Origin of the sequence: Aeromonas sp. BIGb0445 (assembly GCF_024809075.1) — a bacterium.
Classification (GTDB): domain Bacteria; phylum Pseudomonadota; class Gammaproteobacteria; order Enterobacterales; family Aeromonadaceae; genus Aeromonas; species Aeromonas rivuli.
On the sequence record NZ_JANUES010000008.1, the window covers coordinates 1 to 114,611 of the forward strand.

Consider the following 114,611-nt stretch of genomic DNA (forward strand, 5'->3'; position numbering starts at 1 on the left):
AGCGCCGATGGTAGTGTGGCATTCGCCATGCGAGAGTAGGACACTGCCAGGCTCCTAATTACGGTCACAGCGATGTGATTGGCCACAAATGCAGAGGCATTTGACTGGTAGCAAGACCCTGAAAGCCCGCTCTCACGAGCGGGCTTTTTTCATGCCTGAAATTCGTTGCTGTGACAGCACATCGGCACCCCCATTCAACGGGCTGGCAGGTGCTTGCCAGCGGATCTGCCGAGCCAGACCGCCATGCTGAGCTAACCGATGGGAGCTAGACTTATTCTTCTGACCCGCCACACGGCAGCAGCATCTCCACCACCCCCTCTTCCAGCTGCATATCGATGCGAAAACCGAGCCGCTTGGCGAGCGTGATCATGCCCTGGTTGATGGGCATCGTCATACCGGACAACTGGCCTATCTGAGCCTCCTTGGCATAGCGGATGATCTTCTCCATCAGCAGGGTGCCCAGCCCCAATCCTTTCAGATCTGACCTGACTAATATTGCGAACTCGGCATCTCGCTTGTCCGGGGTGGAGATGGCACGCACCACCCCCAGGATTTGCTGATCAAAGACACCCCCTTGCCCTACCGCGACGAAGGCCATCTCCCGGTCGTAATCGATTTGAGTCATGCGGGCCAGCTCCTCATGACCGAGTTCTCCCACGTCGGCGAAGAAGCGTTTGTATCTGTCCTCATCGGAGACCTGCAATACGAACTGCTTATGGGCCGGTTCGTCTTCGGGACGGATCGGGCGCAGCAGGACATGGCTGCGATCTTTTAGCCAGGCCCCCTCTTCAAGCTCTGTGGGATAGGGTCGTATGGCGAGTGTGCTACTGGCTGCGCTCGGCTGGTCATGGAGGATCAGGCTGGCATCGAGCACCACCATCTCGTCGCCACAGGCCTGCAGCGGGTGGAGATCCAGCTCGTGGATCTCGGGGAAGGCGAGCAGCAACTCGGAAAGCTGACACAGTACCTGGGCCAGGGCCATGATATCGAGGCGCTCCGGGCTCGCTTGTTCCCTGATCTTGCGGCTCTTGAGGGCTTCGATTATTTGATAGCGGGCCAGAGCCTGATTGAGAGGGGGCAGGGCGGCCACCATCTCCCGGGGCTCGGCCCCGGACTCTCCCAGCAGTATCACGGGGCCAAATACCGGATCCTGCTGAATGCGGATCCTCAACTCCAGCCCCCCGCTCCGCCTGGCCATGCGTTGTACCAGCAACCCCTCGATCCTTGCGCCCGGATCATGCTGACGTACTCGGTCCAGGATGGCATCGGCGGCCTGGGCCACCTCGCTTGAGGTGCGCAGGTTGAGCATGACTCCGTGTACCGATGATTTGTGGGCTATGTCTTGGGATCTCAACTTGACCGCTACCGGGTAGCCAATCTGCTCGGCGGTCAGGGTTGCCTCTATGGCATCGGTGACTATCCAGGTGGGCAGGGTGGTCAGTCCGCTCGCTTGCAGCAGGGGCTGCACCAGATGGGTATCCAACCTGTACTGTTTGCGGCTCAGGGCCTGCTGGATCAATTTCTTGCAGAGGGCCAAGTCCACTCTGTCCCCCTGCAGGGAGGCGGGCGTTTCCATCAACTGCTTCTGGTTGCGGCGATATTCCACCATGTGCATAAAGGCGTTGACCGCACTTTCGGGCGTGCGATAGGTGGGGATGCCCGCCTCGTTGAACAGTCGCCTGCCCTCCTGGGCGGAGAACTCCCCCGCCCAGTTGGTCAGCAGATTGAAGCGTCTGGCTCTGGGGTGTTGCTTGAGGTAATCGATGAGGTTGCGGGCCAGCTCCACGCCTCGAGCCGTGAGGGAGGGGGCATGGATCAGCAAGATGGCATCGGCCTCATCCCCCTGCAGCACGTTGTCGAGGGCATCCTGATAGGCCTGGATATCGGCGTCGCTGCCGATGTCGAGGGGGGCGGCCGCCAGCTTGCCACCACGCTCTTGCAGCACATCGGCTGCCATATTGGCCAGGCCGCGGCCATTGGAGATGATGGCCAGCCGCTCTCCCTTGAGGTGCAACGAATGATTGAGTGTTTCCACGGCGGCAAACAGCTCGTGGGTGTCGCGCACTCGCAGCATGCCGGCGCGACGAATGGCCGCGTCATAGACGTTATCCAGGCCGTGACTCGGATCGTGGCGACCACTCTTGAGCACCAGGATGGGCTTGTTGCGCGAGGCCGCTCGCGCCGCTGAGAGAAAGTGGCGGGCATCATGCAGCTTGTCCATGTAGAGCAGGATGGCGCGGGTTGTGCCGTCTCGGGAGAGCTGATCGAGCAGTTGGCCAAAGTCGATGTCGCAGTGATCCCCAAGGGAGATGAAGGCGGAGAAACCGACCTCATGTTGCTTGGCCCAATCGAGAATGGTGGTGCTCACCGCCGCAGACTGGGAGAGAAACGCGACCTGACCAGGCTTGGCGGCGATGGGGGAGAAGCTGGCATTGATGCCTTGGCCAGGCAGCAGCATGCCCATGCTGTTGGGGCCGAGCAGGCGAATGCCGTACTGATGGCGCAAGCGTTGCAGCTCGGCACGCTCCTGGTCGCTGAAGTCGCCAGCCAGTATGATGACGGCGCCGGCCCCTCGTTGACCCAGAGCGTCAACCAGGGGTAACACCCGTTCGCGGCGGGTACAGATGATGGCAAGATCCGGCGCGAGCGGCAGGCTGGCCACATCCGGATAGGCCAGCACACCGGCGATGGCCTGGCTATCGGTGCTGACCGGCAGTATGGGCCCCTTGAACTGACCTGCCAGCAGGTGGCGGATCACCACATGGCCCGCCTTCTGGGGATTGCTCGAGGCGCCGATCACGGCGATGGAGTGCGGGGTAAAGAGACGATCCAGGCCGCTGGGTTTCATGAGGGCATCCGTTGCTGGGCACAGAGCCTCAGTCTAACCTGTCTCAGGCGCGGGTTCTGTGACCAGATGCGGTATCAACGCTTGCCGAGTTCAGCAGCCATCAGATAGAACCGCATCTCCCCCTTGATCAGGCGCACCGCCGCCAGATGGCGGTCCTGGCGATAGATCTCCTGCTCCTGTTCCAGGCAGGCGCGGGGCAGGCCCATGCTCTGCAAGTACTCTTCAAACAACACCGGGCTCCTGATTTCGACGAGGTGATCCTTCATGGCGACTCCTTGGGTCTCCTTGAGTGAGGGGAGCCTAGTGTAGTCAAAGGGGGGGACGGTGATAGCTGTCAGATCTGTCATCACACAGGCCAGGCAGAGGCTAACCGTAGTTGTGCTGGCCCTTGGCTGTATCCCAAAACGCCTTGACCAGGGGCTCATCGAGCCGCTTCTTGAGCACTCCCATGCCCACATCAAACGGCTTGAGGGCAGGCTTGGGTTCGACGATGCGTACCTTTTCCCCCATGGGGCTGTGGTCTATGACGGCGGCGGGCACCAGACCCACGCCACAGCCAAGGGCCACCATGGCGACTATCCCCTCGTTACCTGCGACCTCGGCATAGATGTTGGGGGCGATGCCCTTGTTGCGAAACCACTGATCGCAGCGTTTGCGGGCCAGACCCTGCTCGGAGAGGATGAGCGGCAACCGCTCCCAGTCCGGCTCGCCATGGCGGAACCACTGGCTGAGCTGGGGGGCGGCCCGTGGCGCGATAAAGACCAGGGGCACTTGCTGCAGGCTGGCAAATTCCAGCTTGGCGGGCAGGGCGTCGGGGCGGGCGGCGATGGCGATGTCGACCTCTTCACTGAGGATCTTGTCGACTGCCAGGGCCGGGTCCCCGGTCTCCAGCTTGATTTCGAGCTGAGGATAACGACGGCGGAAGCGTTCCAGCACATCGGGCAACAGGAAGTAGCTGGCGGTGACAGAGCAGAATACCCGCAGTCGCCCCTGCAGGGGTTCGTCACTGCGCTTGAGTTCCAGGCGTAACCTGCGCCACTCCTGCATCAGATTGCCGCCGAACTCGCGCAGCTTCTCCCCAGCTGGGGTGAGCCGCACGCTGCGGTTGTCCCGCTCGAACAAGATGCAGCCGGTTTCCTGCTCCAGGCGCTGGATGGCGCGGCTCAGGGTGGAGGGGCTGACCGCCATGGCATCGGCACTCTTGCCAAAGTGCAAGCTGTCGGCGAGGTGGAGAAACAGCTCGAGATTACGAAGATCCATCTTTCAACTCCTGCGTCGGCCTGTGGTGACGAATATAAGGGTGCGGACAATGTCTCCCAGACATGGCTGTGGAGGGAAACACGGCGTGGGATAGTGCAGGTTAACATTTCAATTTATGCAACGTACTATTTCGAATATATCAGTTCAGGCAATATCTGTCCCGCGCTATAGTGGTTTGGTCAAGGCCCATAGCGGCACGGAATCACGCCCATAGCGGCTTGGAATTAATTGAACGGAGCAATCACCATGGCTAACTATTTCAACACCCTGAACCTGCGTCAGCAGCTGGCCCAGCTGGGCAAGTGTCGTTTCATGCAACGGGCCGAATTCGCCGACGGCTGCCTGGTACTGAAGGGCAAGAAGGTGGTGATTGTGGGCTGTGGCGCCCAGGGCCTGAACCAGGGTCTGAACATGCGTGACTCCGGGCTGGATATCTCCTACGCCCTGCGCAAGGCAGCCATCACCGAGAAACGTGCTTCCTGGCAGAAAGCCACCGACAACGGCTTCGTGGTCGGTACCTATGAAGAGCTGATCCCGAGCGCCGATCTGGTACTGAACCTGACCCCGGACAAGCAGCACGCCGACGTGGTGAAAACCGTGATGCCGCTGATGAAACAGGGCGCGACCCTGGGTTACTCCCACGGCTTCAACGTGGTCGAAGAGGGTCAGCAGATCCGCGCCGACATCACTGTGGTCATGGTGGCGCCCAAGTGCCCGGGCACCGAAGTACGGGAAGAGTACAAGCGTGGTTTCGGTGTGCCGACCCTGATTGCCGTCCACCCGGAGAACGATCCTAAAGGCGAAGGCATAGCCATCGCCAAGGCATGGGCCTCTGCGACCGGCGGCGACCGTGCCGGCGTGCTGGAGTCCTCCTTCGTGGCGGAAGTGAAATCCGACCTGATGGGCGAGCAGACCATCCTCTGTGGCATGCTGCAGGCCGGCTCCCTGCTCTGCTACGACAAGCTGGTTGCCGAGGGCGCCGATAAAGCCTACGCCGGCAAGCTGATCCAGTTCGGTTGGGAGACCATCACCGAATCCCTGAAGCAGGGTGGCATCAGCCTGATGATGGACCGCCTCTCCAACCCGGCCAAGCTGCGTGCCTTCGAGCTCTCCGAGCAGCTGCGTACCCTGATGCGCCCGCTGTTCGAGAAGCACATGGATGACATCATCGCCGGCGAGTTCTCCCGCGGCATGATGGCCGACTGGGCCGAAGACGATGCCAAGCTGTTCGGCTGGCGTGAAGAGACCGGCAAGTCTGCCTTCGAAAATGCCCCGGCGTTTGCTGGCAAGATTGCCGAGCAGGAGTACTTCGACAACGGCGTGGTCATGGTGGCCATGGTCAAGGCGGGGGTAGAGCTGGCGTTCGAGACCATGGTCGCGTCCGGCATCTATGAAGAGTCCGCCTACTACGAATCCCTGCACGAGCTGCCGCTCATCGCCAACACCGTCGCCCGCAAGCGTCTGTATGAGATGAACGTGGTCATCTCGGATACCGCCGAATACGGTAACTATCTGTTTGCCAACGCCGCCGTGCCGCTGCTGCGCGAACACTTCATGCCGACCCTGCAGGCCGGTGATCTGGGTGCCAGCAAGGCTGACAGCCAGAGCGTCGACAACCTGGCGCTGCTGGCCGCCAACGAGGCGACCCGCAACCATCCGATCGAACAGATCGGCCATGTGCTGCGCGGTTATATGAAAGACATGAAGCGCATCGCCGTCGGCGGCTAAGCTTCTTCAGGGTGGGGGTGACGACTCCCGCCCGCTGACTGGCCTGGACACCCGATCAGCACAGTATCAGTGCCAATAAAAAGCCCCGCTCGATGAGCGGGGCTTTTGCATGCAGTCAACGCCGGGACATCAGGCCTTCCAGGCTTTCCAGGTGTTGATCAGACCATTGGTCGAGCTGTCGTGGCTGGTGACGGCACTGTCGCCGCTCAGCTCAGGCAGGATCTGATTGGCGAGCTGTTTGCCGAGCTCTACCCCCCACTGGTCGAAGCTGAAGATGTTCCAGATTGCGCCTTGCACGAAGATTTTGTGTTCGTACATGGCGATCAGGCTACCCAGCGTCTTCGGGGTCAGGCGCTTGAACAGTATGCTGTTGGTCGGGCGGTTGCCTTCAAACACCTTGAAGGGGGCCAAGGCTTGCGCCTCCGCCTGGCTCTTGCCCGCGGCCAGCAGTTCGCCAATCACCTGATCCTGATGCTTGCCAAAGGCCAGGGCCTCGGTCTGGGCAAAGAAGTTGGCCAGCAGTTTCGGGTGATGGTCACCGATAGGGTTGTGGCTGATGGCCGGCGCCAGGAAATCACAAGGGATCAGCTTGGTACCCTGGTGGATCAGCTGGTAGAAGGCGTGCTGGCCGTTGGTGCCCGGCTCACCCCAGATGATGGGGCCGGTCTGATAGTCGACCTTGTTGCCATCGCGATCCACGTACTTGCCGTTGGATTCCATGTTGCCCTGCTGGAAGTAGGCGGGGAAGCGATGCATGTACTGATCGTAGGGGAGGATGGCCTCGGACTCGGCGCCATGGAAGTTGTTGTACCAGAGACCGATCAGCGCCAGCAGCACAGGGGCATTCTGCTCATAGGAGGCGGTGGCGAAGTGCATGTCCATCTCGAAGGCGCCTTGCAGCAGGGCTTCGAAGTGCTCGAAACCGAGGGAGAGGGCGATGGGCATGCCGATGGCAGACCAGGAGGAGTAGCGGCCGCCGACCCAGTCCCAGAATTCGAACATGTTGTCGGTGTCGATGCCGAACTCGGCCACGGCCTTGCCGTTGGTGGAGAGGGCGGCGAAGTGTTTGGCCACGTGGGCCTTGTCACCGGCGATGTTGATGAACCAGTCCCGGGCGCTCAGGGCGTTGGTCATGGTCTCCTGGGTGGTAAAGGTCTTGGAGGCCACCAGGAACAGGGTGGTTTCCGGATCGATCTGCTTGAGGGTCTCGGCGATGTGGGTGCCATCGACGTTGGAGACGAAGTGCATCTGCAGGTGGTTTTTGAAGGGACGCAGCGCCTCGGTGATCATCACCGGGCCCAGATCCGAACCGCCGATACCAATATTGACCACATGCTGGATTGCCTTGCCGGTATAGCCCTTCCACTCGCCTGAGATGACCTTGTCACAGAAGGCTTTCATCTTGGCCAGCACGGCGTTCACTTCCGGCATCACATCCTTGCCGTCGCACTCAATCGGGCGATCGGAGCGGTTGCGCAGGGCGGTGTGCAGCACGGCACGGCCCTCGGTCTGGTTGATCTTGTCGCCGTTGAACATGGCATCGATGGCACTGCGAAGGTCAGTCTCTTTGGCCAGATCAATCAGCAGCTTGAGGGTCTGCTCGGTGATCAGGTTCTTGGAGTAGTCGACCAGGATGTCGCCGCCAAAGGTGAGGGAGAACGTGTCAAAGCGCTTGGCATCCTTGGCAAACAGCTCCTTGAGCTGCATCTTGCCCTCTGCGGCGAAGTGAGCATCCAGAGCCTGCCAGGCCTGGGTCCGGGTTGGATTGATATTTTTCATAGGATTCCTGAGATTCCAAATTGTATTTGAACCTTGCAGGCAAGGTTCCCGCCAAACCTTATTATTGTGGTTAGTATACCGAGCCGGTGAGTGGACTCATGTAACAGAGTGTCTCGCCCTGGCCGCACCCAGTTTACATTCAAAACCCCCGAATTATGAGCCAGCCCTGTGGCGGTGGCATTGAGCCTGCTCATCTTTTATCCGGCTTGTGTCGTTGGGGATCGGGTCAGGGTGGGTCCGTTTGCACATTTATTGCGCCAGATCAGCGTGAGTCCAGCCTGGCGTGGTTACGCTTTGACCACAAGGATCCAGGTCTCCCATGGATGGCCACGCCCGAGGAGATTGATATGAAATCCACCCTGTCCCTGTTTGCCCTTAGCCTGATAGCCACCGGTCTCATTGGTCTGTTGACACTGTTGGCCGCCCGCCTGAGCCCCTCCCTCGATGTGCGAGTACTGGCGGTCATGGGCGCCATGCTCGGCGGCTATCTGCTGGCTCGTCCGCTGCTCAACCGGGTGGCTCGTCACCTGGTCTGAGCGGTAACCCCGGCAGTTGGGGCGAGGAGATGCGTATTTCGATGACGAGGCTTTGCCTCGTTATTTTTTATGCTTGAGCTTCCCCTTACAGTAAAGGTTAAGGTTTCTGCACAGTGAGTCGCAGGAGGCTTATCATGACCATATCCATCCAGGTGCCGATCCGCGGCATGAGTTGTGCCAACTGTGCCAGCCGCATAGGAACGGCACTTAACCGGATCGACGGTGTCGAGGCCAGTGTCAATTTCGCCCTGGAGCAGGCCGCCGTGGCACTGCAGAGCGAGACGCAACTACCCGACGTCGTGGCGAGCATTCGCCAGCAAGGCTATGAGGTGCCAAGCGAGGGAGTCGATTTTCAGGTGAGCGGCATGAGCTGCGCCGCCTGTGCCAGCCGCATCGAGCGTGCCCTCGCGGCGCTGCCGGGCATAGAGTCGGCCGAGGTCAACTTCGCCACCGAACTGGCCCGGCTCAGGCTGCTGCCCGGCTTGCTGAGCCCGGCCGCGGTGCGGGATCAGATAGTGGCGCTGGGCTTTGGTGCCGAACTGGTACGCGGCAGCGTGACCTCGCGCCAGCAACAGTTGCAGGCCCGGGAGGCACAGGAGCGCACAGAGGCGAAGCGGGCGCTGGGTCAGGTGGTGATCGCCGCCCTGTTGACCCTGCCGCTGCTCATGGGGATGTTCGCCATGGCAGGCTTGTTGAGCTGGCATCTGCCCGCCTGGGCCGAGTGGGCGCTGGCGACCCCGGTGCAGTTCTGGATAGGGGCGCGCTTCTATCGTGGGGCCTGGCTGGCGTTGAAAAACAAGGCCGCCAACATGGATGTGCTGGTCGCGACCGGTACCAGCGCCGCGTATTTCTATAGCCTCTACCTCTGGTTGAGTCTGGGGGCCGAGGCTTCTGGCCACCTCTATTTCGAGGCGAGCGCCCTCATCATCACCCTCATCTCGCTGGGCAAGTTGCTCGAGACCCGCGCCCGGCGCAGCACCCAGTCGGCCATCCGCGAGCTGATGGCGCTGAGGCCCGATACTGCAACCCTGTTACGGGGGGAGGAGTGGGTCAGCGTCTCCGTGGACGAGGTGTTGCGAGGGGACACGCTGCGGGTGCTGGTCGGCGAGCGGGTGCCGGTGGATGGTCGCATCATTCAGGGGAGCAGCGAGCTGGACGAATCCATCCTCACCGGTGAGAGCATGCCGGTGCTGCGGGGGGTCGGCGATGCGGTGCTGGGCGGCGCCATCAATGGCTCCGGGGTGTTGACCATCCAGGCCACCACTGTGGGTGAGGACTCCAGCCTCAGCAAGATCATCGCCCTGGTCGAGCGCGCCCAGATGGGCAAGGCGCCATTGCAGCAACTGGTCGATCGCGTCTCGGCTGTGTTCGTGCCGGTGGTGATGGTGATTGCCCTGCTCACCCTGCTGCTGTGGTGGGTGTGGGCAGGTGACTTTGGTCAGGCCCTGTTGGCGGCGGTGGCGGTGCTGGTCATTGCCTGCCCCTGCGCCCTGGGGTTGGCCACGCCAGCCGCCATAGTGACCGGCACCGGGGTGGCTGCGCGTCACGGCATACTGATCAAGGACGTGGATACCCTGCAGAAGGCCCATGCCATCAAGGCGCTCATCTTCGACAAGACGGGCACCCTGACCGAAGGAAGGCCAGTGCTGCAGAGCTGGAGTGGTGATGCGGACTCCCTGCGGCTGGCGGCGGCTCTGCAACAAGCGAGTGAACATCCCCTGGCCCGGGCCATGGTCGAGACGCAAGGCGAGCTGGTGCTGCCCGAGCCCCGAGAGGTCGAGGTGCGGATCGGGGCCGGTATTCAGGGGGTGGTCGAGGGGCACAGGGTCGCGATTGGCAATCCTGCGTTGATGGCGACCCTGGGGCTGGTGGTCGAAGTGCCCGAGAGTCTGGATGGGGCGACCCGGGTCTGGGTCGCCATCGATAATACCCTGGCCGGGGTAGCGGTGCTGGCAGACAAGCTGCGCCCCGAGAGCCGGCCGGCGGTCGCCGAGCTGGCATCACGGGGCATCGAGAGTTGGCTGGTCAGTGGCGATGCCGCGGCTCCCGTGGCACATATCGCCGCCAAGTTGGGGCTGACCGGGGCCTTCGACTCCGTCCTGCCGGATGGCAAGGTGGCCAAGGTTGAGGCGCTGCGTGAGCAGGTTCAGGGGTTGGTGGCCATGGTGGGGGACGGGGTGAACGATGCCCCCGCGCTGGCCGCGGCCGATGTTGGCATTGCCATGGGGTCGGGATCGGATGTGGCGATGGAGACGGCCTCCATCACCCTGATGCGAGCCGATCCACGGCTGGTTGCCGATGCCATCGACATCTCGGCGGCCACCTGGCGCACCATACGCCAGAACCTGTTCTGGGCCTTCGCCTTCAACGTGATTGGCATTCCCCTGGCGGCGCTGGGTTATCTGAGCCCCGAACTGGCAGGGGCGGCCATGGCCCTGAGCAGCGTGATGGTATTGAGCAACTCGCTCTTGCTCAAGCGTTGGCAGCCCAAGGCCGGGCGGGCATCACGCTGAGCTGCGTAGCTTACATGTTTGGGTGAACACAGTGACGATGGGGCGGGGGATGACCCGGCCTGCTCGTTCGATGTTGCAACAGTACGCCGGCCGCCAGTGGCGCAGCCGGCAATCAGGAGTCAGTCATGAATATCAGCAAGGCCGCTCAGGCCACAGGCCTCAGTGCCAAGACCATCCGTTATTACGAGAGCATTGACCTTATCACCCCCCCTCAGCGCAGCGATAACGGCTATCGCAGCTATGGGGAGGAGACGGTGCGCGAGCTGCATTTCGTCAAGCGAGCGCGGGAGACCGGCTTCAATCTGGAGGAGTGTCAGGAGTTGCTGGTGCTCTATCGCGACAAGCACAGAAGCAGTGCTCAGGTGAAGAAGCTGGCTCAGGAGAAGATCGTCGATCTGCGCGATCGCATCAAGGGGCTGCAGGCCATGCTGACCAGCCTGGAGGGTCTGGTGACCTGCTGTCACGGGGATGACAGACCCGATTGCCCCATCCTCGACGAACTGGAGAAGGGGTGAGCCATCACCAGGGACAATATGCATTTAAAATGTTGATTGTTATGTATTTTATTGAGAATCAGACTGCGCTGGCAGCGGCCTTGGCTGACTGAGTGGTTAATAACTGGCCGTTTGTTGTTGGCTGCCGGGGGCTGGGATAGACTATGCGGCCATCGCAAATGGAGTACCTTCCCCTTGAGCCAGAGTGTGACACGACAGGTCAGGCAAGCCATCATGGCTCAGCTCTATACCCATGCCTCGTTCAGTCTGCCCTGTCTGGCGCTGTTGGCCCTGGGATGGGCGCTGCTGTTCCATGATTACCTGCCCGCCATCGAGGCGCTGACCTGGCTGGGCATGGTGCTGTTGACGCTCTGTGGCCGGGGATGGCACCTGCGCTGGCGTCAGTCCCGGCTCGATACTACCCCCCTGGCCCTGCTCGAGCGGGAGCTGTTCATCGGGGTGACCATCACCTCCATCGTCTGGGCCCTCGGCGTATTGCTCTATATGGGTCAGCTGCCCGACGCCTATCGCGCCGCCATGATGATGCTGACCAGCCTGATCCTGACCGGCAGCGCCATCATGCTGTTTGGTAGCCGACGTGCCTTCTATGGCGCCATGTTGCCCCTGGGACTCGCCATCTTGTTCGAGCTGGCGCAGGGCAATGAGCAGGAACGGATCGTCGCCTGCATGCTCTCGGGCTATCTGTTTGTGTTCCTGCCGACCCTGCTGCGCCGTCTGCGCCGGGATCAGGCCGCCTCCCTCTATCATCGTTTTTCCAATGCCAACCTGGTCGCCGAACTCAAGATTGTCTCGGAACATCTCAAGCTCACCTCGCGCCGTGACGGCTTGACCGGCATCGCGAATCGCGCCCATCTGGATCACTGTCTGACCAAGGCGTGGCGCCGTTGTCATCGGGCTCAGGCGCCACTCTCCCTGGTGCTGATAGACGTGGATTATTTCAAGCAATTCAACGATCACTACGGCCATCAGTCCGGTGATGAGTGTCTGCAACAGGTTGCAGCCCTGCTCGGCAAGGTGCCGCGCCGCGAAGATGATCTGGCTGCTCGTTATGGGGGGGAGGAGTTTGCCCTCTTGCTGCCTTGCACCAGCATGCAAGGCGCCTTGCAGGTGGCTCAGCAGGTGCGTGATGCCCTCAAGCAGATCCAGATCCCCCATCAGAAGTCGCTGGTCTCTGGCCAGGTGAGCTGCAGCTTCGGGGTGGCAACCCTGGTGCCGGATAACCACTTCGAAATTACGGATTTAGTGCAGAAAGCGGATGCGGCTCTCTATCAGGCCAAGCATAATGGCCGGGATCGGATCGAAGTCGCCTTGATGGGTAAGGTGGCTTGACTCATTACTGACAGATAAAGAGGTCGTCTATGCAATGTCATCGTATCGAAGAGCTGCTCGAGCTACTGCAACCCGCCTGGGTCAAGGAGCAGGATCTCAGCCTGGTGCAATTCGTGGCCAAGCTGGCCGAAGAGGCTGGCTTCAAGGGCTCGCTCTCCGAGCTGACCGATGACATGCTGATCTACCACCTCAAGATGCGCGATGCCGACAAGCAGGCGATGATCCCGGGTCTGGCCAAGGACAGCGTGCCAGACTTCAAAGAAGCCCTGCTCAAGGCGCGTGGCATCAAGTGATCCCCGCTCGACCTGGCTGGCAGGGTCGGGTTTCAAGGGAATCTGAAAGAAAGGCGCATGGTCAACTGGCAATGGGCCTTTTTTGTTGCTGAAAATTGCGACAGCGCTCCAATATTCAACAGATCAAACCCACACTGTTAGCAGGCTGTTTAAGATATAATCCGCGCCATAACAATTACTGGAGTGATGGGTAGCAATGGCCGACCAGGAGAAGATCGACATCAAGGATGTCACCGACACAGGCGTGACCGGGAGCTTCAACCCGAATGCCTTCAAGTCGAGCGACGACAGGTTCAATCCGGGCAATCGTATCTATGTGCGGGCCCAGACTGGCCGCTGGCAGCGATTGCGCAAGCTGATGGGCTGGTTCTTCATGGTGCTCTTCGTCGCCCTGCCCTGGCTGCGTTATGACGGCCGACAGGCCATCTTGTTCGATATCGGCAACCAGCAGTTCCATATCTTCGGCGCCACCATCTGGCCTCAGGATCTCACCCTGCTCGCCTGGGTGTTCATGATTGCCGCCTTCGCCCTCTTCTTCGTGACCACCTTCCTGGGGCGGGTCTGGTGTGGCTATCTCTGCCCGCAGACGGTGTGGACCTTCATGTTCATCTGGTTTGAAGAGAAGTTCGAGGGCTCGGCCAACAAGCGCCGCAAGCTGGACGCGTCCCCCTGGAATACGGACAAGCTGCTGCGCAAAGGCGCCAAGCACCTGGCCTGGATCCTGCTGTCGCTGGGCACCGGGCTGACCTTCGTGGCCTACTTCCAGGATGCCACTGCGCTGATACCCGAGTTCTTTACCGCTTCAGCCTCGGGCTGGGTCGCCTTCTGGGTCATCTTCTTCGCCGCCTGCACCTATGGCAACGCGGGCTGGATGCGCGCCATCATGTGCATCCACATGTGCCCCTATTCCCGCTTCCAGTCCGCCATGTTCGACAAGGACACCTTCATCGTCGGTTATGACACCAAGCGCGGCGAGCACCGGGGCCCCCGTCCCCGCAAGGTGGATCCCAAGACCCTGGGCCTGGGGGATTGCATCGACTGTGATCTCTGCGTGCAGGTCTGCCCGACCGGCATCGATATCCGTGACGGCTTGCAATACGAGTGCATCAACTGCGGCGCCTGCGTCGATGCCTGTGATAACACCATGGAGCGCATGGGCTACGAGAAGGGGCTGATCAGCTACACCACGGAGCACAAGCTGGAGCACGACAGCACCCATGTGGCGCGGCCCAAGCTGCTGGGCTATGGCCTGGTGATGGTGATCATGTTGGGGGTGTTCGCCTACAACGCCATGTCCATCATGCCCATGGGGCTCGACATCATCCGGGATCGCAACCAGCTGTTCCGCGAGAACAGTGAGGGTCTGATAGAGAACACCTATACCCTCAAGATCCTCAACAAGACCCTCCATGCCCAGGTCTTCGAGCTGGATGTGGAGGGGCTGCCCGAGCACCAGTGGTTCGGTCCGCGGGAGGTGACCCTGAAGGCTGGCGAGATCTATACCCTGCCCATCAGCCTGGCCGTGGATCCCTACAACCTGAAACGGCCGACCCTGGATATCCAGTTCGTGCTCAGGCGGGCCGATGCGGCCCCTGATGATGGCAAGGCAGAGCTGCGTCAGGCCAGCAAGTTCATCAGCCGATTGTGAGGATGATATGACGCAAATGGCGGGCCAGTTTCGCCAATCATTTGCCGGGGTAATGATAGAATGGGGCGCATCGGCGCCCCTTTCTCATGGTGGATCTCATGCGTTTCAACTATTCCGACCTCAATCCCGATCTCATCCTGGATGCCCTGGACCTCAGTGGTCTGCGTGTCGATTCCGGTCTCATCGAGCTCAACAGCTATGAAAATCGGGTCTACCAGTTTCAGGATGAGGATCGGCGCCGCTATGTGGTGAAGTTCTACCGGCCAGGGCGCTGGAGCCGGGCCCAGATCCTGGAGGAGCATGGCTTTGCCGCCGCCCTGAACGAGGCCGAGATCCCGGTGGCGGCTCCCATCGCCTTCGCGGGGGAGACGCTGCTCGAGCATCAGGGCTACGGTTTCGCCATCTGGCATAGCGTCGGTGGCCGCCAGTTCGAGGTGGATAACCTGGATCAGCTGGAGTGGGTAGGTCGCTACCTGGGCCGCATCCACAGCATCGGCGCCACTCGCCCCTTCCAGCACCGGGTTCGCCTCGATGTAGAGAGCATGCTCCATGAGCCGCGTGCCCTGCTGGCGGAAGGAGAGTGGTTGCCGAGCGGTCTGGCCCGGGAGTTCTTCGGCCTGCTCGACGAGCTGACCAAGCATGTGACCGATGCCCTGCGCCTCGATGTGGCGCAGATAGCCCTGCACGGCGACTGCCACCCGGGCAATATTCTCTGGCGCGATGGCCCCATGTTCGTCGATCTCGACGACAGCCGCACCGGGCCCGCCATTCAGGATCTCTGGATGCTGCTCTCGGGGGAGCGTAGCGAGCAGCTTATCCAGCTCGATACCCTGTTGGCCGGTTATGAGGAGTTCATGGAATTTGACCACCGTGAACTGGCGCTGATAGAGCCCCTGCGCGCCATGCGCATGGTGCACTACATGGGGTGGCTGGCACGGCGCTGGGAGGATCCGGCCTTCCCCCGCCACTTCCCCTGGTTCAATACCGAGCACTACTGGCGCAGCCAGATCGCCAGCCTGCATGAGCAGTTGGCGGCCCTGAGTGCGCCTCCTCTGACCCTGACACCGGGTTGGTGACGCCTGAGCCGGCGATTGCCATAGTGCCGCATCATGACAGGGCTTGCCCTGCGGCCCCCCTCCTTTGCCATTGACGCCGGGAGGGGGACGCAATAGGCTTGGTCTGCTTCGGTTCTCCGGGCGTGCCTCACTGCTTCCCCTTAACAGGAAACATCATGAAAAAAATACTGTGCTTTCTTGCTGCCATGCTGATGATACCCATGGTTCACGCCGCCCCTGAGTTCAAGGAAGGCGTCAACTATGAGGTAGTCAAACAGACTGGCAGTGCTCAGCCTGAGGTCATGGAGTTCTTCTCCTACTTCTGCCCTCACTGCTTCAAGTTCGAGCCGATCGTGGACGATCTGCAGAAGAGCCTGCCGGAAGGGGTGACCCTGAAGAAGAACCCGGTCGCCTTCCTGGGTCGCGAGATGGGCCCCGAGCTGCAGCGCGCCTATGCGGTTGCCAATCTGCTCAAGGCTGAAGAGAAGCTGACCCCAGCCATCTTCGATGCCATCCACGTCAAGCGTCAGGTGCCCCAGAGCCGCAACGATGTGGAGAAAATCTTCGTCGACAACGGTGTACCGGCCGAAGAGTTCACCGGTGCCGTGGACAGCTTCGCCGTCTCCGGCATGGTCTCCCAGTTCGATCGCAACACCGAGACCTACAACGTGCGTGGCGTACCGGCCTTCCTGGTCAACGGCAAGTACATGGTGAAGATTGAATCCATCACCTCCCAGGAGCAGTTCAATCAGCTGGTGAAATTCTTGCTCGCCAAGAAAGACTGATTGCCCTGATCCTGATAAAACGCCCGCCGGTGCAAACCGGCGGGCGTTTTTTTATGGGGGATTGAGCCGGATGCCTCAGGGGGTCAGACCTGGCAGTCCCGTTGCTGGCGCGAGATGCTGGGCAAGCGGGTGCGGCGGCTGAGCTCCTCGGCCAGCCAGACCAGCAAGAGGATGGCGAGCAGCAGGGTGGCGGCCTGATCGTAGCGAAACAGGCTCAGGGAGACATAGAGCTGCTGACCCAGGCCACCGGCGCCGACCACGCCCAGAATGGTGGCGGCGCGCAGGTTCATCTCGCCGCGATAGAGGCTGTAGGCCAGCCACTGTTGCCACACCATGGGCAGCAGGCCGTACCAGAAGCTGACCAGCCGCCCGGCCCCTGCCAGCTGCAGGGCGCGGCGCGGCCCCTGATCCGCATTCTCCAGGGTCTCCACAAAGAGCCGGGCCAAGACGCCTGTGGTGTGCAGGGTCAGTGCCAGCACACCGGCGACCGGCCCCAGCCCCACGGCAATCACCAGCAGGCTGGCAAAAATCAGTTCGGGGATGGATCGCAGCAGGTTGAACAGCAGGCGCAGCGGCCAGAACTGGCGTGCCAGCACGGCCAGTCCCATGGCGAGCAGGGCACTGAGCAGGGTGCTGAGCAGCGCCATCTGCAGGGTGTCGACCAGGCCGTGGGCCACCAGGGTGAGGAAGGCGGGAGACCAGTCCGGTTGCAGGAACTCGGCCAGGAAACGACCCATGCCGCCGAAGGAGAGGCTCAGGGTACGCCAGTCGAGCAGTACACCGGCCCCCAGACAGGCGAGCAGCAGCAGGGTGCAGAGCAACAGGCCGGGGGAGCGGCTGTGGCGCAGCCAGGCGCTCAGGCCATCGGCCAGCACGACCAGGGCCACGAAGGCCAGCAGCAGGGTGGCCACCTCACCGCCGGCGAACATGCGCAGGGAGAGTTCGAGCTGCTGACCCAGGCCTCCGGCCCCCACGAATCCCATGATGACCGAGGCGCGCAAGGCACACTCCCAGCGATAGACGGTGTAGGAGAGCAGCTCCTGACGCACCGTAGGCAGCACGCCGTAACAGAGTGCCTGCAAGCGCCCTGCGCCACTGAGCAACAGGGCCCGGGCCGGTTGCAGGGCGCCGCTCTCCATGATCTCGTTGTAGACCTTGGCCAGCATGCCACCGTAGCTGACCGAGATGGCCAGGATGGCCGCCATGGGGCCCAGCCCCGACAGACGCACGAACAGCAGCGCCCAGATAAGCTCGGGCAGGCTGCGCAGCAGGATGGCGATGAGGCGGCACAGCGCCCGCAGGCCGCTGCGCAGGGGGGCGGGCAGGGCGCCTATCCGTGACAGGGAGAGCGCCCGCGATCCCAGCAGGGCGAAGGGCACCCCGAGCAGGAGGGCGCCGAACAGTCCCAGGGTAGCCACCGCCAGGCTCTCCAGGGTGGCCTTGAGGGTCAGGGTGAGGAAGTCGCCATCCAGACGCGGTGGCCAGCTGTGGGCGGCGAAGTTGCCCATCTGCTGCCAACTCGCGGGCTCGAACAGGGCGCGCCAGCTGGCGGCATCTTGCCAGAGACCGTAGAGCGCCAGCAGCAGGAGCCAGCCCCAGGGGCTACGCAGGGTCAGGCGGGAGCGGGAGGCTAGCACGATGGCACCGGATCGGCTCCCAGGCTGCCCGGCGGCTCGTTGCCATAGAGCTCGGCCAGCATGGCGGGGCTGACCGCCTCGGCGGCGCAGTCGAACAGGATGCGGCCCTGACGCAGGCCTATGATGCGCGGGAAGTGACTCAGGGCCAGATCCACCGCATGAAGGCTGGTAATGAGCGTGCTGCCTCGCTCCCTTGCCTGCTGTTGCAGGGTAAGGATGCAGGCTTGCGCCAGCACGGGATCGAGCGCCGAAACGGGCTCGTCCGCCAGCATCAGGTCCGGGTTTTGATAGAGCACCCGGGCGATGCCGACCCGCTGCAACTGGCCGCCGGAGAGCTCGCCACAGGGTTGGTGCAACTTGTCCGCCAGGGACAATCGCGCCAGCTCGGTGCGGGCGCCAGCGGGATCGCAGGGACGCAACAGGGAGAGCAGTGCCTTGGCCAGTGACCACTGACCGAGCCGACCCGCCAGCACGGCGGTGATGACGGACTGGGAGGGGGGCAGGGGCGGCGCCTGCCAGATCATGCCGATGCGGCTGCGCAGCCGTTGCCGCGCCCGGCTCGAGAGCTGCCAGGGATCCTGCTGCCACAGCAGCAGGGCCCCCGGATGGTCTGCTCTGAGTTCGGTGGCGAGCAGGCGCAGCAGACTGGTCTTGCCCGCGCCGCTCGGCCCTATGATGGCGACCCGCTCCCCGGCCTGGATCTGCACGTCGATCGCTGCCAGTACGGGCAGATCACCGAGCCGCAGGCTGGCCTGACGCAGGTCAACGGCAATCACTTCAGCAGGTCCGCCTGGACGGCGGCGGCTTCGATACCCTGGTAGTTCTCGGGTTTGGTCTCGATGAAGCGGCTGGCCCGTTGCAGTTTCAGGATCTCGGCCTGGGCAGGCACCTTGGGATCCAGCTTGAGGAAGGCCTGCTTGATCTTGGCTTGCAAGGCGGGATCCATGCCGCCGCGCACCGTCCAGTTGTAGTCAAAGTAGGTCGGCGTGGTCCAGATAACCTTCACCTTCTTGGTGTCTACCTTGCCCTCTTCCAGCAACTTGTCCCAGACCGAGGCGTTGAGCGCACCCGCTGGCACCTTGCCGGAGGCGACCCAGGCGACGGTGGCGTCATGGGCGCCGGAGAAGGCTACGTGGGCGAAATCTTTTTCAGGATTGATCCCCTCTTCGGCCAGGAAGTGGCGCGGCATCAGGTGGCCCGAGGTGGATGAGGGAGAGCCGAATGCGAAGTCCTTGCCTTTCAGATCGGCGAGGGTCTCGATACCGCTGTCGGCGTTGGCAATGAACTTGGAGGTGAACTGGGCATCTTCCGCCCGTTGTACCAGCGGGATGACGCCGTTTGCACGGCGATGGGCCTGCACATAGGTGAAACCGCCCAGCCAGGCCATGTCTATCTTGCCCGCAGCCAGGGCCTCCACCACGGCGGCGTAGTCATTGACCGGGACGAACACCACCTCGCGGCCGGTCTGCTCGGCCAGATAGTCACCCAGAGGGGCGAACTTGCGTTGCAGCTCGGTCGGCGCCTCGTCGGGGATGGCTGAGACCCGCAGCGGCTCGACGGCGCTGGCCCCCAGGCTGGCGAAGAGGGCGGTGAGGGGAAGTATCCATTTCTTCAGCATGTGACTTTCCTTTGGTAGATGACTGTTGGGCGGCAAGGTGATGGACAAAGAGAAGGCCCGATGGACGTCGGACCTTGGAATGGGCATATGGTATGCATCCTGGGGCGCGGATGCCAGTTCGGCCCCCATTTATCCCGGCTTTGTTGTTCTGCATTCACTGGCCGTTGCGCCTGAGCGATGGGATGGCTCAGCGGGGCAGGTGGAAGGCTTGCTTGAGATGGCGCACGAAGTCCGCATCCCGGCAGAGGGTCTTGCCCGGACTGTCGGAGATCTTGGCGACCGGGCCGCCGTTGCACTCCATCAGCTTGAAGACGATGTTCATCGGGCTCACCCCCGGCAGATCGCAGGTGAGCTGGGTGCCGATGCCGAAGCTGGTGTTGATGCGGCCGCGGAAGTGCCGAAACAGCGCCACCGCCTTGTCGAGGTTGAGGCCGTCGGAGAAGACCAGGGTCTTGCTGGCCGGATTGATGCCGAGCCGCTGGTAGTGGCTGATGGCCTTCTCGCCCCACACCACGGGATCGCCGGAGTCATGGCGCAACCCCTGATAACGGCTGGCCAGCTCGAAATCGAAGTCGTGCAGGAAGGCATCCATGGTGATGCAGTCGGTCAGGGCGATGCCGAGGTGACTGCTGAATTCGTCCAGCCAGCTGGTGAGGGCGGCACGCTGGCTCTGGGCCAAGGGAAAGCCGAGCTGCTGGTGGGCCTGGAACCACTCGTGGGCCTGGGTGCCGACCGCAGGCAGGTCATATTTCTGGGCCAGTTGATAGTTGCTGGTGCCGCGAAAACAGGGCAGACGCTCCTTGAGGCGGCCAACCACGGCATCCTGCACCGCCTGGGAGAAGCGGCGACGGGTGCCAAAGTCGATGAGGTTGAAATCCTGCATCTCCTCCGGACTCAAGGTGCCTTCAAGCTTGTCGATCTTCTGATCCAGTCGCACCAGGGCCTGGCTCACCCCGAATTGGGGATAGCGGAAGCGGTTGCGCATCTCGCTGATGGTGGCGAGCACCGGGATCTCCCACAGGATCACATCCTGCCAGGGGCCCTCGACCCGCACATTGATGCGGCCATCTTGCTCGAACACCTTGAGCAGGGAGGCGTCGAGGGGCTTGCGGCGCAGGTGATCCAGGTAGTCGGCACTGAAGAAGGGACGCTCGGCCAGGAACAGGCTCTGTGCCTTGCTCAGGCGCAGGGAACCGGCGAGGCGCAGTTGCTCCTCGACCTGACCCATCATGGGCAGCAGATCTTCCTCATTGCGGCTGTGGAACTCGGCCACCACCTCGGCGTCGGGATAGCGGTGATAGACCGCCTGCTGCATGTGCAGCTTGTAGGCATCGGTGTCGAGCAGGCTGGTGAGGATAGGGGGCATATGCATCAGGTTCCCGGCAGGCTGGTGGGTATGTCTAACGGACATATCAGGCATCCAGCAGGCGTTGTATATCGGTCAGGCTCCGGGCCAGCTCGGCCCCGGCCTCAGTCATCTGGACATGGGCGCTGGCAATGGTCTCGGGGGCGATGCCACGGCAGGCATCCAGATGCACTATGACGCGAAAACCGGCGTGGCGCAGCTGCAACACACTGGTCTTGACGCAGTAGTCGGTGGCGAGGCCGCCGGCCAGCACTGTGCTGACGTTGCGACTGCGCAGAAATTCGATGAGGCCGGTGCTGCGCCGTCCGGCCAGGTCATGGTAGCAGGCGCCATAGGGGTGCAGGTCGGGTTCTATGCCCTTCCAGACGAAGAAGTCATAGTCGATGGGGGCGGGCAGGCCGTCGAGCAGCTCGAAGCCCTGCGTGCCCGGCACGCAATGGCTCGGCCAGCTGAGATCCACATTGGCGTGGGGCAGCGGCGTCAGGGGCTGGCCCGTGACCCAGAGTGGCGCTCGGGGATGGGCATCCTTGCTGCCGATGCGCAGGCTGGCCAGGGCGGCCTGGCCATTGAGGGCGGCGACTATTTCGTCTCCGCCGGGCACGGGGAGCTCGTCGGGGCAGAGGGGCGTGAATCCCTTTTGCGCGTCTATATCCAGGCTGGCGATGATTCCCATGAACGGCTCCTGCACATATTATCTATGTGATATTATCTACCAAACATTAATGGAAGGCGAGCGAGACGAGCAAGATGCCGAGCATGAGTCTGGACATGGTGGTGCTGCGTTTGAACGAAGAGCGGCTGGAATTGCTGCTTGAGCCGCGTCAACGCCCACCCTTTGCCCACTGTTGGCAACTGCCCGCCCGGCGGATCGACGAGCGCCGGGACCGGGATCTGGAGGATGCCTTGCAGCGGCTGCTGGCCGAGTGGGGCCTCGGGGTCTGCTATAGCGAACAGGTCTGCACCCTGGGCGATCTGGCACGGGATCCCCGCGGCTGGTCCACCACCCTGGTTTACCTCTGTCTGGTCGGCCCCGAGCTGCAAGCGAGCCGGGGCCAATGGCACCCGCTCGCCGATCTGGACCGATTGACCCTGGCATTTGATCACGATCGCCTCATTGGCAAAGGCCTGGAGCGGCTCATGATCAAGAGCCGCTACAGCACCTTGCCGGTGCAACTGCTCGGCCGTGAATTCACTCTCTCCGAGCTGCAACGGGCCTATGAGATCATCTTGCGGACCCCCATGAACACGGCGGCATTTCGCAAGCGGATCCATCGTGCCAACATCCTGGCCGACACCGGCCGCAAACGCACCGGCAAGCAGAGGCCCGCCAGCCTCTACCGGCTCGATGCCTCGCCCTGCATCCTCTTTGATCAAGTGATGCACGGCGCCGAGGTCTGAAATAACTGACAAGGATGATCATGATGGAGAAGCTGCTGGTCAGTGCCTGCTTGCTGGGGCAGCCCGTGCGTTACGACGGTCAGAGCAAGGGGATCCTCAGCGACTGGCTCACCACCCTGGGGGCCGAGGGGCGGACGCTGGCATTTTGTCCCGAGGTAGCCGGTGGTTTGCCGACCCCGCGTCCACCTGCCGAGCGCCAGGGAGAGCGGGTGATCACGGTGACGGGGCTGGATGTCACCCGCGAGTTTGACCATGGGGCCGAACTGGCCTTGGCGCTCTGCCTGCGGGAGAGGATCCGCTTCGCCCTGCTCAAGGAGGGGAGCCCCTCCTGTGGCAGCGGCCGTATCTATAATGGCCATTTCGAAGGCGTTTCCATGGCAGGAGAGGGCAAGACCACGGCCTTGCTGCGCCGCCACGGCATTCAGGTGTTCAGCGAGGATCAGTTGCCCGAGCTGGCTCTGGCACTCTCCCTGGCGGCCACCGTAGCGGGTTCCTGAGCTCGCTGCCACTGTTCCAATACCTCGTCCTTCTCCTGCCAGCGCTGGTTCAGCCATGCCTGAAAACCGCGCTTGAACTGCTTGTCGTTGAAGTAGTCGCCCATCAGCGCCTCATCCACCGGCAGCTCCTCGATGCGCACCTGAATGCGCTTCATCCGCCCCATCAGAAAGTCCTTGAACGGCGTTTTGCTGTTGTCCGGGTAGCGGATGGTGACGTTGATCAGGCTGTCGAACTGCTCCCCCATGGCCGCCAGGGTGAAGGCCAGGCCTGCGGCCTTGGGCGGCATCAGATGGCGATAAGGCGAGCGGCTCTGGGCCTGCTTCTGCGCCGTGACCCTGGTGCCCTCGACAAAGTTGATGACGGTGGTGGGGAGATGGCGAAACTTCTCGCAGGCGTTGCGGGTTGTCTCGATATCCTGGCCGCGTAGGTGTGGATTGCGCAGCAAAAACTCCCGGGAATAACGGCGCATAAAGGGCATGTCCAGCCCCCAGCAGGCGAGCCCAAGCAGCGGAATATAGATGAGCTCGTGCTTCATGAAGAACTTGGGCACCGGCAACCTGTCGCGAAACAGGTGACCCAGCACCACGATGTCGGTCCAGCTCTGGTGGTTGCTGACGATGAGGTACCAGCCATCCCTGCGCAGTTGGCTGTTCTCTTCTATCTGCCACTCGATGCGGGTGGTGAGGCGGATGACGAAGGCATTGCCGCTCAGCCACAGGCGCATGATGCCGTTGTTGATGTGGCTGCAAGCGCGATCGAGGGCCGGGATCGGCAGCAGCTTGAGCAGCGACACCAGCAGGATCAGGCTGGCGCACAGGGCGGTGAATATGATGGTCAGACTGACGCTTAGCAGCAGCACCAGGGGGCCGGGTAGCAGACTTAACAAGGGCGTATCTCATCGCTCAGCAGTTGGTTCAGGGTCTGATCCTTGTCGTGCCAGATCCCGTTCAGCCACTGCTGGAAATCATGTTGAAAGGCGGGATCGTTGAAATAATCCCCCACCAGATGTTGCTCTATGGGCAGGAAGCGCACCCTGACTCGAATAGTGCCAACCCGGCCGCACATAAAATCCCAGAAGCTCGGGATCCCGCCCGGGTAACCAATGGTCACATCGACCAGCTGATGCAGTTTGCCGTCCATGGCCGCCAGGGTGAAGGCGATACCGCCCGCTCTGGGATGGAGCAGGTGACGATAGGGAGCCCTCTGCTTGTCATGCTTGTGAGCCGTGAAGCGGGTTCCCTCAACGAAGTTCATCACGCTTACCGGGATATGCTGGAACTTGGCACAGGCTTGTCGGGTTGTTTCTATGTCCTTTCCCTTCAAATATGGCTTTTTTTCCAGCAACTTCTTCGAATATCGCCGCATGAAGGGAAAGTCGAGCGCCCACCATGCCAGTCCGAGAAAAGGTACCCAAATCAGCTCTTTCTTCAGGAAAAACTTCAGAAAGGGGATTTTTTGATTAAAAACCCGCTGCAGTACCAGTATGTCGACCCAGGATTGGTGGTTGGCAATCACCATATACCACTGGTTAAGGCGAGATTTGTCCAGTCCGACCACCTCGAATTGGGTCTTGGTGAGGGTTTGCTGGATCAGATTATTGAAACCAATCCAGTGACTGGCGCAGCCATCAAGCAGGGCACTGCAGCGGGTACGCCAGGGGGCGAGAGGGATCAGCAGTTTGAGCAGGGCCAATCCCAGTATGGGCATCACCCAGAACAAGGTATTGAGGAAATAGAGCAGGGTAGAGAGGCTGCCACGCAGGCTCTCTATCAGCTTGTTTTTCATGGGCTTGGTTCCGTTTGCTGGCGAAAATTCGATTAAGTGGTCAGATGTGTCGCCATAATATCAGCCGTTCATGGGCGAGACCAAGGGGTGAGTGGTTTCTGTTTGAGGCTTAATCTGCGGAGGCAGCGCCCCTGTCTAGCCGCCGCGCAGTCTGCTCAGCAGCCTGTCCATGGCGCGATACCCCAGCGCCTCGACCAGATGTGCCTTCTCGATCTGGGTCTTGCCAGCGAGATCGGCCAGGGTGCGGGACACCCGCAGTATCCGGTGCCAGGCGCGGATGCTGAGGCCGAGTCGCTGGATGGCTGTCTCCAAAAAATCGGCATCTTGTGGTGATAACCGGCAAACGTCTTCGATTTCCCGGCTATCGAGCAGGTTATTCAGCTTGCCGCTGCGAGCCAGCATCCGATCGCGCGCCCCCAGTACCCTGTCGCGGATCTGGGCACTGGGTTCGCCGCGCTGGGCCTTGCCGGTCAGGCTGCCCTTGGGCAAGAGCGGCACCTCCACGGTGAGATCGAAGCGGTCGAGGAAGGGACCGGAGAGTCTGCCGAGATAGCGCAGTATCTGATCCGGACTGGCGCGGCTTAGACCGTCGCCGAAGTGGCCGCAGGGGCTGGGGTTCATGGCGCCAATCAGCTGGAAGCGGGCGGGAAAATCCACCTGGCGGGCGGCCCGGCTGATGGTGATATGGCCCGTCTCCAGCGGCTCGCGCAGGGCATCGAGCACCTTGCGCTCGAACTCGGGCAGTTCATCCAGGAAGAGCACACCATTGTGGGCCAGGGAGATCTCACCTGGCCTGGGGTGGCTGCCACCACCGACCAGGGCCACCGCCGAGGCGCTGTGATGGGGGGTGCGATAGGGTCTCTGGTGCCAGTGACCCTGTCTCGGGGTCAGACCGCCGATGGAGTGAATGGCGGCGGTCTGCTGGGCCTCCTCTTCGCTGAGCGGCGGCAGTATGCCGGGCAGACGACTGGCCAGCATGCTCTTGCCGGTGCCAGGCGGGCCGATGAACAGCAGGTTGTGGCAGCCAGCCGCGGCTATCTCCAGCGCGCGTTTGGCCTGGGATTGACCTATCACATCCTGCAGATCCGCCACATCGGGCCTCTGGCTGTCGGGTTGAGGGAGTGGCAGCGGCAACTCATATTGGCCGGCGAGCCAGGCGGTCACCGCCAGCAGCTGGTGGGCACAGCGCACCTTGGCATTCTGGATGAGGGCGGCCTCGACCCCATTGGCGGTGGGCACCAGCAGGGTACGACCGGCATCGCGACAGGCGAGCACGGCGGGCAGCACGCCGAGCACGGGCCGGATCTCGCCGGTCAGGGCCAACTCCCCCAAAAACTCATGATCGAGCAGGTATGTTGCCGGTATCTGCTTGGATGCGGCGAGAATGCCGAGAGCGATGGCCAAGTCGAAGCGACCCCCTTCCTTGGGCAAGTCTGCCGGGGCCAGATTGACGGTGATGCGCTTGGCTGGGAACTCGAAGTTGCCGTTGAGCAGGGCGCTGCGCACCCTGTCCCGCGACTCCTTCACCGAGGTCTCGGGCAGGCCCACGATATTGAAGGCGGGCAGGCCATTGGAGAGGTGAACTTCCACCGTCACTTGCGGTGCCTGGATCCCCAGGCTGGCACGACTATAAACCACAGCTAATGACATAAACCCCATCCTTGAGTTGAGTTATGTTCTGACTAACTGCAATTTGTCAGTGTTTTATACCAGCCGGATTCGACTGATATAGTTAAACTTAGTGGCTTGTAATGTAATAAATGCTTGCCTGATAAATTTCATCATGCTAGTTCTAATAGCCATTCGCGGTAACAGCCGCCCAGATTTCATCGAATTTTGTGGTAGTAACTATGAACATGGCTTCCCGTTTCGTCAGCATTATTGTGGTCCTAGTGGTGATTATTATCACACCGCTCGGGGCTCGTTTAGCTGCACGGAACAAGGGATAGACCCACTACCGGACAGAACGAAACAAGCGACCCCCGATCCTCACGGCCCGGGGGTTTTTTTTCGACCAAGGAATAGGATTTTCTCCATGAACGGCGCGCACTATTTGGTACAGGCACTCAAGCAGCAGGGAGTCACCCAGGTGTTCGGTTACCCGGGCGGTGCCATCATGCCGGTCTACGATGCGCTCTATGACGGTGGTCTGGCCCATCAGCTCTGCCGCCATGAGCAGGGTGCCGCCATGGCCGCGGTGGGCTATGCCCGCGCCTCCGGTCAGGTCGGGGTCTGCATCGCCACCTCGGGTCCCGGCGCCACCAATCTGGTGACCGGCCTGGCAGAGGCGCTGCTCGACTCAGTGCCCCTGGTGGCGATCAGTGGCCAGGTAGCCTGCGCCGCCGTCGGTACCGATGCGTTTCAGGAAGTGGATGTGCTCGGCATGTCCCTCTCCTGCACCAAGCACTCCTTCATGGTCACGGACGTTGCCGAGCTGGGCCAAGTCATCGCCGAGGCTTTTGCCATCGCAACGGAAGGTCGCCCCGGCCCGGTACTCATCGATTTTCCCAAGGATGTACAACTGGCCGCCATGCCCCCACAACATCCCCAGCTTGCCGTGGACGAACCTGAGCCGCTTTGCCCGCAGGCCCTGGAAGCCGCCCGGGCGCTGCTCGCGGCGGCCGAGCGTCCGGTGCTCTACGTCGGCGGTGGCGTGGGCATGGCCAATGCGGAAGATCAGCTGCGCGCGTTCGCAGCAGTCACTGGCATGCCAGCGGTCACCACCCTCAAGGGAATTGGGGCGCTCGACCCCGACAGCCCCGTCTATCTCGGCATGCTCGGTATGCACGGCACCAAGGCGGCCAACTTCGCGGTGCAGCAGTGCGATCTGTTACTGGTGGTCGGTGCCCGTTTCGATGATCGGGTGACCGGCAAGCTTGACGAGTTCGCCCCCCATGCCAGGGTGGTCCATCTGGACGTGGACGCCGCCGAGTTCGGCAAGCGTCGCGCCGCCGAGGTGGGCATCAGCACCGATCTGAGACTGGTGCTGCCCGCCCTGGCCATGACCCTCGATATCACACCCTGGCGCGAACACTGTGCGAGCATGGCCCGCGAATATGCGTTTCGCTACGACCACCCGGGGCAGCCCATCTATGCGCCAGCCCTGCTCAAGCAGCTCTCGACGCTGCTGCCAGATAGCAGCGTGGTCGCCTGCGACGTGGGCCAGCACCAGATGTGGGTAGCCCAGCACATGCGCTTCACCAGCCCGCGCAACCACCTCTCCAGCGCCGGGCTCGGCACCATGGGCTTCGGTCTGCCCGCCGCCATCGGGGCCAAGATGTCCCGCCCCGAGGACGAGGTGGTGCTGGTGAGTGGTGACGGCTCCTTCATGATGAACGTGCAGGAGCTGGGCACCATACGCCGGGCTCAGCTCAAGGTGAAGATGGTGCTGATCGACAACCAACGGCTCGGCATGGTGCGCCAGTGGCAGGAGCTGTTCTTCGACGGCCGCTACAGCGAGACCATCCTCTCCGACAACCCGGATTTCATCGCCCTGGCGGCCGCCTTTGGCATCCCCGGTGAAACCATCACCCGCAAGGATGAGATCGCCGGTGCCCTGGATCGCCTGCTCGGCAGCGAGAGCGCCTATCTGCTGCATGTCGCTATCTCAGAGGAAGAGAATGTCTGGCCCCTGGTTCCGCCGGGAGTCGCCAACCACAAGATGATGGAACAACGCCCATGAACTCGTCCCCCCTTGGCCTCAATTCGGCTCCCCTGAGCCAGATCAACACCCTGGAGATCCACGCGACATCCAGGCCCGAAGTGATGGAACGCGTGTTGCGGGTGGTGCGCCACCGCGGCTTCCATCTCAAGGCCCTCAACATGGAGGCGAGCGCGGAGCAAGATTGCCAACAGCTGCGGATCACGGTTACTGTCGAGTCGACGCGTCCCATCGCACAGCTGTGGAGCCAGCTGGTCAAGCTGGTGGACGTCTCTCGGGTCGATGCACTGGAAGCGCAGCCCAGAATAAACCCATAAGGAGCAGCAAGCATGTCACAGGCCAACCACCCTCAATTCATCTGGTTCAACGGCAAGATGGTGCCCTGGCAAGATGCCCAGGTCCACGTCATGAGTCATGCCTTGCACTACGGCTCCTCGGTGTTTGAGGGGGTGCGTGCCTACGATACCCCCAAGGGCACCTGCATCTTCCGCCTGCAGGAGCACACCCGCCGTTTGTTCGACTCCGCCAAGATCTACTGGATGAATGTGCCCTACAGCGAGGCCGAGGTGAATGACGCCTGCCGTGCCGTGGTGCGCGAGAATGGCCTCAAGAGCGGCTACCTGCGTCCGCTGGCCTTTATTGGCAATGTGGGGCTGGGGCTGCATCCGCCGCTGGATGCCAAGGCGGATCTCATGGTCGCGGCCCTGCCCTGGGGTGCCTATCTCGGCGAGGAGGGGCTCAAAAATGGGGTGGATGTGTGCGTCACCTCCTGGAACCGGCTCGCCCCCAACACCATTCCTACCGGCGCCAAGGCGGGGGGCAACTATCTGTCGTCCCAGCTCATCAGCCGGGAGGCCAAGCGCAACGGCTTCGCCGAGGGGCTGGCGCTGGACGTGAACGGCTACCTGAGCGAGGGGGCGGGGGAGAACCTCTTCCTGGTGAAAAATGGGGTGCTGTTCACCCCGCCCGCCACCGCCGCCATCCTGCCCGGCATCACCCGCGACACCATAATGACGCTCGCACGGGATCTCGGTTACGAGGTGCGCGAGCAGGCGCTGCCCCGGGAGGCACTCTATGTGGCAGACGAGATCTTCATGACCGGCACCGCCGCCGAGGTGACCCCGGTGCGCTCGGTGGATCGGATGCAGGTCGGCGCCGGCAGCCGTGGCCCGGTGACCGAGCAGCTGCAAAACGCCTTCTTCGGCCTGTTCAACGGCCAGACCGAGGACAAATGGAACTGGTTGACCCCAGTTAACGATTGAATCAGCGGGGGCAGCATTTGCCCCCATGCAACGGCCAGACCGAAGACAAATGGAACTGGTTGACCCCAGTTAACGATTGAATCAGCGGGGGCAGCATTTGCCCCCATGCAACGGCCAGACCGAGGACAAATGGAACTGGTTGACCCCAGTGAACGATTGAATCAGCGGGGGCAGCATTTGCCCCCATGCAACGGCAAGACCGAGGACAAGTGGGGCTGGCTCACCCAGGTAAACGACTGATTGAGCATGAGCGGGCGACCCGTCGCCCGCTCATGCTCGGACCAGAGTCGGCTATGGCAAGGGTAGATCCCTTGCCACAACCGATTTGAATTGACGGTTTCGCATCATTAATTTGCCCAGTTGGGCCCATGTATTCAGGGAGTAGAGACAATGCCGAAGTTGAGATCCGCCACCACAACCCACGGACGTAACATGGCCGGTGCCCGCGCCCTCTGGCGTGCCACCGGCATGACAGACGAGGACTTTGGCAAGCCCATCATCGCCGTGGTCAACTCCTTCACCCAGTTTGTACCGGGTCACGTGCACCTCAAGGATCTGGGCCAGCTGGTGGCCCGGGAGATCGAGGCCGCGGGCGGCGTTGCCAAGGAGTTCAACACCATAGCGGTCGATGACGGCATCGCCATGGGTCACGGCGGCATGCTCTATTCGCTGCCATCCCGCGAGCTGATCGCCGACTCCGTGGAGTACATGGTCAACGCCCACTGCGCCGACGCCATGGTCTGTATCTCCAACTGTGACAAGATCACCCCGGGGATGCTGATGGCGGCGCTGCGCATCAACATCCCGGTGATCTTCGTCTCCGGCGGCCCCATGGAGGCGGGCAAGACCAAGCTCTCCGATCAGATCATCAAGCTGGACCTGGTGGATGCCATGATCCAGGGGGCCGATCCCAAGGTCTCCGATGCCCAGAGCGATCAGATCGAGCGCAGCGCCTGTCCCACCTGTGGCTCCTGCTCCGGCATGTTCACCGCCAACTCCATGAACTGTCTGACCGAAGCCCTGGGGCTCTCCCAGCCGGGCAACGGCTCCATGCTGGCGACCCACGCCGATCGCGAGCAGTTGTTCAAGCTGGCCGGTCAGCGCATCGTCGCTTTGGCCAATCGCTACTACCAGCAGGATGACGAGAGCGCCCTGCCGCGCAACATCGCCACCAAGGCGGCGTTCGAGAACGCCATGGCCCTGGACATTGCCATGGGCGGCTCCACCAATACCGTGTTGCACCTGTTGGCGGCGGCCCAGGAGGGGGGGGTGGACTTCACCATGGATGACATCGACCGCATGTCCCGCCGGGTGCCCCAGCTCTGCAAGGTGGCGCCGTCCACCCAGAAGTACCACATGGAAGATGTGCACCGCGCCGGTGGCGTGGTGGCGATCCTGGGTCAGCTGGAAAAAGCCGGTTTGGTGCACGGCGATACCCGCAACGTGCTCGGCACCAGCTTGCTCGAGTTGCTGGAGCGCTATGATGTGAGCCGCACCCAGGATAAAGCGGTGCATGATTTTTACCGCGCAGGCCCGGCTGGCATCCGCACCACCAAGGCGTTCAGCCAGAGCTGTCGCTGGCCCGAGCTGGATCTGGACCGCGCCGAAGGCTGCATTCGCTCCCTGGATAATGCCTACAGCCTGGAGGGTGGCCTGGCCGTGCTCTCCGGCAACATCGCCCTGAACGGTGCCATCGTCAAGACTGCCGGTGTCGATGAAGAGAACCTCTGCTTCCGCGGCCCCGCCCGGGTGTTCGAGAGCCAGGACAGCGCCGTGGCGGGCATTCTGGACAGCACCGTCAAAGCCGGTGAGGTGGTGGTGATCCGCTACGAGGGCCCCAAAGGCGGCCCAGGCATGCAGGAGATGCTCTACCCCACCACCTATCTCAAGTCCATGGGGCTCGGCAAGGCGTGCGCCCTGATCACCGACGGTCGCTTCTCCGGCGGCACCTCGGGGCTGTCCATCGGTCACGTCTCCCCGGAGGCGGCCTCCGGCGGCACCATAGGGCTGGTGGAGGATGGCGACATCATCAACATCAATATCCCGGCCCGCACCATGGTGCTGGAGGTGGCTGACAGCGTGCTGGCCGCTCGCCGCGCCGCCGCCGATGCCCGTGGCTGGAAGCCGCTGAACCGCCAGCGCCAGGTCTCCTATGCCCTGCGCGCCTACGCCATGCTCGCGACCAGCGCAGACAAGGGCGCGGTGCGCGACTTAAGCAAGCTGGAGGAGTGATCATGACGATGATGACGAATCATTTATGCAAAGTGCCGCTCGCCTCTGTCTATGCCGACAAGGGGTTGGTGTGGCGCGATCTCAGCAAGCTGGAGGGGTAAGCCATGGTCTCTGCGGCTGATTATCTACGCAAGATACTGCTCTCCCCGGTCTATGAGGCGGCGCGGGTGACCCCCTTGCAGACGTTGAAGAAGCTCTCCGAGCGGCTCGGCAACCATGTCTCCCTCAAGCGGGAAGATTTGCAGCCGGTGCACTCCTTCAAGCTGCGCGGTGCCTATCACAAGATTGCCACCCTGAGCGCCGAGCAGAAGGCCCGTGGTGTGGTGGCGGCCTCGGCTGGAAACCATGCCCAGGGGGTCGCCCTGTCGGCGGCCAAGCTCGACATCAATGCCATCATCGTCATGCCCAAGACCACGCCGGACATCAAGATAGATGCGGTGCGGGCCCAGGGGGGCAATGTGCTGCTGTTTGGCAACAGCTTCGACGAAGCCTACGCCGAGAGCCGTCGTCTGTCGGAAACCGAGGGTTATACCCTGATCCCGCCCTTCGACGACGTCGAGGTGATCGCGGGCCAGGGCACCATCGGCAAGGAGTTGCTGGAGCAGGACACTCACCTCACCCATGTGTTTGTCCCCGTGGGCGGCGGCGGCCTGGCCGCCGGGGTGGCGGTCTATATCAAGCAGCTGCTGCCAAATGTGAAGGTGATAGGGGTGGAAGCCGAGGGTTCCGCCTGCCTCAAGGCGGCGCTGGAGGCGGGCGAGCCGATCAATCTGGAGCGGGTCTCGCTGTTTGCGGACGGGGTGGCGGTCAAGCGCATCGGCACCGAGACCTTCCGGCTCTGCAACCAGTATCTGGACGAGGTGGTCACCGTCTCCAACGACCAGATCTGCGCGGCCCTGAAAGACATCTTCGACGACTGCCGCGCCATCGCCGAGCCATCCGGTGCCCTCTCCCTGGCGGGGCTCAAGGCTTACAGCGAGCGGGAGCAGGTCAAGGGTGGCCGGATGGCGGCCATACTCTCTGGCGCCAACGTCAACTTCCACAGCCTGCGTTATGTGTCGGAGCGCTGCGAGATAGGCGAGAAGCGCGAGGGCATGCTGGCGGTGACCATACCCGAGCGCAAGGGGGCCTTCCTCGACTTTTGCCGCAACCTGGGATCGCGGATGGTGACCGAGTTCAACTACCGTTACTCCGATGCCGAGCAGGCCTCGCTGTTTGTCTCGGTGCGGCTCACCGGCGGTGACGAAGAGCTGAGTCAGATAGAAGCCCATCTCAATGGCAACGGTTACCCCGTGGTCAATATGACGGACAACGAGCTGGCCAAGAATCATGTGCGTTACATGATTGGCGGCCGCCCTGCGCGGCCCCTTGGTGAACGGCTCTACAGCTTTAAGTTCCCGGAGCAGCCGGGCGCCCTGATGCGTTTTCTGGAGACCCTGGGCTGCCGCTGGAACATCAGCCTGTTCCACTATCGCAACCATGGCGCCGACTATGGTCGGGTGCTGTGCGCCTTCGAGCTGCCGGACGAGGACGTGGCCGCCTTCCACGACTACCTGCGCGAGCTGGGCTACGGCTGGAAAGAGGTGAGCGAGGATCCCGCCTACCGACTGTTCCTGGCGAACTGAACCCGGGGAACCCCATGAGCAAGAGCGGGAGGCACAGGCCTCCCGCTCTTTTTTGGGCCAGCCGCCACCTTGACCGCACGGGGACATGCTTTGTTTGTCAGCCAGTTCACACTCTGGGAGATCTGGTCGTTTGAGACCCGCTGCAGATGGGGTAGGCTGGTGACGGCGGCCCTGTACGGCGCCCGGCATCATGGCCTGGATAGCAGCCGTGACGCCTGATCCCAAGACAGATGACTCACGGAAGAGGCACCCACATGACAAAATCCCTGCTAGCTGCCCTGATTGGCTGCGCATGCATGACAGGTCAGGCCCAGGCTCAGGCCCTCGATAACAGCTGGTATCTGGGGGGAAAGGCCGGTTGGTCCCACTTCTACGGGGTCGATTACGACGGTCAGATCAAAGATATCGTCGATCTTGTCGAACCGGACAAGCAGGAGAGTGACCTGGGGCTGGGTGGCTTCATTGGTTATCAGTTGAACCCGAATCTGGGCTTTGAGCTGGGTTATGACTGGCTAGGCAAGTACCAGCTGGACAAGTCCGCCTCCCAGGGCACCGAGTCGGCCAGGATCGATGGCGAAGCCAAGGCGCAGATGGTGCAGGCCACCATGAGAATCAGCCTGCCTGCCACCCCGGCGCTGGACATCTATGGCCGTTTGGGCGGCGCCTACGCCTGGACTGAAAGCGCCTTCTCTGCCAGCTATCAAGACACTGCCAATCCCTCCAGCAATGCGTCATCTTCCAGTACCGGGCACAAGTACCATGGCGCAGCCTTCGTCGGCGCCCTCGGCGCCGAATACGCCTTCAATCCCAGTTGGGCGCTGCGCCTCGAATACCAATACACCACCCCCCTTGGCAATACCTCCCCTGGCGAGTCAGGCATAGAGCTGGATAACGGCCTGTTCGCCCTGGGGCTGGTCTACCGCTTCGGACAGGGGGAAGAGGAGGTGGTGGCGGCCAGTCCGGCACCGGCCGCGGTCGTCCCCGCCACCGTCATCATGCAGCAGCGTTTCACTCTGAGTTCGGATGTACTGTTCGAATTCAACAAGGCGAGCCTCAGGCCCGAGGCCAACCAGGCGCTGGACACCCTGTTCCAGCAGATAGTGGCGGCCAACCCCCAGGACGGCATAGCAACAGTGGTGGGTCACACGGATAGACTTGGCGCGGATGACTACAACCAGAACCTGTCCGAGCTGCGTGCCCGTTCCGTAGCCGATGCGCTGATCGGCCGTGGCTGGCCGGCAGAAAAGATGCAAGTGGAAGGGCGGGGCGAGCGGGAACCCATCACCGCCAACCAGTGCAACAGTGGCAGCAAGTCTGAACTCATCGTCTGTCTGGCGCCGGATCGCCGGGTCGAGATCAAGTTGAACGGCGTTGGCGAGGGGTCGCCGCAGTCGTGACTTGCCGCTGTCCAACCCCCGGCGCCGTTAGCTCTGCATCAAGTTAGCAGGGTTAAAAATCAGCAGAGACAAAACAGGGAGGCCAAGCCTCCCTTTTTGCTGCGTGGTCGGCGTCAGGCCAGGGCCGCAGCTGGCTTGCGGCTCAGCCGACGATATCCAGTGGCGATCAGTATCAACAGCAGGGCGCCGGGCAGCACCGTCTGCCAGAGGAAGGGCCAGGGCTGGGCCGTGAGCAGCACCAGCAGCGGATTGGCACCCGCGGGGGGATGTATCAGCCCCAGCCCTTGCATCAGCACGATGGCGAGCCCCACGCCGAGGGCCAGCTTGATCTCCAGTGGCAGGGGCAACCCCTGCACCAACAGACCCACTGCGGCGGCGAGCAGGTGACCACCCAGCACGTTTTGCGGGCGCGCGAGCGGGCTCTGTGGCAGGGAGAACAGCAACACGCAGCTCGCCCCAAAAGGTGCCATCAGCAGGGGCAGCTGCCAACCCAGATCCAGCCAGCCAAGCAGGGCTATGGCCAGACTGGCCCCCAGTCCCGCCAGCAAGGCGTTTTGCCATCGTTTCCATTCCATCTCTGTTCTCCTGATGTGTTGCGGGTGCCTTGACCCAGGTTGAGACATTAGGTAGACAGATCGGTGTACTTCAAGGGGAAATAGCTGATGAGCGAGAAACGGCAGCAATTGATGGCGACCGCCTACCGGCTGTTCAACCGCCATGGCTTTCACGCCACCGGCATAGATCGCATCTGGGCAGAGGCGGGCAGTACCAAACGTACCCTCTATCGCCACTTTCCCACCAAGGATGCCCTGATCGAAGCCGTCCTGACGGCCCGCGATGTCGAATTCTTTGCCCTGCTCGACACCAGACTGGCCGGTGTCTCCGGCCGGGAGGCCAGGTTGGAGGCCCTGCTCGATGGTTTCGCCGACTGGTTTGGCCGCAGTGATTTCTACGGCTGCAACTTTATCAATGCCAGCGCCGAGTTTGGCGATCCGCGCCACCCGGTACGCAAGCTGGTGGCGGCGCACAAGCGTGCCCTGCTGCTGTGGGTGAGTCAGAATCTGGACTGTGATGAGCAGGTCGCGACCAGGCTCTGCCTGCTGCTGGAGGGAGCGGTCGTGATGGCGCACAGCTATCAGCAGGCTGAGGCGTTGAGTCAGGTTCGCCCCCTGGCATGGGCCCTGCTCGGCCAGTCCCTGGGGGAAACAGGGCCATGTCATGGCAGGATGGCAAACAAGATCAATGAGTTAACGACAAGGAGTCCAGAATGAGCAAGGTGGCACTGATCACGGGGGCGAGTCGCGGCATAGGGGCCGCCACCGCCCGGTTATTGGCGCAGCAGGGGTACCGGCTCTGTCTCAACTATCTGCGCGAAGCGGCCCGCGCCGAGGCGCTGGCCGAAGCGTTGAGGGCTCAGGGGACCGAAGTGATCACCATAGGGGCCGACCTCGCCGAGGAGGGGGAGGTGGTGCGGCTGTTCCAGACCCTTGACGCGCACTTCGGCGGCCTCGATGCCCTGGTCAACAATGCGGGCATCTTGCTGCCCCAGAGCCGGGTCGAAGATCTCGACGCCGCCCGCATCAACCGCTTGTTGACCACCAATGTCACCAGCCAGTTTCTCTGCTGCCGGGAGGCGGTGCGGCGCATGTCCCATCGCCACGGTGGCCGGGGTGGCGCCATCGTCAACGTCTCCTCGGCGGCGGCCCGGCTGGGCTCGCCCCATGAATATGTGGACTATGCCGCCAGCAAGGGAGCCATAGACACACTGACCCGGGGCTTGTCACTGGAGGTGGCGGGAGAGGGGATCCGGGTCAACTGCGTGCGGCCCGGCTTTATTTATACCGAGATGCACGGGGATGGCGGCGAGCCGGACAGGGTGGCCCGCCTGGCGCCCCAGATCCCCATGGGGCGCGGGGGTGAGCCGGTCGAGGTCGCCGCCGCCATTCGCTGGCTGCTGAGCGATGAGGCGTCCTACGTCACCGGTGCCTTCATCGATCTTGCAGGGGGGCGCTGAGGCGCGATCCCCCGCATGGGGTTGGTCAAGCTGACCGATTTGTGGTCTGTATGACTCTTTAATAGCCCATGGAATGCGACGGTTTAAGGGTCTTTTTTATATAAATCAGTCTGTTATGTTTTGGCATAAGGATTGCGATAAAGGGGCAAAGGAGAGGCCCATGGGGGCCCCTGGCAGCAAGGATGAACAAGATGAAACAGATAATGGCCATGGTACTGGCATTGGGACTGGCGGGGTGCAGCTGGCAAGACGATGAGATAGTGCGAGGCCTGGGCTCCCCGGTCGTTCAGCAGCTGCCCCTTGGCGACAGGATCGACAGCATATTGGCCGTGGTGCCAGCGGACATCACCCTGGTGCCCGGCACGCAGCGCGGGATCCGGTTGGAGGGGCAGGAAAATCTCTTGCCCTATCTGATCTTCAGCGAGAGTGGCCGCAAGCTGGAGATAGAGGTCAAGGAGGGTTACCGCCTCGACCCCGGCGAGCGACTCAAGGTGACCATCACGCTGCCTGCCCTGCGGGCATTGGCGCTGGCGGGCAGCGGCCGGGGCGAGATCGGCGCCTTCGAGGGAGATGAGCTGAGCCTCTCCCTGGCGGGGTCGGGGGGGATCCGCGCCAACCGACTGGCGATGAAGCGCCTGGAGGGCAACATCGCCGGCTCAGGGGATCTCGAGCTGATCCAGGGTCATGCGGACAGCCTCACCTTCAACATCGCTGGCTCCGGCGGCATAGAGGCTGCGGAGCTGGTGGCACGGGAGGTCGAGATCAATATCGCTGGCAGCGGAGATGTGGCGGTACATGCCGCGCAGAGGCTGACAGCTACCATCGCCGGTTCCGGCAACATCGACTACTGGGGGAGCCCCGAGATAGAGAGCGAGATCCTGGGGTCGGGACAACTGGTGCGCCAGGGCGGCTGAACGCCAGGCTGGATGTCGATGCAACAGGGCCCTGACGGGCCCGTTTCGTTTATTGTGCCTGCCCATCAGGGGAAGGCGAGTCCTGCCTGCGTCGTCCCCCTGCCCTGTGGCTGCATGGCGGCTCAGGCGAGGGGAAGCTGCAGCTCCCTGTCGGCGTTGAGCCGCATCAGCAGCCACTGCATCCCGGCGAGGTGCTGGTGGTCATGACTGACCAGCAGGCGCACCAGGCCATCGAGGGTGATCTCCCCATAGTTGCCATAATGGGCCCGTCGCCCCCAGGCCGAGGGGGGCAGCCCCTGGAGCCAGGTGACTGTGTGAGTGCGGGCGGCGCGAAAGCGGGCCAGTTGCACGGCGGGATCCTGATGGGGATAGTCATTGTCCTGGGCCAGCTGATAGCCATCGAGGGACGCCAGCTCGGGCCGGGTCTCCTCCAGGGTGCGCATAAAGCGCACCTGATAGCCTTGGGTCTCTATGTCCAGCAGGTGGCAGAGGTGGCCCAGAGCCGAGAAACGCTCGGAGGGGATGCCGGCCCAGTTGGCCGGCTCCCAGTTCAGGTACTCGGCGGGGATGTGGCGCAGCAGGCGGTCAAACTGATCCGGCATGGCCGATAGCGTGGCGAAGATAGACATTCTGAACTCCTGTTCTGTGATGCTCCATTGGGTCGTGAGCAAGCGGCTATCCAATCAATGGCTCAGGCCCGGATGGGGCCTGAGCATGATAGTCACTCGGTCAGATGCTCGGCGTGAAAGCGCAGGTGCGCTTCGATGAAGCTCGCCACGAAGAAGTAGCTGTGATCGTAGCCAGCATGACGGTGCAGTTCCAGAGGCCACGCTTTGGCCTCGGCGGCTTCCGCCAGGGCATCGATACCGAGCTGCTCGTCGAGGAAGGGATCGTCCAGGCCGACATCGACCCGGGTGGGCAGCGCCTGGCAATCATGATGACGCAGCAGCTGGCAGCTATCCCACTCCTGCCACAGCAAGGGGTTGTTGCCGAGATAGGCACCGAGGGCCTTCTGGCCCCAGGGGCAGCGACTCGGGTGGCTGATTGGGCTGAAGGCCGACACCGAGCGGTAGCGGCCCGGCTCGCGCAGGGCGGCGATCAGGGCACCATGACCTCCCATGGAGTGACCGCTGATGGCGCGGCGATTCGAGATGGGGAAGTGGGTCTCGATGAGGGCGGGCAGCTCCCGGGTGACGTAGTCATACATCTGGTAATGCTCGCGCCAGGGGGACTGGGTGGCGTTGACGTAAAAACCCGCGCCCTTGCCGAGGTCGTAACCGGCATCGTCGGGCACCTGTTCACCCCTGGGGCTGGTGTCCGGTGCCACCAGGGCGATGCCCAGTTCGGCGGCGATGCGCTGGGCACCGGCTTTTTGCATGAAATTCTCGTCGGTGCAGGTGAGCCCCGAGAGCCAGTAGAGCACGGGTACCTTCTGGCCGGTCAGGGCCTGAGGCGGCAGATAGACGGCGAAGCGCATCTCGCAGCCGAGCAGGTTCGATTCGTGACGATACTGCTTGTGCCAGCCATCGAAGCTCTTGTTGCTGGCGATGATATCTAACGACATCTGGGATCTCCTGCGCCATGGGGCGCCTGGGATGAACGAATAGGGGCGGGGATGACCCCGCCCCTGCTGACTCAGTAGTGGATGACGGTGCGGATGCTCTTGCCTTCATGCATCAGATCGAACGCCTCGTTGATCTGCTCCAGCGCCATGGTGTGGGTGATGAAGTCATCGAGACGGAACTCACCCTGCATGTAGCGCTGTACATAGCTCGGCAACTCGCTGCGACCACGCACGCCGCCGAAGGCGCTGCCGCGCCAGACTCGGCCGGTGACCAGTTGGAACGGACGGGTGCTGATCTCCTGACCGGCCCCGGCCACCCCGATGATGACCGACTCGCCCCAGCCCTTGTGGCAGCACTCGAGCGCCGCGCGCATCACCTTGACGTTGCCGATGCACTCGAACGAGAAGTCGACGCCGCCGTCGGTCATCTCGACGATCACCTCCTGAATGGGCTTGTCATAGTCGTTCGGGTTGATGCAGTCGGTGGCGCCGAGCTTGCGGGCAAGCGGAAACTTGCTCTCGTTGATGTCGATGGCGATGATGCGACCGGCCTTGGCCAGACGGGCGCCGATCACGGCGGAGAGGCCGATGCCCCCCAGCCCGAAGATGGCGACGCTCTCACCCTCTTTGACCTTGGCGGTGTTCATCACGGCGCCTATGCCGGTAGTGACGCCGCAGCCGAGCAGGCACACCTCTTCCAGGGGCGCGGCCGGGTCCACCTTGGCGATGGAGATCTCGGGCAGCACAGTGTATTCGCTGAAGGTGGAGGTGCCCATGTAGTGATAGATGGGCTGACCATTGCAGGAGAAACGGGTGGTGCCGTCCGGCATCAAGCCCTTGCCCTGGGTGGTGCGGATCTTCTGGCACAGGTTGGTCTTGCCGGATTTGCAGAACTTGCACTCGCCGCATTCGGGGGTGTAGAGCGGGATCACGTGATCGCCGACCTTGACGCTGGTAACGCCCGCGCCGACGGATTCGACGATGCCGCCCCCCTCATGGCCCAGGATGCAGGGGAAGACCCCTTCCGGATCTTCACCGGACAGGGTGAAGGCATCGGTGTGGCAGACGCCGGTGGCGACGATGCGTACCCGCACTTCACCGGCCTGGGGCGGCATCACCTCAATCTCTTCGATGGAGAGGGGCTGACCCGGACCCCAGGCGATGGCGGCCTTGCACTTGATGCTCTGTACCTGTGCCATAAAGACTCCTCTGGTTGTGCGCGTTGGCGGATGAAATAAAAAGAGGGTCTGCTGACCCGAACCTCAGTGTAGTTTCCCGCTGATTTGGTGATAATGGGGTCAAATATCAAATCACTTTTACACATAGGTAATAATGTTCGGTTGGGAAGGGGTCTGTGAATTTGTCAGCGTGGCGGAGCAGGGGGGCTTTACCCCGGCGGCCAGAGAGCTGGGGGTGTCGGTGGCCCAGGTCAGCCGTCAGGTGGCGCAGCTCGAAGACAGGCTGCAGGCCAAGTTGCTGCTGCGCACCACTCGTCAGGTGCGGCTCACCGAGCTTGGCGAGATCTATTACCGCCACTGCCGTCAGCTGCTCGACAACCTCTACGAAGCCGAGCTGGCCCTGGGACGGCATCAGGCCCAGCCCCAGGGGTTGCTGCGCATCACGGCCCCCGTCTCCTATGGCGAGAGCCGCATCGCCCCCCTGGTCAACGACTTCATGGTGCGCTACCCGGCCCTGGAGGTGACCCTCAACCTCACCAATCAGCTGCTGGATCTGGTGCACGATGGTTACGATCTGGCGATCCGGCTCGGTCACCTCAAGGATTCGAGCCTGGTGGCGCGCCGTCTGGCAGGGCGGGTGCCCTATGTGTGTGCCTCTCCGGGCTACACGGCGAGTCGGGGCATGCCCAACAGCCTCTCGGAATTGAGCCGCCACACCTGCCTGCTCGGCAACGGTGACGAGTGGCACTTCACCCTGGATGGCCGCCCGTACAGCGTGCGGGTGCGCGGCCTGCTCAAGTGCAACAGCGGCCATGCCCTGATGGATGCGGCCCTCAAGGGGATAGGCATAGTGCAATTGCCCGATTACTACGTCAGCGATCACCTGGCCGCCGGTCGCCTCATCGAGTTGCTGCCCGAGATGCGGGCCCCCGAAGAGGGGATCTGGGCCCTCTACCCGCAGAATCGTCACCTCTCCCCCAAGGTGCGACTGTTGGTGGACTATCTGGCCGAGCGGCTCGACCAGCCCAGCCAGCCTTCCCTGGCACCGCCCATCGGCTGAGTTGCTCCCACAAGAAAGGGCCCTGATGGGCCCTTTCTTGTGTCGGTTGTGTGGGATGTGCGCGGCTATTCTCGCTCCTTCACATAGGGGGTGCCGAGCGCCTTGGGGGCCACTGCCTTGCCGATGAAGCCGGCCAGCAGGAACACGGTCAGCACATAGGGTAGCGCCTCTATGGCCTGCACCGGGATCGGGAAGTCACCGATGCTGACCCCCTGCAACCGGATGGCGACCGCGTCGAGGAAGCCAAACAGCAGACAGGCCGCCATGGCACTCCAGGGGCGCCACTTGCCGAACACCAGGGCGGCCAGCGCCATGAAGCCCTTGCCCGCGCTCATGTTGGGGATGAACTGGGCGGTCTGGGCCACCGCCAGGTAGGTGCCGCCAATACCCGCCAACAGGCCGCCGATGATGAGCGCCGTGTAACGCATCTTCACCACTGAGATACCAGCGGTATCCACGGCGGCCGGGGCCTCGCCCACCGCCCGCAGCCGCAGGCCGAAGCGGGTACGGAACAGCACCCACCAGGCCAGGGGCACGCAGGCAAAGGCCACGTACTCCAGCAGGGAGTGGCCGCTCAGCAGCTCGCTGTAGAGCTGGCCGATGACGGGCACGTCATAGAGCTCCTTGGCGTAGGGCAGGTCGATGGGGGCGAAGCGGGCCGCGCCGGACAGCGCCGGGGTCTGGCCGCCCTGATCGAACCAGTAACGGCCGAGGGTGACGGTCAGACCGGCTGCCAATATGTTGATGGCCATGCCGCTCACCACCTGATCGCCGCGATGGGTGATGGTGGCAAAGCCGTGCAGCAGGGCAAACAGGATGGCGACGCCAGCCCCGGCGCCCAGGCCTATCCAGGCGGAGCCTGAGACAGCCGCCGCCGCGCCACTGGCGAAGGCGGCAGCCAGCAGCTTGCCCTCCAGGGCAATATTGACCACACCGGCGCGCTCGCAAAACATCCCCGCCATGGCCGCCAGGATCAGCGGCGGCGCTGTGCGGATGGTGGCGTCCAGCATCAATATCAGTGTCTCAAACATGATGTGGACTCCCTTCGACTCGCAAAACATGTCTGTCATTCATGGCCGCCAGGATCAGCGGTGGCGCGGTACGTATGGTGGCGTCCAGCATCAGGATCAGTGTTTCAAACATGGTCAGACTCCCTTGACTTGCGCGGTGGAGCGGTTGGCAATGGCCAGATAGGCCTGCTCGATGCGCGGGCGCAACATGTGCTCCAGGGCGCCGCAGAACAGGATCACCAAGCCTTGCAGCACCACCACTATGTTGCGATCCACCCCGAACTCGAAGCTGAGCTCGGCGCCTCCCTGATAGAGGAAGCCGAACAGCAGACTGGCGATGATGACGCCGACCGGATGGTTTCGGCCCATCAAGGCCACCGCGATGCCGGTGAAGCCGAAGCCTTCCACGAAGTTGAGCTTGATCTGGTGCAGTTCCCCCTGCAGCACGTTGAGGGCGAAGAAGCCCGCCAGCATGCCGGAGATCACCATGGCCAGGATCACCACCTTGGGATAGGAGATGCCCGCATAGGCGGAGGCCGAGGCGCTGGCGCCCACCGCACGGATCTCGTAACCCCAGCGGCTATGCCAGATAAAGACCCATACCAGGGCCGCGCAGATCAGCGCCCAGAAGAAGCTGATGTTGAGGGGGCTGGTGGACATCTCAATCCCCATGCCCGCCGCCAGCTCGCTCATCTTCGGCAGCCAGCTGTTGATGGCGAACACCTTGCTCTCGGTGGCCATGGAGCCCGCCGGTTTGAAGACATCGACCAGCAGGTAAGCCATCAGAGAGGCGGCGATGAAGTTGAACATGATGGTGGTGATGACGATGTGACTGCCCCGCTTGGCTTGCAGCCAGGCCGGGATGAAGGCCCAGGCTGCGCCAAACAGGCCACCGGCGATGATGGCCAGCGGCACCAGCAAGATAGGTGGCAAGAGGTCGCCGAGCAGCAGGCAGACCAGCCCGACCCCCAGGCCGCCGATATAGGCCTGCCCCTCACCGCCGATGTTGAACAGCCCGGCGTGGAAGGCCACCGCCACCGCCAGACCGGTGAAGATGAAGCCGGTGGCGTAATAGAGGGTAAAACCTATTCCCTCGCCGGTGCCAAAGGCGCCGTACCACATGATCTGGGCGGCCTCGAGGGGCTTGATGTCCAGGTAATAGAACAAGATGGCGGAGACCAGGAAGGCCAGCCCTATGTTCATGACCGAGAGGACGCCGACCGATACCCAGGCCGGAACGCGTTGTTGACTCATGATTGGCTCTCCTTGCCGGGGATCTCGTCGTGGGCAGTGATGGTTGTCATCATCAGCGCCACCGCTGTGGGGGCGAATGCGGGTCTCATGGCGTGGCTCCCTGGGGTTGGCTTGCCGCCACCTCATCGGGAACGATATTCGCCATCATCAACCCTATGGTGCGCTCGTCCGCCGTAGCGGCATCCAGCTCGCCGACCAGACGACCATCGCTGATCACCAGGATGCGATCCGAGAGGGAGAGGATCTCGTCCAGCTCCACCGACACCAGCAGCACCGCCTTGCCCTGATCGCGCATGGCGATGATCTGCTGGTGGATGTACTCGATGGCACCAATGTCCACGCCCCGGGTGGGCTGGCCAATCAGCAGCACATCCGGATCCTGTTCCACCTCCCGGGCTATCACCAGCTTTTGCTGGTTGCCGCCGGAGAAGTTGGCGGTCTTGTGATCCGGGCTCGGCGGGCGCACGTCCCACTTGTCCATCTTGGCCTGACAGTCCTGACGGATGGCCCCCTTGTTCTGCAGCCAGCCCCTGTTGTAGAGGGGGCGCTGGTGATAACCGAGGATGAAGGCCTCCTGGGCGTCGAAGCGGTTGATGAGGCCCATCTTGTGTCTGTCTTCCGGCACATGGCCCAGGCCATAGTCGCGTACCTGCTCCGGGCTTGCCGGGTGCTGGCTGTCGATGTGATGGACCTGGCCCTTGCCATCCAGAGTGAAGCTGCCCTGGCTGGGTTTGAGGATGCCGCCGAGCAGGCTGAGCAGCTCGGACTGGCCATTGCCCGAGACGCCCGCCACGCCGACCACTTCCCCGGCCCGCACCGCGAAGCTGACCGATTTGAGCCGTTCGACCCCGGCCTCATCGCGATAGCTGAGGTTGTCGACGCGCAGCTTGGGTGCGCCGGGCTGGGCCGGGCCCTTGTCGACCTTGAGCCGCACCTTGCGACCCACCATCAGCTCGGCGAGCTGCTCCTTGTCGGTGTCCCTGGTCGCAACATGGGCGACCATCTCGCCCCGGCGCATGATGGAGACGCTGTCGGTAATGGCCAGGATCTCCCGCAGCTTGTGGGTGATGAGCATGATGGTGGTGCCCTGATCCCGCAGCTTTTTCAGCACCTCGAACAGGTGATCCGCCTCTTGCGGGGTCAGCACTCCGGTCGGTTCGTCGAGGATCAGGATGCGGGCGCCGCGATAGAGCGCCTTGAGGATCTCGACCCGCTGTTGCAGGCCGACCGGCAAATCTTCAACCTTCTCGTGCAGGGGCACTTCCAGGCCATAGTCCCGGGCCAGCTCACCGAGCAGCTTCTCGGCCGTCGCCAGGCTCTTGCCCAGGTGCCAGCCGTTCTCGGCGCCGAGGATGACGTTTTCCAATACCGTGAAGTTGTTCACCAGCATGAAGTGCTGATGCACCATGCCGATACCGGCCGCGATGGCGTCTTGGGAGCCATGGGGGCGGAAAGGGGAGCCGTCGACCAGCATGTCGCCGCGATCGGCATGATAAAAACCGTAGATGATGCTCATGAGCGTCGATTTACCGGCGCCATTTTCGCCGACGATGCCATGAATGCTGCCTTTTTGAACCTGCAGGTCGATCTGCTTGTTGGCGTAAACCTCGCCAAACCGCTTGTCGATACCGCGCAATTCGATGGCGTAGCGATCTGTCTGGTCCATGATGCAGTCCTTGCTAATCATGAAAAGTCTGCGCCCGCGCCCGGCGGTGCGGCTATCCATAGCCAGCCTGTGCCAGGGTGAAGGAGAGACTGAAAAACCGGCCCGCGAACGGGCCGGTGGTGGGGTGTCGAGTAGCTAAGGAACGATCAGTAGTTACAGGTGCTGTCGCTCATGTAGTCATGCACCTTGACCTTGCCGGCGATGATGTCGGCCTTGATGGCATCCGCCTTGGCTTTCATCTCGGGGGTGATCAACGCCTCGTTGTCTTTATCCAGCGCCCAGTCCACGCCGCCCTCGGCCAGCCCCAGGGACTGAATGCCCGGCTGCCAGCTGCCCTTGGCGCCATCTTCCCAGGTCTTGTAGGCGGCCAGACCGACCGACTTGACCATGGAGGTCAGCATGGTGCCCGGCTGCAGGTGGTTCTGGTTGGAATCCACGCCGATGGCCAGCTTGCCTTCGTCCTTGGCGGCCTGATAGACGCCGATCCCGGTGCCACCGGCGGCGGCATAGACCACATCGGCGCCTTTGGCGAACTGGGACTTGGCGAGCTCGGCACCCTTGGCCGGATCGGCAAAGGCCGCCGGGGTGGAGCCGGTCATGTTCTGGAACACCTCGACCTTCGGATTGACGTATTTGGCACCCTGCTCATAACCGCACTCGAACTTGCGGATCAGCGGGATGTCCATGCCGCCCACGAAGCCGACCTTGCCGGTCTTGGAGGCCATGGCTGCCAGGGCGCCGACCAGGAAGGAGCCTTCATGCTCCTTGAAGACGATGGATTGCACGTTCGGCTTGTCGACCACCATGTCGATGATGGTGAACTGCACGTTGGGGAACTCGGTGGCGACTTTCTCGACCGCCGAGCCCATGTTGAAACCAACGGCGACGATCGGGCTGTTGCCACGGCTGGCCAGACGGCGCAGACCCTGCTCGCGCTGGGCCTCATTCTGGGGTTCGAACTCCTTGACCTTGACGCCCTTGTCCTTGTTGTAGACTTCGACGCCGTTGCGGAACACGGCTTCGTTGAACGACTTGTCGAATTTGCCTGCGGTGTCATAGATGACGGCGGGTTGGGAAGCTGCCTGGGCCGAGAGAGCGGCCAGGGTGAAGGCGGCCACGCTGGCCAGTTTGAGTACCTTAGTCACGATCTTATCCTTGATTGTTATTGAGGGTCCATGGCCTGCCGGTGCAGGCGCCAGTGCACGCAGGCTAACTGTAAGTGAGTGGGCATGGGGGTCAAGGCGTGCGTAACAGAAAAACGTTTGCGCTAACGATTTGAAACATAAGAGAACTGCTTTATAAGTTGTTGTTTATAAGCCTTTTTATGGTTTTTTGTGCTGAATTTATCCAGCCTCAAATGACATTTTGATTACAAATCATAGGGTTGTGCGCAAGCGTTTTCCCCCATTGGCTCGATAGCAGGTTTCTATTGATTCCCATTTGACCCATTTCCGGCGTTTTTACCAGGGAGGCTCATTGGTTGAGATCCGTGGTGCATGGGAGCCAGCATGCAGATGGAAGGGGATGGCGACGGCCAAGGGGATCCCGTGAGGGGCTGCGCCTGTGGGGCCGATGGGGGCATGTCAGCGGAGGACATGCACGCCGATTTGGCCTGAGCCCACACAAGCCGTATAATCCCTGCCTGTATAAATAAACAGGAGTGGTGATGGACGTTTCGACCCTGCTCGACGGGCTCAACGACAAGCAAAGAGATGCCGTTGCGGCGCCCCGTAGCAATCTGCTGGTGCTGGCCGGTGCCGGCTCGGGCAAGACCCGGGTGCTGGTGCACCGCATCGCCTGGCTGATGCAGGTGGAGCGTTGTTCACCCTTCTCCATCATTGCGGTGACCTTTACCAACAAGGCGGCCGCCGAGATGCGTGGCCGGGTCGAGAAGGTGATAGGTGACGGGGTGCGCGGCATGTGGATAGGCACCTTCCACGGCATCGCCCACCGCTTGCTGCGCGCCCACCATCTGGACGCGGGCCTGCCCCAGGATTTCCAGATCCTCGACTCCGACGACCAGTACCGCCTCATCCGCCGGGTGCTCAAGGCGCTCAACCTCGACGAGAAGCACTGGGCCCCCCGCGCCGTGATGGGCTACATCAACGGCAAGAAGGATGAGGGGTTGCGCCCCGGTGACATCGACCTCTACGGCGATCCCGTCACCCGCACCTACCAGCAGATCTACAAGACCTATCAGGAGACCTGCGATCGCTCCGGGCTGGTGGATTTTGCCGAACTGCTGCTGCGCGCCCACGAGCTGTGGCTCAACCGGCCCCATGTGCTGGAGCACTACCGGGATCGCTTCCAGAATATCCTGGTGGACGAATTCCAGGATACCAACGGCATCCAGTACGCCTGGCTGCGCATGCTGGCAGGCGAGTCCGGCCGGGTGATGATAGTGGGTGACGACGATCAGTCCATCTACGGCTGGCGCGGCGCCAAGATAGAGAACATCCAGCGCTTCCTGACCGACTATCAGGGGGCGCAGACCATACGGCTGGAGCAGAACTACCGCTCCACCGCCAATATCCTCAAGGCCGCCAACAGCGTCATCGCCAACAACTCAGACAGGCTAGGCAAGGAGTTGTGGACCGAGGGGGCTGATGGGGATCCTATCTCTCTCTACGCCGCCTTCAACGAGGTGGACGAGGCCCGCTTCGTGGTCGGTCGCCTCAAGGACTGGAAGGAGAAGGGCGGCCTGCTCGCCGATTGCGCCATCCTCTATCGCTCCAACGCCCAGTCCCGGGTGCTGGAAGAGGCGCTGATGCAGGACGCTATGCCGTACCGCATCTATGGCGGCCTGCGCTTCTTCGAGCGTCAGGAGATCAAGGACGCCATGGCCTACCTGCGCCTCATCAACAACAGAGGCGACGACGCCAGCTTCGAGCGGGTCGTCAACACTCCGACCCGGGGCATCGGCGAGCGCACCCTGGAGATATTGCGGAGCAACGCCCGGGATCGTGGCCTCAACCTCTGGCAATCGGCCCGCACCCTGCTCGATGAGAAGGTGCTGACCGGTCGCGCCGGCAACGCGGTGCGCGGTTTCGTCGAGCTGGTGGATGCGCTGGAGGAACAGGTCTCCCTGCTGCCCCTGCATCAGCAGGCGGACATCGCCATCCAGCACTCCGGCCTCAAGGCCATGTATCTGGCGGAAAAAGGCGAGAAATCCCAGGCACGGGTAGAGAACCTGGACGAGCTGGTGACCGCCTGCCGTCAGTACAATCGCCCGGACGAGCTGGAAGAGATGAGCGATCTCTCCGCCTTCCTCGCCCATGCGGCGCTGGAATCCGGCGAGAATCAGGCGGACGAATACAGTGACGCGGTGCAGCTGATGACACTGCACAGCGCCAAGGGCCTGGAATATCCCCTGGTGCTGCTGGTCGGTGTGGAGGAGGGGATGTTCCCCAGCCAGCAATCCACCGAGGAGTCGGGGCGGTTGGAAGAGGAGCGGCGCCTCTGTTACGTGGGCATGACCCGCGCCATGGAGAAGCTCTACATCTGTTATGCCGAGAGCCGCCGCATCTACGGCCGCGAGATGTTCCACAAGCCGAGCCGCTTTATCCGCGAGATGCCTGCCGAGTGCCTCGAAGAGATCCGGCTGCGCACCCAGGTCAGCCGCCCCACCCAGTACGGCCGCTTCAGCCAGAACGAGGTGCAGCAGAGCTTCGACGCCAGCGGCATCAAGCTCGGCCAGCGGGTGCTCCATCCGAAATTTGGCGAAGGGATAGTGCTCAACTTCGAAGGGGTCGGCCAGCAGAGCCGGGTGCAGATCCAGTTTGACGACGTCGGCGCCAAGTGGCTGGTGACGGCGTATGCGAGATTGGAAGCGCTGTGATTTCTTATGCCTTTTGAAATAACCAACCCGGCTTAGGCCGGGTTGGTTTTATATAAAATTTAAAATTATTTCTATACATGCTCAACATAGGAGCATGGAACCTATTGAAACTTACCTCTAATCGTTAATATAATCCAGTATCTTGTTATGATAGGCTCTTCATAATTATGGCTTTAGTATCAGATGGTTTGAAAGGTGATTTAATAAGTGACATGTCACTTGAAAGAGTATTTCAAAAACATGTGATTGATGGTGCAAGTTATTTTTTTAAAAGTGCACGCAGTAAAATTGATGACGAATATCAACTTAGGCATGAGTTAGCAGACTGTTTAGATATAAACATAAATGATGTCATCATTGTCGGCTCAGCGAAGCTTGGTTTTTCCATAAAGACAAAACAGCTAATCCCTTTCGACTATTCATATGAAAGCACATCTAATAAAAGACTGCGTTCAGATATAGATATCGCAGTTGTGAGCAGAGAGCTTTTTGGGAAAATAACCAAGGATGTTTTTTCTCTTTCTCGACGTTACGATCCACACTGGATTAATGAAAAGTGGCTTTTAAATCAGTACTATCAAGATGCCGAAAAGCTACGAAAGCCAATATTCAGCAGCTATTGCGAATACGTTTCAAAGGGCTGGATTAGACCAGATTATTTGCCACTAGAATATCAAAAAGATGCTCCATGGAAAAAGGTAATAGAAGAGTGGAGAGAAAAACTCGAGTACAGAAAAATATCGATCGGAATATATTCAGAGTGGTTTTATCTAAAAAATTATCAAATCAAAGGACTTGAAGTTCTTCAAAATAATATAAAGGGGTTGCATTATGTCTGATACAAACACAGGAAAACTAGGTAGTAGCATACCGGCCAACAACCAAAAAATCATTGAGATATATAATAAGATACGAAGCAGTCAATTAGTTGTAAATACAGAATACCAAAGAAAACTCGTATGGAAAAAACCACACAAAATTAAATTCATTGACACTATTTTGAACAACTACCCTTTTCCTGAGGTGTATTTTTCCCAGGGTAATATTGATCCTGATTCATTAGTTCTAGTTGATGAAATTGTTGATGGCCAACAAAGACTAATGACAATAAAAGATTACATTGAATGTACAGATGTATTTTCACCCGATGGTTCCTTGTCTATACCTCGCTTCAATGAATTAGACCCGGATACAAAAAAGTCATTTCTTAACTATGAGATATCAGTAAGATATTTGAAAAATGTTACGCTAGAGCAAGTACGTGAGATTTTCCAAAGAATCAATAAAACTGATTACTCTCTGAATGTAACAGAGAAATTAAATGCACAGTATGGATATAGTGAATTCATCTGCTTCGCGAAACAAATGATCGGTGAAGATATCGATGTAGAAGGCTTAACCTACATCATGAGTCAAGCTGATAAGGACTTCTTTGTTAACTTCTTTCTTGGTCAAGATGGTCAACAAAGCATTTTCAGTGATAGTGATATATCCAGAATGCAAGCCCTACAATATATCATGACACTGGTTGCAACCATATGCCATGAGGAATATTTCAGCCGAAATACAAAAACCAATGAATTCATTAAGGTTTACAATGATTACTTTCCTCAAGCCGAGGAAACATGCTCAAAAATGCGACATGCGATTGATTTCATTCAGTCCATGGAAATAGCTAGAATTAGTCGATGGTATAATAAAGCCTCTTTATTCTCACTTATCGTGGAATTAGCAGATACTGACCTTGGCAAAATTAACGCAGGCTCTTTTTCGGGGATATTAAATAATCTTGAGAAAAGAGCACTTTATACTGAGCTAGGTATATCCGACAACAGCACTAAGCCACTAACTAGTGCGGAACTAGAGTTCTTCAACTTATCTCGTGAAGCTGTAAACGAAAAGCTTTCCCGAGAGAAAAGGGGAGAGTTTATTCGTGGTTTGATTAGCATGGCGAACATTGAATAAGAATATATATTCAGGCGTAGCTGATGAGGCTACGCCATTTTTTTGATGAAGGACCGTAGGTCCGATTAGCGAAGCGTAATCGGACGATCGCGTAATCGGACGTTTAACCCTTGATAGGTTCACTCCAATCCCTTCAACGCCCCATCCACCGACCCGCACCAATCCTGCGGATAGACCCCACTCGCCACATAACGATGGAAGGTGGAGTAAGGCCAGTCGGCCACCTGCGTTACGTACCCATGCTTGAGCGGATTGATATGGACGTAATCCATATGGCGGCGGTAATCCTGCTCATCCCGGATCAGGTGTTCCCAGTAGTGGCGCTGCCATATGCCCCGCTCCCCGTGGCGTAATCGGGTCTGGCTGCGCCGCTCGGTCACCGGCAATGCGCGGGAGAAGTGGCTCTTGATCAGCCGCCAACGCAGGGGGAAATCGCTGTCCCCCTCCGGCAGAGAGAGAATGCAGTGGAGATGGTCGGGCAACACCACCCAGGCATGAATGGCGAAGGGGTGAGCCTGTTGCACCTTGGCAACGCTATGACGCAGCAGGTCGATCTGCTCCACCAGTAATCGGTTGTTGCGCCGCTCCAGCAGATTGACGGTAAAGAACCAGGTTCCGCCGGGACACCATGCTCGCCACCAGTTGGCCATGCATTTCCCCTATCTTTGGCAGAAAAGCCAAGCATAGCCTTGCCGCTATATACCCAATCACGCGAACGTCCGATTAAGCGATCGTGCATGACGCCATTGTCCGATGATGGGATAGACCGACGACGAGATTGCCCGATGACGCTAACGTCCGATTACGCTTCGCTAATCGAACCTACAGGTTGTTGCTCGCATGTCTGGCCGAGCCGCTGATCAGGCTCACCGCAACTGAAACGCCTTGACGATAAATTCGATTTAAGAGCAGTACCTTCTGGGATTGCTCTTTATGGAAGGGATATACCGCGAACAGGGCGTGGGGGTCGGGTTGCCAGTGGGGGAGAACAATCTGGAACAATCAACAATCCGGAACACCCACCTTGCTGGGAGAATCATCAGTCTGGCGGTGATGAGATGGCCGAGGGGACGCCACCCGGACCCGGGATCCTTAAGGGTTTGATCTGGCTTGCAGTTTTTGCGATCGATAGCTCATATAATCGCCGCCATGAAGATGACTCGGACGGATTCGATGACACAGCGGATGGCACTCCTGCTCGGGCTGCTTTACAGCGGTCTGGTATGGGCGGCGCCAGTGTCGACCCCCTTGATCACCCCTCAGACCGGCCCGTCCGTGGCCAGTGAAACAAGGGAAGGCGGCCCCATGGAGCCGCTGCTCTCCTGGTTTAGCGGGGATTTTTCCAATGCCGAGCAGGCGAGCCATGACGACCGTTTCGCCAGTGCCAAGCTGCGGCTGATGGAGATCTGGCCGGGCATGGCCGGGGTGCGCTGGGTCTATGCCGAGCAGAGCCTGAGCGAGCGGCCGGATCGTCCCTTTCGTCAGCGCATCTATCGTTTCAGCGAGGGGCCAGGCGGCCGTATCCTGATGGCCGAGCTGACCATGCCGCGCGCCACGGATTTTGCCGGTGCCTGGCACAACCCTCCCCTGCTCGACTCTTTGGCTCCCTCCCAACTCTCCTTGCGCGGCGGCTGCGAGATCCTGCTCAGTCGTCAACCCTCCGGCGATTACCAGGGCCACAGCAAGATAGGCAGCTGCGACACCGATTTTGGTGGCGCCCACACCCTGGTGCAGTACCTCTGGATTGGCCCGGATCGGGTGCGACTGCTCGATCGCGCCTACGACGAAGGCGGCCATCAACGCTGGGGCAGCCCGGGGGAGGGCTATCTCTACCTGCGGCTGCCCGCCGCCGGTTGAGCCGGTTCGGGCAGGGCCCGGGTGCGGGCGGCCCCGGCGATGGATCGATAGAGCAGCAGGTAGCCCAGGGCACAGACCAGGCTCGCCATCAGGAAGATCTCCTGCACCGCCACCCTGTCTCCCAACAGGGCGATGATGAGCCCGGCCAGAGGCAGGCTGAGCTGATTGAGCAGCACCATCAGGCTGATCACTCTCCCCCGCTGCTGTTCTGCTATCCAGTGCAGTCGCTCGGTGCGAATAAAGACATTGAACAGACCGCACAGGCCGTAGCTGAGGCCGCATCCCAGCAGATACCAGCCAAAACTCGGGGCCGTGGCCATGATGAGGCCCCCGGCCAGGATCAGCAGGAAGGCGAGCTGCCCTATCCAGTAGACGGCGACCCGGCGCAGTAACCAGGGCATCAGCAGGAAGGCGCTGATGGAGATGAGCCCCATGGTGAGCTGGACGCTGGCCAGGGTCTGATCGCTCTGGCCAAACAGTCCCAGCGTCATGGGGGCGGCGGTGGCGAACGCCAGGCCGACGATCAGGTTGACCAGCATGGCGAGTCCGACCAGCCGCAGCAGTATGGGCTGGGCCAGCAAGGCGTCGAGCCCGACCCGCAGCTCGGGCAGCAGCGCCCTGTGTTGACTCTGGGGGTTGGCGGCGGGCGCGGCACCCCGGGTCAGTCCCAATACCCCGGTGGCACTCAGGGCGAAACCCAGGGCGTATCCCCATAGCAGCTGGGTGGCGGGCAGCCAGATGAGCAGCACGGCGGCCAGGGCAGGGCCGAGCACGCTGGCCCCGTTGTTGGTGACTTGCAGCCAGCTCTGGGCCTTGGCCATGTCGGCCGGGGGCACCAGTTGGGGCAAGGTGGTCTCGAGGGCGATGAAGGCCTGGGCATAGCAGAAGGCACACAGCGCCATCATCACCATGATGGGGGCCATGCCGCTGCCGGGCCACAGGGTCATGATGAGGGCGGTGATGACGCAGGCCGCCGCCCTCAGGCCGTCGGCCAGTATGTAGACGCGCCGCCCGCCGACCCGGTCGGCAAACACCCCGGCCAGAGGCAGGGAGATGAGGCGGGGCAGCCATTCGATGAAGAAGGCCAGCCCGGACAGGGCGACGCTGCCCGTGCTGCGATAGACCAGCAGGGGCACGGCAAACTGGAGGATCTGATCGCCGAGCCCGGACAGCATGCGGGAACCCAGAAAGACGGAGAAGCGCATTGCTTGCATAGACATATCCCTCAGCAGTGGATGACCGGCTGGTCGCAGGCGATCAGGGTGTCGGCCTCGATGGCCTCAGCCAGGGCATCGAGTTGGGCCAGCAGGGTCGGATAGTCGGCGTGGTGCAACACTATCTGGCCCATGAAACCGCCATTGTCGGTCACCCTGGTGCTGACCCGCTCCCCCTGGTGCTGACCCGCTCCCCCAGGGTCTTGCTGTAGCTGCCTTGGTGCAGTGGGATGCCCAGAGCCTGGGCGAGGCGCGGGATATCGGCCTGGCGGCGCAGGGTTCCGCTCTGACGGGGGCGCAACATGCGGATCCCGCTATAGCCCAACTGGCGGGGAAGGACGGTATGGGTCTGTCCCGTGCGGGCCCAGTGCAACCAGCGCTGCCAGGGATCGAATGCCTCGAAGCTGAGGGCGGCGAGATCCCAGATGTGCATGCCCGCCGGCCGCATGTTGCTCTCCACCGCGCTGGCCCCCTGCTCGCGCAGGAAGAGCTCGTTGTGATAGGCCCCCCACTCCTTTGCCAGCAGTTGACGCATGAAGCCCCCGGCCTGATTGAGCCAGCGGGTCTGCTCCGGGGCGAGCCGGGCCGGTACTATCTGCTGGTATTCGGCGCGGTACTCCCCCTGGGTGGTGTGTTTCTCGGTCAGCCAGCGGCAACCGGCCACATAGTCCCAGCTGAATTCCCGCGCCCCTTCGATGAGGGGCTCCATCATGATGCCGCTGGTGTGATAGGGGGCCAGCTCGGCCCAGACGGCGGCGCAGTCGGTGTGCCCATGAACCGCCATGCAGCCCCGGCTGTTGCCTTCGGCCACCGGCTTGATGAAGCCGGTACCGCCGAACTCCTCCCGGGTGGCGACCAGGGTCTCCAGGCTGTCGATGGCTCGGGCCGTCAGGGGCAGATAGTGATCCGGGGCGGGCACCTCGGCCTCCATGGCCCGGAAACGTCGCTTGTCCAGACCAGCAAGGGCCGCCTCCAGCCGGGCACCGGGCAGCCGGTAGTGCTGGGCCAACATGGCTCCGAGCGGTACGCCTCGATCGGAGAAGGGGAGTATGCCGACCGGTGTCATGGCCGCCTCGGCCAGGGCCTGGCACACCCGCGCCAGGGCGGGGGCCTGGCCGAGATCCGTCTGGATTACCAGATCGGCAGCCTGCCAGTCTTGCTGGCTGGCCCGTTCCACCACCAGCACCAGCTGGCAATTGAACCGGTCGTGAGCCAGCTGGCGGAGCTTGGCGACATCATAGATGCGCACATTGTTGTAACCGACGATGACGAAACAGGGGGTCATGCTGATGCCTCCATCCGCGCAGGCGGGGTCGATATGTATTCCACGCGGGTCTGCTCCAGCAGGGCGCCGAGGGCCGGGGGCAGGGTCTCTGCCTGGCCTTGCACTATGCCGGACAAGGGAGTGGCGCCAGTGGCGTAGCTGATGCTGCCGGGACGCGCCATGTTCGGTGTCGCCTGATGCCAGCTGTGCAGCAGGGCGCCCCAGCGGCCGTGGTCGAAGTGGATGCGCTGGGCCTCGCCCCTGTGGTGGGCCGGATAGACGAACCAGCCGTAGTGGGTGTCGGTCAGGGGGGCCGCCTGCTGGGTGATCTCCCCGTGGAGCTGGTATTGCAGGTCGATGTGATAGAGGTTGAGCCCCGTCCTCAGGGCTAAGGTGTCGGCGACCCCGGCCCCGCCGACCCGGCAGGCGGTCTCGAGGAAATAGAGTCCACCCTGGTGGTCTTCAATGAGTTCGAAGTGAAAGCAACCCTGACGCTGACCCAGGGCGGCCAGGGTCTGGCGCAGCAGTGCTTCCATCTGCGGCTGGGGGGTTATCTGAACCGAGCCCAGGGGGGCGCCCCCGGCGTAGTCGAGGCAGTTGCCCACATAGCGGCTGGTGATTGCCTGGACAAGTTCACCCTCGCGCAAGAAGCCATCGATATGGCAGATCTCACCCTGGATGAAGGCTTCCACGAAGTAGTCATCCGGGCGGGTAAGTTGCCCGATGGCATCGAGCAGCCTCTGCCGATCCCCCATCACTATCCCTGTGCTGGAGGCTTCCAGTCTGGGTTTGAGCACGAAGCTGCCGGGGCTGTCCGGCAGGCGGGAAAATGTCTCAAGGGACCAGAACGCGGGCTGGGGGATGCCCGCAGCCTTACAGCGGACCCGCATGGCCCACTTGTCGCGCAGGGGCAGTATGTCCTGCGGCCTGTCACCGGCAATGGCGAAGCGCTCGCGCAGCTCGGCTGCGGCCAGCAGCTCGTACTCGGAGCGGGCGATCAACCGATCGGCCCGGTGCAGCAGGGGGGCACATTGCCGGGCCAGCTCCTCGGGCTCGAAGCTGGCGACGTCATGATGATGACTGCCGGGGGGAAGGTCTGCCTGGCCGCCGGGCAGGCAGAGGTAATCGACCCTGTGCTCGGCATGGTCGATGGCCTGGTCGTAGCGGATCTTGCCATAGGGCAATCGATGCAGAATGACAATGTTCATGCTTGATACTCCAGCGGGAAGTGGTGCGCCATGCTGGTGGCTAAGGCGTGTACCAGGGTCACTCTATGTTTGTTAAAGGCAGGGAAGCAGGGAGGGTAGGTATTCATTTGGCATTACTTTGCCGGTAGAGTGGCCAGTAAAGTTGAGCAAGGAGCCTCGCTGTCATGATGATCCCCGACCTGGTATTCAAACCAGGGGAAGCCAAGGTGCTGCAAATTACGGCCCATATCAGTCAATTGATTCAGGATGGCAGCTTGCCAAAAGGGGCCAGACTGCCCTCCATCCATGCCCTGACGCGCCAGCTCGGGGTAAGTAAATTTACCGTGGTGGATGCGTTGGACAGGCTCAAGGGCCAGCAGCTGGTTCATGCCCGCCAGGGACGCGGCTATTTTGTCTCCCGGCATGCTCCTGTGCCGGATGGTGACAGCCTGGGTCAGCTCTTGCCGCAGGATTTTCTGAGTGTGTCTCGCCGTGCCCTGATTGGCGAAAATGTGGCGGATCGGCCCGGCTGCGGCTTCTTGCCTGCCGACTGGCTGGATGATGACGGGTTGCGCCAGGCGCTGCGCCAGGTGAGTCGTCAGCCCAACCTCAGACTGGCAGAATATGGTGATGCCGCCGGTTACCGACCCTTGCGTGAGACCTTGCGCGACCGACTCGCCGTCCATGGCATGCAGCTGACCAGCAGCCAGCTGGTCACCACGGCCAACACCATGCAGGCCCTCGATCTGTTACTGCGCTTGCTGCTGCGCCCCGGCGAGGCCGTCTTGGTCGATGATCCCTGCTATTTCAATTTCCATGGCATCTTGAGCCTGCACGGCGCCCGGGTGCTGCCTCTGCCTCGTGGCCCGCAGGGGCCTGATCTGGTGCAACTCGAACATTGGCTCAGGGAGGAGCAGCCGCGGCTCTATCTGACCTCAGGCCTGCTGCATAACCCCACCGGTCAATCGCTCTCTACCGCGCAGGGGTTCAGCCTGTTGGAGCTGCTGTCTCGCTGGGATTGTCACCTGATTGAAGATGACCTCTACGGGGATCTGCTCGGGGAGGGGGTCGCCCGGCTGGCGAGCCTGGGTGGTGCCAGTCGAGTGACCTATGTGTCGGGTTTTTCCAAGTTGCTCAGCGCCAACTTGCGGATAGGTTTTATTGCGGCGAGTCCGGCTCTGGCGGCGAGTCTGGCCGGACTGAAGCAGGTCTGCGGCGGGGTGACCATGGAGATAGGGGAGCGGATGTTGACCGGGTTGCTGCGAGACGGCCACTACGACCGGCAGCTACGCCGCATTCGGCAGCGACTGTGTGATGCGGGGGGCCGTGTCGACGACTGGCTGACAGGGCTGGGCTGCCGGCTGGAGTTCAATGGTGAGGGTGGTCTGTTTCGCTGGGTACGGCTGCCGGAGGGGGTCAACAGCGAGACCCTGGCCCAGTCGGCTCTGGCCGAAGGCATCGCCCTGGCCCCGGGCTCGCTGTTCACCCGGGGCCAGGAGGGGCACCGCTATATGCGACTCAATCTCGCCCACACCGATCACCCCGTGTTGATGGCACGGCTGGGGCGGCTGCTGCGAAAGGCGGGGCAAGGACCGACTGCGCTCCCCTGACGGGGAGCTCGGCAGTGGGTGGATCTCTGCTAGAGAAGCTGCCCGGTCATGCCGCCCGGGAGGGAGAGGCTGGGACTGGGCACCAAAGGGCGCGCCAGAGGTCTAGATAAGCTGCTCGGCCATGCCGCCCAGGATGGAGAGGCTTACGGCGCCAAACAGCACACCAGTTACGAGATTGAGCGGGCGCTGTACCCGGCCTAGCAGGCGCTGGGCGCGCGGGGTGGAGAGGCTCCAGGCGAGCAGCCCAAACCAGGCGAGGGATAACAGAAAGAGTTCCATCACCAGCAGGCCACGGGTCAGGCCACTCACCTGCGGTGTCACCATGGCCGCCAGCAGGCCGACGAAAAACAGCAGTGCCTTGGGGTTGAGCAAGTTAGTTGCCAGCCCGCGGCGAATGCCCTGCACCAGACCGCCATGCTCGCCTCCTGCCTGCAAGCTGGCCGCCGCTCCCCCTTGCCACGCCGCCCTGAGCGCCCCCCAACCGAGCCAGCCGAGATAAAGCGCACCGACCAGCCGCACCAGGATGAACAGCCAGGGGTGGTTGGCGATCAGCAGGCTGATGCCGGTCAGGCTGAAGGTGGCATGCAACAGAATGGCTATGGCAATGCCGATGGCGGCGCCAATGGCGGTGGGTCTGTGCAAGCTGGTGCGCAGGATCAGCGCGAAATCCGGGCCCGGGCTGGCCAGGGCGATGATATGGAGGAGCCCTATGGTGACGAACAGACTCTGCATGATGGTGCTTTCCTTACTGTGCTGCCTTGAAGAGCGAGCAGCTTGCCAGCCTAGGGGTGCGGATGGCTTGTAAAAGATTGCATCTGCTGGCGGTAGTCGGCCGGGGTCAGCCCGAATGCCTGACGAAAGCCGTGGTGGAAGTGGCTCTGATCGAAGAAGCCCACCGTCAGTGCCACCTCGCTCACCGCCATGCCCCGGGCGAGCAGGGCCTTGCTGCGCTCGAGCCGTAGCCGCTTGAGCCAGGCGTAGGGGGTCATGCCAGTCTTCTTCTTGAATTGGCGCAAGAAGGCGAAACGATCCAGGCCGAACAGGGCGGCGAGATCCTCCAGGCTGTGGCGCTCATCGAGGCGATCCAGCAGATGGCCGCGCAGGAACCTGAGCTGGGGATCCGCCAGCTTGTGCTCGCTCGGCGCCAGCTGCAGCAACTCGCCGAGCAGGGCCAGCAGTTCACTCTCGGCCAGCAGGCCATCGACCCTGGGATCTTCCAGGTACATGTGCAGGCGGGCGAAGCCGGTATAGAGATCCGGACGCCGTTGCAGGCCCCGGTCGAAAAAGTGCTCGCCACCGGGCAGCCAGGTTGCCAGTTGGTGCGGATCGATGGAGAAGACCCGCACCTCGTACCCCTCCGGCAGCAGGCTCAGGCCGTCGTGCATCTCGTCGGGATTGACGGTGGAGAGCTCGCCGCGCACCAGGGCATGGCTGCTTCCCTTGTGAATGAACTTCTGGCCACCCCGCTGCACCAGACCTATGTGGTAGTCCAGGTGCACATGGCGGCCATAGCTGAACTCCCGGTGATGGGAGTGAGAGAGTTCCAGGCCCGGCAGATGGGGGGACTGCCAGTAGTGAATGGGGGCGGCGTGTTTCATCCCTTACCAATACCCCAGATTGGCGACGGGCGCTTGTAGATTATTGCTGTCGGCCGATGTTGGGTGGCCAATACCGGTTCGGGGCTGATGGCAAACACCCGGCGGGGGCCGGGTGTTTGAGAGATGAGGGTCATCCGGTCTGCTATCGAACCGCAGGTTGGGGTGGCCGTCTGCTGCTGCGCAGACCATCCAGGCTGAACAGCACCAGCGCACTCCAGATGCAGGCGAAGGTGATCAGCTTGTCGGTGCGCAGTGCCTCGCCGTACAGGGTGACCGCCAGGATAAACATCAGGCTGGGCCCTATGTACTGGAAGAAGCCCAGGGTGGAGAACTTGAGCCGGGTCGCGGCGGCGGTGAAGCAGAGCAGGGGGGCTGTGGTGACGGCGCCTGCGGCAATCAGCATCAGGTTGAGATAGAGGCTGTTGTCCGTCATATGGCTGGTCGGGCTGTCGGCGATGCCCCACAGATAGATGGCGGCGGGCGGCAGCAGGATCAGCGTCTCCAGCAGCAGGCCGGTGAGGGCATCCAGCGCCAGCTTCTTGCGCACCAGACCATAGAAGGCGAACGAACTGGCCAGCACCAGGGCAATCCAGGGCAGGGAGCCGAAGGCGATTAACTGCACGGCCACGCCGATGAAGGCGAGCCCCACGGCCCACCACTGCAGGCGGCGCAGCTTCTCACCGAGGAACACCATGCCGAGCAGCACGTTGAACAGCGGGTTGATGTAGTAACCCAGACTGGCATCGAGCATGTGACCATTGTTGATGGCCCAGATAAACAGCAGCCAGTTGCCGCCTACCACGGCCCCGGTCAGTGCCAGGGTCATCAGCACCTTGGGCCTGCGCAGCACGGCACGCACCTTGGGCCATTGGCGGGTGAGCAGGACCAGCACCGCCAGCAGGGCGCAGGACCAGATGATGCGGTGGGTGAGGATCTCGGCGGCGGGGACCTCGGCGATCAACTTGAAATAGATGGGGGCTATGCCCCAAAGGGTATAAGCACACAGGGCATAGATGACCCCCTGGCGCTGGATCTGTTCTGGCATCTGGCTGACCTTGACGAAGGAGCGATGTGACTGACACCGCCAAACGATCAGTTTAGCCATCCTCGGGGCGGGAAAGAAGCGATTAAATAGTGATTAACATGCATCTTACAGCGGAGTATCTGGCTATTCGCATCCACCCTGGCGGATCTTGGCGATATTCAGCCATCATCACAGCACGGCATGAGTGGCCATACTGGCCAGGCTTATCTGCTTAGCCTCTGCCGCGGCGGATCTTGTCGATATCCAATAGCAACCACAGCATGAGCACCAGGGCCGAGATCCAGGGGCCCCATGTCACATAGGCCTCCCCCTGACCCAGCAGGAAAAACAGCAGTGGCAGCCCTATTACCAGCAGCAGTACGCTGCCCACGAGAAATAACATCTTGATATCTATGGCTGAGATGGTGCTTGGCTGAGGAGTATATCAATTAGGACGCCCGAGAGAAGCGCTCATTCTGATGAGGCTATCTTTCATCCTCCCATCGCCTCGACCGGGTCTGTCTCTGTGCCATGGCGGCCTGGCTAACACCGTTTAAACAGGGCGCGGCCCGGCTGTTCTCTTCTCTCTTCGACCTGGATGCGTTTTTGCCCCCGGCTCTCTATCACCCCCGACTGCCGTGGCGCGCTCGAGGGGGTCGGGCGCCGAGCGTGTTGGAAGCATGGCCAAGAGGGGGCCCCTGCCGGGAAAACAACTTTGCTGACGTCATAAAAAGCGGGGCCACTGGCCCCGCTTGCATCGTAGAAGGTTTGCTATCCCTGAGTTCAGGGACGCTCGCTGATGGCGGCAAAGGCACCGTTGTTTGGCACTATGCTCTGTACCCGGCTGAGCGCGGATTGCACGGCACTGCTGTCGCCACCATTGGCGGCATCCCCCCAGCTGACCACATGGCCGTCGCTGGTGACGGCGGCAAAGGCTGTGCCGGTGGCGTAGATGGTGGCCACGTCAAGCAACTGACTCTGCACGGCGCTGCTGTCGCCGCCACTGCTTTGATTGCCCCAGGTGACGACAGTGCCATCCTGCTTGAGGGCAGCGAAGGCGGTATCGGTCGCCGAGACAGCGCTCACAACGGTGAGTTGACTCTGCACGGCGCTGCTGTCACCGCCCTTGGCGGCATCGCCCCAGGTGACGATGGTGCCATCCTGCTTGAGGGCGGCGAAGGCGTTGTCGTTTGCAACTATCTGTTTGACATCGATGAGTTGAGCCTGGACGGCGCTGCTGTCGCCGCCCTTGGTGGCATCGCCCCAGCTGACCACGCTGCCATCCTGCTTGAGGGCTGCGTAGGCGCTTCCTGTGCTCACAATGTCGGTCACATCGGTGAGCTGGCTCTGCACGGCGCTGCTGTCGCCGCCACTGGTGGCGTCGCCCCAGGTGACCACAGTGCCATCCTGCCTGAGGGCGGCGAAGGTGAAGGCGCCGTGGAAGAGGGTTTTGACATCGATAAGCTGGGCCTGTACGGCTTGGCTGTTACCCCCGTTACTTGGCTCGCCCCAAGTGACCAGGGTGCCATCCTGCTTGAGGGCGGCGAAGGCGCTGTTATTGCCCTCGATAGTGGCAACCTGGGTAAGCTCGGCCTGCACGGCTGAGCTGTCGCCGCCACTGCTCTGATTGCCCCAGGTAACGACAGTGCCATCCTGCTTGAGGGCGGCAAAGGCGCCTTGGTTGGCAAAAATCTCGCTGACCTGGCTGAGCTTATCCTGCACGGCGCTGCTGTCACCTCCATTTGCGGCATCCCCCCAGCTGACTACTGAGCCATCATCACGCAAGGCGGCCAAAGCGAGGGTACCAGGGGTGACGGCGGTGACGCCGACCAGCTGATCCTGGACCGCGCTGCTGTCGCCGCCATAGGGGCCATAACCCCAGGTCACGACAGTACCGTCGCTCTTGAGGGCGGCGAAGGCGCTGGCGTTGTTGTAAGGGGTGGCCACCAGGCTGCTGACCTGGGTGAGGGGCTGCACGGCACTGCTGTCCGCCCCGAAGAATTCGCCCCCCCAGGTAGTGACCTGGGTGTTGATGGCAGCCAGCTCGGCGCTGTTGCTGGTGACACCGGCGCGGCGCGCCGTGATCTGGGTAGTACCGGTGGCATGGGTATGGGCCCTGCCCATTAGCCCCATGGTGGCGACCGTCTCATCCGCGCTTTGCCATTGCACTTGGTGACTCAGGTCTTGCTGATGGCCATCGCTGAAGTTGCCGAGGGCCTTATATTGCTGGCTTTCCCCCAGGGTGACTTTGCTGACCTTGGGGGTGATCACTATGTTGGCCAGAGTGGCATTGGTGACCGTCAGGGCGCTAGTGGCGCTGAAGCTGGCTCCATTGACGCTGCCGCTGGCCTGAAGCTCGGTGGCACCGGCGCTGACGCCCTGGGCCAGACCCAGATCGGTGACGGTAGCGATGGCCGGATCCGCGCTGGCCCAGCTAAGGGCCGAGTTATCTGTCACATCCAGGGTGCTGCCATCGGAGAAGGTAGCGATGGCTTGCAGTTGCAGTTGGAAGCCAGCAGCGAGAGTGGCGCTGGCCGGGGTCAGGGTCAGTTTGGTCAGGGTGTGATGGGTGACGGTCAGGGCGGATTGCCCCTCGAAGTTGACCCCATTGGCCGAGCCGCTCGCCTTGATGCTGGTGTTACCGGCCTCTATGGCCTGGGCCAGACCCTGGCTGTCGACAGTGGCGATGGCAGGATCTGCACTGCTCCAGCTGAGGGCAGAGTTATTGGTCACATCCAGGGTGCTGCCATCGGACAGGGTCACAATGGCCTGCAACTGCTGGCTGAAGCCCTTGGGCACAGAGGCGCTGGCCGGGCTGACCCGCAGGTCGGTGACGGTGGCACTGGTGACCTTGATGGTGGCGACGTCGCTCATGCCATCAAACAGGGCGGTGACCCTGGCCTCACCCTCGGCGAGGGCTGTCACGGGCTCTCCCAGGGCAGTGGCAGTACCCAGGGAGACCTGGGATTCGGCATCACTGCTCCACAGCGCCTGCTGCGAGACATCGCGGGAGCTGCCGTCAGCATAGAAAGCGGTAGCCACCAGATCCTGACTCAGGCCTATGGGCAGCTGCAGGTTGGCCGGAGTCACTTGCAGGCTGACGATAGGGTTGACCGGTTGGCCCGGATCCTGGGGATGGGAGGTATTGTCGCAACCGGCCAGCAGCAAGAGCGCCTGGGTCGCAACCAGTAGACAGATTAACCATTGTTTCATGGCGGCGGGTCTTCCTTCATGTGTGTGCAAAAACGGATCACTTTTAATGTGAAGCCGGTCAGTAAAACATCACTTGAACTTAAAATCTTGATGTTTTGCGCAATGAGTTGTGGAGGTCGCCCTGTCAGTGGTGGGAAATTGGGCTCCACTAGGCTAATTCAGCCGGGTTCTCTGGGGTAAGCCCCCCTTCCCCATTTGGTATGGAGAGGGGGCCAAGTCATGCGTCAATCTGTGACATGTGAAGCAAATCTGAAGGGGTCTTGTGGAGGCGGTTGCTCGTCAAGCAAGCTGGATCCAGGTGCTCTTGAGCTCGGTGTATTTTTCCAGGGCGTGCAGTGACTTGTCACGACCATTGCCCGACTGTTTGAAGCCGCCAAAGGGCATCGTCATATCACCGCCGTCCCAGTTGTTGACGAAGACGGTCCCGGCGCGCAGGGCGCGAGAGCCCTTGATCGCCTTGTTGAGATCCGCGGTCCAGATGGCGGCGGCCAGGCCGTAATCTGTGTCATTGCCGAGTGCAATCGCCTCTTCGAGGGTATCGAAGCCGGTGATGGCGAGCACTGGGCCGAAGATCTCCTCGCGGAAGATGCGCATCTGGGGCGTCACCTCGTCGAAGATGGTGGGGGCGATATAGAAGCCGCCGCTCTCCTCCAGCGTGCGCTGACCGCCGAGCAGCAGCTTGGCGCCCTCCTGCTTGCCGATGTCGATATAGCGCAGCACTTGTTCCATCTGAATGCCGTCGACCATGGCGCCGATACGGGTGCTGGGATCCTGGGGATCTGCCGAGACCCACTCGCGGGCATGGGCCAGCAGCCGCTCGATGAACTCGGCCTTGATGCTGTTTTGCACCAGCAAGCGGGAGGCGGCGGTGCACACCTCCCCCTGGTTGTAAAAGATGGCGGCTGCGGCGCTCGATGCGGCGGCGTCCAGATCCGGCGCATCCGCCAAGATGATGTTGGGGCTCTTGCCGCCGCACTCCATGAAGGCACGCTTGAGGTTCGACTTGCCGGAGCACTGCACCAGATGCTTGCCGATTTTGGTGGAGCCGGTGAAGGTGATGCAGTCCACGTCCATGTGCATGGCGAGCGCCTCACCCACGGTATGACCAAAGCCCGGCAACACATTGAACACGCCGTCCGGAATGCCCGCTTCTTTGGCTATCCCGGCGATGCGCAGGGCGGTGAGGGGGGATTTTTCGGACGGCTTGAGGATGACGGAGTTGCCGGTGGCGAGCGCCGGACCCAGCTTCCAGCACGCCATCACCAGCGGGAAATTCCAGGGCACTATGGCGGCGACGACGCCCAGCGGCTCCCGGGTGATCAGGGCCAGGGCGCCCTCTTCGACCGGGGCGACCTCGTCATAGAGTTTGTCGATGGCCTCCCCATTCCAGGCGATGCAGTTGGCCGCGGCCGGTGCATCGTAGTTCATGGCATCCATGATGGGCTTGCCCATGTCCAGGGATTCCAGCAGGGCCAGCTCCACCTTGTTGAGCCGCATCAGCTCGGCGAAGCGCTGCATCACCAGCTTGCGCTCCTTGGGGGATTGCCCCGCCCAGCGCTTGTCGTTGAAGGCGGCGCGGGCGGCGGCGACCGCCAGCTCGGCATCGGCGGCGTCGCAGGCGGCAACTTTTGCCAGCAACTGGCCATTGGCCGGGTTGATGCAATCGAAGGTGGCACCATTGACGGCATCACGATAGCTGCCATCGATGAACGCCTGGGTGGGGAGGGTCAGCTGGGCCTGTCGGTATTGCCACTGGGCCAGGGTCATGTCACTCATGTTCGCTCCTTGAACGTGCAAAGGTTGTCCGCGTATCAATATGCTAAACATTTTGCCGTCTGTAAATCCAGGTTGTAACAATTCCTTAAACAGGTATGTCGACGGGCACCCGGCATGGCGGCTCACCTCGGCCCGGGACAGGGGTCAGAAGGTGGGCGGGGTATTGGCCGAAATCAGCACACACTCCTGCTCATCGACATTGCGAAAACGGTGTGGGGTGCGGCTGTCGAAGTAGTAGCCGTCACCGGCACCGAGCAGGTGGATCTGCTCGCCTATGGTCACCTCAATCTGACCCTGGATGACGATGCCGCACTCTTCCCCGTCATGGCTGAGCATGTCGTCACCGGTGTCGGCGCCAGGGGGCAATATCTCTTGCAGCATGCCAATGGCGCGGTTGGCGCGGCTATGGCCGACCAGACGATAGCTGATGGGGTGACTACCGAGATCCGGCATGTCGGCGGCGCGAAACACCACTTCGGAGTCCAGGGCCGTCTCGTCGGTGAAGAAGCTGGCGAGGGACATGGGAATGCCTGCCAGCACCTTGCGCAGGGAGGCGACCGAGGGGCTGACCTGATTCTTTTCTATCTGGGAGATAAAGCCATTGGTCACCCCCGAGCGTTTGGCGAGTTCACGCTGGGACAGGGCCGCCTTGGTGCGGACCGCCTTGAGGCGCTGACCTATATCCATCCTTCTGTTCTCCTCGAGTGTTTACTATTATTGAATTTGTGTTAAATATCTTATACCACCCTGGTCGGGGTGACACCATCACTGGGCAGCATAGCGCCCTTTTTTATGGATATAGGTGTTTAATTTAATAGGCGCTCACCCAGAGTAGCTAAACACCTTAAGGATGAGGTGACCATGAAAGTTGTCAGTGACATCAATACGCCGGCGGATATGTCCGCCTTCTGGATGCCCTTCACCGCCAATCAGCAGTTCAAGGCGGCGCCGCGCATCCTCAAGTCTGCCGAGGGCATGTATTATCGCGCAGAGGATGGCCGCAAGATACTGGACGGCACCGCCGGCCTCTGGTGTTGCAATGCAGGGCACGGTCGCCGGGAAATCGCCGAGGCGGTCTCCCAGCAGATCTCCCATCTCGACTTCGCCCCCACATTCCAGATGGGTCATCCCCTGCCGTTTGAACTCGCCAACCAGCTGGTGGAGATAGCCCCCCAGGGTTTTGGCCATGTCTTCTTCACCAACTCGGGTTCAGAGTCGGTGGATACGGCGCTGAAGATTGCGCTGGCCTGGCAACGGGCCCGGGGTCAGGGCACCCGCACCCGGTTGATTGGCCGTGAGCGCGGTTATCACGGGGTGGGGTTTGGCGGCATCTCGGTCGGCGGCATCCCCGGCAACCGCAAGTGGTTCGGCTCCCTGCTCGGCGGCGTGGATCACCTGCCCCACACCCTCGACATTGCCAAGAATGCCTTCACCAAGGGGCTGCCCGAGGAAGATCTGACCCTGGCCGACGAGCTGGAGAAGATCGTCTTCCTCCATGATGCCAGCAATATCGCCGCGGTCATCGTCGAGCCCATCGCCGGCAGTACCGGGGTCATCATGCCGCCCAAGGGCTACCTCAAGCGGCTGCGGGAGATCTGCACCAGGCACGGCATCCTGCTCATCTTCGACGAGGTGATCACCGGATTTGGCCGGTTGGGGGCACCCTTCGCCGCCCAGGAGTTCGACGTCATCCCCGACCTCATCACCTGCGCCAAGGGGCTCACCAATGGGGCCATCCCCATGGGAGCCGTGCTGGTCCAAAACCACATCTATGACGACATGATGGGCGCGGGCAAGGGGGCCATCGAGCTGTTCCACGGCTACACCTATTCGGGCCACCCGGTGGCCGCGGCCGCCGGTCTGGCGACCCTCGAGATATACCGCAACGAGAACCTGCTGCACCGCGCCGCCGAGCTGGCCGATTACTGGCAGGAGGCCGCGCATTCGCTGAAGGGCTGCAAGCATGTCAAGGATGTGCGCAACTACGGTCTGGTGGCGGGTATCGAGCTGGAATCCATGGCGGGGGCGCCGGGCAAGCGCGCCTATGAGGTGTTCGTGCGTTGCTTCGAGAAGGGGGCCCTGATCCGGGTCACCGGCGACATCATCGCCCTGTCGCCACCGCTCATCATCGAGCGCAGCGAGATAGACGACCTCTTTACCCTGCTGCAGGACGTCCTGCAGGCGCAGGAGTGAGCAACCCATAGTACGGAATTCACTGGCCCACTATTGGCGGGTCAGTGCCCTGGGTCCTGACCAAGTCGGGCGCAGGGGAGAGTCATTACCCATCACGGAGGATGCATGGAATACAGGGTCACCAACTTCATCAACGGCGAGCTCAGCGCCAGCCACAGCGAACGCTTCGCCCCTATCTTCAATCCGGCCACCGGCCAGCAGCAGGGCCAGGTCGCGCTCAGCAGCGCCGCCGAGTGTGGTGAGGCCATCGCCATTGCCGAGACCGCCTTCGTCGGTTGGTCCCAGACCCCGCCACTGGTGCGTGCCCGGGTGCTGTTTCGCTTCAAGGAGTTGATGGAGTTGCACAGGGACGAGCTGGCCGCACTCATCAGCCGCGAGCACGGCAAGGTCTTCTCCGATGCCCAGGGGGAGCTGACCCGGGGGCTGGAGGTGGTGGAGTTCGCCTGCGGCATCCCCCATCTGCTCAAGGGGGAGCACTCCCTCAATGTGGGGCGCGGGGTGGACAGCTATTCCATGATGCAGCCGGTCGGGGTCTGCGCCGGCATCACGCCGTTCAACTTCCCGGCCATGGTGCCGCTGTGGATGTTCCCGGTGGCCCTGGCCTGCGGCAACAGCTTCATCCTCAAGCCGTCCGAAAAGGATCCTTCGCTGGCCCTGCGCATGGCCGAGCTGCTCAAGCAGGCCGGTCTGCCAGACGGGGTGCTCAACGTGGTCAATGGCGACAAGGAGGTGGTCGATGTGCTGCTGACCGACCCGCGGGTGGCCGCCGTCTCCTTCGTCGGCTCCACCCCCATCGCCGAATACATCTATGCCACCGCCTCGGCCCATGGCAAGCGGGTACAGGCCCTGGGCGGCGCCAAGAACCACATGGTGGTGATGCCGGATGCGGATCTCGAACAGGCGATCTCCGCCCTGATGGGCGCCGCCTATGGCGCGGCCGGTGAGCGCTGCATGGCGATCTCGGTGGCGGTGGTGGTGGGAGAGGAGACCGCCGATGCCCTGGTGGCCAAGCTGGCGCCCCTCGTCGAGGCACTGCGGGTGGGTCCCGGTGTGGGTATGACCCCGGAGAATGAGATGGGGCCGCTCATCAGCCGCGAGCATCTGGCCAAGGTGCGCGGTTACGTGGATCAGGGGGTGGCCGAGGGGGCCCTGCTGCGGGTCGATGGTCGTGGGGTGAGTCATGGCCAGGGCTACTTTATCGGTGGCAGCCTGTTCGATCGGGTCGGCCCCGAGATGCGCATCTACCGGGAGGAGATCTTCGGCCCGGTGCTCGCCATAGTGCGGGCCCCGGACTATGAAACGGCACTCAAGCTCATCAATGAGCATGAGTACGGCAACGGCACCGCCATCTTTACCTGCGATGGCGATACGGCGCGGGACTTCACCACCCGGGTTCAGGTCGGTATGGTAGGGGTGAACGTCCCCATCCCCGTGCCCATGGCGTTCCACAGCTTCGGTGGCTGGAAGCGATCCATCTTCGGGCCGCTCAATATGCATGGGCCGGATGGGGTGCGGTTCTACACCAAGATGAAGACGGTGACCGCCCGTTGGCCCCAGAGCCTGCGGACCGGTGCCGAGTTCGCCATGCCGACCATGAAGTAGGGCCCTGGGCCGCTTTGGGTCGGCCCGCCCTATGGACGTATAAAGGAGTAAAGGATGCGACTGGGAATTCTCGATTGTGATCGGCTGGATCCGGAGTTCGAAGCCCGTTTTGGCCGGGTCTATTCCGGGATGTTTATCGAGGGATTCAGGGCCTTGGCACCGGATCTGGAATTTCGGGTCTGGTCGGCCCTGGATGGCGACTTGCCGGCGGATCTGGATGAGTGCGATGCCTGGCTCATCACGGGATCGCGCCATGACGCCCATGGGGATGCCCCCTGGGTGGAAGCATTGCGGGAGTGGGTGCGCCGGGCGGATGAGGCCCGGGCCAAGCTGGCCGGGGTCTGCTTCGGCCACCAGGTGATCGCCCAGGCGCTGGGCGGCGAAGTGGTCAAGTCCGACAAAGGCTGGGGACTGGGGGTCGCCACCAATGCCATGCTGGCGAGCGAGCCCTGGATGCAGCCCGCCCTCGATCAGATCCGCATCCTGGCGAGTCATCAGGATCAGGTGGCGCTGCTCCCCCCCGGTGGACGCCGGCTGGCAGGCAATGGTTTTTGCCCGAACTTCATGTTCGGTCAGGGGGAGCACATCGTCGCCATCCAGGGTCACCCGGAGTTCCCGGTTGACTATGACAGGGCACTGATCGAGAAACGGCAGTCGCATCTGGCCCCTGAGCGTTATCAGGCCTGCCTCGACTCGCTGGAGCAGGAGGTGGATTCCACCATCATGATGGGTTGGTTGTTGCGATTTTTAGGGATACTGCCGGGTCGGCCCTAAGCGGCCCCGGCGGGATACAGGGATGAACGCAGGAGCATTGAGATGATCATTGGTGTACCCAAGGAAATCAAAAACCACGAGTACCGGATTGGCATGACCCCCTCGGGGGTGCAGGAGCTGACGGCTCGAGGTCATACCGTACTGGTGCAGGTGCGGGGCGGTGAGGCCATCGGTCTGTCCGACGAAGAGTACCGCGCTGCCGGGGCCGAACTGGTCGCCAGCGCCGCCGAGATCTTCGCCCGGGCCGAGATGGTCGTGAAGGTGAAGGAGCCGCAGCCCGAGGAGTGCGAGCTGCTGCGCCCGGGGCAATTGCTGTTCACCTATCTGCATCTGGCGCCGGATCCGGTACAGACCCAGTTATTGGTCCACTCGGGGGCGGTCGCCATCGCCTACGAGACGGTCACCGACGATCGCGGCGGCTTGCCACTGCTGGCACCCATGTCCGAGGTGGCGGGGCGCATGGCGGTGCAGGCCGGTGCTCACAGTCTGGAGAAGGCCCAGGGCGGCAATGGCACCCTGCTCGGCGGCGTCCCCGCGGTGGCCCCTGCCAAGGTGGTGGTGCTGGGCGGTGGCGTGGTCGGCGTCAACTCGGCGCGCATGGCGCTGGGTCTGGGGGCGGATGTCACCATCCTGGACAGATCCCTGCCGAGACTGCGGGAGCTCGATGGCCTCTATGGCCCGGCCCTCAAGACCCTCTATTCGACCAAGGCCAATATCGAGGCCTGCATCGCCCAGGCGGATCTGGTGATCGGCGCCGTGCTGATCCCGGGGGCGGCAGCGCCCAAGCTGCTGACCCGCCCCATGCTGGGGTTGATGCGCAAGGGCTCGGTGCTGGTGGACGTGGCCATCGATCAGGGAGGCTGCTTTGAGACCTCCAGGCCAACCACCCATGAAGACCCCACCTATGTGGTCGATGGCATCATCCACTACTGCGTGGCCAACATGCCGGGCGGGGTGGCGCGCACCTCCACCTTCGCCCTCACCAATGCCACGCTGCCGTTCGTGCTGGCTCTGGCAGACAAGGGTTACCAGCAGGCCCTCAGGGAGGACAGGCATCTGCTGGCCGGACTCAATGTCTATAAGGGCAAGGTGACCCAGCAGGCGGTGGCCGAGGCCCTCGGTTACGACTACGTCAGCGCGGCCACTGTGCTGGGGTGATTGGGTGTAGTGAACCTGGGCGACAGGCTTCACATTCTCAGGGTATCAGGGAGGGCCGTCATGGCCCTTTCTCTTTATAATGGGCCCTCGCCCTGCCTGAGGATCCGTCATGTCCCGCATTCTGCTACTCGCCAATCTCAACTGTGACCATGTGTTATCCCTCTCCGAGCCTCTGGTCGCGGGGGCCCGCTTGCAATATTTGGATCGGGGGCGGCGCCTGGGGGGTGGAGCCGCCAACACCGGCATAGGGCTGGTGTGGGCGGGGCATGAGGTCGCCATCGCCTCGCGGATCGGCCTGGATGACACCGGGGACTGGTTGCTGGCCGAGGCGCGCAGCCATGGCCTGGAGTGCAGCCATGTGGAGCGCTTTGGCGGTGAGACCGGGGAGTTGCTGATCCTGGTTGACTCCACTGGCGAGCGCACCATCTTGCGCCAGCCCCGGCGTCCCGATCTGCCCGGTAACTTGCCGAGCCAGGGGGTGGATTGCCTCTATGTCAACTATCCGGGAGGGGCGGTGGCGGACTATATGCGCCAGATGCAGGACGGCTGTCTGGTGGTGGCGCAATATCCCAAGGGCGGCAAGCACTTGAGGCCCTGTCACCTGCTGGTGGCCTCGCGCTCGGATCTGGGGGAGATCGCTGACCCCTGGGCTCATGCCCGGGCGCTGGCCGGTGAGCAGTTGCAATGGCTGGTGCTGACCGAGGGCAAGGCCGGGGCCGTCGCCATCCATGGGGAGGAGCGGATCAGGGTAGCGGCGCGGCCCGTCTCTGTGGTGGACACCACGGGCGCCGGGGATGCCTTCGCCGCCGGGCTCATTCATGGGTTGGCGCGGGGCATGGCCATTGAGGCGGCATTGCAGTGCGCCGTGGACTGGGGCGCCTTTGCCGTTGCCAGTCAGAGCTCCATTCCCTCTGCGGCGCTCAAGTCCTGGCTGGAACAGGGGCACTGAGGCGTCATCCTCGTCCTCTCGCCCCCTTGGCATAACTGCCCGTTCGCGCTCAAACCGGCTAGAAGCGTGCAACAAGGCGGCAAGTTTGCGTTCAATCAAAGAAAGTGTCGATTTATGTGCATCTTTATCGACACTCGCTACCGCTGCTCTTAACCTTGGCTCTTCTTGTCCGAATCCGGCTGTAGTGAGAGGCAGTACCACCATGCAACTGACACGTTTTACCGACTATGCCCTGCGCGCCTTGACCTTTCTGGCGCTCCAGCCGACGGACCGGCTCTCGACCATCACTGAAGTGGCCGACACCTTTGCCATCTCCCGCAACCACGTGGTCAAGATAGTGCACCAGCTTGGCATCAAGGGTTACATCGAGACGGTGCGTGGCAAGCATGGGGGCATCCGTCTCGGCCGCTCCGCCGTCTCCATCAACCTGCGTGATGTGGTGATGGACATGGAGAACATCCTCTGTCCCGCCTATTGCAAGACGGATAACTGCCGCTTGGCGGGTGGCTGCCGTATTCAGGGCATATTGCGCAAGGCGATGAACGCCTTCCTCGAGGTGCTGGGGGAGTACACCCTCGCCGATGTGGTGAACGATCCGACCCGGCTCTGCCACCTGCTCGGCATGGAGCAGGAGCAGCACCTGGTCGTGAATTGAACTCCGTTATCCAGCATAAAGAGGGGGCCTGCGGGCCCCTTCTGCTATCCGCTGCCAGCGGGCGTCAGGGCTGGCGTACCAGGCTGATGGCACCATAGAGGCAGGCGAGGCCACAGGCGCCGCAGCCATCGCAGGCTGCCATGTTGACCGTGACCCCGTCCGGGCTGGCCTTGATGGCCTGCTGGGGACAGGCATCCTCACACAGCAAGCAGTAGAACCCCTGCCTGGCCTGACAGTTGGTTTCTATCCTGACCCGGGTCTGCACCTGGCGGCCGTAACGCAGATCGAGGGCGCCGCTCGGGCAGGCTCTGGCGCAACTGCCGCAATAGCTGCACTGGCCACAGTCGAGATCCAGCACCGGGGTACCGGCGATGGGGCTGTTTTGGTACTCGGGGCCAGCGGCAGGCTTGATGAGGCCGTTTGGACAGGCCTGGAAGCAGTTGCCGCAGCGTTGGCAGAGGGTGAGGAATTGGGATTCCTCGATGGCCCAGGGCGGGCGCGCCTCGCGGCAACTGATGGTGCCCGGGCGACGTCTGGCCCAGAGCCGCGTCAATCGTCGACAGAGGAAATGCGCCATGCTCTGCTCCTGATACCCATTAGGGGGTAATTCTATGGGGTTTGTGCCATGCAAGCCAGCGGAACCGTCACGGCGGGATCGCAAGGCCAGCCCCCCTTGTGTAAGCTAGGCGAGTCTTTTTTGCTGGGTGACTCTATGTGGTTATTTCTGTGGCGGGCTTCCCTGCTCTATGTCTTCCCCCTGCTGATGTGGGGCTACTGCCGGTTCAAGGGGATCGGCTTCGATGAGCTGGACAGCGGCGTCAACAATCACAAATGGGTGGTGTTGGCCTCCTATCTGCTCTATGTGGTGCTCTGGATCCTGATCAACCGCTATCTCTTGCTGTTCCTGCGGCAGCGGAGCCGGCGATGATGGAGCCGCTGCCGTGGCTCTGGCTGAGTGGCGGGGCCTTGCTGGCGCTCGGGCTCGGTTGGTTGTGGGGGCGTCAGGGTGCCCAGGCCCTGAGCCAGGCGCTGGCGTTGAGCCAGGAGCGAGCCAGTGCCTGGCAGGTGCGACTGGCCGAGCTGCACGATGAGCAGTTGCAGGGGCAGGACAAGCTCGAGCAACAGCAGAATGTCATCATCAAGCTCACCGCCCGTCTCAAGGACGCCGAGGCGACCCTGCGCAGCGAGCGGCTCGCCAGTGCCGAGAAGCTGGCGCTGCAACAGCAGGCGGAGGCGCGGCTCGGCCAGCAATTCGAGAACCTCGCCAACCGTATCTTCGAGCAGAACTCGGGCAACTTCCGTGAACTCAACCAGCACAGCCTGGATAACCTGCTGGTGCCGCTCAAGGAGCAGCTGGAGGGCTTTCGCCGCCAGGTGGGTGAGACCCATGCCCAGGAGACGGCCCAGCGTCACAGCCTCAAGTTTGAACTGGAGCGTCTGGCCGAACTCAACGCCCGGATGACGGAGGAGGCTGCGGCCCTGACCCGCGCCCTCAAAGGCGACAGCAAGCAGCAGGGCAACTGGGGCGAGGTGGTGCTGGCGCGCATTCTTCATGAGTGCGGCCTGCGCGAGGGGCACGAATACGACACCCAGGTGAGCCTTGAGACCGACAAGGGCAAGCGTTATCAGCCCGATGTCATCGTTCACCTGCCCCAGGAAAAAGACATCATCATCGATGCCAAGGTGTCGCTGACCGCCTACGAGCGCTGGTACAACGGCGCGGATGATCTGACCCGGGCCGTGGCCCTGAAAGAGCATGTCGCCTCGGTGCGCAATCATATCCGCGAGCTGGGCCGCAAGGATTACCAGCAGTTGCCCGGGGTGCGCACCCTGGACTATGTGCTGATGTTCGTGGCGGTGGAGCCTGCCTTCCTGGCGGCGCTGGAGGCGGATCCCTCCCTGGTGCGCTATGGCCTGGACCACAACATACTGCTGGTCAGCCCCACCAACCTGATGGTGGCGCTGCGCACCATAGAGAACCTGTGGCGCTACGAGCGTCAGAACCAGAATTCCCGCCAGATAGCCGAGCGGGCCGGCCGCCTCTACGAGAAGCTGCGACTGTTCGTGGAGGAGATGCAGCAGCTTGGCGGCAGCCTGAACAAGGCGCAGGAGAGTTATGACAAGGCCATGGGCCGACTCGTCAGCGGTCGCGGCAACCTGATCGCCCAGGCCGAGCGATTCCGCGAGCTGGGGGTGGAGGTGACCAAGACCCTGCCAGAGCCGCTGGTCAATCGCGCCCTGGAGCGGGAAGAGTCAGGGGACTAGCACTGCGTTGTGACATGAGAAAGGGCAGCCATTGGCTGCCCTTTTTGCTGTCCGGCGGCGGCTTATTGCTTCCAGAAGGAGGGGAAGAAGATGACGGCTACCGTCAATATCTCGAGTCGCCCCAGCAGCATGCCGAACGACAGTATCCACTTGGCCGAATCTGGCAGGCTGGCGAAGTTGGTGCTGGGGCCGATGACGGGCCCCATGCCGGGGCCCACGTTGGCTACCGCCGTGATGGAGCCGGACAGGGCGGTGAGGGGATCCAGCCCGATCAGTGCCAGCAGGGCGGCGATCAAGATGATGATGGCGAAGTAGGCGAGCACGAAGGCGATCAGGGAGCGCACTATCGCCTCGTTGACCGGGCGGCCATTGTACTTCTGGGGGAAGACCCCCGAGGGGTGCATCAGCTGGCGCATCTGCTTCCTGAACAGGGAGAAGGCCACTTGCACCCGGAATATCTTGAGGCCGCCTGCGGTAGAGCCCGAGCAGGCCCCCAGTCCCAGCAGGAAGAGGAAGAGGATGCTGGTGAGCGGCCCCCAGGTGCCGAAATCCCCCAGACCATAACCTGTGGTGGTCAGCACGGAGACGATATTGAAGGCGCTGATCCGCAGTGCATCCATGAAGTCGAAGGTGCCGCGGTGCCAGAGGTAGAAGGTCATGATGAGCGTGACCCAGACCACGAGCCAGAAGAAGCCGCGCACCTGGGCATCGCGGATCAGACTGGTGTCGCGCCGGGTCAGGCTCTGGACATAGAGCAGGAAGGGCAAGCCCCCCAGGAACATGAACAGGGTACCAATCCAGTGTGCCGCGTGAGAGAAGTGGGACATGGATTGATCCGAGGTGGAGTAGCCCCCGGTGCTGAGGGTGGTCATGGCATGGTTGATGGCCTCGAAGCTGTTCATGCCGCTCGCCCAGTAGGCGAGGAAGCAGAGCATGGAGAGCACCAGATAGACCTGCACTATGTTGTTGGCCACCGTCTTGGCGCGGGGGGCGCTCTTGTCTGACCAATCCGAGCTCTCGGTCTGGAACAACTTCATGCCGCCCACGTTGAGGTAGGGCAGCACGGCCACCGCCATCACGATGAAGCCGACCCCTCCCAGCCACTGCAAGATGGAGCGCCACAACAAGATGCTGTGGGCCATGCCATCGAGCCCGGACAGCACGGTGGATCCCGTGGTGGTGACCCCGGACATGGTCTCGAAGTAGGCGTCGGCGAAGCCGATGTGGGTGATGAACACGAAGGGCAGGGCGCCAAACAGGCAGGCTACCGCCCACACCGAGGTGGTGAGCAGGAACATCTCGCGCACGCCAAGGTGAAACTCGGCCTTGCGGCCATAGTGCAGGCACCAGAAGGCGGCGAGGTGGGTGATCACCACGGATTGCAGAAATTCGACGAATCCCTCGGAGCCGGTAAGCAGCGCGAGCAGGGTGGGCAGCCACATGAACAGGGCAAGTTTGGAAAGCACCAGACCCAGGGTGAAGACGATGGGACGCAGCTTGATCATGATGAATCGCCTGGTCGTTGATGAGCGAAACACCGGCCACCGCGAGGAGCGGTGAACCGGGTCTTGTCTGCTTGAGGAGTGGGCATGGTCAGGTCACAGGAAGAAGGGGCTTGGCTGGAACAATCGCTCCACTTCCGGTATGTACTTCTTGTCGACCAGGAACATCACCACATGGTCATCTTGCTGGATCTTGGTGCGATCGTGAGCGATCAACACCTCATCACCGCGGACGACCGCGCCTATGGTGGTGCCGGGCGGCAGTTTCAGTTCACCCACAGAGCGACCGACCACCTTGGAGGTGTTTTCATCGCCGTGGGCAATGGCTTCGATGGCCTCGGCCGCGCCACGGCGCAGGCTGTAGACGTTGGCGATATCGGCCCGGCGCACATGGGTCAGCAGCGCCGAGATGGTGGCTTGCTGGGGCGAGATGGCGATGTCGATGGAGCCGCCTTGCACCAAGTCCACGTAGGCACTGCGTTGTATGAGTACCATCGTCTTCTTGGCCCCCATCTTCTTGGCGAGCAGGGCCGACATGATGTTGGCCTCATCTTCGTTGGTGACCGCGATGAAGACGTCGATCTGATCGATGTGCTCCTCGGCGAGCAGCTCCTGATCCGCGGCATCGCCACAGAAGACGATGGTGTTTTCCAGCAGTTCTGAGAGTTGCTCGGCCCGCTTCTGGTTACGCTCGATCAACTTGACGCTGTAGCGCTTCTCCAGCTGGCGGGCGAGACCGGCTCCGATGTTGCCGCCACCGACGATCATGATGCGGCGATAGGGACTCTCGAGGCGCTGCAACTCGGACATCACGGCGCGGATATGACCGGCCGCCGCGACGAAGAACACCTCGTCATCGGCCTCGATGATGGTGGTGCCTTGCGGGCGGATGGAGCGGCCCTGGCGGAAGATGGCCGCCACCCGGGTCTCTATGTTGGGCATGTGCTCACGCAGGGTCGAGAGTGCGTTGCCGACCAGGGGGCCGCCATAGTAGGCCTTGACCGCCACCAGCCCCACCTTGCCACCGGCAAAGTCCACCACCTGCAAGGCACCCGGATATTCAATCAGCCGGCGAACATAGTCGGTCACCAGCTGTTCGGGGGCGATGAGGTGATCCACTGGTATCGCCTCGGGCAGAAAGAGCCGATCCCGCTCAGCCAGATAAGAGGGGGAGCGAATACGCGCCACCTTGTTCGGGGTGTTAAACAGCGAGTAGGCGATCTGGCAGGCGATCATGTTGGTTTCATCACTGTTGGTGACGGCGACCAGCATGTCCGCATCCTGGGCTCCCGCCTCGCGCAGCACTTTGGGGTGGGCGCCGTGGCCATTGACCACCCGCAAGTCGAACTTGTCTTGCAGCTCGCGCAACCGGTCGCTGTCGGTGTCGACCAGGGTGATGTCATTGTTCTCCCCGGCAAGGTTCTCGGCCAGGGTGCCGCCGACCTGGCCGGCTCCCAGTATGATGATTTTCATAGGGAAGCGTTACTCGCATCAAGGGGGTGGAGGGGGCCAGCAGGCTGGCCCATGGCCGCATTCATCAGGCTTCTTTTATCAGCTTGGCGTAGTAGAAACCATCCATGCCCGCCTCGCCCGGCAGGAACTGGCGACCCGGAGAGGCCGGGCTGTCTTGGGCGTGGAGCGGCACCAGACGGGCACTCTTGGTCGCGGCAAGGAAGGTGCGCACCTGATCGCGGTTCTCTTCTGGCAACACCGAGCAGGTGGCGTAGAGCAGGGTGCCGCCCACTTTAAGCCTTGGCCAGAGTGCGGCAAGGATGCGGCCCTGCAACTCGGCCAGCTCGCGAATGTCCTGATCCCGGCGCAGCCACTTGATGTCGGGGTGGCGACGGATGACGCCGGTGGCGGAGCAGGGAGCATCGAGCAGGATGCGGTCGAACTGACCCTCTGGCCACCACTGCTCCGGGGTGCTGGCATCCCCATGGATGAGCCGGGCCTTGAGACCGATGCGATCCAGATTCTCCTGCACCCGTTTGAGGCGGTTATCGTCGGCATCGACGGCGACCACTCCGGCCAAGTCGGGCTGGCGCTCGAGCAGATGTGCCGTCTTGCCGCCCGGGGCGGCGCAGGCATCCAGTATCCACTCGCCCGGTTGCGGGTCGAGCAGCTGGGCGGCGAGCTGGGCGGCGCCATCTTGCACCGAGCAGTCACCCTGTTCGAAACCGGGCAGTTTGGTCACGTCACAGGGACGCTCCAGCAAGATGCAGTCAGCACCCTCTTCACCGGCCAGCGCATTGATGCCCGCCTCGGCCATGCGCGTCAGCATCTGGTCGCGGCTCTGGCGCTGACCGTTGTTGCGGATCCACATGGGCGGGCGCTGGTTGTTGGCCTCCATGATGAATTCCCACTGGTTGGGGTAGGCCTGGCGTAGACGCTTGGTGAGCCACTCGGGGTGGCCGAGGCGTATGCTGGGTACCCTGTCGATACGAGCCAGTATCACCTCGGCGCTGCGTTGGAAGTTGCGCAACACGCCGTTGATCAGGCCTCGCAGCGAGCTGCCCTTGAGCAGCTTGACCGCATTGACGGTCTCGGCCACGGCGGCGTGAGCCGGGATACGGGTGTAGATGAGCTGATAGAGCCCGACCAGGATCAGATAGTGGAAGATGCGGCTCTTGTTCTTGAGAGGCTTGTCCATCATCTCGTTGACGGCGGCATCCAGGCGCGGCATCCAGCGCAGAGTGCCGTAGCAGAGTTCTTGCAGGAGGGCGCGATCGCGGGGGGCGACCTTCTCCTGGGCAGCAGGCAGAACGGCGGAGAGGGACAGCCCCTGATCCAGCACCTGTTGAATGACGAGAGCGGCCTGTGCACGTGTTTTCATAATGTTACCTTAGATGCGCAAGTCGGGGCTTGGGCCCCGCTTGTTTCAATTCCATCCAGCTCAATGCAGTCGGATGCCGGGGGCAAACCAGTCACGGCGCGAGTTGAGCAGATCCGAGACGGACATGGCTTTCTTGCCGGGAGGTTGCAGAGTCAGCAGACGCAGGATGCCATGGCCGGTGGCGATGTCGATCCCCTGCTTGTCGGCCTTGAGCAGGGTGCCGGGACGCTGGTCATGTTCGGCCTCGAGTGCTTCTGCCTGCCAGACCTTGACGGTCTGTTCCGCCACTTCAAACCAGCTGATAGGCCAGGGATTGAAGGCTCGTATGCAGCGCTCAATGGCGACGGCGTCCATGGACCAGTCGATGCGCGCCTCCTCCTTGGAGAGCTTCTGGGCGTAATTGGCCAGGGCATCATCCTGCGGCTCGGCGAGGGCGTTACCGGCGGCTATCCCGTCTAGCGTCTTGACCAATGCCTGGGGGCCCAGCTCGGCCAGCTTGTCATAGAGGCTGGCGGAGGTTTCGTCGGGGGCGATGGGGCAGCTTACCTTGCGTATCATGGCACCGGTGTCCAGACCCACATCCATCTGCATGATGGTCACGCCGGTTTCGGCATCTCCCGCCCAGATGGCGCGCTGGATGGGCGCCGCACCACGCCAGCGTGGCAGGAGGGAGCCGTGGACATTGATGCAACCCAGACGCGGGGTGTCGAGCACCACCTTGGGCAGGATCAGGCCATAGGCGACGACCACCATCAGGTCGGCACCCAGTGCCTTGAGTTCGGCCTGGGCCTCTTCATTGCGCAGGGAGGCAGGTTGGTAGATGGGCAACTGGTGCGCAAGCGCCAGCTCCTTGACCGGGCTGGCCGTCAGCTTCTGGCCACGGCCAGCGGGCTTGTCCGGCTGGGTGTAAACGGCAACGACCTCATGGTCGGAAGACAACAACGCCGCCAGATGACGGGCGGCGAAGTCGGGGGTACCGGCAAAAATCAGTTTCAATTTATTCAAAGGGGCAGGTCCTTAACCGGCTTTACGGTCTTCGCGCGCCATTTTTTCCAGTTTTTGACGGATGCGCTGGCGCTTGAGTGGGGACAAGTAATCCACAAACAGCTTGCCCACCAGATGATCCATCTCATGCTGGATGCAGATAGCCAGCAGATCGTCCGCTTCGAGTTCAAACGGCTTGCCGTTACGGTCCAGGGCGCGGATCTTGATCCACTCGGCGCGCGGCACCAGCGCACGGCTGCCTGGTACAGAGAGGCAACCCTCTTCGATACCTGTGCTGCCTGACTGGGCAATGACTTCCGGGTTGATCAGCACCAGAGGATCTTCTCGATCCTCAGAGACGTCGATAACTATGATGCGCTGATGGATGTCGACCTGAGTTGCGGCCAGGCCTATGCCTTCCTCCGCATACATGGTGTCGAACATATCATCTACAATGTGTTGTAACTCGGGTGTAATGGTCTCGACAGGGGCTGCAACGGTCCGCAGACGTTCATCGGGGAAACGCAATACATCTAGAATGGCCATAGTCTTATCTTTAGTTTCGTATAATTGCAGTCAATATTGACGTAATTCTAGTCATTTACGCCGACAAAAAACAGCAACACTTTGCGCACAGAAATAACAGGGAGTGTTATGTATCTGAAGCAAACGACTTTTGCCTGTCTGCTGGCCCTGATAAGCCAGGGTGCACAGGCCCAGACGCTGTCCCTCAAAAGCGGTTATCCCAGCAACTATGTGGTCCAGAAGGGCGATACCCTGTGGGATATTTCCGGCAAGTATCTCGAGCAGCCTTGGCTTTGGCCCCAGCTCTGGAATATCAATGCGCAGATTGCGAATCCGCACTGGATATACCCGGGGGATGTGCTGCAACTCAGCTGGGTCAATGGCCAGCCGCGCCTCGGCAAGACGGTACAAGGTGGAAAGCGGGTCATCACCCTCTCTCCCAAGAATCACTATGAGAGTAAAGCGAATCCTATCCCGACATTGCCGTTGAGCGAAATTGGTCCCTTCATGCAGACGGATCACATCTTCGCGACGCGCCAGGAGAGCAAGGCCTTGCCCTATATCCTGGGTGAAAATGAAGGCCATGTCGGCATACTGGAGGGAGCAACCCTCTATGTGCAGGGGGATCTGATCCCGGGTCAGGACTATGGCATCTATCGGCCAGGCACCATTTATAAAGATGCGAAGACCCGCGAGCTGCTGGGCCAGGAGGCCATCTTCGTGGGGACGGCTCATGCGCAGGCGCGACTGGCCAAGGATCGCAGCCGTATCCTCCTCACCAGCAATCAGCGCGAAGTCTATCAGGGGGACAAGCTGATGCCCTTGCCGGCTCAAGAGAACCTCTCTGCCTTGTTTACCCCCAAGGCTGCACCGCTCACCAGCCCTGGCTATGTGGTCGAGTTGCCGAGCAAGGCCCGTGGTGGTGGCAAGTTTGACATTGTCCTGATCAACAAGGGGGCTCGCGATCAGATGGCGCCCGGCGATGTGCTGGACGTGCAGCGACCCGGACTCCGCCTGACCGACAAGTATGGCAAGGTCTCCTATCGCGACTTCTCTTCCCTCTATGACAAGGGCTTCCACTCGGCGGGCCGGACTCCTCTGCCTGACGAGTCCATCGCCCGCATCATGCTGTTCAAGGTCTATGACAAGCTGAGTTACGGCATGATATTGCAGAGCCAGGACATGGTGAGTACAGGTTACAAGGTCAGTAATTTCTGAGCTCGGTCATCATGGATGAACTCCGAGCCTGGCTGATACTGGAAAGCGTACCCGGGATAGGGCCGGTCACCGCTTCGCGTCTTTTGGCGGCCCTGGCTGAGCGTGCCGCCGCAGAAAAGCCAGAGGGTGGCATAACTGCGCTGTTTGATTGCGATGATGCCCATCTCCATGGTTTAGGCCTGAAATGGGAGCAGATCAGGGCCCTGCGCCACCCCGGTGCCGGGGTAGATCAGGCTCTTGTCTGGGCTGACCGCCCCGGCAACAGACTTATCTGCCTGGACAGTCCGGCATATCCTCCCTTGCTGCGGGAGATCCCTGCGGCCCCCCTCTTGCTCTACTGTCGCGGCGATATTGACGCCTTGTGCTTACCACAGATTGCCATGGTTGGCAGTCGTCACCCCAGTTATGCGGGCAAGGATAATGCGGCCAGGCTCGCTCAGGCATTGGTGGGATCCGGGCTGGCGATCACCTCGGGGTTGGCCCTTGGCATAGATGGCGTCTGCCATCAGCAAGCACTGGCCGCTGGCGGCATCACCCTTGCCGTGCTTGGCTCCGGGTTGGATCAGGTCTACCCCAAACGCCATCAACTCCTGGCTGAGCAGATCCTGGGCAATGGCGGTCTGATCATCTCCGAATTTGCACCGGACAAGGGGCCATTGGCCGAACATTTCCCCCGTCGTAACCGCATCATCAGCGGCCTCTCCCTCGGTACGCTGGTGGTCGAGGCCGCCGAGCAGAGTGGCTCTCTCATCACGGCCCGTTACGCATTGGAACAGGGGCGCGAGGTGTTTGCCGTGCCCGGTGCCCCGCAAAATGAGCAGGCTTTGGGTTGCAACCGGCTGATCCAGCAGGGGGCCAAACTGGTACTCAATGCCGAGGATGTGCTGGCTGAACTCCACTGGACACAGATTTTCATTCCGTCAGGGGGGGGCGGGGTCACCTCGGATGCCAGTAATGGTGGCAATATCGACGCTAATACCGCTATTAATAGTGCATTGCCTTATGCCGATTTGTTGGATAACGTAGATTATGAGACCACGAGTGTGGATACCGTTGCCGAACGGACCGAGCTTCCTGTCGAGGTGGTACTGGGCAGGTTAGTCGAGCTTGAGCTGGCAGGTGCTGTGATAGCGGTAGCCGGTGGATACGTCAAAGCGAGGAGGGCGAATCATGTTTGATGTATTGATGTACCTTTTCGAGACCTACATCCACAGTGATGCCGATGTAACGGTCGAACAAGATGAACTCACCGACGAGTTGACCCGTGCCGGTTTCGACCAGGACGAGATCAACAAGGCCCTCAACTGGCTGGAACGGCTGGCCAATCTGCATGATAGCGAACGTGAAGTCTATGTGACCGCCAGCGCCCAGGGCTCGATGCGAATCTATGCCCCCGAAGAGTTGGTGCGTCTTGGCACCGAGTGCCGTGGCTTCATGTTGTTCCTGGAGCAGGCTCAGGTACTCAATGCCGAGACCCGCGAGATCTGCATCGAGCGACTGCTCGAACTCGACAAACCCGATATCGAACTCGATGACCTCAAGTGGGTCGTGATGATGGTGCTGTTCAATGTCCCCGGCAGCGAGACCGCTTACCAGCAGATGGAAGAGCTGGTGTTCGACGAGTCGGACGGCATACTGCACTGACAGCCCGGTGCCGTGCTGGTAGAATCCGGATCATCCGAATTCGAGGCGCGGCCCATGTCCAAGATCGACCATCAGCTCTTTTCTGCCCACGAGCATGCGCTTGAGCGTGAGCCTTGCCCCCAGTGCGGCGCTGCATTGGTGATCCGCCAAGGCAAACACGGCCCCTTTCTCGGTTGTGCCAGCTACCCCGCCTGCGACTATATCCGTTCCCTGGCCCCATCCGGTCGCGACATCGAGAAGGTGCTGGAAGGTTCAATCTGTCCCGATTGCGGCCAGCCACTGGCCATCAAGAAGGGGCGTTATGGTCTCTTCGTCGGTTGTACCCAATACCCTGCTTGTCAGCACATGGCCTCACTGCAGGAGAGTGGTGATACCCAGATCCCCTGTCCTGCCTGTGGCAAGGGCCATCTGCTCAGCCGCACCTCCCGTTATGGCAAGCAATTCTACAGCTGCAATGACTATCCCCATTGCAAATATGTGGTCAATGACAAGCCGGTGGCCATACCTTGTTCCGAATGTGGCTGGGCTATCATGGTCGAGAAGCGGGTGCGGGGAATATTAAGATTGATCTGCCCGCAAAAGAAATGCGGTCATCAAAGCGAGCAGGTATAATCGCGCCGCCGTCGAGCGAGCGAAACGTTTGCGGTAACTTCAACCCCCCACTTGGAGTAAGGAAATTCCCACCATGAATAAACCGTTTGTTGCTGTGCTGATGGGTTCTGATTCAGATTTCCCCGTGATGCAGACCACCTTGGAAGTACTCAAGTCCTTCGATATCACAGTGGAAGTGAAAGTCACCTCTGCGCACCGTACCCCGGCTGCGACCCACCAGTACGTCACCGATGCCGAAGCCCGTGGTTGCAAGGTTTTCATCTGTGCCGCTGGTTTGGCTGCGCACCTGGCCGGTGCCGTTGCCGGTATCACCACCCGTCCCGTGATCGGTGTGCCCATAGACGGTGGCCCGCTCAAGGGTCTGGATGCTCTGCTCTCCACCGTGCAGATGCCGGGTGGCGTGCCGGTTGCGACCGTTGCCATCGGCAAGGCTGGTGCCAAGAACGCAGGTTATCTGGCTGCCCAGATGCTGGCCGTGGCCGATGACGCCCTGGCCGTCAAGGTACGTGCCGAGCGTCAGAAAAATGCCGAAGAAGTGATGGCCAAAGATGCCGCCCTTCAGGCTCAGTTGCTGAAATAAGTCCCATGCGGCAGCTCGGCTGCCGCATTTTTTTGATACAGAATCTCCTATGCAGAACGAATTCGAACAAGCCGTCGCCGCCCTTCGTGCTGGCGGCGTCATTGCCTATGCCACCGAGGCTGTATTTGGCCTGGGGTGCGACCCCGATAACCAGGCCGCCGTGCAGCAGTTGCTCGCCATCAAACAGCGGCCGATGGAGAAGGGGCTTATCTTGATTGCCGCCGATCTGGCCCAGCTGGAGACTTATATCGACCTGACCCAGTTGAGCGCCGAGCAGCGCGCCCAGGTACTGGCCAGCTGGCCCGGCCCCTTCACCTGGATCATGCCAGCCAAGGCTCATACCCCTGACTGGCTGACTGGCCGATTCGATACCCTGGCGGTGCGGGTCAGCGCCCACCCCCAGGTTCAGGCCCTGTGTCGTGCCTTCGGCAAGCCGCTGGTATCGACCAGCGCCAATCTGACTGGTGAAGAGCCGGCCCGCAATATTGCCCAGATACCGTCCGGGCTGGCCGAACAACTGGCGCATATACAGGCCGGGGAGGTGGGCGGGTTGTGCAACCCGTCCGAGATCAAGGATGCCCGCACTGGGGCCCTGATCCGTCCCTCCTGACATCCCGTTGTCCCCCGTAGGGGAAATTGCGACAAGACGATAACGAGGCGGGACTCTTTGATCCCGTTGGCTGGAGAAGCAATGAGCAAACCTGATGTGGCCGCAGTCAAAACCTTCCTGCTGGCGCTGCAAGACCGTATCTGCCAAGGGCTGGAGCAGGCCGATGGCCTGGGCCGCTTCGTCGAAGACGCCTGGACGAGAGACGGGGGTGGCGGTGGCCGCACCCGGGTGATGCGATCCGGCAAGGTGATAGAGCAGGGCGGCGTCAACTTCTCCCATGTCTATGGCGATGCCATGCCTGCCTCGGCTACCGCCCATAGGCCCGAACTGGCCGGGCGCCGCTTCGAGGCGATGGGAGTTTCCCTGGTTATCCATCCCCACAACCCCTATGTACCGACCAGCCATGCCAATGTGCGCTTCTTCATCGCCGAGAAGGAGGGTGAAGATCCCATCTGGTGGTTTGGTGGTGGCTTTGACCTGACGCCCTTTTATCCGTTCGAGCAGGACGTGCGACACTGGCACCAGGTGGCTCATGAGTTGTGTCAGCCATTTGGCGATGATATTTACCCTGAGTTCAAGTCTTGGTGCGATCGCTACTTCTATCTCAAGCACAGGGATGAGACTCGCGGCGTTGGCGGCCTCTTCTTTGACGATCTCAACCGTTGGCCGTTCGAGCACTCATTCGCCTTCATGCAGGCAGTGGGTGAGGGTTATCTTGCCGCGTACCTGCCGATCCTGGCTCGCCGCAAAGACACCCCTTATGGTGAGAGGGAGCGCCAGTTCCAGCTCTATCGTCGCGGTCGCTATGTCGAGTTCAATCTGGTCTATGACAGGGGAACCCTGTTTGGCCTGCAAACCGGTGGCCGTACCGAGTCCATACTGATGTCCATGCCGCCCCTGGCTCGCTGGGAGTATGATTGGCAGGCCGAGCCAGGTTCTGCTGAGGCTCTGCTCTACACGGATTACCTCACGCCACGGCAGTGGTTCTAATGGAAAGGGTCGCTGAGGCGGCCCTTTTTCATGGGGATTGAACTTGTCCCATGCGGGGAAAAGCCGTTAAATCGGATCACTCTTTCCTAGATGGACACTCGTGATGGACAGGTATGCGGTATTCGGTCACCCGGTGCGACACAGCAAGTCGCCCTTCATTCACACCCTGTTTGCCAGGCAGACCCAGCAGCAGCTGGAGTATGGACTGGCCGATCCCGAGCCGGACGAGTTTGCCGCTGCGCTGCGCCGCTTCTTTGTCGAAGGAGGCAAGGGTTGCAATATTACCGTGCCTTTCAAGGAGCAGGCGTTCGCCCTGGTCGACAGCCTGAGCCCGCGTGCCAAGCTGGCGGGGGCCATCAACACCATCAAGCTGACCGATGATGGCCTGCTGCTTGGCGACAATACGGATGGGGCCGGTCTGGTGGCTGACCTCAAGGCTCAGGGAATTACCCTGGCCGAGAGTCGCATTCTGCTGCTCGGCGCGGGTGGCGCGGCTCGTGGTGCCATTGCTCCCCTGCTGGCGGAAGGGCCCGGCGCTCTGGTTGTCGCCAACCGTACCCATGACAAGGCGGCTCAGCTGGCCCAGCGTTTCGCCAGCCTGGGGCCTATAGTCGCGGCGCAATATGATGCGCTCACGGGGCCGTTCGACCTGGTGATCAACTCCACCTCAGCCAGTCTGCAAGGGGCTCTGCCAGCGATCTCGCCTACGCTCATCCATGGTGATATTGCCGTGTATGACATGATGTATGGCGCAGATGACACGGCATTCAATGCCTGGGCCAGGGAACAAGGCGCGCGCAAGATCATGGATGGGCTCGGCATGCTGGTGCAACAAGCCGCCGAGGCCTTCACCATTTGGCGGGGCATACGCCCTGGCACAACCCAGGTGCTACGGGAACTGAAACGTAACCTGGAAGGGGGATGACGTAGAGCATTGCCAGACCAGGCGATGGGGCAGGGGACCGCGCAGCGGCCCTCTTTCCCCATGCTACGGATGGGGGCTCGGATCCCTGGCTACATGCATCGCTATCGGTGGGGAAACTAGTCGGTCACCCTCTACGGCGGGATAAGGACTTCCTCAGAGCCTTCTTCAACTCGACACACCATTACAGATAAAGTTCTTAAATATCAACATCTTGATTTGTTTATCGTTCTTTCTGGCTAGACCAGCCAAGTTTTTTTTCAGGAGAGTGGAACTTTGTCATTATCGTGCTGACTAACTAGATAGTTGAGGAAGTGCTAGTTAGTCACCTTTATAACACCCCGGTATTCGTACTGGGGTTTTTTTTATCCACTTGAAAATTATAAAGAAAAGTCACATTGAACTTCAGTGAAATTTTGTTACATAAATTACTTTCACTTTTTTGCCGCTTTGATGTACAGTTATTGACGTAGGGTACAGAGGTAAGATGTTCTATCTTTCAGACCTTTTATTTCACGTAATTGAATGTGGCTGAATAGCTGCCCCGATGAGTTCTCGTCGGGGTGTTTTTTTATGCACCCGATTTAGAGTAAAGACTTTAAAAATGGCGACTCTTTGATAAAATAGAGCGGTTTCTTGGGTAAACCCAGTTGTCATTTGTTCTCAAGACCCATTTCTTCCCAATTTTGCATTGCTTCTTCAGGCCGGTCTCCTACTCAGGGTACTGGCCTCATTTTTGTGTCTGTCTCGCGCCTGCCGCGGTCTCTTTTGGTAATTTAATTACAGTTTTCTGTATGGAACTGTTTTTTATTGCCCTTCATCAGTGAAGATCTGAAAACGTTATCAAGTTGCCTGATTGTTTATTCTTAAAGAGAATTAAATGTTTTATCTATTTAAAACAATTGGTTGTATTTTGTGGCTCGAATGGAGATTATCGAGCAGGTGAGCAGGTGAGCAGGTGAGCAGGTGAGCAGGTGAGCAGGTGAGCAGGTGGGGGAAAGGGTTTCAATTAGCGGAGCCCAGCTCCGCTAATTGAAAAATGGCGGGGTTTAATCGGCGTCATGCTCGACGTCGAAGTTCCCTTCAGCGGTTTCACCCGCGAGGTACCAGCCAGTCAGGGTCTGCGCCAGCTTCTCCAGCCCGATCTGATTGAGGGAGGAGAATGCCTCGACCTGGATCTGGGGACCCAGATTGGCAACCGCCTGACGCACCTTGATCACCTGGGTGTTACGCGGGCCTGGGCTCAGCTTGTCCGCCTTGGTCAGCAGCAGCATGACAGGCAGTTCGCGGTGAGAGCTCCACTCCAGCATGTTCATGTCGGTTTCCTTGAGTGGATGGCGAATATCCATCAGGATCACCAGACCTTTCAAAGACTCACGACGCTGCAAATATTCGGCCAGCGACTTTTGCCACTTTAGCTTCATTTCCAGCGGAACCTGGGCATAACCATAACCCGGCAAGTCGACCAGACGTTTGCCTGGTTCCAGTTCAAACAGGTTGATCAACTGGGTCCGGCCGGGGGTTTTACTGGTCCGGGCCAGGTTCTTGTGCTTGGTTAAGGTGTTCAATGCTGATGACTTACCTGCGTTGGAACGCCCGGCAAACGCAATCTCGACACCCCCATCATTTGGTAGGTGACGGATGTCGGGTGCGCTGGTCACAAAATGCACCTTATTGAAATTCAGAGTTTGTGTATCCAACGTAAATTCCCCATGGAGAGAGAGGGTTATAGAGTTACTTTTTTGTGAAATCGTGTAAAATGGCGTCGCTTAAACGCGTTTATTTTAACATGCCTTCAGCGGCATGGGATCGGAAGCCTAATAACGAGAAGTTGGAACGCCATGAAGAACCTAGTCATTACTCTTGCTCTGATGGTTGGCGTAACGGGGATGGCACAAGCCACAGGCGATGCCGCTGCGGGACAAACCAAGTCGGCGGTCTGCGCTGCATGTCATGGACCGGACGGAAACAGCCCGGCTGATATTTACCCCAAGCTCACTGGCCAGCACGCATCATATATTAAAAAACAATTAGTGGAACTGAAGGCTGCCGCTTCTGGTAACACGGGTCGCGCTTCTCCCATCATGGGAGCCATGGCTTTGCCTCTGTCAGAGCAGGATATGGACGACCTGGCCGCCTACTTCTCCAGCCAACAAATTACACCGGTTGCCGTTCCTGATGAGGTCGTTGCCGCAGGCAAGGCGCTCTATATGGGCGGTGACATGAGTCGCGGTCTGCCTGCTTGTTCTTCTTGTCATGGCCCCCGTGGTGCCGGTGTAGAGCAGGCGAAGTACCCCAGCCTGTCCGGTCAACATCCGGCTTACATCAAGGCGCAGCTGGAAGGCTTCCGTGCCGCCACCCGCGACAATGATCCCAATGGCATGATGCGAGACATCGCCAAGAAGCTGACGGACAAGGACATCGAGATTTTGTCCAAATATGTGCCAGGGTTGCACTAACTGGCGCGCGACAGAATCTTTGCTGTGATTGCATCAGCGCAACAAACAGGGAGCCCTTGGGCTCCCTGTTTTGTTTTCGGTGGCTTTGACCAGCTTCCCTGTGCGAGATCCACCATTTCCCTCGGTGGCCCAAGCTGAAAAAATTGCATTAAATAAAATAAAGTTATTATTTTTTAATTGGTTATTCATTGCCTATGCAGTTTGGCCCCTTCCCTTGAGACTGAGCTCAGATTGAGCCAGTCATCGAACTTGGTAAAGTGGTGACAAGGAAACGGCCCAAGGATTGGGTCAAGGCTTCACCCAGGGAGTGGTGAGGGCAGGACGCCGGGAATGGCAGGGTGCCAGGCAAGGGAGTGAAAGATCAGGATGGTGACCTCTCGGGAAGAGAGGGTGATGCGGGACGCAACCACCTTGACGCGTTACAGGCGAGTAGAGCGTCGAGTCAAGCAAGCACACGCATATTCATGAACGATCAATAAGGTCAGGATGACCATAAAAAGATATGAAGCGAGGCGTCAGGGAAGGGCGACATCGACAGGAATAGGACTCGCACAAGCATATCGGGGCAGCTTCGGCTGCCTTTTTTCTATTGGATGATTAACCCGGGCCGACATTTTGTGTCAAAATACCAGCAACATGCCCAGAGGATACCGATCCTGCGGTGTTCAGCTGCCTTGCGAGGCACAAATGATGCTGGATCCTGTGCTCGTCCTCATTATTCACTGTCAGCATCCTATCCCGCCAGACGCCCCAAGTGTCTTGTGACGGGTTTTATATATTCAGCAATGTCCCGGAGTCATTCATGTCTGCCAAACAACCCACTCGCAAACCCACCGGTAAGCGCAAAGAATCAGATACCAGCGCCCTGGAAGGCCGCGAGCGTAAACGTGCTGCCAAGCGCAAAGGCTTGAAGGCAGGGACTCGCCAGCAGGTTGCCGAGCCCAAAAACAGTGGCAACAAACAGGCGCAGGATCCCCGTCTGGGCTCCCGCAAGCCGGTCGTCTTGATTGTGGATGACAAACAGAGCAAGCCGAAGCCAGCCAAAGCCCCCAGAGAGAAGATCCTCAAGCTGACTCCCGAGCAGGAGCTGGCCGCCATCGAGAACGACGATCGCCTCAACGACTTCCTCGATCGTCTGGATGAGGGTGAGACCCTGAGCGCCGCCGATCAGGCTTGGGTCGATCAGCGGGTCGATCGTTATCAGGAACTGATGGACGAACTCGGCATCATAGATGACGAGGATGAGGAGGAGCCGGCGATCATGGATGACTTCGAAGAGGCCCAGGCCCCGGCGACCGAAGAAGATCTGTGGGATCGCTTCAACAAGGCCGACTATCAGCCACAACCCGTTGAGCCCAAGAAGAAGTGAGCACGGCGCTGATACTGGCTACCCTGGCGGGTAGCCTTATTTTACTGGGTTTGGCCATCTATGCGGGCATGCTGCTGGCCCGGGTGCGTCGTCAGGGCGAGCTACAGGCAAGGGCCATTCGCGAGCGCAACGAGCGCATCCTCGACAGCGTGCGGCTCATCGCCCATGCGGTGCGTGATGGCCAGTGTGACTATTCGGAAGGGGCCATACGACTGACCAACCTGCTCAATGCCCTGCAGATCAAAGAGGGACGAGCCTTCGCCGAGGAGTTCCCCGGTTTGTACGATCTGTACGAGAAGGTGAAGGATATGCCGACCCATGAGGCCCGCAAGGCGTTCAAGCGCAACGAGATCATGAAGATGGATCTGGAGCGCAGCGGCTACGAGGTTGAATTGGAGGCGCAGATCCTCAAGGATGTCGCCCTGTTGAAGGATTTCCAGCTGGGTCACTGATCCCGGCCAACCCATGAGGAAACAAGTGTGCGAGTCGAACCCCTAGTGTGGGATCAGGCGCTGATCGAGAAATACAATCACAGCGGCCCCCGTTATACCTCCTATCCCACCGCCCTGGAGTTCAACGAAACGTTCGGTTATCCGGACTTCGTGCACGCCGCAGGCCAGTATCCCGATCGCAACCTCTCCCTCTACGTGCACATCCCCTTCTGCCACAAGCTCTGCTACTACTGCGGCTGCAACAAGGTGATCACTCGTCATCAGCACAAGGCCGATCAGTATCTCGATTATCTGGAGCGGGAAATTGCCGCCCAGGCTCCGCTGTTTGCCGGCCGTACCGTGACCCAGCTCCATTGGGGCGGCGGCACACCCACCTATCTGGACGAGGCCCAGAGCCGACGTCTGATGGCCATGCTGCGCACCCATTTTCACTTCGCAGACGCTGGCGAAATCAGCATCGAAGTGGATCCGCGCGAGATTGAGCTGCATATGCTGGATGTACTGCGGGAGCTGGGCTTTAACCGCATCAGCCTGGGGGTACAGGACTTCAACAAGCAGGTGCAGCGGGCGGTCAACCGCGAGCAGGACAACGACTTCATCCGCGCCATGCTGGAGCGGGCCCGTGAACTGGGTTTCCGCTCAACCAACCTCGATCTCATCTATGGTCTGCCCCATCAGGATCGCGCCAGCTTCCACCACACCCTGGAGGAGGTGCTGAAAACGGATCCGGCCCGGCTCTCCATCTTCAACTATGCCCACCTGCCGAGCCGGTTTGCCGCCCAGCACAAGCTGAAAGAGGCGGACATGCCGGCGCCTCGGGAGAAGCTGGCCATGTTGCAAGACACCATCTCCTTCCTGACCGGTCAGGGTTATCAGTTCATCGGCATGGATCACTTCGCCAAACCTGATGACGAGTTGGCGGTGGCCCAGCGAGCGGGCAGGCTGCATCGCAACTTCCAGGGCTACACCACCCAGGGGGATTGCGACCTGCTGGGGCTGGGGGTCTCCTCGATCAGCATGATGGGGGGTGCCTACTCCCAGAATCAGAAGGATCTCAAGGCCTATTACGCCCAGGTTGAAGCGCGAGGGCATGCCCAGTGGAAAGGCTGCGCGCTCAAGCCCGATGACCTTATCCGCCGGGAGGTGATCAAGCGGCTCATCTGCGATTTCTCTCTGGAGTTTGCCGCCGTCGAGCAGGCCCATGACCTGGTCTTCAACACGTACTTTGCGGAAGATCTCAAGCTGCTGCAGACCTTCGTCGATGATGGTCTGGTGCGATTGACCGACACCGGCCTGGAGGTGATCGGCACGGGTCAACTGCTCATTCGCAACATCTGCATGTGCTTCGATGTCTATCTGCGCAATGCGGCGCGGGCTCAGCAGTTCTCCCGGGTGATCTGACCCGGCTGCGAGCGGCTGGCCAAGCAATAAAAAACCGCCATACAGGCGGTTTTTTATTGCTGCTGAATCGAGCCTCGGCTTGATGAGGCGTCAGCGAGCGACGGCACTGGCGGCCAGTGCGGCTTTTTCCTGCTTGCTAAGGAAGGCGAGCTTGAGGCCATTTTCCTGGGCGGTGCGTATCTGGCTGGCGGTGAGACCGGCCGCCGGGGCCGCTACCTCGTATTCATGACGCAGCTCTATGCCTTCCACCGCAGGATCGTCGGTATTGAGGCAGGCGAGCACACCATGGTCCAGGAACTGACGAATGGGGTGGCTCTGCAGGCTCTCGACCGTACTGGTCTGCAGGTTGGAGGTGAGGCAGGACTCGATGCCGATGCCGTGCTCGGCCAGATAGTCCATCAAGCGGGGATCCTGCACCGCCTTGACCCCGTGGCCGATACGAGTCGCACCGAGGTCGCGGATCGCCTGCCACATGCTCTCGGGGCCCGCCGCCTCGCCGGCATGGACGGTGACCTGCAAACCGGCATCACGCACCCGGCGAAAATGGTCGGTAAAGAGCTCGCCAGGGAAGCCGAGCTCATCACCGGCCAGATCGATGGCGACCAGCTGGTTGCTGTGCGCCAGGCAGGCTTCCAGTTCGCGGCGGCACTGCTCGGTGCCAAAGGTGCGGCTCATGATACCGATGAGCTTGGCCTTGACGCCAAAGTCGCGGCAGCCCGCCTGGACGCCGTCTATCACCGCCTCAACCACCCCTTGGGGATCCAGCTTGTGGGCCATGGCCATGTAAGCGGGACTGAAGCGCAGCTCGGCGTAGTCGATACCGGCGCGCAGCAGGTCTTCGGCATTTTCGTAAGCGACCCGGCGACAGGCGTCATAATCTGCCAGCACGGCCACCCCCCAATCAAGCTTCTTCAGAAAGGCGACCAGGCTGGGCTCGTTCTCGACTATCTGCACATGGGGGCGCAGTGCCTCCAGCTCAAAGGCGGGCAGGGCGATGTTGTGCTGACGGCCGAGCTCGAGGATGGTCTGGGCCCGGATGTTGCCGTCCAGGTGACGATGGAGGTCGGTCAGGGGGAGGGATCTGTCAATCATGAGGGGTGCCTTCTTCGAGCCGATGATAGAGAAGCTAGTCATTTTAGGCAGGGATGACAAAAAAGATACCCTGTTTGAAATCAAAGGGGGTCGAATTGCCGCCGGGGTGGCGAGGGCGTGATGGTAAGCGTTTTTCTGGCAAGCCAGGTGATGCCGTCCAACAACCGGTTGCTGGCCGACAACCATGGTTGCGGGTGAGGAGGGCTGCCAGAGGCAGCTGAAGCCGCACTGCCAGTCTCCTCGAGCACTGCCCGGAGATAAGAAAAACCCGGCCATCAGGGCCGGGCGGGACTGCATGGCAGTGAAAATAATAGGAGGAATGTAGTGATGCGACCTGAGGTGGGTTGAGCGGGTCGCAGGGGCTGACCCCGGTTCGGCGTGGTTTACCAGCGCCTTACAGCATGTCCGACATGCGCTCTCTCATATCGGACTGCCACTCTCTTTGCCTCTGACTCGCCTGCTGCTTGGTGGCAACAAGCTGGCCAGCCGCAATACATGCACCTGCTTACAGCATGCCGGGGATGCCGGCCTTCATCTCGGCCGGCCAGACACCGACTTGTACCTGTCCTATGTGCTCTTTCTGCAGGAGCAACATGGCCAGACGGGATTGGCCAATACCGCCACCTATGGTTTGCGGCATGCGTTCTGCCAACAGATCCTGATGCCACTCATAACCCAGGCGATCTTCATCCCCCGTGATGGCGAGCTGGCGGCGCAGGGCCTCGGCGTCAACCCGGATCCCCATGGAGGAGATCTCGAAGCTGTCTTCCAGCACCGGGTTCCACACCAGGATGTCACCGTTCAGACCGGCCAGGCCCAGTTCGCTCTCGCTGCTCCAGTCGTCATAGTCCGGGGCACGTACATCGTGGCGCTCGCCGTGGGAGAGGGCGCCGCCAATACCCATCAGGAAGACGGCCCCCAGCTCCTTGGCGATGGCGCGCTCGCGCCCCTTGGCATCCAGATCCGGATAGCGGGCCAGCAGCGCTTCGCTGTGCAGGAACTGGATTTCGCCCGGCAGGAAGGGGGTCAGTTCATGTTCGGCGCAGACCGCCCGCTCGGTGGCCTTGATGGCGGTCCAGATGCCGCGCACCGTGTCTTGCAGGTAGGCGAGATCCCGACGCTCGCTCGGCATCACCTTCTCCCAGTCCCACTGATCCACGTAGACGGAGTGGATGGGCGTCAGGCGGTCTTCGTCCGGGCGCAGGGCCTTCATGTGGGTGTAGATGCCTTCACCCGGGGCGAAGCCGAAGCGGCCCAGGGTCTGGCGCTTCCACTTGGCCAGGGAGTGCACCACCTCGTAGCTGTGTTCAGGCAGGGTCTTCACCTTGACCTGCACCGCATTCTCACAGCCGGAGAGGTTGTCCTGAGTGCCATCGCCGACCCGGCTCAGGATGGGGGCTTGCACCTCCATCAGGCCCAGCTGCTGGGCGAGTTGGCGGGAGAACATCTCTTTGACGAAGCTAATCTGCTGCTGGCTGCGAATGTAGTGCTGTTTCATTGTGGTTTCCTGTCTCTGACTGCCGTGATGTGTGGCGATTCTTCAACAGAAGTGACACTTAATTCAATATTCGATAATGAAAATACCATTTATCTATTTTTATCATCAAAATAAGTGCTAGTTTAATGAGGTATCGACAATGAGAGAGCAAAAAAGTGCCAGAAAATTATCGGATCGATAATCTCGATCAGGCCATCCTCAGCGCTCTGATGGACAATGCCCGCATTCCTTACGCCGAGTTGGCCAAGCAACTCGCCGTCAGCCCCGGCACCATTCATGTGCGGGTGGAGAAGATGAAACAGGCGGGGATCATCGAAGGGACCCGGGTGCAGGTCAACGCCAAGCGGCTCGGCTATGACGTCTGCTGCTTTATCGGCATCAATCTCAAGAGTGCCAAGGACTATCCCTCGGCCCTGGCCAGATTGCAGGCCCTGGACGAGGTGGTCGAGGCCTATTACACCACGGGCAACTACAGCATCTTCATCAAGGTGATGACCCGCTCCATCGACGAGTTGCAGACGGTGCTGATCCACAAGATCCAGACCATAGACGAGATCCAGTCGACGGAAACCCTGATCTCGTTGCAGAACCCGATCCTGCGAGATGTGAAGCCCTGATGATTGCCCGCTCCGGTGCATGGGATGAGATCCATTTCCCATGGAAACCCTGATCTCGCTGCAGAACCCGATATTGGGAGACGTGAAGCCCTGAGCGATGGAACAAGGCCGCCGGCCGATAGCGGGTGGTGAGTGTTCAGGGCTCGAGATAGGGAATGCCGTACTTGGCGAACAGTGCCTGGAGCCGGCCATCCTGTTTCATCTGCAGTAGTTGGGCATCATAGGCCGCCATCAGGGCCTGGGTCTGGTCATCGGCCCGCGCCTTGCACCAGACGTGATAGTAGGGGCTGGCGTTGAGTGGTTGGGGCAAATAATCGACGCTCTCTTCCAGGTGCTCCTCCCGGATCTGACCAAAGGCGCTGACCAGGGACATGGGCACCAGATCGATCCGGCCGGCGACCAGCTTGCGCAACTGCAGCTGGTTGAGGGGGATCTCCTGAAAGTGGTACGCCGGATCATGTACGGCCGCACTGAGTTCAGGGGTGTAGGCATAATCCTTGGTGATACCGATGCGCCAGGGCTTGAGATCGCTCAGGACCCGATAGCGGATGCGATCCTTGTCCTGCTTGCGCACGAAGAAGTGCCAGCTGTGGCGGATATGGGCTTGCGTGGGGTAGAGCAGATAGCTATCTCGCTCCGCTTTGTAGGAGAGGCTCATCAAGAGATCATACTCACCCATCTTGGCGTTGCGGGTGAGCCGGGCGCCCGAATCGGTCAGTTCGATGCGAATAGGCACCTTGAGGGCGGTGAAGATCTCGGTCAACAACTCGACATCCATCCCCGCCGGTGTCTGTTGTGCATCCAGGTATTTGAGCGGCGGCTCCAGCATGCCACCAATGACCAGGGTCTTGGCGGGCAGGGCGAACGACAGTAATAGGCATAACAGAGACAAGGTCCGCAATCTGCTTCTCCAAAAGCCATCCATGGCGGTGCATCGACCGCGGCTGTCTAACAGAAGATCGACCGTCCCTGGCCAATCCTGAAATCAGGGACTCCTCTGACTAGGTCTGCTGGCAACCCTTGAGCTGCTGGTTGAGAGCCTGCATCACCTGGCGGCGACTGATGATGCCAATCACCTTGCCCTGTTCAACCACGGGATAAATACGCGGCTTGGCCCCGGTCATCTGGCGAGCGAGATCCAGTATGCTCTCATCCGGCCCGATGGACAGCGGCGTCTTGCTCATCATGTCCTGTACCTGGGTGCGGGTATCGCAATGGTAGGTCCCCGTCAGCAGGCTGGGGATGCAGTCCTGCTCGGACAAGAAGCCAACCAGTTGCTGTTTGTCGTCCAGCACCGGCAGGCCGCTCAGTCCCGAGGCGTGCAGACTGTCCAGGGCAGCGGCCAGCCCCTGCTGTGGTGTAAGGGAATGGCTCAGACGGCTCAGGTGATCGCGTACTTGTAACATATTGATTGCTCCACGGTTCTGGTTGGCTTCACTATGAGGGTGTCGCCATGATGATGCCAATGGGTGGTGCCGCAAGGATTGATAGACAATACCATTGGTGATGGATGCAAGATGCGATCGGCGGGGCAATTTCATGACAAGTTTGACACCCGTCTGGCCTGTGTATGGGAGGGAGAGACTATGCGTGCCTTGGTGACGGGAGTGGGCCGACGACTCGGCTTCTATCTGTGTGAGCAGTTGGTGGCCGCCGGTTGGCAGGTGACGGGACAGTACAGATCGGCGCGACCCGAGCTGGAAAGATTGCGCGCCCTCGGGGTTGAACTCATCCAGGCTGATTTCACCCGGACGAGGGAGGTCGCTGCCCTGGCTGCCGCTCTGGCGCATTGCCCGGATCTGGGGCTCATCATTCACAACGCCTCGGCGTTCGAGCCCCTGGCCGAAGATGCGGCCGGTCGGTTGGCCCAGCTCGATCGCTTCTATCAGGTGCACATGGCGGCACCTTTCGCGCTCAATCAGGCGCTGGCCCCCCGCTTGGCCAGCAACGATAACGCCAGCATCATCCAGATCACCGACATCTATATTCATGCGCCTCCCCCGCAGTTTGCCGGCTATGTCGCGACCAAGGCGGGGGCTCACTCCCTGGCCATGAGCCTGGCCAGAGAGTTGGCGCCACGGGTGCGGGTCAATACCATAGAACCGGGCCCCATCCTGTTTCTCGATGAGCATGGCGACGCCTGGCGTCAGCAGGTGCTGGCCAAAACACCCCTGGCACGGGAGGGGGGGCTGGAGCCTATCTGGCAGGCGGTGCAACTACTGCTGAGCAACACCTATATGACGGGGGCGAGCATCAAGGTGGATGGTGGCCGCTCCCTGGCCAGCCTCTGATTCCTGACTGAGGGTGACGGGACTCTGGCCCAGGTGCAGACCCCAAGGGGTGAGGGCCACTTTCTTCACATTCAGGGCCTGCTCGCCATAGAGTTCCGCCAGCAGGTCCTTGAGATAGGCGTCGACTTCTGCTGCGTGGAAGTCGTCATCCTCACGCATCGCCAGTATGTCGATATCGAGGGGCCTGTCATGCACCTTGCAGAGGGGATCGGAGCGATCCCGTCCGTGGGCCTGCTCCATGGCCACGAATTCCGCCTTCAGATGCTGAGGGCTGGCCTCGCTCTCGATCACGAACAGGCAGTTGAGGAAGTCATGGCATGAGTGCATGCCGACGGGTTTGGTCTGGATCACCGAACTGAGCTGCACACGCCGGAAGCGCTTCAGTAGTTCACCGAGTGCTTGACCGACATGGTGATCAGGCTCGAGATTGGATCCTATGCTACACAGATAGAACATGCCGCGATTCCTTGCGTTAGGGCTCATCTGAAATGGTTACTTGGCTCACGTTAATCCCCTTAACTATGCATTAACATCGGCCAGGTATGTTGTGATCGGGCTCTGATTGAGCAACTAAGGAGGGGTTATGAGTATAGAAATGAAGTGGGCTTTGCTGACGGCGAGCGGTGCCTTGGCCATGGTATTTGTCATCAGTACCATCGCCGTGCTCTTCGTCTGATCGGGTTAGAGACGATCAAACCGGCCATTGGGCCGGTTTTGTTTTTTGCACGACTGCGGATATGCTTGCCAACCCAATAATGAGCTGAGAGAACAAGATGACACGGGTAAGGCCGCGCTCACTGTTACAAGTCGTCCTGATGGGCTTCGTGCTGGTGCTGATGCCACTTGGCGGCATGATCTGGCATGACAGCCGCGCCCTCGAACACCTGAGTCAGCTCACCAGTGTTGAGATGGAGCGGGCTGTCCGCGATACCCGGCGCGCCACCTTGCTCACCAATCTGGCGGTCGATCTGGAGCGTACCCTGCGTCGCTATGCTGTGCTGGGGGACAACCGCATTCTTGCCAGCTATCAGCAACAACTGACCCACTATCGTGAACTGCTTGCCGAACACCAGATCTCCATCCCCAATGCTCCCGTCTATGGCCAGCTGGGGGAGCTGCTCGGCTGGCTCGACAGCCTGCAGGATCTGACCCGGGCCAAGGTGGAGTCGACCAGTATCCGCTTCGAGGAGCTCGACCAGGTCAGCACTGAGCTGGAGGTGACGACCCGCAGCCAGGTTGATGAACATCTGCTCAGGGTGCGGCTCGCCATCGATGAGTTGATGAAGGAGATCTGGTGGGTCAGCGGCCTGGTCGCCTTATTGAGTCTTTTGTTGATCCTGCTGTTCACTTATCTGATCATTCACCCTGTCCGTCAGATAGAGTCGCGTATTCTCAGTCTTGGCGCCGGCATAGAGCCGGATAAGCAGCCGGTGGACGGCCCGGCCGAGCTAGTTGTCCTGGGGGAGCGCATCCTCTGGCTGCACGACAAATTGAAGGAGCTTGAGCAGCAGAAGTATCAGTTCCTGCGCCATGTTTCCCACGAACTCAAGACGCCACTGGCGGTATTGCGGGAGGGGGCGGATCTGCTCTCGGAGCAGCTGGTGGGACCGCTCAATCCGGATCAGCAGGAGATCTGCCAGATGCTGGAGCAGAACAGCCGCCGCCTGCAGACCCTGATTGAACGGCTGCTCGACTTCAACCGCTTGAGTCAGCAAGAGGAGTTCGAACGGGTGCCGGTGGCGCTCACGCCGCTGCTCACGGAGCTGTGTGCCGAGTACCGACTCGCCATCGAGTCCAAAGAGGTCAAGGTTCATCTGCCAGAGACGGATCTTGTCCTGCAAGCCGACCCTTACCGGCTGCGGCTGATCGTCGACAACCTCTTCTCCAACGCGGTCAGCTATGGCGCCCAGGGGGGGCAGATCTGGATCCGCTCCGGTCAGGCCGGGCAAGAGAGCTGGCTGGAGGTGGCCAATGAGGGCCACCCTATTCCTCAGGATGAGCGTGAACGTATTTTCGAACCCTTCGAGCAGGGCAGTATCGCTCGGCAGGGACTATTGAAAGGGTCTGGCATGGGGCTATCCATCGCCCGCGAGTCTGCCATCAGCCTCGGCGGCGAGCTGAGCCTGGTGGACGATGCCCAGGCCCCCGTCTGTTTCCGGTTGACGTTGAAGTGATACCTATGATCAAACCACTGATGTTTCCCGCCTTCCTGGCGACCATACTGACAGGCTGCGGTCTGTTGCCGCATCTGGAGCCCTCCTCGGTCACTGACACCGAGCTGGCGCAGCGGATGGAATTTGCCAACAAAGAGATGCAGGTGCGCCTGCAGTATTCTGACTGGCTGTTGGCCAGTCAGCCCCAGCAGCGCGAACAAGAGCGCGATCGCCTGAAGGGCCAACCCGATCTGGAGAGCCGTGTCAGCCTGGCCATGGTTAACAGCCACCCGGCAGAATCGGTGGCGAGCCGTCGCGCCGGGCTCGATGCCCTCAAGGGGCTACAACCGGAGCTTGGCCTGGATGCCCAGGCCTTCCTGCGTAGCTGGATAGCCCTGGGGGAACAGTTGCTGGAGCGGGACGGTCGGCGCGATAACCAGAGTCAGGAAGTGCAGCGACTCAAGCGCCAGATAGAGCAGTTGTCCGCTATCGATGAACAGCTCAACAAACGCAAGTATCAAGAGACGGACGGGACCCGGCCATGAGCCGCATCCTGCTGGTTGATGACGATAGCAGCCTGCTCAAGTTGATGAGTATGCGGCTGCGCAGCCAGGGCTATGAGGTGGATACCGCCGATAGTGCCGAGGCGGCCCTCGATCGGCTGCGTCAGCAACGGGCCGATCTGGTGCTGAGCGATCTGCGCATGGGGGGAATGGATGGTCTGGCGCTGTTCGAGAAGATCCAGACCCAGTGGCTCGGCATGCCCGTTATCATCATGACGGCCCATGGCACCATTCCCGATGCCATTCAGGCGACCCGCTCCGGGGTGTTCAGTTTCCTCACCAAGCCCATCGACAAGGATGAGCTGCTGAGCACGATCGAGCATGCACTCAGCCTGACGAGGCCCAAGCAGAAGCGGGAGTGGCAGTCCCAGATCCTGACCCGCAATCCGCAGATGGAGCAGATCCTGATCCAGGCCAGCACCATCGCCACCATGGAGGTGCCCGTGCTGATCCTGGGTCCCTCAGGTTCCGGCAAGGGGTTGATGGCGCACACCCTGCATCAGGCCAGCGCCAGGCGCGAGCAGCCGCTCTATGCCATTAATTGCGCGGCCCTCTCCTGGGAGGCGCTGGATCAGGAGCTGTTCGGGGAGGATGGCCGCAGTGGCATATTCGCCCAGGCCAAGGGCGCGACCCTGTTTCTCGACGAGATAGGCAACCTGTCAGCCTCGCTGCAGGCCAAGCTGCTGCAAGTCTTGCAGGAGTACGGCCAGGGGACTGCCGAGGTGCGGGTATTGAGTGCCAGCCATCAGGACCTGGTGGCGGCCATGGATGAGGGGCGCTTTCGAGAGGATCTCTTCTATCGCCTCAACGTGGCAAATATCACCCTGCCTCCCCTGTGCGCCCGCAGTGAAGACATTCCCCTGCTGGCCCGTCAGGCCCTGGATGGTTACAAGGCCCGCCACCCCGACTGTTTGGCGATGGGCTTCTCCCCCGAGGCGCTGGCCATGCTGGCCAGTGCAGCCTGGCCTGGCAACGTGCGCCAGCTATCCAGCCTGGTGGAGCAGCTGGCGAGCCTGTGCAGCAGCCCGGTGATAGGTGTTGTCATGGTGGAGTCTGCCTTGAGCGGCAGCAGTGGCGGCATCCCCTCCTTCAACGAGGCGCGCGCCGAGTTCGAGAAGGAGTATCTGATCCGCCTGCTGCGCACCACAGAGGGAAACGTCACCCTGGCCGCCAACATGGCGGGCCGCAATCGCACCGACTTTTACAAACTGCTCAGTCGTCACGCCATCGAGGCGGCGAATTTCAAGCCCAAGAGCTAGGGGGGAGGTGACGTTGACCCGCAGTGGCGCGGGTCAGCCGGGTGATGGCACGCCGCTGGCAAGGGAGGTTCTTGCGCCGGCCGAGGGTGATTCGACGGGGGGATGAGGCGGATTCAGGCTGAGGAGCTCATCTTGGTGCCCGGTTTTGCCATGGGGCGACTGCGGGCGGAGAGCCAGAGGCCGCTCGCCTTCATCAGGTAACCGAAGAGGGCACCGATGACGAGGGAGGGTAATATCAACCGCCAGTCACCCGCGGCGCCAAAAGCGGCACAGCAGCCGGCAAAGGTGCCGGGTATGTAAGAGAGCCAGTGCTGCTTGGCTTGCATGCACATCAGGGTGGCGACCACCCCCGTCATCAGATAACCGGCCAGACCGGCTCCCCACCAGGACTCCCCATGGATCAGCAACAGGCCCCACAACATGCCGCTGGCATTGCAGAGCAGGGTCTGGCCGAGGGCCCGCAGGCCGCCCTTGGAGGCGAAGTAGCTGGTACAGCCGAGAAAACCGACCCAGGAAATCAAACCCAGCGCCACGGCCAACCAGCCCCAGAGGGCGGAGAGGATGCCCGTGGTAAGGGCAATGGCAATCAATGGAGACATGGCGACGACCCCTATCTTGGTGGAAAGGGCGCGAGGATACGCCTGCGCAAAGAAGCGGCAAGTTGGTGCTGAGGGAGCTGTGATCGCCATCACATTATGCCCGGCAGGAATACGCTTGCGCTCGCGAAAAGTTCACTGGCTGGCCTCGAGGGTGTGCACCATAGTTATGGGCCCCGTCGCCTTGAAGGAGTGAGTCTCATGTCGTCAAACGTTCTGGTTCCCCTGCTGATCTTCATCATGTTGTTTCTGGTTGGCACCATGTGCAAGGCGCTGCCTTACTACCAATAGCCTCGCGCAGTTTGACCCAGGCGGCCATTTATTGACGGAAGATGAAATGGATCCTGATCCGGCGCGGTCTTATCAATAACACCATATTCTGTGCGGGAGCCCTTCATGCTGATCAAATCCACGTCTTCCCATCACCCGACCGAAAGTGACCTCACCCCCGAGTCCGTGTATCAGGATCGACGGCTTATTCTTAAAGGCTTGGGGCTAGGCGCAGCGGGCCTGGGTGCCAGCCTGGCTTTTCCCGCCCAGGCGAGCTTGCTCGATCTCTTCAAAGAGAAAGCGCCATCGATACCAGAAGGCAAGCCGCTCAAGGTGACGCCGGCCGCGCGCCCGGAAGGTCTGGTCTTGACGCCCTATGACAAGGCGACCACTCACAACAACTTCTATGAGCTGGGGACTGACAAAGGGGATCCGGCTCGCAATGCCCACTACCTCAAGCCGGAACCCTGGACGCTCAAGGTCGGTGGTGAGGTAGATAAGCCTTTCACCCTGGATGTCTGGGACATGATCAACAAGGGGCCTCTCGAGGAGCGTATCTATCGGCTGCGCTGTGTCGAGGCCTGGTCCATGGTATTGCCCTGGACCGGCATCTCTTTGGCCTCTCTTATCAAGCAGGCCGCACCCAACAGCCGCGCCAAATTCGTCGCCTTCGAGACCCTTTATGATCCCAAGCAGCTGCCGGGGCAGGGCTCTTCGTTGGGAGGCGGCATCGATTATCCCTATGTGGAAGGGCTGCGCATCGACGAAGCCATGCACCCCCTCGCTTTCCTGGCGGTCGGCCTCTATGGCAAGACGCTGCCGGGCCAGAATGGTGCGCCCATTCGCCTGGTGGTGCCCTGGAAATACGGCTTCAAGAGCATCAAGAGCATCGTCTCCATCAAGCTGGTGGAGGAGATGCCGCCGACCACCTGGAACCTGCTGGCATCGAATGAATATGGCTTCTATGCCAACGTCAATCCTCAGGTCGATCACCCGCGCTGGAGCCAGGCCAGCGAGCGCTTCATAGGTGAGGGCGGCATCTTCGGTGCCAAGCGCCAGCCGACGCTGATGTTCAACGGCTATGGCGACGAGGTGGCTTCCCTCTATCAAGGCATGGACCTGCGCAAATGGTACTGATCCCCGCAGTGTCGCAGGCAAAATGGCCGCACTCTTTCCATGATGGAGGTTTCTCCCTATGACCCTGAGGATCACCAATACCCAGGCAAACCGGCTGCGCTGGCTGGTGCACACAGCCGCGTTCGCCTTTCTGCTCTGGCTCGGTTATGCCGTACCCGCCGGCCTGCTCGGTGGCGATCCCGTGCAGGGGCTGACCCACTACTTGGGCAAAGGAGCCTTGCATCTGCTGTTGTTGACTCTGCTGGTGTCACCGCTCGCCAAACGCTTCCGGTTGGGGCAGCTGATGCGGCTGCGCCGTCCCCTCGGCCTCTGGTGCTTCACCTGGGCGCTGCTGCACTTCATGGTCTGGTTGGGACTGGACCTGCAGTTCGACTGGCGACTGATAGGGGGGGAACTGGTCAAGCGCAACTACATCGTGGTCGGGGCCATCGCTCTGCTGCTGTTGCTGCTGCTCAGCATCACCTCGATCCCGCGGTTGCTGCGCGCCATGGGGCCGAGTTGGCAGAGGCTGCATAACTGGATCTACGGGGTAGCCCTGCTGGTACCCGTGCACTACTGGTGGTCGGTCAAGAGCGGTTGGGTTGAGCCCGCCATCTATCTGCTGGTGGCGCTGGCGCTGCTCTGGCCTCGGCGAGATAAATTGCTCAAACCCTGGCGCTCCCGTCAGGCAGGCACTGGCCGGGCAGAGGGACGAGACAAGATGAATGCAAAAGAGGCCTGATGGCCTCTTTCTGATGGAGGGACTCAGGAAAATGGTGTTGGGGGATTAATCCTGCTCCTGGCTGAGCAGTTTGCCGCTATGGGCATCCACCACCAGATGCACCCTGCGTTGATCCTTGTCCAGGGTATCGACCTCAAAACGGTCTGCATTGAGCTCGACTTCCCGGATATCGTGGTACCCTTGCGCCACTAGCAGCCGTATGAGTTCGGCCATGTCGAGCCGTGTTTGCGCAGCCCCCGCCCAGAGCGGAGAAAGGCTGGCCAGCAGGCCGCAGATGGGCAGAACAGTGCGCGGGATCATATTCATTCCGGATTCATGGCTGGCAGACTATAACCGCAATTATGTTAGGTTTCTGGAGATGAATCACCCATGAATAGAGCCCTGGGTCTGCTTGCCCTGTTGCTGCCCCTGCTTGCCCATGGTGAGCCGAGCGAGGCACAGTTGCAGCAGGCGGTCAGCGAGGGACGGGTGAAACCCTTCCATGAGGTGATGGCTGCCGCGGCTCACTTGCCGGGGCGGGTATTGCGGGTTGATTTGACCGAGCAACAGGGCGTCTGGCTCTACGAACTCAAGCTGATCGACCATGAAAATAGCGTCATCAAGGTCGGCTATCGCGCCGATAATCTGGAAATGGTGTGGCTCAAGGGCCATCATCTCGAACATCTCTTTCTTCCGCCGGCCCCTGCCGCCGAGTGATCTTGCCCTCTTTCACTGGACCCATTCATGCGCATTCTGATCGTTGAAGATGAAAAGACCCTGGCCAACCAGCTGGCTGAGCAACTGCGCCAGTCCGGCTTTGTCACCGACCTCTGCCATGATGGCAACGAGGCGGGCTTTCTCGGGGAAACCGAGCCCTATGACGCCATCATTCTGGATCTCGGTCTGCCGGGTCGTGATGGGTTGAGCATTCTCAAGGAGTGGCGCAGCAAAGAGGTGGTGACCCCGGTGCTGGTGCTGACCGCTCGCGGCCAGTTGCACGAGAAGATAGAAGGGCTCAACGCCGGGGCCGATGACTATCTCACCAAGCCCTTCCAGGTTGCCGAGCTGGTGGCCAGGGTGCATGCCTTGGTGCGCCGCGCCGCGGGCAATGCCAGCTCCATCCTGGAGATCGGTGGCGTGCGTCTGGATATGGCCGCTTCACAGGTCTGGTATGAGGGCACGCCCATCAAGCTGACGGCCCATGAGTTCCGGGTGCTGGGTTATCTGATGCAGCATAAGGGCAAGGTGGTATCGCGCAGCGAGCTCATCGATCATATCTATGCTCAGGACTTTGACCGCGACTCCAATACGGTGGAGGTCTTCATCGGCCGCATTCGCAAGAAGACCCATGCCGACTTGATTGAGACGGTGCGCGGTCTCGGTTACCGGATCAACGAATGATGCCGAGCGGGGTTCTTTCTTCACGGCCGCGTTTCTTCACCAGACGGGAGAGGGGATGAGTCTGGTGCGTACCCTGCGGGGCAGATTGGTGGTCATCGCCCTCATCTGGTGCGGGCTCTTCCTCTCGGCCACCGGCTTTAGCCTGCAGACCATGATGCGCAACTATTGGCAGGAGGCCGAGGCCGACAGCCTGAGGTTGCAACTCTACGATCTGCTGGCACGGATTGAGGTGCAGCAGGGAGGGTTGCCTGCCGTCACCGAACCCATGGCGGATCCCCGCTACCGGCAGCCTTATTCCGGCTACTACTGGCAGCTGGAGCTGGGGGAGCAGATCGTCAGCCGCTCCCGCTCGCTCTGGGATGTCAACCTCAAGAGCCACCACCTCAAGTCAGCCTTTGGCGATCCGGATCTCTTTGTTGGGAAGGGCCCCAATCAGGAACCTTTGCTGATCATGACCCGCAACGTGCTGCTGCCGGGCTCCGACAAGGTGTTCACCCTGGTGATGGCCAAGGACAGTACGGCCCTGACCCAGACGCTGCACAAGACTCGTATCGGCCTGTTTCTCGGTCTGGGGTTTGCCGCTGCCGGGCTTCTGCTCGGCTTTGCCTTCCAGATAGTTTACGGTCTGCGCCCGTTGCACTTGCTGCGCCGCGAGCTGGTGCGGGTGCATCAGGGCCATCAGGAGGGGTTCAGGCAGCGTTATCCCCTGGAGATCCAGCCCCTGGTCGAGGACATCAACCGCTTGCTGCATCACTATGGTGAACTGCTGCAGCGTGCCAGGGCCCATACGGGCAACCTGGCCCACGCCCTCAAGACGCCGCTCAGCATCATGCGCAATCAGCTCTCCCAGTTGCCGCCAGAGGAGCAAGGGGGTATTCAGGAGCAGCTCGACCAGATCCAGCGCCATATCGACTATCACCTCGGCAAGGCGCGGGTGACCGGGGCGTCCAAGGTGCTGGGAGTCTCGACCCCGGTGCGTGCCCGGGTGGAATATATCTGCCGCGCCTTCTCTCGCCTCTATCCGGGGCGCACCCTGGATCTGCAGGTGCCTGCCAATCTGGCAGTGGGAGTGGAAGAGCAGGATTTCGATGAGATGGTCGGCAACTTGTTGGAGAATGCCTACAAGTGGTCGGCGGGGCAGTTACGAGTCTCCAGCGCCGAGCTGGGGGGCTGGATCAGCCTGCGCATCGAGGACGACGGCCCCGGCATGACAGAAGATCAGATAACCCGCGCCGTGCTGCGCGGAGTGCGGCTGGACGAGAAGGTGCCCGGCTCCGGGCTCGGCCTCAATATAGTGTCCGATCTGGCTGAGGCCTATCGTGGCAGCCTCATCATGGGCCGTGCCGAGCTGGGGGGGCTGGCGGCTTCCCTCTCGCTGCCCAAGGTGGCACGGGTCGACGGTTAGTCACCTCACCCCTGACACATCACGGGTTCATCCCCTTTATCCATGCCCGAAGCGGGCCCTGTCAGCCTGAGTGGCGAGGGGACCGGGTCGGGTTTACCATGTGGCATCTATGAATGCCTGAGGAAGAGATTCATGACCGACGATCCATGGGCACTGTGCCATCTTGATGATTCGTTCGATGCCTCGTTGCTGGGCCGGAAGGGAGCCCAGATCCAGTGGTTTGAAGATCGAGGCCACCTGATCGAGTTCCTGCTGGAGGACTTTATCGACCTGCTGGCCGATGCGGGCGAGCTGGAGGAGGATCAGACCGAGAGCGCCCGCGAGCGCTTCACCCTGCTGGTGGAGCAGAACCCGGATAACCGGAGTCTGATCGATGCCATCAACGATCTGGCCAGCGGCCTGCGCCGCATCGCCTGGCTGGGGCCGCTCTCCGAGCTGGCCGAGATCAGCGATGACTTTGCCAGCGGGCTGCGCGCCTACTTCTGGACCCAGTATGATGGTGACGAAGATGACCCCGAGGCCTGGGTACCGGAAGAGCTCTGGCCCCAGCTAGTGGAATGCGCGGAAGAGTACATGGTGGAAGGGGACTTCTAAGTTTCATCTGGCCACTCACGTTTAGTGGAATGCGCGGAAGAGTACATGGTGGAAGGAGACTTCTAAGTTTCATCTGGCCAGTGTCTCTGGCCACTCACGTTCGTGGAGTGCGCGGAAGAGTACATGGTGGAAGGGGATTTCTAAGTCATCCTGCCAGCACTTCGGGTCACCGTCAGCGAGTTGAGAGGGGCTGCCGCGTGTCACGGTTCACAATAGAAAACGGCGCCTTGATGGCGCCGTTTGTGTTGGTAGATCAAGTCAGAACTCAGGCGTTGGCTGGCACGGCATGGGCGGTATTGGCTGGCGCGGTGCCGACAAACTTCTCTATCTGCAATTGAGCCATATGACCACAGTTGCCCTGGGCCAGGCTCGACGAGCCTTCATCGAAGGTGAGGCAGTTGACGTTGCCGTTCTTGCACAGGGCGCCAGCCTTGCCAGGTTCGGCCGGATCGAACCAGGCCCCTTCGCAGATGCGTACCACCCCGGGTCGCACATCCTTGGAGAGCAGGGCACCCACCAGGATCTGACCACGACCGTTGAAGGCGCGGACCAGGTCGCCATCCGCGATACCCCGGGCCTTGGCATCGTCCGGATGTATCATGATGGCCTCTCGATCGGCCACCGCGAACTTCTCGCGCAGCGGTGTGTTGTCGAGCTGGGAGTGCAGACGCTGAGTCGGGTGCGAGGTGTTGAGCGACAGCGGGTATTGAGCCGCTGTCGTGCCTTGCTTCCACTCCTTGGGCTCGAACCACTTGGGATGACCCGCACAGTCCGCATAGCCCATCTTGTCGATGGTATTGGAGAAGATCTCTATCTTGCCTGACGGGGTGCCGAGCGGGTTGAGCAGCGGGTTTTCGCGAAAATCGGCATGGCGGATCCACTGCTTGTTCGCCTCGGGGATGGGGAAGCGAACATAGTTGTTCGACTCCCAAAACATGCTGAAGGGTGGCAGTGCCACCTTGGCACCCCGGGCCTGGGCGGCCATGGCGTCATACATCTGCTTGAGCCAGAGGGTTTCGTCCTTGCCCTCGGTATAGGCCTCTTCCAGCCCCAGCTTGGCGGCAACGGCCCGGAAGATGTCGAAGTCGTTGCGCGACTCGTGCTGAGGCGGCACGCACTGGTGCATGGGGAAGACATAACGCTGGGAGTAGTCGCCTCCCATTTCCAGATCGTTGCGCTCATAGCTGGTGGTGACCGGCAGCACTATGTCGGCGTGCTTGGCGGTCGCTGTCCAGTAAGGTTCATGCACTATCACCGTCTGGGGTTTGCGCCATGCCTGCAGCAGGTTGTTGGTGTCCTGGTGGTGGTGGAAGGGGTTGCCACCGGCCACATAGACCAACTTGACGTCCGGGTAGGTGACCTTGCGACCGTTGAAATCGATGGTTTTGCCCGGGTTGGCAAGGCAGTCGGCGATGCGAGCCACCGGGATGGGCGCGGGGCTATTCTTGGGGGCTTCTCCGGCGGAGATGCCGGACAGTATGCCGCCCTTGGCGGTCGGGCTGCCCCCCGAGGAGTAGTGATAGCTGAAACCATACCCGCCACCGGGCAAGCCAATCTGGCCCAGCATGGCGGCCAGCGTGACCAGCATCCAGTTTGGCTGCTCGCCATGGTGCTGACGCTGCATGCCCCAGCCCGCCATGATCATGGTGCGCTTGGATGCCATGTCCAGGGCAAGCTGTGTGATCTGCTTGGCATCGACCCCGCAGATAGCCGCCGCCCACTCGGCGCTCTTGGGCTGGCCATCCGTCTTGCCAAGCAGGTAGTCGAGGAACTTGTCGAAGCCACTGCTGTAGCGATCGAGGAAGGCCTGATCGTGCTTCTTGGCGCTGTACAGGCTATGGGCCACCCCCAGCATCATGGCGACATCTGTGTAGGCATTGGGGGCCAGCCACTCGGCGCCGAGCAGCTTGGCGGTCTCGTTGTAGACGGGATCGATGGTGATGACCCGGGTGCCCTTCTCCTTGAGTGCCTTGAAGCCAGCCTGGCCTTCGTGATCCGGCATGTTCCAGCTGTTCTTCAGGGTGACCTGGGCATTGACCCCCCAGAGCACTACCAGCTCGGCATGCTCGACCACATTGGGCCAGGCAGTCTGTTGCTCGTACACCTCGATGGAGCCCATCACATGGGACATGATCACCTGGGCCGCCCCGGTGGAGTAGTCACCCGCGTAGCCGGTGAAGCCACCGGAGAGGTTCATCAGCCGGTGCAGCAGAGTGCGGCTGTTGTGGAACAGGCCCACACTCTTCCAGCCGTAGGAGCCGGCGTGGATGGCCTGGGGGCCGAATTCGCTCTGCACCCGCTTGATCTCGCCCGCGACCAGTTCGATGGCCTTATCCCAGCTCACCTTGACCCACTCATCGGCACCGCGCAGCTCGGGGCTGGCGCCGGGGCCATGTTCCAGCCAGCTCTTGCGGACCATGGGGGACTTGATGCGGTTCTTGGCATGAACCTGATAGGGGGCCATGTCGATCAGCTCGTTCGGGGCCGGATCATCGGCCACCGGCTGAACCCTGACCATGCGGCCATCTTCGACGATGGCTTCGAAGGCACCCCAGTGGGCCCCGGTCAAGATGCCTTTCTGGGCCGGGACCAGGGTGGTGAACTGATCGAGCGCCGTGCTGATGGCACTGGCCAGTGCCGTCTTGGGAAAGAGACCGCCGAGCAGGGGCAGGGCGGCGCAGGCCCCCAGGCCCTTGAGCAGGCGGCGGCGGGACAGGTTGGCGGTTGTATCGTTGAAAAGAGTCATAACAATTCCTTAGTGTCCTGCCTTAGAGGGCCGAATTCATGTCACTGGCATGTTTTTGCACGTATTGGGTCAACATGCGCGCCTGCTCGGGAGTGAGGGAGGTGCGGGGCTCCATGCCCTTGATGACGCCTATCCACTGGTTCGCATTGAAGTGATCCAGGGCGGTCAGGCCGTGGCAGCCGGTGCAGTTGGCGGACATCAGGGAGGAGGCGTACTGCCACAACTTGTCTTGATCGCCGATGAGCTGGCTCTGGTCGACCCAGGCGGTCAGCTTGACCTGGTGCCAGGTAAGATTGGTGCTGGCATCGGTCTCACTCTTTCCTGTGACCAGCTGTTGCTTGGCCTCATCACCGAGCAGGGCACTCAGGATGCGCTTGCCGGGAGCGGCGTAGAAGACGTCGGCGACGCCATCTTGCTGCCAGCCGGCGATCTCGACCTGGGCGCGGCCGTTGTCACTGCCGAGGATCTGCACCTGGGTCGAAGGCATCAGGTTGCCCTGATTGGCATCGCTCTTGGCATCCATGAACAGTGGCGTGGTCGCGATGGCGTAGCGGGTGGTGACATCAGCGGGAGTCTTGGCGGCAGCCTGAGCCAGTTCGCTCGCTCCGGCGGCAGCCAGACCGCTCATGTCCGGCATGATGTGAGCCACGCCCCTGTGACAATCGATGCAGGTCTGCCCCTCCTTGATGGCGACCGGGTGTTCGGCACGGGCGTTGGGGCGCTGGGCCAGGATGTCCATGGCCTCATAACTGTGGCAGCTGCGGCAGGTGGCCGAGTCGTTGGCCTTGAGTTCATCCCAGACGTGTTGAGCCATCAACAGCTTGCGTTCCTGATACTTTTCCGGAGTATCCAGGGTGCCGATCGCCTCGTGGTAAATGTCCTTCACGGCGCGGATCTTGGTCCACAGGTAAGAGGTAGGATCCCCCGGGATATGGCAATCCGCACACTCGGCGCGTATGCCCTTGCTGTTCTGGAAGTGGACGCTGCCCTGATACTCGGCCAGCGGCGTCTGCATCGAATGGCAGGAGACGCAGAATTCGGTCGAGCTGGTCTTGTGCAGTATGGTGGCGGTGACGCCCAGTGCCGCGACGCCCAGCAAGGCCCCGAGCAGCAGGAGCCAGAACCAGGTTTTCTTGAGAAGAGATCCAAGCATGGTGGCAGTTCCTAGGTTATTAATACCCATATGGTAGTAGTTTGGCCGATGTCAAAGCTTGACACCCATCATTGCAAAATCCAAAAAGTCGTTATTTTTCTGTTTCTTAATTCATAGCATAAAAGATTTTTGAATATTTTTCACAAATGAGTCCTGCTTTCCCTTCGCCTATCTGGACTCTGCGGCAAAGACTGCCAAATGGGGGACAACAGCCGTTGAGGCGCCGTATTGGCCAAGCACGGTCATTAGCAGCCTAGTTCAGGGAGGGAGGAACTTCTGCTGGAGGAGGCGCGTCAAGGTTCGGCTCGGCCGCTCTGGCCGGACTTGGGCTTTGCTGTTTGGCTGGGTATACTGGCTACATATACAGTATTCAGGGCGTCAGCCATGCGACTCTTCATCGCGGAAAAACCCAGTCTGGGACGAGCCATCGCCGATGTGCTGCCCAAGCCCCACATCAAGGGGGATGGATTCATAGAGACAGCCCAGGGGGATGTGGTGACCTGGTGCATCGGCCATCTGCTGGAGCAGGCGGAGCCCGACGCCTATGACGCCGCTTACAAACAGTGGCGTATGGAGCCTTTGCCCATCATCCCCGAGCAGTGGCAGCTGGTGGCCAAGCCCAAGACCCGTAGCCAGCTCACCGCCATCAAGGGCCTGATCAAGCGAGCCGATTGTGTGGTCAATGCCGGTGACCCGGACCGGGAAGGGCAGCTGCTGGTGGATGAGGTGATAGCTCACCTTGGTTACCCCAAGCACAAACCCGTGCAGCGTTGCCTCATCAGCGATCTCAATCCGCCTGCCGTGCGCCGTGCCCTGGAAACCCTGCGCGATAACAAGGAGTTCGTGCCGCTGGCCGTCTCTGCCCTGGCGCGCAGCCGCGCCGACTGGCTCTATGGTATCAACATGACCCGCGCCTATACCCTGCTTGGTCGCAAGGCCGGTTGCAGCGCCCTGTTGTCGGTTGGCCGGGTGCAGACCCCCTTGCTGGGGCTGGTGGTGCGCCGGGACCTGGAGATAGATGCCTTCGTCCCCAAACCCTTCTTCGAGGTGCTGGCGCACCTGATGACGCAGAGTCGCGACAGTTTTACGGCCAAGTGGCTGCCGTCCGAGGCCTGCCAGCCCTGGCAAGATGAAGAGGGCAGGGTATTGAAGTGCTCCCTGGCGGAAAACGTGGTACGACGGATTGAAGGCAAACCTGCCTTGGTCGAGGAGGTGGAAGAGCAGGCCCGCAAACAGGCGCCACCACTGCCTTACAACCTCTCCAGCCTGCAGATCGATGCCGCCAAGCGTTTTGGCATGGACGCCAAGCGGGTGCTCGACATCTGCCAGAGTCTGTACGAGCGACACAAACTCATCACCTATCCCAGATCTGACAGCCGTCATCTGCCGACCGAGCACTACGACAGGGCCGGCCGGGTGCGGGAGGCCATTGCCGCGACGGCGCCGCCCCTGGCGGGCGCCGTCG

Annotated in this window: 107 protein-coding genes (1 of these 107 running past the window's edge); 59 read left to right on the plus strand and 48 right to left on the minus strand. The window is 61.2% G+C overall.

Annotated features, from left to right (window positions below; all coding sequences use genetic code 11):
* Positions 1–271: 271 nt before the first annotated feature.
* The 3 genes from M2367_RS14905 to ilvY form a co-directional block, all read right to left on the minus strand.
* Complete coding sequence (locus tag M2367_RS14905) at positions 272–2,848, minus strand: acetate--CoA ligase family protein (protein ID WP_259237132.1); 2,577 nt, start codon at positions 2,846–2,848, stop codon at positions 272–274.
* Positions 2,849–2,922: 74 nt separating this feature from the next.
* The gene (locus M2367_RS14910) at positions 2,923–3,114 is read right to left on the minus strand and encodes a hypothetical protein (protein ID WP_224431692.1); all 192 of its coding nucleotides are present in this window, start codon (positions 3,112–3,114) and stop codon (positions 2,923–2,925) included.
* Positions 3,115–3,214: 100 nt separating this feature from the next.
* On the minus strand, positions 3,215–4,108 hold the full coding sequence (gene ilvY / locus M2367_RS14915; protein WP_042039838.1) for an HTH-type transcriptional activator IlvY: 894 nt from the start codon (positions 4,106–4,108) through the stop codon (positions 3,215–3,217).
* Positions 4,109–4,354: 246 nt separating this feature from the next.
* Here ilvY and ilvC point away from each other — a divergent pair, with 246 nt between their 5' ends.
* Positions 4,355–5,836 (plus strand): ketol-acid reductoisomerase, encoded by a 1,482-nt coding sequence (gene ilvC, locus M2367_RS14920; protein WP_259237133.1) that lies wholly within the window; start codon positions 4,355–4,357, stop codon positions 5,834–5,836.
* Positions 5,837–5,965: 129 nt separating this feature from the next.
* Here the strand turns inward: ilvC and pgi are convergent, their stop codons facing one another.
* The gene (gene pgi / locus M2367_RS14925) at positions 5,966–7,615 is read right to left on the minus strand and encodes a glucose-6-phosphate isomerase (RefSeq protein ID WP_259237134.1); all 1,650 of its coding nucleotides are present in this window, start codon (positions 7,613–7,615) and stop codon (positions 5,966–5,968) included.
* 347 nt (positions 7,616–7,962) lie between these two features.
* Here pgi and M2367_RS14930 point away from each other — a divergent pair, with 347 nt between their 5' ends.
* The 8 genes from M2367_RS14930 (at position 7,963) to M2367_RS14965 (ending at position 16,289) form a co-directional block, all read left to right on the plus strand.
* Positions 7,963–8,151, plus strand: a complete 189-nt coding sequence (locus M2367_RS14930; RefSeq protein WP_259237135.1) for a holin — start codon at positions 7,963–7,965, stop codon at positions 8,149–8,151.
* A gap of 134 nt (positions 8,152–8,285) precedes the next feature.
* Positions 8,286–10,664, plus strand: a complete 2,379-nt coding sequence (locus M2367_RS14935; RefSeq protein ID WP_259237136.1) for a heavy metal translocating P-type ATPase — start codon at positions 8,286–8,288, stop codon at positions 10,662–10,664.
* Positions 10,665–10,789: 125 nt separating this feature from the next.
* Complete coding sequence (gene cueR, locus M2367_RS14940) at positions 10,790–11,179, plus strand: Cu(I)-responsive transcriptional regulator (RefSeq protein ID WP_259237137.1); 390 nt, start codon at positions 10,790–10,792, stop codon at positions 11,177–11,179.
* 174 nt (positions 11,180–11,353) lie between these two features.
* The gene (locus M2367_RS14945; protein WP_259237138.1) at positions 11,354–12,508 is read left to right on the plus strand and encodes a GGDEF domain-containing protein; all 1,155 of its coding nucleotides are present in this window, start codon (positions 11,354–11,356) and stop codon (positions 12,506–12,508) included.
* Positions 12,509–12,537: 29 nt separating this feature from the next.
* Complete coding sequence (locus tag M2367_RS14950) at positions 12,538–12,801, plus strand: YihD family protein (RefSeq protein WP_042039844.1); 264 nt, start codon at positions 12,538–12,540, stop codon at positions 12,799–12,801.
* 196 nt (positions 12,802–12,997) lie between these two features.
* Positions 12,998–14,449 carry a cytochrome c oxidase accessory protein CcoG gene (ccoG, locus tag M2367_RS14955; protein ID WP_259237139.1) on the plus strand — a complete coding sequence of 484 codons (1,452 nt, stop codon included), beginning with the start codon at positions 12,998–13,000 and terminating at the stop codon, positions 14,447–14,449.
* An 86-nt stretch (positions 14,450–14,535) separates the two neighbouring features.
* Entirely contained in the window at positions 14,536–15,525 is a 990-nt protein-coding gene (locus M2367_RS14960) for a serine/threonine protein kinase (protein WP_042039846.1), read from the plus strand.
* Positions 15,526–15,680: 155 nt separating this feature from the next.
* On the plus strand, positions 15,681–16,289 hold the full coding sequence (locus tag M2367_RS14965; RefSeq protein WP_042039847.1) for a thiol:disulfide interchange protein DsbA/DsbL: 609 nt from the start codon (positions 15,681–15,683) through the stop codon (positions 16,287–16,289).
* An 83-nt stretch (positions 16,290–16,372) separates the two neighbouring features.
* Here M2367_RS14965 and phnE read toward each other — a convergent pair whose 3' ends face one another.
* The 5 genes from phnE to M2367_RS14990 form a co-directional block, all read right to left on the minus strand.
* Complete coding sequence (gene phnE / locus M2367_RS14970) at positions 16,373–17,926, minus strand: phosphonate ABC transporter, permease protein PhnE (RefSeq protein WP_259237140.1); 1,554 nt, start codon at positions 17,924–17,926, stop codon at positions 16,373–16,375.
* A complete protein-coding gene (locus M2367_RS14975) occupies positions 17,920–18,702 on the minus strand; it encodes a phosphonate ABC transporter ATP-binding protein (RefSeq protein WP_259237141.1) in 783 nt (260 codons plus the stop codon). The genes phnE and M2367_RS14975 overlap by 7 nt, the downstream gene beginning before the upstream one ends.
* Positions 18,699–19,544: a putative selenate ABC transporter substrate-binding protein gene (locus M2367_RS14980; RefSeq protein WP_224431701.1), complete on the minus strand. Its 846-nt coding sequence runs from the start codon at positions 19,542–19,544 to the stop codon at positions 18,699–18,701. The genes M2367_RS14975 and M2367_RS14980 overlap by 4 nt, the downstream gene beginning before the upstream one ends.
* A gap of 187 nt (positions 19,545–19,731) precedes the next feature.
* Entirely contained in the window at positions 19,732–20,910 is a 1,179-nt protein-coding gene (gene pncB, locus M2367_RS14985; RefSeq protein ID WP_259237142.1) for a nicotinate phosphoribosyltransferase, read from the minus strand.
* 46 nt (positions 20,911–20,956) lie between these two features.
* On the minus strand, positions 20,957–21,583 hold the full coding sequence (locus M2367_RS14990) for a nicotinamidase (protein ID WP_259237143.1): 627 nt from the start codon (positions 21,581–21,583) through the stop codon (positions 20,957–20,959).
* 74 nt (positions 21,584–21,657) lie between these two features.
* On the opposite strand from M2367_RS14990, the gene M2367_RS14995 reads away from it, so the two are divergent.
* Complete coding sequence (locus M2367_RS14995; protein WP_042039853.1) at positions 21,658–22,308, plus strand: NrtR DNA-binding winged helix domain-containing protein; 651 nt, start codon at positions 21,658–21,660, stop codon at positions 22,306–22,308.
* A 23-nt stretch (positions 22,309–22,331) separates the two neighbouring features.
* Positions 22,332–22,805 (plus strand): DUF523 domain-containing protein, encoded by a 474-nt coding sequence (locus tag M2367_RS15000; protein WP_224432912.1) that lies wholly within the window; start codon positions 22,332–22,334, stop codon positions 22,803–22,805.
* Here M2367_RS15000 and M2367_RS15005 read toward each other — a convergent pair.
* The 3 genes from M2367_RS15005 to M2367_RS15015 all read right to left on the minus strand — a co-directional run bounded on the left by M2367_RS15005 (position 22,748) and on the right by M2367_RS15015 (position 26,241).
* Complete coding sequence (locus M2367_RS15005) at positions 22,748–23,692, minus strand: acyltransferase (RefSeq protein ID WP_259237144.1); 945 nt, start codon at positions 23,690–23,692, stop codon at positions 22,748–22,750. The genes M2367_RS15000 and M2367_RS15005 overlap by 58 nt on opposite strands.
* On the minus strand, positions 23,686–24,591 hold the full coding sequence (locus tag M2367_RS15010; RefSeq protein WP_042039858.1) for an acyltransferase: 906 nt from the start codon (positions 24,589–24,591) through the stop codon (positions 23,686–23,688). The genes M2367_RS15005 and M2367_RS15010 overlap by 7 nt, the downstream gene beginning before the upstream one ends.
* Before the next feature lie 135 nt (positions 24,592–24,726).
* Complete coding sequence (locus tag M2367_RS15015; RefSeq protein WP_259237145.1) at positions 24,727–26,241, minus strand: YifB family Mg chelatase-like AAA ATPase; 1,515 nt, start codon at positions 26,239–26,241, stop codon at positions 24,727–24,729.
* Between the two features lie 385 nt (positions 26,242–26,626).
* Between M2367_RS15015 and ilvG the strand changes: the two genes are divergently transcribed.
* The 6 genes from ilvG to ompA all read left to right on the plus strand — a co-directional run bounded on the left by ilvG (position 26,627) and on the right by ompA (position 34,768).
* Complete coding sequence (ilvG, locus tag M2367_RS15020) at positions 26,627–28,273, plus strand: acetolactate synthase 2 catalytic subunit (RefSeq protein ID WP_042039860.1); 1,647 nt, start codon at positions 26,627–26,629, stop codon at positions 28,271–28,273.
* Positions 28,270–28,569, plus strand: coding sequence for an acetolactate synthase 2 small subunit (gene ilvM / locus M2367_RS15025; RefSeq protein ID WP_404972881.1), 300 nt, complete (start codon positions 28,270–28,272; stop codon positions 28,567–28,569). Before ilvG ends, ilvM begins: the two co-directional genes overlap by 4 nt.
* A 12-nt stretch (positions 28,570–28,581) precedes the next feature.
* Positions 28,582–29,514 carry a branched-chain amino acid transaminase gene (locus tag M2367_RS15030; RefSeq protein WP_259237146.1) on the plus strand — a complete coding sequence of 311 codons (933 nt, stop codon included), beginning with the start codon at positions 28,582–28,584 and terminating at the stop codon, positions 29,512–29,514.
* A 390-nt stretch (positions 29,515–29,904) separates the two neighbouring features.
* Positions 29,905–31,746: a dihydroxy-acid dehydratase gene (gene ilvD, locus M2367_RS15035; RefSeq protein WP_259237147.1), complete on the plus strand. Its 1,842-nt coding sequence runs from the start codon at positions 29,905–29,907 to the stop codon at positions 31,744–31,746.
* A 104-nt stretch (positions 31,747–31,850) separates the two neighbouring features.
* The gene (ilvA, locus tag M2367_RS15040; protein WP_259237148.1) at positions 31,851–33,371 is read left to right on the plus strand and encodes a threonine ammonia-lyase, biosynthetic; all 1,521 of its coding nucleotides are present in this window, start codon (positions 31,851–31,853) and stop codon (positions 33,369–33,371) included.
* Positions 33,372–33,625: 254 nt separating this feature from the next.
* Positions 33,626–34,768, plus strand: coding sequence for a porin OmpA (ompA, locus tag M2367_RS15045; RefSeq protein WP_259237149.1), 1,143 nt, complete (start codon positions 33,626–33,628; stop codon positions 34,766–34,768).
* Positions 34,769–34,881: 113 nt separating this feature from the next.
* Here the strand turns inward: ompA and M2367_RS15050 are convergent, their stop codons facing one another.
* Positions 34,882–35,280, minus strand: coding sequence for an HPP family protein (locus tag M2367_RS15050; RefSeq protein WP_259237196.1), 399 nt, complete (start codon positions 35,278–35,280; stop codon positions 34,882–34,884).
* 150 nt (positions 35,281–35,430) lie between these two features.
* On the opposite strand from M2367_RS15050, the gene M2367_RS15055 reads away from it, so the two are divergent.
* From M2367_RS15055 to M2367_RS15065, 3 genes are all read left to right on the plus strand, one after another.
* Complete coding sequence (locus M2367_RS15055) at positions 35,431–36,039, plus strand: TetR/AcrR family transcriptional regulator (RefSeq protein ID WP_224432915.1); 609 nt, start codon at positions 35,431–35,433, stop codon at positions 36,037–36,039.
* Positions 36,036–36,782, plus strand: coding sequence for an SDR family oxidoreductase (locus M2367_RS15060; protein WP_259237150.1), 747 nt, complete (start codon positions 36,036–36,038; stop codon positions 36,780–36,782). Before M2367_RS15055 ends, M2367_RS15060 begins: the two co-directional genes overlap by 4 nt.
* 191 nt (positions 36,783–36,973) lie before the next feature.
* Positions 36,974–37,696, plus strand: a complete 723-nt coding sequence (locus M2367_RS15065) for a head GIN domain-containing protein (RefSeq protein ID WP_259237151.1) — start codon at positions 36,974–36,976, stop codon at positions 37,694–37,696.
* 122 nt (positions 37,697–37,818) lie between these two features.
* On the opposite strand, the gene M2367_RS15070 is transcribed toward M2367_RS15065, so the two are convergent.
* From M2367_RS15070 to M2367_RS15080, 3 genes are all read right to left on the minus strand, one after another.
* Positions 37,819–38,325, minus strand: a complete 507-nt coding sequence (locus tag M2367_RS15070) for a DinB family protein (RefSeq protein WP_259237152.1) — start codon at positions 38,323–38,325, stop codon at positions 37,819–37,821.
* A 92-nt stretch (positions 38,326–38,417) separates the two neighbouring features.
* Positions 38,418–39,260 carry an S-formylglutathione hydrolase gene (fghA, locus tag M2367_RS15075; RefSeq protein WP_224431714.1) on the minus strand — a complete coding sequence of 281 codons (843 nt, stop codon included), beginning with the start codon at positions 39,258–39,260 and terminating at the stop codon, positions 38,418–38,420.
* A gap of 71 nt (positions 39,261–39,331) precedes the next feature.
* Positions 39,332–40,459 carry an S-(hydroxymethyl)glutathione dehydrogenase/class III alcohol dehydrogenase gene (locus tag M2367_RS15080; protein ID WP_259237153.1) on the minus strand — a complete coding sequence of 376 codons (1,128 nt, stop codon included), beginning with the start codon at positions 40,457–40,459 and terminating at the stop codon, positions 39,332–39,334.
* A gap of 133 nt (positions 40,460–40,592) precedes the next feature.
* Here M2367_RS15080 and M2367_RS15085 point away from each other — a divergent pair, with 133 nt between their 5' ends.
* Entirely contained in the window at positions 40,593–41,498 is a 906-nt protein-coding gene (locus tag M2367_RS15085) for a LysR substrate-binding domain-containing protein (RefSeq protein ID WP_259237154.1), read from the plus strand.
* Between the two features lie 65 nt (positions 41,499–41,563).
* On the opposite strand, the gene M2367_RS15090 is transcribed toward M2367_RS15085, so the two are convergent.
* The 4 genes from M2367_RS15090 to M2367_RS15105 form a co-directional block, all read right to left on the minus strand.
* The gene (locus M2367_RS15090) at positions 41,564–42,529 is read right to left on the minus strand and encodes an ABC transporter permease (protein ID WP_042039878.1); all 966 of its coding nucleotides are present in this window, start codon (positions 42,527–42,529) and stop codon (positions 41,564–41,566) included.
* 114 nt (positions 42,530–42,643) lie between these two features.
* Entirely contained in the window at positions 42,644–43,762 is a 1,119-nt protein-coding gene (locus M2367_RS15095) for an ABC transporter permease (RefSeq protein WP_224431717.1), read from the minus strand.
* 85 nt (positions 43,763–43,847) lie between these two features.
* Entirely contained in the window at positions 43,848–45,428 is a 1,581-nt protein-coding gene (locus M2367_RS15100; protein WP_259237155.1) for an ABC transporter ATP-binding protein, read from the minus strand.
* 146 nt (positions 45,429–45,574) lie between these two features.
* On the minus strand, positions 45,575–46,573 hold the full coding sequence (locus tag M2367_RS15105) for a BMP family protein (protein WP_042039880.1): 999 nt from the start codon (positions 46,571–46,573) through the stop codon (positions 45,575–45,577).
* Positions 46,574–47,094: 521 nt separating this feature from the next.
* On the opposite strand from M2367_RS15105, the gene uvrD reads away from it, so the two are divergent.
* The 3 genes from uvrD (at position 47,095) to M2367_RS15120 (ending at position 51,231) form a co-directional block, all read left to right on the plus strand.
* Positions 47,095–49,266 (plus strand): DNA helicase II, encoded by a 2,172-nt coding sequence (gene uvrD / locus M2367_RS15110; RefSeq protein WP_259237156.1) that lies wholly within the window; start codon positions 47,095–47,097, stop codon positions 49,264–49,266.
* A gap of 167 nt (positions 49,267–49,433) precedes the next feature.
* The gene (locus tag M2367_RS15115; RefSeq protein WP_259237157.1) at positions 49,434–50,105 is read left to right on the plus strand and encodes a hypothetical protein; all 672 of its coding nucleotides are present in this window, start codon (positions 49,434–49,436) and stop codon (positions 50,103–50,105) included.
* Positions 50,098–51,231: a DUF262 domain-containing protein gene (locus M2367_RS15120; protein WP_259237158.1), complete on the plus strand. Its 1,134-nt coding sequence runs from the start codon at positions 50,098–50,100 to the stop codon at positions 51,229–51,231. The genes M2367_RS15115 and M2367_RS15120 overlap by 8 nt, the downstream gene beginning before the upstream one ends.
* A gap of 119 nt (positions 51,232–51,350) precedes the next feature.
* Here the strand turns inward: M2367_RS15120 and M2367_RS15125 are convergent, their stop codons facing one another.
* Positions 51,351–51,881: an REP-associated tyrosine transposase gene (locus tag M2367_RS15125; protein WP_259237159.1), complete on the minus strand. Its 531-nt coding sequence runs from the start codon at positions 51,879–51,881 to the stop codon at positions 51,351–51,353.
* A 499-nt stretch (positions 51,882–52,380) separates the two neighbouring features.
* Between M2367_RS15125 and M2367_RS15130 the strand changes: the two genes are divergently transcribed.
* A complete protein-coding gene (locus tag M2367_RS15130) occupies positions 52,381–53,088 on the plus strand; it encodes a chromophore lyase CpcT/CpeT (RefSeq protein WP_404972882.1) in 708 nt (235 codons plus the stop codon).
* Here the strand turns inward: M2367_RS15130 and M2367_RS15135 are convergent.
* From M2367_RS15135 to M2367_RS15150, 4 genes are read right to left on the minus strand one after another with little or no spacing between them, the layout of a single operon-like run.
* Positions 53,061–54,302 (minus strand): MFS transporter, encoded by a 1,242-nt coding sequence (locus tag M2367_RS15135; protein WP_259237161.1) that lies wholly within the window; start codon positions 54,300–54,302, stop codon positions 53,061–53,063. The two genes, M2367_RS15130 and M2367_RS15135, sit on opposite strands and share 28 nt — an antisense overlap.
* A gap of 11 nt (positions 54,303–54,313) precedes the next feature.
* Positions 54,314–54,436, minus strand: coding sequence for a hypothetical protein (locus tag M2367_RS15140; protein ID WP_259237162.1), 123 nt, complete (start codon positions 54,434–54,436; stop codon positions 54,314–54,316).
* 17 nt (positions 54,437–54,453) lie between these two features.
* Positions 54,454–55,587 (minus strand): acetyl-CoA carboxylase biotin carboxylase subunit family protein, encoded by a 1,134-nt coding sequence (locus M2367_RS15145; RefSeq protein ID WP_259237163.1) that lies wholly within the window; start codon positions 55,585–55,587, stop codon positions 54,454–54,456.
* Positions 55,584–56,774, minus strand: a complete 1,191-nt coding sequence (locus M2367_RS15150; protein WP_259237164.1) for an acetyl-CoA carboxylase biotin carboxylase subunit family protein — start codon at positions 56,772–56,774, stop codon at positions 55,584–55,586. The genes M2367_RS15145 and M2367_RS15150 overlap by 4 nt, the downstream gene beginning before the upstream one ends.
* Positions 56,775–56,938: 164 nt before the next feature.
* Between M2367_RS15150 and M2367_RS15155 the strand changes: the two genes are divergently transcribed.
* Complete coding sequence (locus tag M2367_RS15155) at positions 56,939–58,363, plus strand: PLP-dependent aminotransferase family protein (protein ID WP_259237165.1); 1,425 nt, start codon at positions 56,939–56,941, stop codon at positions 58,361–58,363.
* Between the two features lie 102 nt (positions 58,364–58,465).
* Here M2367_RS15155 and M2367_RS15160 read toward each other — a convergent pair whose 3' ends face one another.
* From M2367_RS15160 to M2367_RS15190, 7 genes are all read right to left on the minus strand, one after another.
* Positions 58,466–59,098, minus strand: a complete 633-nt coding sequence (locus M2367_RS15160; RefSeq protein WP_224432916.1) for a LysE family translocator — start codon at positions 59,096–59,098, stop codon at positions 58,466–58,468.
* Between the two features lie 47 nt (positions 59,099–59,145).
* Entirely contained in the window at positions 59,146–59,961 is an 816-nt protein-coding gene (locus tag M2367_RS15165; protein ID WP_259237166.1) for an AraC family transcriptional regulator, read from the minus strand.
* A gap of 142 nt (positions 59,962–60,103) precedes the next feature.
* A complete protein-coding gene (rarD, locus tag M2367_RS15170; RefSeq protein ID WP_224431729.1) occupies positions 60,104–61,006 on the minus strand; it encodes an EamA family transporter RarD in 903 nt (300 codons plus the stop codon).
* 211 nt (positions 61,007–61,217) lie between these two features.
* Entirely contained in the window at positions 61,218–61,388 is a 171-nt protein-coding gene (locus tag M2367_RS15175; protein ID WP_198135210.1) for a hypothetical protein, read from the minus strand.
* A 380-nt stretch (positions 61,389–61,768) separates the two neighbouring features.
* The gene (locus M2367_RS15180) at positions 61,769–64,198 is read right to left on the minus strand and encodes an Ig-like domain-containing protein (RefSeq protein WP_259237167.1); all 2,430 of its coding nucleotides are present in this window, start codon (positions 64,196–64,198) and stop codon (positions 61,769–61,771) included.
* Positions 64,199–64,477: 279 nt separating this feature from the next.
* The gene (locus tag M2367_RS15185; protein ID WP_259237168.1) at positions 64,478–65,974 is read right to left on the minus strand and encodes an aldehyde dehydrogenase; all 1,497 of its coding nucleotides are present in this window, start codon (positions 65,972–65,974) and stop codon (positions 64,478–64,480) included.
* Positions 65,975–66,118: 144 nt separating this feature from the next.
* Positions 66,119–66,661, minus strand: a complete 543-nt coding sequence (locus tag M2367_RS15190) for a cupin domain-containing protein (RefSeq protein WP_042039896.1) — start codon at positions 66,659–66,661, stop codon at positions 66,119–66,121.
* 174 nt (positions 66,662–66,835) lie between these two features.
* On the opposite strand from M2367_RS15190, the gene M2367_RS15195 reads away from it, so the two are divergent.
* From M2367_RS15195 to M2367_RS15220, 6 genes are all read left to right on the plus strand, one after another.
* Positions 66,836–68,167 carry an aspartate aminotransferase family protein gene (locus tag M2367_RS15195; protein WP_259237169.1) on the plus strand — a complete coding sequence of 444 codons (1,332 nt, stop codon included), beginning with the start codon at positions 66,836–66,838 and terminating at the stop codon, positions 68,165–68,167.
* A gap of 105 nt (positions 68,168–68,272) precedes the next feature.
* Positions 68,273–69,769 carry a CoA-acylating methylmalonate-semialdehyde dehydrogenase gene (locus M2367_RS15200; RefSeq protein ID WP_259237170.1) on the plus strand — a complete coding sequence of 499 codons (1,497 nt, stop codon included), beginning with the start codon at positions 68,273–68,275 and terminating at the stop codon, positions 69,767–69,769.
* A gap of 54 nt (positions 69,770–69,823) precedes the next feature.
* Positions 69,824–70,543: a glutamine amidotransferase-related protein gene (locus tag M2367_RS15205; protein WP_042039899.1), complete on the plus strand. Its 720-nt coding sequence runs from the start codon at positions 69,824–69,826 to the stop codon at positions 70,541–70,543.
* A gap of 42 nt (positions 70,544–70,585) precedes the next feature.
* Entirely contained in the window at positions 70,586–71,701 is a 1,116-nt protein-coding gene (ald, locus tag M2367_RS15210; RefSeq protein WP_259237171.1) for an alanine dehydrogenase, read from the plus strand.
* Positions 71,702–71,810: 109 nt separating this feature from the next.
* Positions 71,811–72,650, plus strand: a complete 840-nt coding sequence (locus tag M2367_RS15215; protein WP_042039902.1) for a PfkB family carbohydrate kinase — start codon at positions 71,811–71,813, stop codon at positions 72,648–72,650.
* A gap of 202 nt (positions 72,651–72,852) precedes the next feature.
* Positions 72,853–73,305: an Rrf2 family transcriptional regulator gene (locus tag M2367_RS15220; protein ID WP_259237172.1), complete on the plus strand. Its 453-nt coding sequence runs from the start codon at positions 72,853–72,855 to the stop codon at positions 73,303–73,305.
* 64 nt (positions 73,306–73,369) lie between these two features.
* Here the strand turns inward: M2367_RS15220 and M2367_RS15225 are convergent, their stop codons facing one another.
* Positions 73,370–73,882, minus strand: coding sequence for a ferredoxin-type protein NapF (locus M2367_RS15225; protein ID WP_259237173.1), 513 nt, complete (start codon positions 73,880–73,882; stop codon positions 73,370–73,372).
* A 135-nt stretch (positions 73,883–74,017) separates the two neighbouring features.
* On the opposite strand from M2367_RS15225, the gene M2367_RS15230 reads away from it, so the two are divergent.
* Together M2367_RS15230 and rmuC are read left to right on the plus strand one after the other, a co-directional pair.
* Positions 74,018–74,233 (plus strand): hypothetical protein, encoded by a 216-nt coding sequence (locus M2367_RS15230; RefSeq protein ID WP_042039905.1) that lies wholly within the window; start codon positions 74,018–74,020, stop codon positions 74,231–74,233.
* On the plus strand, positions 74,230–75,570 hold the full coding sequence (rmuC, locus tag M2367_RS15235; RefSeq protein WP_259237174.1) for a DNA recombination protein RmuC: 1,341 nt from the start codon (positions 74,230–74,232) through the stop codon (positions 75,568–75,570). Before M2367_RS15230 ends, rmuC begins: the two co-directional genes overlap by 4 nt.
* Before the next feature lie 62 nt (positions 75,571–75,632).
* Here the strand turns inward: rmuC and M2367_RS15240 are convergent, their stop codons facing one another.
* The 5 genes from M2367_RS15240 to def all read right to left on the minus strand — a co-directional run bounded on the left by M2367_RS15240 (position 75,633) and on the right by def (position 81,435).
* Positions 75,633–77,075 carry a TrkH family potassium uptake protein gene (locus M2367_RS15240; protein WP_224431739.1) on the minus strand — a complete coding sequence of 481 codons (1,443 nt, stop codon included), beginning with the start codon at positions 77,073–77,075 and terminating at the stop codon, positions 75,633–75,635.
* A 93-nt stretch (positions 77,076–77,168) separates the two neighbouring features.
* Complete coding sequence (gene trkA, locus M2367_RS15245) at positions 77,169–78,545, minus strand: Trk system potassium transporter TrkA (protein WP_042039907.1); 1,377 nt, start codon at positions 78,543–78,545, stop codon at positions 77,169–77,171.
* Between the two features lie 64 nt (positions 78,546–78,609).
* On the minus strand, positions 78,610–79,905 hold the full coding sequence (gene rsmB / locus M2367_RS15250; RefSeq protein WP_042039908.1) for a 16S rRNA (cytosine(967)-C(5))-methyltransferase RsmB: 1,296 nt from the start codon (positions 79,903–79,905) through the stop codon (positions 78,610–78,612).
* 60 nt (positions 79,906–79,965) lie between these two features.
* Positions 79,966–80,910, minus strand: a complete 945-nt coding sequence (gene fmt / locus M2367_RS15255) for a methionyl-tRNA formyltransferase (protein WP_259237175.1) — start codon at positions 80,908–80,910, stop codon at positions 79,966–79,968.
* A 12-nt stretch (positions 80,911–80,922) separates the two neighbouring features.
* Positions 80,923–81,435, minus strand: coding sequence for a peptide deformylase (def, locus tag M2367_RS15260; RefSeq protein ID WP_005893461.1), 513 nt, complete (start codon positions 81,433–81,435; stop codon positions 80,923–80,925).
* Between the two features lie 108 nt (positions 81,436–81,543).
* Between def and M2367_RS15265 the strand changes: the two genes are divergently transcribed.
* The 8 genes from M2367_RS15265 to aroE all read left to right on the plus strand — a co-directional run bounded on the left by M2367_RS15265 (position 81,544) and on the right by aroE (position 87,993).
* Positions 81,544–82,632, plus strand: coding sequence for a LysM peptidoglycan-binding domain-containing protein (locus M2367_RS15265; RefSeq protein WP_259237176.1), 1,089 nt, complete (start codon positions 81,544–81,546; stop codon positions 82,630–82,632).
* 11 nt (positions 82,633–82,643) lie between these two features.
* The gene (dprA, locus tag M2367_RS15270; RefSeq protein ID WP_259237177.1) at positions 82,644–83,810 is read left to right on the plus strand and encodes a DNA-processing protein DprA; all 1,167 of its coding nucleotides are present in this window, start codon (positions 82,644–82,646) and stop codon (positions 83,808–83,810) included.
* A complete protein-coding gene (locus M2367_RS15275) occupies positions 83,803–84,276 on the plus strand; it encodes a DUF494 family protein (RefSeq protein WP_042039912.1) in 474 nt (157 codons plus the stop codon). The genes dprA and M2367_RS15275 overlap by 8 nt, the downstream gene beginning before the upstream one ends.
* A 54-nt stretch (positions 84,277–84,330) precedes the next feature.
* Entirely contained in the window at positions 84,331–84,888 is a 558-nt protein-coding gene (locus tag M2367_RS15280) for a topoisomerase DNA-binding C4 zinc finger domain-containing protein (protein ID WP_224431744.1), read from the plus strand.
* A gap of 73 nt (positions 84,889–84,961) precedes the next feature.
* Positions 84,962–85,468: a 5-(carboxyamino)imidazole ribonucleotide mutase gene (purE, locus tag M2367_RS15285; protein ID WP_042039915.1), complete on the plus strand. Its 507-nt coding sequence runs from the start codon at positions 84,962–84,964 to the stop codon at positions 85,466–85,468.
* A gap of 19 nt (positions 85,469–85,487) precedes the next feature.
* Complete coding sequence (locus M2367_RS15290) at positions 85,488–86,078, plus strand: L-threonylcarbamoyladenylate synthase (RefSeq protein WP_259237197.1); 591 nt, start codon at positions 85,488–85,490, stop codon at positions 86,076–86,078.
* Between the two features lie 81 nt (positions 86,079–86,159).
* A complete protein-coding gene (gene hemF / locus M2367_RS15295; protein WP_259237178.1) occupies positions 86,160–87,068 on the plus strand; it encodes an oxygen-dependent coproporphyrinogen oxidase in 909 nt (302 codons plus the stop codon).
* A 103-nt stretch (positions 87,069–87,171) separates the two neighbouring features.
* Positions 87,172–87,993, plus strand: a complete 822-nt coding sequence (aroE, locus tag M2367_RS15300) for a shikimate dehydrogenase (protein WP_259237179.1) — start codon at positions 87,172–87,174, stop codon at positions 87,991–87,993.
* A gap of 1,046 nt (positions 87,994–89,039) precedes the next feature.
* On the opposite strand, the gene yihA is transcribed toward aroE, so the two are convergent.
* Entirely contained in the window at positions 89,040–89,690 is a 651-nt protein-coding gene (gene yihA / locus M2367_RS15305) for a ribosome biogenesis GTP-binding protein YihA/YsxC (RefSeq protein WP_224431748.1), read from the minus strand.
* Positions 89,691–89,831: 141 nt separating this feature from the next.
* Between yihA and M2367_RS15310 the strand changes: the two genes are divergently transcribed.
* The 4 genes from M2367_RS15310 to hemN all read left to right on the plus strand — a co-directional run bounded on the left by M2367_RS15310 (position 89,832) and on the right by hemN (position 93,671).
* A complete protein-coding gene (locus M2367_RS15310; RefSeq protein ID WP_042039922.1) occupies positions 89,832–90,449 on the plus strand; it encodes a cytochrome c in 618 nt (205 codons plus the stop codon).
* Between the two features lie 802 nt (positions 90,450–91,251).
* Positions 91,252–91,818 carry a Der GTPase-activating protein YihI gene (gene yihI, locus M2367_RS15315; protein ID WP_042039923.1) on the plus strand — a complete coding sequence of 189 codons (567 nt, stop codon included), beginning with the start codon at positions 91,252–91,254 and terminating at the stop codon, positions 91,816–91,818.
* An 11-nt stretch (positions 91,819–91,829) separates the two neighbouring features.
* Entirely contained in the window at positions 91,830–92,270 is a 441-nt protein-coding gene (locus tag M2367_RS15320; protein WP_259237198.1) for a DUF2489 domain-containing protein, read from the plus strand.
* A 27-nt stretch (positions 92,271–92,297) separates the two neighbouring features.
* Positions 92,298–93,671, plus strand: a complete 1,374-nt coding sequence (gene hemN, locus M2367_RS15325) for an oxygen-independent coproporphyrinogen III oxidase (protein WP_259237181.1) — start codon at positions 92,298–92,300, stop codon at positions 93,669–93,671.
* A 90-nt stretch (positions 93,672–93,761) separates the two neighbouring features.
* On the opposite strand, the gene add is transcribed toward hemN, so the two are convergent.
* Complete coding sequence (gene add, locus M2367_RS15330; RefSeq protein WP_259237182.1) at positions 93,762–94,763, minus strand: adenosine deaminase; 1,002 nt, start codon at positions 94,761–94,763, stop codon at positions 93,762–93,764.
* A gap of 505 nt (positions 94,764–95,268) precedes the next feature.
* Positions 95,269–96,261: an aspartate--ammonia ligase gene (gene asnA / locus M2367_RS15335; RefSeq protein WP_259237183.1), complete on the minus strand. Its 993-nt coding sequence runs from the start codon at positions 96,259–96,261 to the stop codon at positions 95,269–95,271.
* A 155-nt stretch (positions 96,262–96,416) separates the two neighbouring features.
* Here asnA and asnC point away from each other — a divergent pair, with 155 nt between their 5' ends.
* On the plus strand, positions 96,417–96,878 hold the full coding sequence (gene asnC, locus M2367_RS15340) for a transcriptional regulator AsnC (protein WP_042039927.1): 462 nt from the start codon (positions 96,417–96,419) through the stop codon (positions 96,876–96,878).
* Positions 96,879–97,014: 136 nt separating this feature from the next.
* On the opposite strand, the gene M2367_RS15345 is transcribed toward asnC, so the two are convergent.
* Positions 97,015–97,779 carry an ABC transporter substrate-binding protein gene (locus M2367_RS15345; RefSeq protein ID WP_224431752.1) on the minus strand — a complete coding sequence of 255 codons (765 nt, stop codon included), beginning with the start codon at positions 97,777–97,779 and terminating at the stop codon, positions 97,015–97,017.
* A 100-nt stretch (positions 97,780–97,879) separates the two neighbouring features.
* A complete protein-coding gene (locus M2367_RS15350; protein ID WP_042039929.1) occupies positions 97,880–98,284 on the minus strand; it encodes a CBS domain-containing protein in 405 nt (134 codons plus the stop codon).
* Positions 98,285–98,464: 180 nt separating this feature from the next.
* On the opposite strand from M2367_RS15350, the gene M2367_RS15355 reads away from it, so the two are divergent.
* Positions 98,465–99,169 carry an SDR family oxidoreductase gene (locus M2367_RS15355; RefSeq protein ID WP_259237184.1) on the plus strand — a complete coding sequence of 235 codons (705 nt, stop codon included), beginning with the start codon at positions 98,465–98,467 and terminating at the stop codon, positions 99,167–99,169.
* On the opposite strand, the gene M2367_RS15360 is transcribed toward M2367_RS15355, so the two are convergent.
* Positions 99,095–99,625, minus strand: coding sequence for a 2-amino-4-hydroxy-6-hydroxymethyldihydropteridine diphosphokinase (locus M2367_RS15360; protein WP_042039930.1), 531 nt, complete (start codon positions 99,623–99,625; stop codon positions 99,095–99,097). The two genes, M2367_RS15355 and M2367_RS15360, sit on opposite strands and share 75 nt — an antisense overlap.
* Positions 99,626–99,752: 127 nt before the next feature.
* Here M2367_RS15360 and M2367_RS15365 point away from each other — a divergent pair, with 127 nt between their 5' ends.
* From M2367_RS15365 to M2367_RS15380, 4 genes are all read left to right on the plus strand, one after another.
* On the plus strand, positions 99,753–99,845 hold the full coding sequence (locus M2367_RS15365; protein WP_157013853.1) for a YnhF family membrane protein: 93 nt from the start codon (positions 99,753–99,755) through the stop codon (positions 99,843–99,845).
* Between the two features lie 97 nt (positions 99,846–99,942).
* Positions 99,943–101,343: a HAMP domain-containing sensor histidine kinase gene (locus M2367_RS15370; protein WP_259237185.1), complete on the plus strand. Its 1,401-nt coding sequence runs from the start codon at positions 99,943–99,945 to the stop codon at positions 101,341–101,343.
* 5 nt (positions 101,344–101,348) lie between these two features.
* The gene (locus tag M2367_RS15375) at positions 101,349–101,867 is read left to right on the plus strand and encodes a hypothetical protein (protein WP_198135211.1); all 519 of its coding nucleotides are present in this window, start codon (positions 101,349–101,351) and stop codon (positions 101,865–101,867) included.
* On the plus strand, positions 101,864–103,144 hold the full coding sequence (locus M2367_RS15380) for a sigma 54-interacting transcriptional regulator (RefSeq protein WP_042039932.1): 1,281 nt from the start codon (positions 101,864–101,866) through the stop codon (positions 103,142–103,144). Before M2367_RS15375 ends, M2367_RS15380 begins: the two co-directional genes overlap by 4 nt.
* A gap of 113 nt (positions 103,145–103,257) precedes the next feature.
* Here the strand turns inward: M2367_RS15380 and M2367_RS15385 are convergent, their stop codons facing one another.
* Positions 103,258–103,743, minus strand: coding sequence for a DUF1097 domain-containing protein (locus tag M2367_RS15385; RefSeq protein ID WP_259237186.1), 486 nt, complete (start codon positions 103,741–103,743; stop codon positions 103,258–103,260).
* 393 nt (positions 103,744–104,136) lie between these two features.
* Between M2367_RS15385 and msrP the strand changes: the two genes are divergently transcribed.
* Both msrP and msrQ read left to right on the plus strand, forming a co-directional pair.
* Positions 104,137–105,147, plus strand: a complete 1,011-nt coding sequence (gene msrP, locus M2367_RS15390; protein WP_259237187.1) for a protein-methionine-sulfoxide reductase catalytic subunit MsrP — start codon at positions 104,137–104,139, stop codon at positions 105,145–105,147.
* 58 nt (positions 105,148–105,205) lie between these two features.
* Entirely contained in the window at positions 105,206–105,868 is a 663-nt protein-coding gene (gene msrQ / locus M2367_RS15395; RefSeq protein ID WP_224431758.1) for a protein-methionine-sulfoxide reductase heme-binding subunit MsrQ, read from the plus strand.
* Positions 105,869–105,913: 45 nt separating this feature from the next.
* Here msrQ and M2367_RS15400 read toward each other — a convergent pair whose 3' ends face one another.
* Entirely contained in the window at positions 105,914–106,174 is a 261-nt protein-coding gene (locus tag M2367_RS15400; RefSeq protein ID WP_042039936.1) for a PepSY domain-containing protein, read from the minus strand.
* A 63-nt stretch (positions 106,175–106,237) separates the two neighbouring features.
* Here M2367_RS15400 and M2367_RS15405 point away from each other — a divergent pair, with 63 nt between their 5' ends.
* The 4 genes from M2367_RS15405 to M2367_RS15420 all read left to right on the plus strand — a co-directional run bounded on the left by M2367_RS15405 (position 106,238) and on the right by M2367_RS15420 (position 109,247).
* Complete coding sequence (locus M2367_RS15405) at positions 106,238–106,564, plus strand: PepSY domain-containing protein (RefSeq protein WP_224431760.1); 327 nt, start codon at positions 106,238–106,240, stop codon at positions 106,562–106,564.
* A gap of 27 nt (positions 106,565–106,591) precedes the next feature.
* Positions 106,592–107,248 carry a response regulator transcription factor gene (locus tag M2367_RS15410; protein WP_005897690.1) on the plus strand — a complete coding sequence of 219 codons (657 nt, stop codon included), beginning with the start codon at positions 106,592–106,594 and terminating at the stop codon, positions 107,246–107,248.
* 55 nt (positions 107,249–107,303) lie between these two features.
* Positions 107,304–108,653, plus strand: coding sequence for a sensor histidine kinase (locus M2367_RS15415; RefSeq protein ID WP_259237188.1), 1,350 nt, complete (start codon positions 107,304–107,306; stop codon positions 108,651–108,653).
* A gap of 132 nt (positions 108,654–108,785) precedes the next feature.
* A complete protein-coding gene (locus M2367_RS15420) occupies positions 108,786–109,247 on the plus strand; it encodes a hypothetical protein (RefSeq protein ID WP_042039939.1) in 462 nt (153 codons plus the stop codon).
* Between the two features lie 265 nt (positions 109,248–109,512).
* Here M2367_RS15420 and torA read toward each other — a convergent pair whose 3' ends face one another.
* Positions 109,513–111,993 carry a trimethylamine-N-oxide reductase TorA gene (torA, locus tag M2367_RS15425; RefSeq protein ID WP_224431761.1) on the minus strand — a complete coding sequence of 827 codons (2,481 nt, stop codon included), beginning with the start codon at positions 111,991–111,993 and terminating at the stop codon, positions 109,513–109,515.
* Between the two features lie 22 nt (positions 111,994–112,015).
* Positions 112,016–113,146, minus strand: a complete 1,131-nt coding sequence (locus tag M2367_RS15430) for a NapC/NirT family cytochrome c (protein ID WP_042039941.1) — start codon at positions 113,144–113,146, stop codon at positions 112,016–112,018.
* Positions 113,147–113,530: 384 nt separating this feature from the next.
* Here M2367_RS15430 and M2367_RS15435 point away from each other — a divergent pair, with 384 nt between their 5' ends.
* Positions 113,531–114,611, plus strand: partial view of a DNA topoisomerase III gene (locus tag M2367_RS15435; RefSeq protein WP_259237189.1) — the 5' portion only. Its footprint extends 917 nt past the window's final position; the window shows 1,081 of its 1,998 coding nt (coding positions 1–1,081); the start codon lies at positions 113,531–113,533; its stop codon lies beyond the right edge, outside the window.

Coding starts and splice junctions, on each gene's coding strand:
- asnA (WP_259237183.1), bottom strand. CDS start 96,261: ATGAAACAGCACTACATTCGCAGCCAGCAGCAGATTAGCTTCGTCAAA.
- ilvC (WP_259237133.1), top strand. CDS start 4,355: ATGGCTAACTATTTCAACACCCTGAACCTGCGTCAGCAGCTGGCCCAG.
- M2367_RS15085 (WP_259237154.1), top strand. CDS start 40,593: ATGTTCGGTTGGGAAGGGGTCTGTGAATTTGTCAGCGTGGCGGAGCAG.
- M2367_RS15200 (WP_259237170.1), top strand. CDS start 68,273: ATGGAATACAGGGTCACCAACTTCATCAACGGCGAGCTCAGCGCCAGC.
- M2367_RS14965 (WP_042039847.1), top strand. CDS start 15,681: ATGAAAAAAATACTGTGCTTTCTTGCTGCCATGCTGATGATACCCATG.
- M2367_RS15095 (WP_224431717.1), bottom strand. CDS start 43,762: ATGAGTCAACAACGCGTTCCGGCCTGGGTATCGGTCGGCGTCCTCTCG.
- fghA (WP_224431714.1), bottom strand. CDS start 39,260: ATGTCGTTAGATATCATCGCCAGCAACAAGAGCTTCGATGGCTGGCAC.
- purE (WP_042039915.1), top strand. CDS start 84,962: ATGAATAAACCGTTTGTTGCTGTGCTGATGGGTTCTGATTCAGATTTC.
- cueR (WP_259237137.1), top strand. CDS start 10,790: ATGAATATCAGCAAGGCCGCTCAGGCCACAGGCCTCAGTGCCAAGACC.
- M2367_RS15055 (WP_224432915.1), top strand. CDS start 35,431: ATGAGCGAGAAACGGCAGCAATTGATGGCGACCGCCTACCGGCTGTTC.
- M2367_RS15115 (WP_259237157.1), top strand. CDS start 49,434: ATGGCTTTAGTATCAGATGGTTTGAAAGGTGATTTAATAAGTGACATG.
- M2367_RS15080 (WP_259237153.1), bottom strand. CDS start 40,459: ATGGCACAGGTACAGAGCATCAAGTGCAAGGCCGCCATCGCCTGGGGT.
- M2367_RS15125 (WP_259237159.1), bottom strand. CDS start 51,881: ATGGCCAACTGGTGGCGAGCATGGTGTCCCGGCGGAACCTGGTTCTTT.
- pgi (WP_259237134.1), bottom strand. CDS start 7,615: ATGAAAAATATCAATCCAACCCGGACCCAGGCCTGGCAGGCTCTGGAT.
- M2367_RS15220 (WP_259237172.1), top strand. CDS start 72,853: ATGCAACTGACACGTTTTACCGACTATGCCCTGCGCGCCTTGACCTTT.
- M2367_RS15010 (WP_042039858.1), bottom strand. CDS start 24,591: ATGAAAAACAAGCTGATAGAGAGCCTGCGTGGCAGCCTCTCTACCCTG.
- M2367_RS15065 (WP_259237151.1), top strand. CDS start 36,974: ATGAAACAGATAATGGCCATGGTACTGGCATTGGGACTGGCGGGGTGC.
- aroE (WP_259237179.1), top strand. CDS start 87,172: ATGGACAGGTATGCGGTATTCGGTCACCCGGTGCGACACAGCAAGTCG.
- torA (WP_224431761.1), bottom strand. CDS start 111,993: ATGACTCTTTTCAACGATACAACCGCCAACCTGTCCCGCCGCCGCCTG.
- M2367_RS15100 (WP_259237155.1), bottom strand. CDS start 45,428: ATGGACCAGACAGATCGCTACGCCATCGAATTGCGCGGTATCGACAAG.
- add (WP_259237182.1), bottom strand. CDS start 94,763: ATGATTGACAGATCCCTCCCCCTGACCGACCTCCATCGTCACCTGGAC.
- ilvA (WP_259237148.1), top strand. CDS start 31,851: ATGGTCTCTGCGGCTGATTATCTACGCAAGATACTGCTCTCCCCGGTC.
- M2367_RS15165 (WP_259237166.1), bottom strand. CDS start 59,961: ATGAAACACGCCGCCCCCATTCACTACTGGCAGTCCCCCCATCTGCCG.
- msrP (WP_259237187.1), top strand. CDS start 104,137: ATGCTGATCAAATCCACGTCTTCCCATCACCCGACCGAAAGTGACCTC.
- M2367_RS15400 (WP_042039936.1), bottom strand. CDS start 106,174: ATGAATATGATCCCGCGCACTGTTCTGCCCATCTGCGGCCTGCTGGCC.
- ompA (WP_259237149.1), top strand. CDS start 33,626: ATGACAAAATCCCTGCTAGCTGCCCTGATTGGCTGCGCATGCATGACA.
- M2367_RS15405 (WP_224431760.1), top strand. CDS start 106,238: ATGAATAGAGCCCTGGGTCTGCTTGCCCTGTTGCTGCCCCTGCTTGCC.
- M2367_RS15265 (WP_259237176.1), top strand. CDS start 81,544: ATGTATCTGAAGCAAACGACTTTTGCCTGTCTGCTGGCCCTGATAAGC.
- M2367_RS15385 (WP_259237186.1), bottom strand. CDS start 103,743: ATGTCTCCATTGATTGCCATTGCCCTTACCACGGGCATCCTCTCCGCC.
- rmuC (WP_259237174.1), top strand. CDS start 74,230: ATGATGGAGCCGCTGCCGTGGCTCTGGCTGAGTGGCGGGGCCTTGCTG.
- M2367_RS14995 (WP_042039853.1), top strand. CDS start 21,658: ATGCCGAGCATGAGTCTGGACATGGTGGTGCTGCGTTTGAACGAAGAG.
- M2367_RS15280 (WP_224431744.1), top strand. CDS start 84,331: ATGTCCAAGATCGACCATCAGCTCTTTTCTGCCCACGAGCATGCGCTT.
- M2367_RS15225 (WP_259237173.1), bottom strand. CDS start 73,882: ATGGCGCATTTCCTCTGTCGACGATTGACGCGGCTCTGGGCCAGACGT.
- M2367_RS15420 (WP_042039939.1), top strand. CDS start 108,786: ATGACCGACGATCCATGGGCACTGTGCCATCTTGATGATTCGTTCGAT.
- M2367_RS15310 (WP_042039922.1), top strand. CDS start 89,832: ATGAAGAACCTAGTCATTACTCTTGCTCTGATGGTTGGCGTAACGGGG.
- ilvD (WP_259237147.1), top strand. CDS start 29,905: ATGCCGAAGTTGAGATCCGCCACCACAACCCACGGACGTAACATGGCC.
- M2367_RS14980 (WP_224431701.1), bottom strand. CDS start 19,544: ATGCTGAAGAAATGGATACTTCCCCTCACCGCCCTCTTCGCCAGCCTG.
- M2367_RS15215 (WP_042039902.1), top strand. CDS start 71,811: ATGTCCCGCATTCTGCTACTCGCCAATCTCAACTGTGACCATGTGTTA.
- M2367_RS15130 (WP_404972882.1), top strand. CDS start 52,381: ATGAAGATGACTCGGACGGATTCGATGACACAGCGGATGGCACTCCTG.
- M2367_RS15140 (WP_259237162.1), bottom strand. CDS start 54,436: ATGGGCCAGATAGTGTTGCACCACGCCGACTATCCGACCCTGCTGGCC.
- M2367_RS14990 (WP_259237143.1), bottom strand. CDS start 21,583: ATGGGAATCATCGCCAGCCTGGATATAGACGCGCAAAAGGGATTCACG.
- msrQ (WP_224431758.1), top strand. CDS start 105,206: ATGACCCTGAGGATCACCAATACCCAGGCAAACCGGCTGCGCTGGCTG.
- M2367_RS15370 (WP_259237185.1), top strand. CDS start 99,943: ATGACACGGGTAAGGCCGCGCTCACTGTTACAAGTCGTCCTGATGGGC.
- M2367_RS15030 (WP_259237146.1), top strand. CDS start 28,582: ATGTCACAGGCCAACCACCCTCAATTCATCTGGTTCAACGGCAAGATG.
- M2367_RS14935 (WP_259237136.1), top strand. CDS start 8,286: ATGACCATATCCATCCAGGTGCCGATCCGCGGCATGAGTTGTGCCAAC.
- M2367_RS15190 (WP_042039896.1), bottom strand. CDS start 66,661: ATGGATATAGGTCAGCGCCTCAAGGCGGTCCGCACCAAGGCGGCCCTG.
- M2367_RS15120 (WP_259237158.1), top strand. CDS start 50,098: ATGTCTGATACAAACACAGGAAAACTAGGTAGTAGCATACCGGCCAAC.
- M2367_RS15180 (WP_259237167.1), bottom strand. CDS start 64,198: ATGAAACAATGGTTAATCTGTCTACTGGTTGCGACCCAGGCGCTCTTG.
- M2367_RS14905 (WP_259237132.1), bottom strand. CDS start 2,848: ATGAAACCCAGCGGCCTGGATCGTCTCTTTACCCCGCACTCCATCGCC.
- M2367_RS15230 (WP_042039905.1), top strand. CDS start 74,018: ATGTGGTTATTTCTGTGGCGGGCTTCCCTGCTCTATGTCTTCCCCCTG.
- M2367_RS15365 (WP_157013853.1), top strand. CDS start 99,753: ATGAGTATAGAAATGAAGTGGGCTTTGCTGACGGCGAGCGGTGCCTTG.
- M2367_RS15000 (WP_224432912.1), top strand. CDS start 22,332: ATGGAGAAGCTGCTGGTCAGTGCCTGCTTGCTGGGGCAGCCCGTGCGT.
- rarD (WP_224431729.1), bottom strand. CDS start 61,006: ATGCCAGAACAGATCCAGCGCCAGGGGGTCATCTATGCCCTGTGTGCT.
- M2367_RS15060 (WP_259237150.1), top strand. CDS start 36,036: ATGAGCAAGGTGGCACTGATCACGGGGGCGAGTCGCGGCATAGGGGCC.
- M2367_RS14930 (WP_259237135.1), top strand. CDS start 7,963: ATGAAATCCACCCTGTCCCTGTTTGCCCTTAGCCTGATAGCCACCGGT.
- M2367_RS15175 (WP_198135210.1), bottom strand. CDS start 61,388: ATGTTATTTCTCGTGGGCAGCGTACTGCTGCTGGTAATAGGGCTGCCA.
- ilvM (WP_404972881.1), top strand. CDS start 28,270: ATGAACTCGTCCCCCCTTGGCCTCAATTCGGCTCCCCTGAGCCAGATC.
- M2367_RS15360 (WP_042039930.1), bottom strand. CDS start 99,625: ATGTTCTATCTGTGTAGCATAGGATCCAATCTCGAGCCTGATCACCAT.
- ccoG (WP_259237139.1), top strand. CDS start 12,998: ATGGCCGACCAGGAGAAGATCGACATCAAGGATGTCACCGACACAGGC.
- M2367_RS15150 (WP_259237164.1), bottom strand. CDS start 56,774: ATGAACATTGTCATTCTGCATCGATTGCCCTATGGCAAGATCCGCTAC.
- hemF (WP_259237178.1), top strand. CDS start 86,160: ATGAGCAAACCTGATGTGGCCGCAGTCAAAACCTTCCTGCTGGCGCTG.
- M2367_RS14960 (WP_042039846.1), top strand. CDS start 14,536: ATGGTGGATCTCATGCGTTTCAACTATTCCGACCTCAATCCCGATCTC.
- M2367_RS15090 (WP_042039878.1), bottom strand. CDS start 42,529: ATGTTTGAGACACTGATATTGATGCTGGACGCCACCATCCGCACAGCG.
- M2367_RS15415 (WP_259237188.1), top strand. CDS start 107,304: ATGAGTCTGGTGCGTACCCTGCGGGGCAGATTGGTGGTCATCGCCCTC.
- M2367_RS15275 (WP_042039912.1), top strand. CDS start 83,803: ATGTTTGATGTATTGATGTACCTTTTCGAGACCTACATCCACAGTGAT.
- M2367_RS15240 (WP_224431739.1), bottom strand. CDS start 77,075: ATGATCAAGCTGCGTCCCATCGTCTTCACCCTGGGTCTGGTGCTTTCC.
- ilvG (WP_042039860.1), top strand. CDS start 26,627: ATGAACGGCGCGCACTATTTGGTACAGGCACTCAAGCAGCAGGGAGTC.
- M2367_RS15375 (WP_198135211.1), top strand. CDS start 101,349: ATGATCAAACCACTGATGTTTCCCGCCTTCCTGGCGACCATACTGACA.
- M2367_RS15070 (WP_259237152.1), bottom strand. CDS start 38,325: ATGTCTATCTTCGCCACGCTATCGGCCATGCCGGATCAGTTTGACCGC.
- rsmB (WP_042039908.1), bottom strand. CDS start 79,905: ATGAAAACACGTGCACAGGCCGCTCTCGTCATTCAACAGGTGCTGGAT.
- M2367_RS15145 (WP_259237163.1), bottom strand. CDS start 55,587: ATGACCCCCTGTTTCGTCATCGTCGGTTACAACAATGTGCGCATCTAT.
- pncB (WP_259237142.1), bottom strand. CDS start 20,910: ATGCCCCCTATCCTCACCAGCCTGCTCGACACCGATGCCTACAAGCTG.
- M2367_RS15205 (WP_042039899.1), top strand. CDS start 69,824: ATGCGACTGGGAATTCTCGATTGTGATCGGCTGGATCCGGAGTTCGAA.
- uvrD (WP_259237156.1), top strand. CDS start 47,095: ATGGACGTTTCGACCCTGCTCGACGGGCTCAACGACAAGCAAAGAGAT.
- M2367_RS15135 (WP_259237161.1), bottom strand. CDS start 54,302: ATGCAAGCAATGCGCTTCTCCGTCTTTCTGGGTTCCCGCATGCTGTCC.
- M2367_RS15015 (WP_259237145.1), bottom strand. CDS start 26,241: ATGTCATTAGCTGTGGTTTATAGTCGTGCCAGCCTGGGGATCCAGGCA.
- M2367_RS15350 (WP_042039929.1), bottom strand. CDS start 98,284: ATGTTACAAGTACGCGATCACCTGAGCCGTCTGAGCCATTCCCTTACA.
- M2367_RS14950 (WP_042039844.1), top strand. CDS start 12,538: ATGCAATGTCATCGTATCGAAGAGCTGCTCGAGCTACTGCAACCCGCC.
- M2367_RS15380 (WP_042039932.1), top strand. CDS start 101,864: ATGAGCCGCATCCTGCTGGTTGATGACGATAGCAGCCTGCTCAAGTTG.
- ald (WP_259237171.1), top strand. CDS start 70,586: ATGATCATTGGTGTACCCAAGGAAATCAAAAACCACGAGTACCGGATT.
- M2367_RS14910 (WP_224431692.1), bottom strand. CDS start 3,114: ATGAAGGATCACCTCGTCGAAATCAGGAGCCCGGTGTTGTTTGAAGAG.
- M2367_RS15355 (WP_259237184.1), top strand. CDS start 98,465: ATGCGTGCCTTGGTGACGGGAGTGGGCCGACGACTCGGCTTCTATCTG.
- def (WP_005893461.1), bottom strand. CDS start 81,435: ATGGCCATTCTAGATGTATTGCGTTTCCCCGATGAACGTCTGCGGACC.
- trkA (WP_042039907.1), bottom strand. CDS start 78,545: ATGAAAATCATCATACTGGGAGCCGGCCAGGTCGGCGGCACCCTGGCC.
- M2367_RS15195 (WP_259237169.1), top strand. CDS start 66,836: ATGAAAGTTGTCAGTGACATCAATACGCCGGCGGATATGTCCGCCTTC.
- M2367_RS15410 (WP_005897690.1), top strand. CDS start 106,592: ATGCGCATTCTGATCGTTGAAGATGAAAAGACCCTGGCCAACCAGCTG.
- M2367_RS15155 (WP_259237165.1), top strand. CDS start 56,939: ATGATGATCCCCGACCTGGTATTCAAACCAGGGGAAGCCAAGGTGCTG.
- M2367_RS15185 (WP_259237168.1), bottom strand. CDS start 65,974: ATGAGTGACATGACCCTGGCCCAGTGGCAATACCGACAGGCCCAGCTG.
- dprA (WP_259237177.1), top strand. CDS start 82,644: ATGGATGAACTCCGAGCCTGGCTGATACTGGAAAGCGTACCCGGGATA.
- yihI (WP_042039923.1), top strand. CDS start 91,252: ATGTCTGCCAAACAACCCACTCGCAAACCCACCGGTAAGCGCAAAGAA.
- M2367_RS15430 (WP_042039941.1), bottom strand. CDS start 113,146: ATGCTTGGATCTCTTCTCAAGAAAACCTGGTTCTGGCTCCTGCTGCTC.
- ilvY (WP_042039838.1), bottom strand. CDS start 4,108: ATGGATCTTCGTAATCTCGAGCTGTTTCTCCACCTCGCCGACAGCTTG.